This window comes from Olegusella sp. (assembly GCF_057238325.1).
Genome location: NZ_DBHHGF010000006.1, coordinates 1 through 115,343, shown reverse-complemented (window position 1 = coordinate 115,343; position 115,343 = coordinate 1). Strand labels below are relative to the sequence as shown.

At 49.8% G+C, this 115,343-nt stretch carries 105 protein-coding genes, 4 tRNA genes and 2 pseudogenes (1 of these 111 running past the window's edge); 45 read left to right on the top strand and 66 right to left on the bottom strand.

Annotation, left to right across the window (positions count from 1 at the left end; genetic code table 11):
• The 3 genes in view from ACO5JD_RS05980 to ACO5JD_RS05970 are tightly spaced (at most 58 nt apart) and all read left to right on the top strand, a layout consistent with a single transcriptional unit that may run on beyond the window.
• Nucleotides 1-377 carry the final stretch of a DEAD/DEAH box helicase gene (locus ACO5JD_RS05980; RefSeq protein WP_484988394.1) on the top strand. The gene continues 1,090 nt to the left of window position 1, outside the view, so only the last 377 of its 1,467 coding nucleotides appear in the window; its start codon lies off the left edge, out of view; its stop codon occupies nt 375-377.
• Entirely contained in the window at nt 368-3,754 is a 3,387-nt protein-coding gene (locus ACO5JD_RS05975) for a DUF1998 domain-containing protein (protein ID WP_484988392.1), read from the top strand. Before ACO5JD_RS05980 ends, ACO5JD_RS05975 begins: the two co-directional genes overlap by 10 nt.
• Nucleotides 3,755-3,812: 58 nt before the next feature.
• A complete protein-coding gene (locus ACO5JD_RS05970) occupies nt 3,813-3,998 on the top strand; it encodes a hypothetical protein (RefSeq protein WP_484988390.1) in 186 nt (61 codons plus the stop codon).
• A 159-nt stretch (nt 3,999-4,157) separates the two neighbouring features.
• Here the strand turns inward: ACO5JD_RS05970 and ACO5JD_RS05965 are convergent, their stop codons facing one another.
• From ACO5JD_RS05965 to ACO5JD_RS05945, 5 genes are all read right to left on the bottom strand, one after another.
• Nucleotides 4,158-4,610, bottom strand: coding sequence for a hypothetical protein (locus ACO5JD_RS05965; RefSeq protein ID WP_484988388.1), 453 nt, complete (start codon nt 4,608-4,610; stop codon nt 4,158-4,160).
• Nucleotides 4,611-4,683: 73 nt separating this feature from the next.
• Nucleotides 4,684-5,226: a hypothetical protein gene (locus ACO5JD_RS05960; RefSeq protein WP_484988386.1), complete on the bottom strand. Its 543-nt coding sequence runs from the start codon at nt 5,224-5,226 to the stop codon at nt 4,684-4,686.
• A 64-nt stretch (nt 5,227-5,290) separates the two neighbouring features.
• On the bottom strand, nt 5,291-6,226 hold the full coding sequence (locus tag ACO5JD_RS05955) for a hypothetical protein (protein ID WP_484988384.1): 936 nt from the start codon (nt 6,224-6,226) through the stop codon (nt 5,291-5,293).
• Nucleotides 6,223-6,513: a hypothetical protein gene (locus tag ACO5JD_RS05950; protein ID WP_484988382.1), complete on the bottom strand. Its 291-nt coding sequence runs from the start codon at nt 6,511-6,513 to the stop codon at nt 6,223-6,225. The genes ACO5JD_RS05955 and ACO5JD_RS05950 overlap by 4 nt, the downstream gene beginning before the upstream one ends.
• Nucleotides 6,514-6,693: 180 nt before the next feature.
• Entirely contained in the window at nt 6,694-7,131 is a 438-nt protein-coding gene (locus ACO5JD_RS05945) for a GTP pyrophosphokinase (RefSeq protein ID WP_484988380.1), read from the bottom strand.
• Between the two features lie 323 nt (nt 7,132-7,454).
• Between ACO5JD_RS05945 and ACO5JD_RS05940 the strand changes: the two genes are divergently transcribed.
• The 6 genes from ACO5JD_RS05940 to ACO5JD_RS05915 all read left to right on the top strand — a co-directional run bounded on the left by ACO5JD_RS05940 (nt 7,455) and on the right by ACO5JD_RS05915 (nt 9,676).
• A complete protein-coding gene (locus ACO5JD_RS05940) occupies nt 7,455-7,766 on the top strand; it encodes a hypothetical protein (RefSeq protein WP_484988378.1) in 312 nt (103 codons plus the stop codon).
• A gap of 196 nt (nt 7,767-7,962) precedes the next feature.
• The gene (locus ACO5JD_RS05935) at nt 7,963-8,154 is read left to right on the top strand and encodes a hypothetical protein (protein WP_484988376.1); all 192 of its coding nucleotides are present in this window, start codon (nt 7,963-7,965) and stop codon (nt 8,152-8,154) included.
• A 64-nt stretch (nt 8,155-8,218) separates the two neighbouring features.
• Nucleotides 8,219-8,476, top strand: coding sequence for a thioredoxin domain-containing protein (locus ACO5JD_RS05930; protein ID WP_484988374.1), 258 nt, complete (start codon nt 8,219-8,221; stop codon nt 8,474-8,476).
• Nucleotides 8,477-8,582: 106 nt separating this feature from the next.
• Nucleotides 8,583-9,158, top strand: coding sequence for a DUF4355 domain-containing protein (locus ACO5JD_RS05925; protein WP_484988372.1), 576 nt, complete (start codon nt 8,583-8,585; stop codon nt 9,156-9,158).
• A gap of 156 nt (nt 9,159-9,314) precedes the next feature.
• Entirely contained in the window at nt 9,315-9,440 is a 126-nt protein-coding gene (locus ACO5JD_RS05920; protein ID WP_484988370.1) for a hypothetical protein, read from the top strand.
• Nucleotides 9,440-9,676 (top strand): hypothetical protein, encoded by a 237-nt coding sequence (locus ACO5JD_RS05915; protein ID WP_021626787.1) that lies wholly within the window; start codon nt 9,440-9,442, stop codon nt 9,674-9,676. The genes ACO5JD_RS05920 and ACO5JD_RS05915 overlap by 1 nt, the downstream gene beginning before the upstream one ends.
• Before the next feature lie 103 nt (nt 9,677-9,779).
• On the opposite strand, the gene ACO5JD_RS05910 is transcribed toward ACO5JD_RS05915, so the two are convergent.
• Nucleotides 9,780-10,040, bottom strand: a complete 261-nt coding sequence (locus ACO5JD_RS05910) for a hypothetical protein (RefSeq protein ID WP_021626788.1) — start codon at nt 10,038-10,040, stop codon at nt 9,780-9,782.
• 324 nt (nt 10,041-10,364) lie between these two features.
• Between ACO5JD_RS05910 and ACO5JD_RS05905 the strand changes: the two genes are divergently transcribed.
• Together ACO5JD_RS05905 and ACO5JD_RS05900 are read left to right on the top strand one after the other, a co-directional pair.
• On the top strand, nt 10,365-10,730 hold the full coding sequence (locus tag ACO5JD_RS05905) for a hypothetical protein (protein WP_484988368.1): 366 nt from the start codon (nt 10,365-10,367) through the stop codon (nt 10,728-10,730).
• 313 nt (nt 10,731-11,043) lie between these two features.
• Nucleotides 11,044-11,337, top strand: coding sequence for a hypothetical protein (locus ACO5JD_RS05900; RefSeq protein WP_484988366.1), 294 nt, complete (start codon nt 11,044-11,046; stop codon nt 11,335-11,337).
• Between the two features lie 114 nt (nt 11,338-11,451).
• Here ACO5JD_RS05900 and ACO5JD_RS05895 read toward each other — a convergent pair whose 3' ends face one another.
• The gene (locus ACO5JD_RS05895) at nt 11,452-12,111 is read right to left on the bottom strand and encodes a DUF3825 domain-containing protein (protein WP_484988418.1); all 660 of its coding nucleotides are present in this window, start codon (nt 12,109-12,111) and stop codon (nt 11,452-11,454) included.
• A gap of 21 nt (nt 12,112-12,132) precedes the next feature.
• Nucleotides 12,133-12,303, bottom strand: a complete 171-nt coding sequence (locus tag ACO5JD_RS05890) for a hypothetical protein (RefSeq protein WP_021626790.1) — start codon at nt 12,301-12,303, stop codon at nt 12,133-12,135.
• A 135-nt stretch (nt 12,304-12,438) separates the two neighbouring features.
• On the opposite strand from ACO5JD_RS05890, the gene ACO5JD_RS05885 reads away from it, so the two are divergent.
• Nucleotides 12,439-12,762 carry a helix-turn-helix domain-containing protein gene (locus tag ACO5JD_RS05885; protein WP_484988416.1) on the top strand — a complete coding sequence of 108 codons (324 nt, stop codon included), beginning with the start codon at nt 12,439-12,441 and terminating at the stop codon, nt 12,760-12,762.
• A 227-nt stretch (nt 12,763-12,989) separates the two neighbouring features.
• Here ACO5JD_RS05885 and ACO5JD_RS05880 read toward each other — a convergent pair whose 3' ends face one another.
• From ACO5JD_RS05880 to ACO5JD_RS05860, 5 genes are all read right to left on the bottom strand, one after another.
• The gene (locus ACO5JD_RS05880; RefSeq protein ID WP_021626792.1) at nt 12,990-13,385 is read right to left on the bottom strand and encodes a cupin domain-containing protein; all 396 of its coding nucleotides are present in this window, start codon (nt 13,383-13,385) and stop codon (nt 12,990-12,992) included.
• A 77-nt stretch (nt 13,386-13,462) separates the two neighbouring features.
• Nucleotides 13,463-14,335 (bottom strand): PTS system mannose/fructose/sorbose family transporter subunit IID, encoded by an 873-nt coding sequence (locus ACO5JD_RS05875; RefSeq protein ID WP_035438931.1) that lies wholly within the window; start codon nt 14,333-14,335, stop codon nt 13,463-13,465.
• A gap of 13 nt (nt 14,336-14,348) precedes the next feature.
• Nucleotides 14,349-15,188: a PTS mannose/fructose/sorbose/N-acetylgalactosamine transporter subunit IIC gene (locus tag ACO5JD_RS05870; RefSeq protein WP_021626794.1), complete on the bottom strand. Its 840-nt coding sequence runs from the start codon at nt 15,186-15,188 to the stop codon at nt 14,349-14,351.
• Between the two features lie 12 nt (nt 15,189-15,200).
• Nucleotides 15,201-15,731 (bottom strand): PTS sugar transporter subunit IIB, encoded by a 531-nt coding sequence (locus tag ACO5JD_RS05865; protein ID WP_021626795.1) that lies wholly within the window; start codon nt 15,729-15,731, stop codon nt 15,201-15,203.
• Nucleotides 15,732-15,799: 68 nt separating this feature from the next.
• The gene (locus ACO5JD_RS05860) at nt 15,800-16,312 is read right to left on the bottom strand and encodes a PTS sugar transporter subunit IIA (protein ID WP_021626796.1); all 513 of its coding nucleotides are present in this window, start codon (nt 16,310-16,312) and stop codon (nt 15,800-15,802) included.
• 524 nt (nt 16,313-16,836) lie between these two features.
• On the opposite strand from ACO5JD_RS05860, the gene ACO5JD_RS05855 reads away from it, so the two are divergent.
• Nucleotides 16,837-17,580: a GntR family transcriptional regulator gene (locus ACO5JD_RS05855; RefSeq protein WP_021626798.1), complete on the top strand. Its 744-nt coding sequence runs from the start codon at nt 16,837-16,839 to the stop codon at nt 17,578-17,580.
• A gap of 154 nt (nt 17,581-17,734) precedes the next feature.
• On the opposite strand, the gene ACO5JD_RS05850 is transcribed toward ACO5JD_RS05855, so the two are convergent.
• Complete coding sequence (locus tag ACO5JD_RS05850) at nt 17,735-18,064, bottom strand: transposase (protein ID WP_353640734.1); 330 nt, start codon at nt 18,062-18,064, stop codon at nt 17,735-17,737.
• Nucleotides 17,974-18,339, bottom strand: coding sequence for a transposase (locus ACO5JD_RS05845; protein ID WP_021626799.1), 366 nt, complete (start codon nt 18,337-18,339; stop codon nt 17,974-17,976). The genes ACO5JD_RS05850 and ACO5JD_RS05845 overlap by 91 nt, the downstream gene beginning before the upstream one ends.
• A 164-nt stretch (nt 18,340-18,503) precedes the next feature.
• Between ACO5JD_RS05845 and ACO5JD_RS05840 the strand changes: the two genes are divergently transcribed.
• Entirely contained in the window at nt 18,504-18,629 is a 126-nt protein-coding gene (locus ACO5JD_RS05840) for a hypothetical protein (RefSeq protein ID WP_021626800.1), read from the top strand.
• A gap of 410 nt (nt 18,630-19,039) precedes the next feature.
• On the opposite strand, the gene ACO5JD_RS05835 is transcribed toward ACO5JD_RS05840, so the two are convergent.
• Together ACO5JD_RS05835 and ACO5JD_RS05830 are read right to left on the bottom strand one after the other, a co-directional pair.
• A complete protein-coding gene (locus ACO5JD_RS05835) occupies nt 19,040-22,042 on the bottom strand; it encodes a TOTE conflict system archaeo-eukaryotic primase domain-containing protein (protein WP_484988364.1) in 3,003 nt (1,000 codons plus the stop codon).
• Nucleotides 22,042-22,161: a nucleotidyl transferase AbiEii/AbiGii toxin family protein gene (locus ACO5JD_RS05830; protein WP_156894197.1), complete on the bottom strand. Its 120-nt coding sequence runs from the start codon at nt 22,159-22,161 to the stop codon at nt 22,042-22,044. Before ACO5JD_RS05830 ends, ACO5JD_RS05835 begins: the two co-directional genes overlap by 1 nt.
• On the opposite strand from ACO5JD_RS05830, the gene ACO5JD_RS05825 reads away from it, so the two are divergent.
• The 3 genes from ACO5JD_RS05825 to ACO5JD_RS05815 all read left to right on the top strand — a co-directional run bounded on the left by ACO5JD_RS05825 (nt 22,139) and on the right by ACO5JD_RS05815 (nt 23,311).
• Nucleotides 22,139-22,465 (top strand): hypothetical protein, encoded by a 327-nt coding sequence (locus ACO5JD_RS05825; RefSeq protein WP_484988420.1) that lies wholly within the window; start codon nt 22,139-22,141, stop codon nt 22,463-22,465. The two genes, ACO5JD_RS05830 and ACO5JD_RS05825, sit on opposite strands and share 23 nt — an antisense overlap.
• Before the next feature lie 280 nt (nt 22,466-22,745).
• Complete coding sequence (locus ACO5JD_RS05820) at nt 22,746-23,015, top strand: type II toxin-antitoxin system RelB/DinJ family antitoxin (RefSeq protein ID WP_484988362.1); 270 nt, start codon at nt 22,746-22,748, stop codon at nt 23,013-23,015.
• A gap of 2 nt (nt 23,016-23,017) precedes the next feature.
• Complete coding sequence (locus ACO5JD_RS05815; RefSeq protein WP_484988360.1) at nt 23,018-23,311, top strand: type II toxin-antitoxin system YafQ family toxin; 294 nt, start codon at nt 23,018-23,020, stop codon at nt 23,309-23,311.
• 229 nt (nt 23,312-23,540) lie between these two features.
• Here ACO5JD_RS05815 and ACO5JD_RS05810 read toward each other — a convergent pair whose 3' ends face one another.
• Nucleotides 23,541-23,783, bottom strand: coding sequence for a hypothetical protein (locus ACO5JD_RS05810; protein WP_484988358.1), 243 nt, complete (start codon nt 23,781-23,783; stop codon nt 23,541-23,543).
• A gap of 97 nt (nt 23,784-23,880) precedes the next feature.
• Here ACO5JD_RS05810 and ACO5JD_RS05805 point away from each other — a divergent pair, with 97 nt between their 5' ends.
• From ACO5JD_RS05805 to ACO5JD_RS05795, 3 genes are read left to right on the top strand one after another with little or no spacing between them, the layout of a single operon-like run.
• A complete protein-coding gene (locus ACO5JD_RS05805) occupies nt 23,881-24,063 on the top strand; it encodes a hypothetical protein (protein WP_484988356.1) in 183 nt (60 codons plus the stop codon).
• Entirely contained in the window at nt 24,060-24,407 is a 348-nt protein-coding gene (locus ACO5JD_RS05800) for a DUF4143 domain-containing protein (RefSeq protein ID WP_484988414.1), read from the top strand. The genes ACO5JD_RS05805 and ACO5JD_RS05800 overlap by 4 nt, the downstream gene beginning before the upstream one ends.
• A gap of 39 nt (nt 24,408-24,446) precedes the next feature.
• Complete coding sequence (locus tag ACO5JD_RS05795) at nt 24,447-24,638, top strand: hypothetical protein (protein WP_484988354.1); 192 nt, start codon at nt 24,447-24,449, stop codon at nt 24,636-24,638.
• A gap of 66 nt (nt 24,639-24,704) precedes the next feature.
• Here ACO5JD_RS05795 and ACO5JD_RS05790 read toward each other — a convergent pair whose 3' ends face one another.
• From ACO5JD_RS05790 to ACO5JD_RS05770, 5 genes and pseudogenes are all read right to left on the bottom strand, one after another.
• Nucleotides 24,705-25,682: a hypothetical protein gene (locus ACO5JD_RS05790; RefSeq protein ID WP_484988352.1), complete on the bottom strand. Its 978-nt coding sequence runs from the start codon at nt 25,680-25,682 to the stop codon at nt 24,705-24,707.
• A 181-nt stretch (nt 25,683-25,863) separates the two neighbouring features.
• Nucleotides 25,864-26,211 carry a hypothetical protein gene (locus ACO5JD_RS05785; RefSeq protein WP_484988350.1) on the bottom strand — a complete coding sequence of 116 codons (348 nt, stop codon included), beginning with the start codon at nt 26,209-26,211 and terminating at the stop codon, nt 25,864-25,866.
• 128 nt (nt 26,212-26,339) lie between these two features.
• The gene (locus ACO5JD_RS05780) at nt 26,340-27,590 is read right to left on the bottom strand and encodes an ATP-binding protein (protein WP_484988348.1); all 1,251 of its coding nucleotides are present in this window, start codon (nt 27,588-27,590) and stop codon (nt 26,340-26,342) included.
• An 83-nt stretch (nt 27,591-27,673) separates the two neighbouring features.
• A pseudogene (guaA, locus tag ACO5JD_RS05775) lies at nt 27,674-28,660 on the bottom strand (glutamine-hydrolyzing GMP synthase); the annotation flags it as partial.
• Nucleotides 28,661-28,792: 132 nt separating this feature from the next.
• The gene (locus ACO5JD_RS05770; RefSeq protein ID WP_021626557.1) at nt 28,793-29,221 is read right to left on the bottom strand and encodes a MarR family winged helix-turn-helix transcriptional regulator; all 429 of its coding nucleotides are present in this window, start codon (nt 29,219-29,221) and stop codon (nt 28,793-28,795) included.
• Between the two features lie 133 nt (nt 29,222-29,354).
• Here ACO5JD_RS05770 and ACO5JD_RS05765 point away from each other — a divergent pair, with 133 nt between their 5' ends.
• Entirely contained in the window at nt 29,355-29,903 is a 549-nt protein-coding gene (locus tag ACO5JD_RS05765; protein ID WP_484988346.1) for a glutathione peroxidase, read from the top strand.
• A 195-nt stretch (nt 29,904-30,098) separates the two neighbouring features.
• On the opposite strand, the gene ACO5JD_RS05760 is transcribed toward ACO5JD_RS05765, so the two are convergent.
• Nucleotides 30,099-30,254: a hypothetical protein gene (locus ACO5JD_RS05760; protein WP_484988344.1), complete on the bottom strand. Its 156-nt coding sequence runs from the start codon at nt 30,252-30,254 to the stop codon at nt 30,099-30,101.
• Nucleotides 30,255-30,427: 173 nt separating this feature from the next.
• Here ACO5JD_RS05760 and ACO5JD_RS05755 point away from each other — a divergent pair, with 173 nt between their 5' ends.
• The 3 genes from ACO5JD_RS05755 (at nt 30,428) to thpR (ending at nt 34,192) form a co-directional block, all read left to right on the top strand.
• Nucleotides 30,428-31,615: a DUF349 domain-containing protein gene (locus ACO5JD_RS05755; RefSeq protein ID WP_484988342.1), complete on the top strand. Its 1,188-nt coding sequence runs from the start codon at nt 30,428-30,430 to the stop codon at nt 31,613-31,615.
• 86 nt (nt 31,616-31,701) lie between these two features.
• Nucleotides 31,702-33,018, top strand: coding sequence for an amidohydrolase family protein (locus ACO5JD_RS05750; RefSeq protein ID WP_484988340.1), 1,317 nt, complete (start codon nt 31,702-31,704; stop codon nt 33,016-33,018).
• A gap of 10 nt (nt 33,019-33,028) precedes the next feature.
• On the top strand, nt 33,029-34,192 hold the full coding sequence (thpR, locus tag ACO5JD_RS05745; protein ID WP_484988338.1) for an RNA 2',3'-cyclic phosphodiesterase: 1,164 nt from the start codon (nt 33,029-33,031) through the stop codon (nt 34,190-34,192).
• Nucleotides 34,193-34,361: 169 nt separating this feature from the next.
• Here the strand turns inward: thpR and ACO5JD_RS05740 are convergent, their stop codons facing one another.
• On the bottom strand, nt 34,362-35,984 hold the full coding sequence (locus tag ACO5JD_RS05740; RefSeq protein WP_484988336.1) for an aminotransferase class I/II-fold pyridoxal phosphate-dependent enzyme: 1,623 nt from the start codon (nt 35,982-35,984) through the stop codon (nt 34,362-34,364).
• Between the two features lie 408 nt (nt 35,985-36,392).
• Here ACO5JD_RS05740 and ACO5JD_RS05735 point away from each other — a divergent pair.
• The 5 genes from ACO5JD_RS05735 to ACO5JD_RS05715 all read left to right on the top strand — a co-directional run bounded on the left by ACO5JD_RS05735 (nt 36,393) and on the right by ACO5JD_RS05715 (nt 40,446).
• A tRNA-His gene (locus ACO5JD_RS05735) sits at nt 36,393-36,469 on the top strand.
• Between the two features lie 5 nt (nt 36,470-36,474).
• Nucleotides 36,475-36,551, top strand: a tRNA-Lys gene (locus ACO5JD_RS05730).
• A 1,226-nt stretch (nt 36,552-37,777) separates the two neighbouring features.
• On the top strand, nt 37,778-38,656 hold the full coding sequence (locus ACO5JD_RS05725) for a transporter substrate-binding domain-containing protein (protein WP_484988334.1): 879 nt from the start codon (nt 37,778-37,780) through the stop codon (nt 38,654-38,656).
• Between the two features lie 152 nt (nt 38,657-38,808).
• Nucleotides 38,809-39,462, top strand: coding sequence for an amino acid ABC transporter permease (locus ACO5JD_RS05720; protein WP_021626436.1), 654 nt, complete (start codon nt 38,809-38,811; stop codon nt 39,460-39,462).
• Nucleotides 39,463-39,555: 93 nt separating this feature from the next.
• A complete protein-coding gene (locus tag ACO5JD_RS05715) occupies nt 39,556-40,446 on the top strand; it encodes an amino acid ABC transporter ATP-binding protein (protein WP_021626437.1) in 891 nt (296 codons plus the stop codon).
• A gap of 309 nt (nt 40,447-40,755) precedes the next feature.
• On the opposite strand, the gene ACO5JD_RS05710 is transcribed toward ACO5JD_RS05715, so the two are convergent.
• From ACO5JD_RS05710 to ACO5JD_RS05700, 3 genes are read right to left on the bottom strand one after another with little or no spacing between them, the layout of a single operon-like run.
• Entirely contained in the window at nt 40,756-41,766 is a 1,011-nt protein-coding gene (locus ACO5JD_RS05710; protein ID WP_484988332.1) for an aspartate-semialdehyde dehydrogenase, read from the bottom strand.
• 12 nt (nt 41,767-41,778) lie between these two features.
• Nucleotides 41,779-43,104 (bottom strand): aspartate kinase, encoded by a 1,326-nt coding sequence (locus ACO5JD_RS05705; protein WP_021626439.1) that lies wholly within the window; start codon nt 43,102-43,104, stop codon nt 41,779-41,781.
• A 3-nt stretch (nt 43,105-43,107) separates the two neighbouring features.
• Nucleotides 43,108-44,256, bottom strand: a complete 1,149-nt coding sequence (locus ACO5JD_RS05700; protein WP_484988330.1) for a homoserine dehydrogenase — start codon at nt 44,254-44,256, stop codon at nt 43,108-43,110.
• Between the two features lie 101 nt (nt 44,257-44,357).
• On the opposite strand from ACO5JD_RS05700, the gene thrC reads away from it, so the two are divergent.
• Nucleotides 44,358-45,851, top strand: coding sequence for a threonine synthase (thrC, locus tag ACO5JD_RS05695; RefSeq protein ID WP_484988328.1), 1,494 nt, complete (start codon nt 44,358-44,360; stop codon nt 45,849-45,851).
• Nucleotides 45,848-46,774: a homoserine kinase gene (gene thrB / locus ACO5JD_RS05690; RefSeq protein WP_021626442.1), complete on the top strand. Its 927-nt coding sequence runs from the start codon at nt 45,848-45,850 to the stop codon at nt 46,772-46,774. The genes thrC and thrB overlap by 4 nt, the downstream gene beginning before the upstream one ends.
• A gap of 420 nt (nt 46,775-47,194) precedes the next feature.
• Here thrB and ACO5JD_RS05685 read toward each other — a convergent pair whose 3' ends face one another.
• From ACO5JD_RS05685 to ACO5JD_RS05650, 8 genes and pseudogenes are all read right to left on the bottom strand, one after another.
• Nucleotides 47,195-48,502, bottom strand: coding sequence for an L-cysteine desulfidase family protein (locus ACO5JD_RS05685; protein ID WP_035438728.1), 1,308 nt, complete (start codon nt 48,500-48,502; stop codon nt 47,195-47,197).
• A gap of 8 nt (nt 48,503-48,510) precedes the next feature.
• Nucleotides 48,511-50,330: pseudogene (locus tag ACO5JD_RS05680) on the bottom strand (ABC transporter ATP-binding protein).
• Nucleotides 50,331-50,432: 102 nt separating this feature from the next.
• Entirely contained in the window at nt 50,433-51,140 is a 708-nt protein-coding gene (locus ACO5JD_RS05675) for an ABC transporter ATP-binding protein (protein ID WP_484988326.1), read from the bottom strand.
• 3 nt (nt 51,141-51,143) lie between these two features.
• The gene (locus ACO5JD_RS05670) at nt 51,144-51,983 is read right to left on the bottom strand and encodes an ABC transporter ATP-binding protein (RefSeq protein ID WP_484988412.1); all 840 of its coding nucleotides are present in this window, start codon (nt 51,981-51,983) and stop codon (nt 51,144-51,146) included.
• A 73-nt stretch (nt 51,984-52,056) separates the two neighbouring features.
• Nucleotides 52,057-53,175, bottom strand: a complete 1,119-nt coding sequence (locus ACO5JD_RS05665) for a branched-chain amino acid ABC transporter permease (protein ID WP_484988324.1) — start codon at nt 53,173-53,175, stop codon at nt 52,057-52,059.
• Between the two features lie 4 nt (nt 53,176-53,179).
• Nucleotides 53,180-54,055, bottom strand: a complete 876-nt coding sequence (locus tag ACO5JD_RS05660) for a branched-chain amino acid ABC transporter permease (RefSeq protein WP_484988322.1) — start codon at nt 54,053-54,055, stop codon at nt 53,180-53,182.
• Between the two features lie 88 nt (nt 54,056-54,143).
• Complete coding sequence (locus tag ACO5JD_RS05655) at nt 54,144-55,373, bottom strand: ABC transporter substrate-binding protein (protein ID WP_484988320.1); 1,230 nt, start codon at nt 55,371-55,373, stop codon at nt 54,144-54,146.
• A gap of 195 nt (nt 55,374-55,568) precedes the next feature.
• Nucleotides 55,569-56,882, bottom strand: a complete 1,314-nt coding sequence (locus tag ACO5JD_RS05650) for a hypothetical protein (RefSeq protein WP_484988318.1) — start codon at nt 56,880-56,882, stop codon at nt 55,569-55,571.
• 781 nt (nt 56,883-57,663) lie between these two features.
• On the opposite strand from ACO5JD_RS05650, the gene ACO5JD_RS05645 reads away from it, so the two are divergent.
• Nucleotides 57,664-58,107 carry a hypothetical protein gene (locus ACO5JD_RS05645; protein ID WP_035438731.1) on the top strand — a complete coding sequence of 148 codons (444 nt, stop codon included), beginning with the start codon at nt 57,664-57,666 and terminating at the stop codon, nt 58,105-58,107.
• Between the two features lie 143 nt (nt 58,108-58,250).
• Nucleotides 58,251-58,760 (top strand): hypothetical protein, encoded by a 510-nt coding sequence (locus tag ACO5JD_RS05640; RefSeq protein WP_484988316.1) that lies wholly within the window; start codon nt 58,251-58,253, stop codon nt 58,758-58,760.
• A gap of 245 nt (nt 58,761-59,005) precedes the next feature.
• Here the strand turns inward: ACO5JD_RS05640 and rho are convergent, their stop codons facing one another.
• From rho to ACO5JD_RS05605, 7 genes are all read right to left on the bottom strand, one after another.
• Complete coding sequence (rho, locus tag ACO5JD_RS05635; RefSeq protein ID WP_484988314.1) at nt 59,006-61,057, bottom strand: transcription termination factor Rho; 2,052 nt, start codon at nt 61,055-61,057, stop codon at nt 59,006-59,008.
• Between the two features lie 241 nt (nt 61,058-61,298).
• A complete protein-coding gene (locus ACO5JD_RS05630) occupies nt 61,299-61,970 on the bottom strand; it encodes a MarR family transcriptional regulator (protein ID WP_484988312.1) in 672 nt (223 codons plus the stop codon).
• A gap of 307 nt (nt 61,971-62,277) precedes the next feature.
• A complete protein-coding gene (argS, locus tag ACO5JD_RS05625) occupies nt 62,278-64,122 on the bottom strand; it encodes an arginine--tRNA ligase (RefSeq protein WP_484988310.1) in 1,845 nt (614 codons plus the stop codon).
• Between the two features lie 123 nt (nt 64,123-64,245).
• Entirely contained in the window at nt 64,246-65,730 is a 1,485-nt protein-coding gene (locus ACO5JD_RS05620) for a nicotinate phosphoribosyltransferase (protein ID WP_484988308.1), read from the bottom strand.
• A 161-nt stretch (nt 65,731-65,891) separates the two neighbouring features.
• Nucleotides 65,892-66,197, bottom strand: a complete 306-nt coding sequence (locus ACO5JD_RS05615) for a hypothetical protein (protein ID WP_484988306.1) — start codon at nt 66,195-66,197, stop codon at nt 65,892-65,894.
• A gap of 125 nt (nt 66,198-66,322) precedes the next feature.
• Entirely contained in the window at nt 66,323-66,706 is a 384-nt protein-coding gene (locus ACO5JD_RS05610) for a VOC family protein (RefSeq protein ID WP_035438740.1), read from the bottom strand.
• A gap of 872 nt (nt 66,707-67,578) precedes the next feature.
• Nucleotides 67,579-67,654 (bottom strand) — tRNA-Ala (locus ACO5JD_RS05605).
• A gap of 204 nt (nt 67,655-67,858) precedes the next feature.
• Here ACO5JD_RS05605 and glgB point away from each other — a divergent pair.
• Both glgB and ACO5JD_RS05595 read left to right on the top strand, forming a co-directional pair.
• Nucleotides 67,859-69,673 carry a 1,4-alpha-glucan branching protein GlgB gene (gene glgB, locus ACO5JD_RS05600; RefSeq protein ID WP_035438308.1) on the top strand — a complete coding sequence of 605 codons (1,815 nt, stop codon included), beginning with the start codon at nt 67,859-67,861 and terminating at the stop codon, nt 69,671-69,673.
• 81 nt (nt 69,674-69,754) lie between these two features.
• The gene (locus tag ACO5JD_RS05595) at nt 69,755-70,690 is read left to right on the top strand and encodes a radical SAM protein (protein ID WP_484988304.1); all 936 of its coding nucleotides are present in this window, start codon (nt 69,755-69,757) and stop codon (nt 70,688-70,690) included.
• Between the two features lie 33 nt (nt 70,691-70,723).
• Here the strand turns inward: ACO5JD_RS05595 and ACO5JD_RS05590 are convergent, their stop codons facing one another.
• The 12 genes from ACO5JD_RS05590 to ACO5JD_RS05535 form a co-directional block, all read right to left on the bottom strand.
• Nucleotides 70,724-71,935 (bottom strand): glycosyltransferase family 4 protein, encoded by a 1,212-nt coding sequence (locus tag ACO5JD_RS05590; protein ID WP_484988302.1) that lies wholly within the window; start codon nt 71,933-71,935, stop codon nt 70,724-70,726.
• A gap of 1,814 nt (nt 71,936-73,749) precedes the next feature.
• Nucleotides 73,750-74,112, bottom strand: coding sequence for a 50S ribosomal protein L20 (gene rplT / locus ACO5JD_RS05585; protein WP_021625663.1), 363 nt, complete (start codon nt 74,110-74,112; stop codon nt 73,750-73,752).
• Nucleotides 74,113-74,168: 56 nt separating this feature from the next.
• The gene (gene rpmI / locus ACO5JD_RS05580; RefSeq protein ID WP_021625664.1) at nt 74,169-74,363 is read right to left on the bottom strand and encodes a 50S ribosomal protein L35; all 195 of its coding nucleotides are present in this window, start codon (nt 74,361-74,363) and stop codon (nt 74,169-74,171) included.
• 4 nt (nt 74,364-74,367) lie between these two features.
• Nucleotides 74,368-74,943, bottom strand: a complete 576-nt coding sequence (infC, locus tag ACO5JD_RS05575; RefSeq protein WP_021625665.1) for a translation initiation factor IF-3 — start codon at nt 74,941-74,943, stop codon at nt 74,368-74,370.
• An 888-nt stretch (nt 74,944-75,831) separates the two neighbouring features.
• A tRNA-Leu gene (locus tag ACO5JD_RS05570) sits at nt 75,832-75,918 on the bottom strand.
• A 122-nt stretch (nt 75,919-76,040) separates the two neighbouring features.
• Nucleotides 76,041-76,913, bottom strand: coding sequence for an MBL fold metallo-hydrolase (locus ACO5JD_RS05565; protein WP_484988300.1), 873 nt, complete (start codon nt 76,911-76,913; stop codon nt 76,041-76,043).
• Between the two features lie 2 nt (nt 76,914-76,915).
• Entirely contained in the window at nt 76,916-79,276 is a 2,361-nt protein-coding gene (locus tag ACO5JD_RS05560; RefSeq protein WP_484988298.1) for a RelA/SpoT family protein, read from the bottom strand.
• Between the two features lie 4 nt (nt 79,277-79,280).
• Nucleotides 79,281-82,568 (bottom strand): single-stranded-DNA-specific exonuclease RecJ, encoded by a 3,288-nt coding sequence (recJ, locus tag ACO5JD_RS05555; RefSeq protein WP_484988296.1) that lies wholly within the window; start codon nt 82,566-82,568, stop codon nt 79,281-79,283.
• A 3-nt stretch (nt 82,569-82,571) separates the two neighbouring features.
• Entirely contained in the window at nt 82,572-83,567 is a 996-nt protein-coding gene (gene secF, locus ACO5JD_RS05550) for a protein translocase subunit SecF (protein ID WP_021625671.1), read from the bottom strand.
• A complete protein-coding gene (secD, locus tag ACO5JD_RS05545) occupies nt 83,560-85,068 on the bottom strand; it encodes a protein translocase subunit SecD (protein ID WP_484988294.1) in 1,509 nt (502 codons plus the stop codon). Before secD ends, secF begins: the two co-directional genes overlap by 8 nt.
• A gap of 175 nt (nt 85,069-85,243) precedes the next feature.
• The gene (tgt, locus tag ACO5JD_RS05540) at nt 85,244-86,371 is read right to left on the bottom strand and encodes a tRNA guanosine(34) transglycosylase Tgt (RefSeq protein WP_484988292.1); all 1,128 of its coding nucleotides are present in this window, start codon (nt 86,369-86,371) and stop codon (nt 85,244-85,246) included.
• 104 nt (nt 86,372-86,475) lie between these two features.
• The gene (locus ACO5JD_RS05535) at nt 86,476-86,748 is read right to left on the bottom strand and encodes an HPr family phosphocarrier protein (RefSeq protein ID WP_484988290.1); all 273 of its coding nucleotides are present in this window, start codon (nt 86,746-86,748) and stop codon (nt 86,476-86,478) included.
• 174 nt (nt 86,749-86,922) lie between these two features.
• On the opposite strand from ACO5JD_RS05535, the gene ACO5JD_RS05530 reads away from it, so the two are divergent.
• Complete coding sequence (locus ACO5JD_RS05530) at nt 86,923-88,215, top strand: hypothetical protein (RefSeq protein ID WP_484988288.1); 1,293 nt, start codon at nt 86,923-86,925, stop codon at nt 88,213-88,215.
• A 41-nt stretch (nt 88,216-88,256) separates the two neighbouring features.
• On the opposite strand, the gene queA is transcribed toward ACO5JD_RS05530, so the two are convergent.
• The 4 genes from queA to ACO5JD_RS05510 form a co-directional block, all read right to left on the bottom strand.
• Nucleotides 88,257-89,441: a tRNA preQ1(34) S-adenosylmethionine ribosyltransferase-isomerase QueA gene (gene queA, locus ACO5JD_RS05525; protein WP_484988410.1), complete on the bottom strand. Its 1,185-nt coding sequence runs from the start codon at nt 89,439-89,441 to the stop codon at nt 88,257-88,259.
• A 59-nt stretch (nt 89,442-89,500) separates the two neighbouring features.
• Entirely contained in the window at nt 89,501-91,099 is a 1,599-nt protein-coding gene (locus ACO5JD_RS05520; RefSeq protein WP_484988286.1) for an alpha-amylase, read from the bottom strand.
• A gap of 107 nt (nt 91,100-91,206) precedes the next feature.
• The gene (locus tag ACO5JD_RS05515) at nt 91,207-91,854 is read right to left on the bottom strand and encodes an epoxyqueuosine reductase QueH (RefSeq protein WP_021625679.1); all 648 of its coding nucleotides are present in this window, start codon (nt 91,852-91,854) and stop codon (nt 91,207-91,209) included.
• A 142-nt stretch (nt 91,855-91,996) separates the two neighbouring features.
• Nucleotides 91,997-92,917: an SPFH domain-containing protein gene (locus tag ACO5JD_RS05510; protein WP_484988284.1), complete on the bottom strand. Its 921-nt coding sequence runs from the start codon at nt 92,915-92,917 to the stop codon at nt 91,997-91,999.
• A gap of 220 nt (nt 92,918-93,137) precedes the next feature.
• Between ACO5JD_RS05510 and ACO5JD_RS05505 the strand changes: the two genes are divergently transcribed.
• Together ACO5JD_RS05505 and ACO5JD_RS05500 are read left to right on the top strand one after the other, a co-directional pair.
• The gene (locus ACO5JD_RS05505; RefSeq protein WP_484988282.1) at nt 93,138-95,198 is read left to right on the top strand and encodes a methionine--tRNA ligase; all 2,061 of its coding nucleotides are present in this window, start codon (nt 93,138-93,140) and stop codon (nt 95,196-95,198) included.
• 2 nt (nt 95,199-95,200) lie between these two features.
• A complete protein-coding gene (locus ACO5JD_RS05500; protein ID WP_484988280.1) occupies nt 95,201-96,088 on the top strand; it encodes an alpha/beta fold hydrolase in 888 nt (295 codons plus the stop codon).
• A gap of 756 nt (nt 96,089-96,844) precedes the next feature.
• Here the strand turns inward: ACO5JD_RS05500 and ACO5JD_RS05495 are convergent.
• The 3 genes from ACO5JD_RS05495 to ACO5JD_RS05485 are packed head-to-tail and all read right to left on the bottom strand — an operon-like array spanning nt 96,845 to nt 100,508.
• A complete protein-coding gene (locus ACO5JD_RS05495) occupies nt 96,845-98,809 on the bottom strand; it encodes a PTS fructose transporter subunit IIABC (protein WP_021625687.1) in 1,965 nt (654 codons plus the stop codon).
• Between the two features lie 47 nt (nt 98,810-98,856).
• The gene (gene pfkB, locus ACO5JD_RS05490) at nt 98,857-99,759 is read right to left on the bottom strand and encodes a 1-phosphofructokinase (protein WP_021625688.1); all 903 of its coding nucleotides are present in this window, start codon (nt 99,757-99,759) and stop codon (nt 98,857-98,859) included.
• The gene (locus tag ACO5JD_RS05485) at nt 99,756-100,508 is read right to left on the bottom strand and encodes a DeoR/GlpR family DNA-binding transcription regulator (protein ID WP_484988278.1); all 753 of its coding nucleotides are present in this window, start codon (nt 100,506-100,508) and stop codon (nt 99,756-99,758) included. The genes pfkB and ACO5JD_RS05485 overlap by 4 nt, the downstream gene beginning before the upstream one ends.
• Before the next feature lie 324 nt (nt 100,509-100,832).
• On the opposite strand from ACO5JD_RS05485, the gene ACO5JD_RS05480 reads away from it, so the two are divergent.
• Genes ACO5JD_RS05480 through ACO5JD_RS05470 form a run of 3 tightly spaced genes read left to right on the top strand, consistent with a single transcriptional unit; the run spans nt 100,833 to nt 105,125 of the window.
• A complete protein-coding gene (locus ACO5JD_RS05480; protein WP_484988276.1) occupies nt 100,833-101,300 on the top strand; it encodes a MarR family winged helix-turn-helix transcriptional regulator in 468 nt (155 codons plus the stop codon).
• Nucleotides 101,300-103,153: an ABC transporter ATP-binding protein gene (locus ACO5JD_RS05475; RefSeq protein ID WP_484988274.1), complete on the top strand. Its 1,854-nt coding sequence runs from the start codon at nt 101,300-101,302 to the stop codon at nt 103,151-103,153. Before ACO5JD_RS05480 ends, ACO5JD_RS05475 begins: the two co-directional genes overlap by 1 nt.
• Nucleotides 103,146-105,125, top strand: a complete 1,980-nt coding sequence (locus ACO5JD_RS05470; protein ID WP_484988272.1) for an ABC transporter ATP-binding protein — start codon at nt 103,146-103,148, stop codon at nt 105,123-105,125. Before ACO5JD_RS05475 ends, ACO5JD_RS05470 begins: the two co-directional genes overlap by 8 nt.
• A gap of 282 nt (nt 105,126-105,407) precedes the next feature.
• Here the strand turns inward: ACO5JD_RS05470 and ACO5JD_RS05465 are convergent, their stop codons facing one another.
• The 3 genes from ACO5JD_RS05465 to ACO5JD_RS05455 all read right to left on the bottom strand — a co-directional run bounded on the left by ACO5JD_RS05465 (nt 105,408) and on the right by ACO5JD_RS05455 (nt 108,449).
• Nucleotides 105,408-107,135 carry an ABC1 kinase family protein gene (locus ACO5JD_RS05465; RefSeq protein WP_484988270.1) on the bottom strand — a complete coding sequence of 576 codons (1,728 nt, stop codon included), beginning with the start codon at nt 107,133-107,135 and terminating at the stop codon, nt 105,408-105,410.
• 30 nt (nt 107,136-107,165) lie between these two features.
• Complete coding sequence (locus ACO5JD_RS05460; RefSeq protein ID WP_484988268.1) at nt 107,166-107,585, bottom strand: hypothetical protein; 420 nt, start codon at nt 107,583-107,585, stop codon at nt 107,166-107,168.
• 141 nt (nt 107,586-107,726) lie between these two features.
• Nucleotides 107,727-108,449 carry an HAD family hydrolase gene (locus ACO5JD_RS05455; RefSeq protein ID WP_484988266.1) on the bottom strand — a complete coding sequence of 241 codons (723 nt, stop codon included), beginning with the start codon at nt 108,447-108,449 and terminating at the stop codon, nt 107,727-107,729.
• Nucleotides 108,450-108,655: 206 nt separating this feature from the next.
• Here ACO5JD_RS05455 and ACO5JD_RS05450 point away from each other — a divergent pair, with 206 nt between their 5' ends.
• Both ACO5JD_RS05450 and ACO5JD_RS05445 read left to right on the top strand, forming a co-directional pair.
• Complete coding sequence (locus ACO5JD_RS05450; RefSeq protein ID WP_484988264.1) at nt 108,656-109,891, top strand: DUF1015 domain-containing protein; 1,236 nt, start codon at nt 108,656-108,658, stop codon at nt 109,889-109,891.
• Nucleotides 109,892-110,238: 347 nt separating this feature from the next.
• Nucleotides 110,239-112,809, top strand: coding sequence for a tetratricopeptide repeat protein (locus tag ACO5JD_RS05445; protein ID WP_484988262.1), 2,571 nt, complete (start codon nt 110,239-110,241; stop codon nt 112,807-112,809).
• 177 nt (nt 112,810-112,986) lie between these two features.
• Here the strand turns inward: ACO5JD_RS05445 and ACO5JD_RS05440 are convergent, their stop codons facing one another.
• A complete protein-coding gene (locus ACO5JD_RS05440; RefSeq protein WP_484988260.1) occupies nt 112,987-114,309 on the bottom strand; it encodes a SpaA isopeptide-forming pilin-related protein in 1,323 nt (440 codons plus the stop codon).
• 441 nt (nt 114,310-114,750) lie between these two features.
• Here ACO5JD_RS05440 and ACO5JD_RS05435 point away from each other — a divergent pair, with 441 nt between their 5' ends.
• Complete coding sequence (locus ACO5JD_RS05435; protein ID WP_484988258.1) at nt 114,751-114,984, top strand: hypothetical protein; 234 nt, start codon at nt 114,751-114,753, stop codon at nt 114,982-114,984.
• Between the two features lie 21 nt (nt 114,985-115,005).
• A partial coding sequence (locus ACO5JD_RS05430) for a hypothetical protein (RefSeq protein WP_484988256.1) occupies nt 115,006-115,343 on the top strand: 338 nt, incomplete at its 3' end.

The following is a 115,343-nucleotide window of genomic DNA, read 5'->3' as shown; positions in this document are numbered from 1 at the left end:
GCGGGAACCCGACATCAGCGACGTTACGCAATGTACTTGAGGGCGCGGTACCAGACGAAGCCATTATAGCCCTCGACCACTTAACCCCTCGCGGTTGGCTGTCATGGCTCCTACTCGGAGAAGAGAACTCCGAGAAAATTGTGCGTCGGGTCACCTCAAACAATGACCTCTTCGACCTGACCGACCTGGCATGCATCGAAAGCCTCGACATTGAGGACCTCCATGGCGATATAGAGGGTGCCGCTGCGCTATCGGCAATGGTCGAGGTCCTCTCCTTCACAGAGTTCTCCGAGGGAGTACCCATCCTTGCAAGCCGATACCACACGTTCTTCAGGGCACCTAGGGGGTCTTTCTCTGTCCCGATGACATGTCGCTGACACCCGAGAGGACCTATGAGCGGCTTCTCCATGATGGATTATCCGTACCCGTATACGAGGTTTCCGTCTGTAGGCACTGCGGTGAGGCTTACATACTCGGGACCGCCTCCACAACCAAAAATTACACCTGGCTGGACCCGAGGAAACCAGACATCAACAGCGATGACTACGCCGTCAGGTCCTACTACAGACTGCTCTCTAACAAGGAAGACGTCGATAAGGACGAGGAGGTGATGTGGCTTTGCACAAAGTGTGGAACCTTACACTCCTCAAGGGAAGGTGGCCCTCACAGACATCCCCATGGCATGTGCGACCGCATACTCATAGCCCGGGGAAGAGCCAATGAAAACGTAGCTAAGTGCGGGCACTGCGGATACCAGAACCGCTACGCCATCCAGCCCATGAGGGTCTCACCTGAGGCTGCGGGAAGCATCGTATGCTACGACCTCGTAAGAGACGTCCCACCATTCGAGCAGAAAATGACGGAGGATAACTTAGACGATCTCTTTGGCATCGACCAGTGCGGAACCGTCAAGGGTGGAAACATCATATGCTTCTCAGACAGGAGACAGGACGCCGCCTACTTCGCCCCAGCCATGTTGAGAACCTACAACAATGTCACCAAACGTCAGATAATCAGGGAAGCGGTCACGTCACTTTGCCTGGACGGAGGTTCATGTCGACCCAGCGACATAGCTAAGTGGATTGCACATAAGAGAAAAACTCAATATCGATTTGACGGCGCAGCTGACACCGACATCGACAGGCGAAATGAGGCCAATGGTTGGATCCTCGATGAACTCATGGCGGAGGATAGCCGCAACAGTCTCGAAGGTCTCGGCCTCGTCGAAGTCTCCCCCGGACCCCTACTCCAACTCTACAATGAAAAACCGACAGCGTTCGAGCAGCTCGCAAAGAAGGCGGCGAACAGCAGACCTGGACTCTCCTGGCTCATGCCGAGCGATTACTTCACCACCATGCGCGTGGGCCTAGAGACTCTCAGGGAGCAGGGGGCGATCAAACGTCCGGACGGCTGCCAGTCGCATATGACGGTGCGCTTCCGCCAGACCCCGTTCGTCATCGGCGACACTGACGATTCGCCACGCGGAACGATCCACTATGTCGGATCCCCGAGGGGTAACGGCAACAAGCGGAGCTCCTTCATAATTTCCCTCGCAAGGAGGAAACACGGGGTGAGTATCAGCAGAGATGATGCCGAAACGCTCCTCGGGATCCTTTACGAAGACACTGTAAAGGTGCTCAGAACCCTGGGAAGGAGGGATGGCACCGAGTACATCTTTAATGACAGCGCAACAGGCGGTTATCTCCTCTCCGCTAATCTTTGGACCCTCAGACCCCAGGACGAATCAGCCAATCTCTACCTCTGCAACATCTGCGGCTGTATGTCCCAATACGATACGGGCGGCGTCTGCCTCACGAGGAATTGCGACGGATGGCCTCAACGCGTAGATGCAACCGAGGTCAAAGGGAAGGACCAGTACTACAAGGTCACCTATCGCGAAGAGCCACTGCCGATCAGGGTCGAGGAACACACCGCTCAGCTCTCAACCAAGCAGGCTGCCAAAATCCAGCAAGATTTCATCGACGGCAAAGTGAATGTGCTCTCCTGTACCACTACCTTCGAGCTCGGTGTCGACGTCGGCGACCTGCGCGCGACCTTCATGAGGAATGTCCCTCCCTCCCCTGCGAACTATGCCCAGCGCGCTGGACGAGTTGGCAGACGCGCAGGCAAGCCTGGGTTCGCTGTGACGTTCGCGAGACTGAGACCCCACGATATCGAGTACTTCCGCATGCCAGCAAAGATTATCGCTGGCGAGACCAAGGCTCCATCCTGCTATCTCTCGAACCCCTCCATCGCCATAAGGCACGTATTCGCAGTTGTCCTCTCAGAGTACTTCAGGAGTGGCAATGGTCGCGAGACGAGCGCTGGAGACTACAACGACTTCATGGCAATCAAAGAGGTGCGCCCAACGGCGATCAAGGCTGTTAGAGACTTCATATCCTCGCACCGAAGCAACTTGGATAATCAACTCTCCGAAATACTCCCAAAAGTGGTGTCTGAGTCGACGGAGATTGGCCTCTCGGAGGGAACATGGATAGAGAGACTCCTCGGCGACGGCGGGCGACTCATGCGCGCACATGCACTAGTGCATGAAGACTGGGACAGACTCGAGCGCTCAGCCCAGATGGCAAAGGATGAGGGTAAGTACGACAAAGCTTCCCGCAACATAAAAATGCAGGGAAATCTCTATAAGAAGAAGACCATTGAAGTCCTCGCTGAATCGGGTGTCCTGCCAAAGTACGGATTCCCCACAGACCTCGTGCAGCTTTTCCTCGTCGAACAGGAGAATGCTCTGCCCGACGAGCGTCTCGAGCTTTCCCGCGGTCTCAGACAGGCAATACGTGAGTACGCACCAGGCTCAGAGATCGTAGCGGGCAAGCGTGTCTGGCACTCATGCGGAATTGCTAAACCAAGGGAACGGTCCTACGAGACAAGACGCTTTGGAGTCTGCTCGAATAAAGACTGCCGCGCGTTCGTCGTTCCCATCGACACCGGCGAGGACGAGATGGACTGCCCACTCTGCAGTAGCAAGATTAAACTTACGAACAGGATACTCGTACCTTCGAGCGGATTCCGGGGAAAGGAGGTGCCGGGCAGGAACGCGACTCTTAGGCGACCGAGAAACCACGGATTCATCGACATAAAGTTCGTACAGAACTGGACAGATGGCAACGAACTCTCATGGGTTGAAATGCCTGGCGGCAAGCTTGGCATACGATATGCAGGAAACGGAATGCTCTACGCGATCAACCGTGGTCCCAGTTCGCGAGGATTCAAGGTGTGCAGCTATTGCGGAGCAGCAGCCCCTGCTGAAGAACAGATCACCCACGAGAAATGGTGTATCTCCAAAGAGACCCAGCACTACACGGGTCTAGGCACCGACTTCACCACGGACGTCCTTGAGCTCACTTTCGCACTAGATGACAGACATCCAAGGGACCCATCGGAATGGCGTTCCCTGATGTGGGCCCTCGTACAGGCAGCGGTATCGCTGATGAACATCCCCGAGGGAGAAATCGGAGCAACAGCTTACACGAACTTCAATACAGGAGATGAGTCTGTACTCCTTTACGACAACGTACCGGGTGGGGCGGGAAGAGTCCTTCAACTCAATAGAGACATAGACGGACTACTGCAAAAAGCATATGAAATCGTAAGCACCTGTGATTGCGGAGAAGACTCATGCTGTTACGGATGTCTCTGCAATTACCACAACCAGGGCGAGCAGGACCAACTCTCAAGAGGTGCAGCAATGAGAATTCTGGGGGCACTCATGAATCAGTTGGCTGAATAAATCCCCTATCTCCAGTCATCAGTCGAAGATTATGGTACTGGAATACGGAGATACATCTATGGGCAAGCAACCAGGTACGTTAAGCTTGCCCATAGCCACCGAGTCAGCTCTCATCTCTCTGGAGGCAGATGATGACAATACCCTTCAGCGCATCAAAGCCAACATGGGCAAAAGGGGCATCGTTATATGCCGCACCACCATCATTGTAAGCGCGGTAATCACAACCAATGAAGATTTTAGATAATGGTTCACTGAGGCCTATGATGCTGCTAACGATAAGAGCAACGACTACAACTTCTCCAAGTCACACTTGGAAAACTGCAAAGGACAGTACCTTGGTGTAGAGGCGACTACCTCTGAATAGCGAGCTATGACCAGAGACGAGAAGGGACACACCAGCACGTCAACCAAACAGCAGCGACATAAATCTGCCTCGTGATGATTTATTGGTAATCGCAAGCTCGTAAATTCGCTCCCAGGGGATGTGCTGTCTCACAATCTTGCAACGTGTACGGTAGTCAGACGAAGCCATCGCCTCGTCTGCCGCTACTTGGACGATAGACGGATCTTCGCCCAGTGCTTCTGCAATCCAAAGTATGGATCCCGAGTTATTGAGACGGTTGTACGCCTTCTTCGCGCTCCTATTAAGCTCTAAACGCGAGTATGCCCCTGTACCGTTCATGCCGTTTTGAGCCATAAACCATGAAACCATGTGTTCGCGCTGACTTGTCCACCAGACATCCTTCGTCTGACCACATGCAAAATCATAGGCATCCGTAATGGGAGGATGAGGCGGCAGTTTCTTCAGAATGCGCGCAAACTTAATTACATCTATGTCTTCTGAAGAAACTGCCATGCTTAATCCTTAATCTGCTCCGTTTATTATAGTTCGCACCGGCATCTGGCACGCCCGCTAAACATGCACGAAATCATCTTTTTTTATGACCATCTTTTTTAATCTCACTTACAAGTTCCTCAATGGCGGTCCTGATTTTAAAAACTTCACTTTTTATTTGTATATTTCCTGCAAAAGAATAGTAGTCAAGCACAAAAGACTCTTGAATATGCTTAGAGAAAATGAGGCCCCTTGAATCATATGAAATTGTTATTTCGCTTGATTTGTTTTCGTTGCTTGCAAGAAAACTTCCGCTATTAATTAGGGTTTTCCTACATGCACCAGGAACCAGAATAGGTATTCCCTTCTCAAGGAAACCCCTCCTTAAGATATGGATGAACTCATCCTTTGCCAAGGAATAATCAAATCCTGATAGCTTCACATTTCTAGCTAATCCACCTCCTATGTTCTTCACGTAAAGGTACATGGACGCTTCATCGTCGCCATATTCTAGATAAACAATTACATTTGGTTTCTGTGCGCTGTGATGAATGTATATAGCAACAATGATTGCCCCAATTGAACCAATCGCACTTACGGCGGATGTTATGCCTGAAATGTATGGAATAATTTCCATTGTGAGCCCAAGCTCCTTTCGCTACTCAAAATCGTACGCATGCTCTTTTTTCTATAAATCTCGCTTATTTGTTTGAAACACATTCATTAATATCCAGCATAGTTTCAGCTAGTTTTCCTCCGTTGATGTAACTCGTGATGCTCGAGTTATTAATGTGTCCAGGATAGCCACTTGAATCAAACTCAGTTGACGCTTCAATAACATCATCTTGCGACACTTTAGAATCTAGAATTGGCGCTGCTGCCCTGAAAAATTGGGCAATCTGCTCTTTTGGGCCAAATGCATACACCCGCAGGCTTTTGTTTTGCTTATTAAACCCGCCATAACCTCCGTAGTTAATGATATCGACAGATAAATCACCACATTTTGCCGCCATACCTACTGACCCATCGAACGCGCTAAGGCGGAATTCGCGCCTATAGTGATCTCCTTCATTATCGTGCGGATCGAATTGCTCGCCCTTTTCTATTGGTGTTTGTGCTGAAGCATTATATTTATCAATAAATTTTGAGATGTAATCAACACTTTCTTGGGGAGCTTCTTGTTTGCTGCTCTGTTTTGTATCAGGCTTCTTAGAATTTTGAGTTGCCTGTTTTTGGTATTGATTTCTTGCGGTCAACCCAAGGATTAAGACAAGTATAACTGCAAGCGCCTTGAGAATAAACTTGTGACGCGTCCAAGTCGTAGAAGTCTTAACAATAGACCCCTCTGTCCCCGATTCGTCTTGATCTGCTACTGCCCCTACGCAAGGCTCATCTTTTTCCTCAGATGTATTGCCTTGCATGTTTCTCTTACATCCTATCTTCCACTTGTTGAGCGCGCTCTGGATAGCAGACAAAAAGACTAAAAGGAGGAAGAGGGTTATCGCCGCGCTGTTATTATTCCCGACGCTTGCAATAAATGCGATTGCAAATAGAACAATGATTATCCAAAAAAATGTCATTGATACTACGACAAAGCCATACGTAAACTTTGGATGTTGTTTTGACAGCTCATTCATCCTTGTATTTGCTGCAACAGCATTGCGCGGCAGTCCTCCTTTATTTTTAGATTGTTTGGCATCGCTTTTCCGCTTACTGTTAGCGGGGAACTTAAATACATCAGACAGGCTGAACGTAGTGCGCCGATAAATACGGTTATAGATGGCTCTTTTGGGGTTCTTCCATAAACCCGTTCCGCGTTTACCATAAAAAGGGATGAAGGTTTTTTGGCTTTGCGCTTGAGCTTGGCAGTCGTGCGCGCTTTGAATGATTTTTTGTAGCTTCTGCGCCTTAATCCAAACTTCATAGCCTATCCCATCTCCTTACTTGCCTAGAACCACACAACCGTGCCGTGAAACTCAATGCTGTGTTCATTGATGTCGCACAAAACGATGTCCTCAAATCCGCTTTCCCATGAGTCCAGGTTGGATTGCCAGTCAAAACGGTATCGCTCCAAAAACTAGTTTCCCTCTTTTTTTTGCTTAAATCAATTTGAAATACTTGATAGCAAGAAATCTAACGCGGTCTTATACTTGTCGACTCGTTCTAGGTCCTTATGTGAAATCTCGGAAAGCCGTTCGAGTTTCATATTGTGTTTTAAGTCAGCGATCTTAACCATGGTTGCGAGTTTGTTAGTAGCAACTCGTTCGATATATTCAAAATATGACACATCCTTTTGATGAGTAAGAACCTTAACAGCATTTACCACATCTGTACAAAGGCCTGCAGCATAAAGGTCATCAGACGTGATATCAGTATCTTCGAGTGTGTCATGCAACCATACAACTGCCTTAGCGTTATCACCACTCACATGAGCGGCCACATAAGCAGGGTGTTCAATATAGGGCTTTCCTGCTTTATCTACCTGTCCAGCGTGCGCTCTAGTTACTATTTGCTGCGCAATTTTCTCTTGCTGCAATGCCATCTAAAGCCTCCTGCTCGGTTATTTCATCAACCCAACGCTCGCCTACCCACATATCAGCTAGGTCTGCATCTTCAGTAGCCAGTCATATCTAAAGAGGTTGCCAGAAATCTCACGAATATATAAAGGAGCATCACACTCTTTAAAATATCTCACAAAGCAACCTCCTCAATTCCTGTTGGCATAGGAACCTTATTAGAGTTCTCTACCATCCTTGTTGGATTACCAGTCAAAACGACACTGCTCCAAAACAAGTACACGAAAACGAACCACTTGTTAAGGCTAAAAAGGGCGATGATACTGCCTTCAGTGTTAACTATGAGCTGGTGAACTCAAAGGCATATCATGACCAGTTCGAAAGTCTTGACTTGCCAAAAGACGTGCGGGAAAGCCTGTACAAGTGGACAGGGGAAATTCTCAATGATACAGACGGGACACCATTTGAACGTATGGTGGCAATTGATATCTGCACTGGTGAACACGTGGCAGACACTATGAAATATAAGCCAAGGAAGTTTGAGGTTACCTTTAATAGTGAAGATCAAGAAAAAATCTTCAGCATAAAGGTTTTGTTGCTTTTCTTCATAACCACCCAGGCAGCTCATATCCATCGGTGGCTGATGTTCTTTCGGCTGTAATAAACGAGAACGTTGGCGTATCAGTAGTTGTAGGTCATGACGGTAGCGTATATACAATCCATTCTATTAGTTCTGACAGGTTAACAAAAAGATGGAATAAATTACAGGAAAAGGCTAAGGCACTTACGGTTCAATCAGAAGAAGCTAATATGATTGCTCATAAGTGGCTGCGTGATAAGAAGAATAGAGGGTCAAAATGGTTCAAGATAGTAAAGATTTAGCAAATTCAGATATGCGGCTTCCCGATTCCATCATCTGGGGTGCTGATGATCGCAATTGGACATTTGACCCTGAGAAGCCTTATATGGGTATGTCAAAACATGCCTACGACATTGCTATGAAGCATACCCCTAAACCTTCTAGGAGTAACAATGAGAGCAATGAATAATCATTTGCTCAGTGTAAATTAAGCCACTCTTCAGGGTGGCTTTTTTCATGCCGAAAGAAGGCACATGAAGCTGACCATCTGGCACGCTAGTTGGTGTGGTCCGTGCAAGGGGACGCTGCAAACACTCGTGCCGCTTCTGGATGATGAGGCTATACCTTATAACCTCGTTGATGTTGATTGGCACCCTTGCGCAGCACAGAGCAGAAGCGTTGATTACCTTCCAACGATTACCGTCGATGATGGGGAACAAGAAATATTCCGTTGCAGAGAGCTTCCCAATGAGGAAGCAATACAAGCGATTCTTGACATGTTTGAAGACTAAGCCGTTCGGGAGAGCGGCTTTTTTCTTAGACCAAGCGTTGATGTCTTAAAAAGCTACGGGGAGGTTAGCGGCTGACCTTAAACAGCTGGATTAGAAGGGATACACAATGGACGAGCAGACCAAGCAGGATGAGCAGAAGCTTGACAGCACACCAGAAGATGAGCAGACCAAGCAGGAGCATAAACAAGAGCCTAAGAGCGACCTTAAGTACACCGATGCTGATGTAGACAAGATCATTGAGCGTAAGTTTGCTAAGTGGCAAAAACAGCAAGATGAGAAAGTTGCAGAAGCACAGAAACTTGCTGAGATGAACGCTACTCAGAAAGCTGAGTATGAGCGCGATCAGCTCCAGAAACGCCTGGACGAACTTGAGCGTAGCAACGCAATCTCTGGCATGGTCTCTGAGTCTCGCAAGCAGCTCTCGCAGAGGAACATCAATCTTCCTGATGAGCTTGTGCAGATGCTTGTTGCTGATGACGCAGAAACAACTAAGGCTCGCGTTGATTCGTTTGCCGAAACGTTTGAGGCTGCTGTTGCTGCAGCAGTACAGGCAAAGCTCGCGGGTAATGCGCCGAAAAAAGGCAATGCTACACCACTTACCAAAGCTCAAATCATGAGCATTCCCGACCGTGCGTTGGATTACCAGTCAAAACGGCACTGCTCCAAAACCCATTCACAGTAGAGCTTGTAGCAGCGGCAGTTGGATTACCAGTCAAAACGGCACTGCTCCAAAACGGATCTACTAGACGAAATCGCCAAGCATCACTCATACGAGTGTGAGCAAGTCGTACAGCAGCACTGGATGGAAGGCATCACATGGGAAATGGTGACTCTGAAAATGGGTTACAAGACACGTGATAGGGCATATCGAAAAGCAGATGCAGCGTTTGGCTGGGCTGACCTACACTTTGATATTGTGTGGGTAAAATCAGACCAGCTAGCTCTTGTGAGATTGGAGCAGTAATGGACGAAAATCAAAATCAGACGGTGGCGGAAATCGCTGAGGAAATCAGATCTAAGCTACCCAATGAAAAAGAAATCTTCGACCGCGAAAAAGTAGGAGATGCGCTAGTAGAAATCGCTGACCTGCTGGAAAATCGCGGGCTAAATCTTGCTGAATGCGCTGAGGTTGGGCGTATGCTAATGCTTTGGGCAGGGTTTGAAATCGCTCTTAATGGCAACGAGTTACAAGCAAAATAAACTCAGAGTAGCGAAAATCAAAATCAGTCGATAGAAATAATCCCTCTCACTTGAAAATCAGGTGGGAGGGATTATTTATTTACAGCCAGATACTACGGAAAATCTAATCTTGATTATCAATATCATTACCAGAGTCTAATCCTATTTGCTCGCACTCACGGGCAAGTTCATCCACTTCTCTCATGAACTTAAAATGCTCTTCCCATGATTTACGGCTTATTTCAGCCCTTTCTTCCAAGTCCTTCTCTAATGCCTTACGAAATCGGTAGCCCGAAATCGCTTTGTAAATGAAATAAGGGCTAATCAAAATCAAGCCGAGAATAGCAAGAGTGCCATTCCAGGCGAGAAATTGTACGTACGTCATAGTGCACGTACGTCATAGGAAATCACCCCTTCGAAAATCAGTGTACCCAAATCAAAATCAAGCCATAGGTTGGATTACCAGTCAAAACGGCACTGCTCCAAAACTGGCATCTCCACAGAGAGGCCTGTGCTCTCGTTGGATTACCAGTCAAAACGGCACTGCTCCAAAACCATCTGAAGAGTATCGCGCCAAATGCGATGTTGGATTACCAGTCAAAACGGCACTGCTCCAAAACAGAAGAACAAGACGGTCGAAAATTATAACGCTACAGTAAATCGTTTCCTCGGGGAGCTTGGGAATGCCTATGGGTGCAAGGTGTCTGGAATGACGGAGATTGCAAAGAGCGGAAATGCGATAGGTGCCTCGCCAAACGGAAGCGAGATATGGACAACATTAAATAAACACGGAGAGGACAGCAGGTTTATATGTGCTATTTCAAGTGTCAGGCGTCCCGACGTCCTTATCGATGGGAGACCATTTGAGATAAAAACACCAACATCGGTGGAGAAGTTTCCAAAAAGAATGAAGTCTGCATCAGGACAATTTGTTGAATACCCAGGCTCTCCGAAATCTATTCTTGTTGATGTAAGCCTGTCACCTCAACACGAATCGGAATACATGAGAATTGGTGAGGGCTTCGTAAAGAGCGGTACGGTTGATGCGTTCGAAGTAATCCACAGAAAGCATTAGCGACGCCCGGTGCCCCGACTTCTCGCCCGGGTCGCTGCGTCGCTACTTTGAATATACCACTTTTAATAGAGCTTATTAAACGGGGTATGGCAGAACTGGCATACGCGCACGCCCTAGGAGCGTGTGAACTAAGTTCATGCGAGTTCGAAGCTGCTACCCCGACCATTTTGTTACATATCGACCTAGGTACGTCGTAAAACTGCTCACTTTTGGAATTTTGCCCTCGCCGCATGGTGGGGGCTTTTTCATGCCGACAAATCCCGCACGGGAGGAGCGGCACTATGTCCCTGCACAGGGAGAAATGGAGTCAAACATGGCTGACGAGAATCTCGACCCTATGGATCATGAGGGTGAAGGCCTTAAGAACGAGCCGGATTGGAAAGCTCTTGCTCGCAAATGGGAAAATCGCGCAAAGGAAAATTCTGAGAAAGCAAAGTCCTTTGATGAGACCGTTGGATTACCAGTCAAAACGACACTACTTCTAAACGGGCAGGGTTCAAAATCGCTGCTAATGGCAACGAGTTACAAGCAAAATAAACTCAGAGTAGCGACAATCACCATAGCAAAATCACGTTTACGGGCGTTCTGTAACCGCTCAAGATGCTGAGACTCCCACGCTTCGCTAACGTAATAACTTCTCTAGCATCAGCTCCTGCCACTTAATCTGACTTCTCTTTATGTTTCAGCCAGACGCAGTTAATCCCTAAGGCTCACCGACATCTCATTCATCATTTTCTTCATCTACCAGAATTTTCAGCGAGGTATTCAACCAATCGCTGTCAGGGCGACATACTAGGCGCGCATTAGAGTACGCCATAGGCATAGTAAGTATGGTCTGCCCAATATAAGCACCTGACTCCGCAAGCTCCACTACTAGAGCAACATCGGGTCGGTCGTCATCAGACAAATCCAGCGGAAGCAGCAGACTCATAACATCGCGAGTGGGATACCAAGCGGGAACTGCAGTCTTGAAATTCCACCCAACACGTTTGCAGGCAACTTCGATGGCGTCATCCAAGCGATTCTTTAGGCGTCTACGAATGCAAATGTTACGCTCAACCAAATCACTAAGCTCGCCAAATGCTATTTCGCGCTCTTCCGGCAAATCGCTGCCAAACGCACGTGCAACCAGACCCAGTGCCTCAGCATCGCTCATAAGCTCTTCTTCTAGGAACTCTTGAGGCAGACGGTTGATGTTGTCCAAAAGGATATGGTCCGTATCTGGCGTAAGCGGCCTGTCGATATCAAAGAACAGATCTTCTTTGCATGTGATATAGCTGGCGCGCTCAGGTAATGGATTGAAAGTACTCATCAGCTGCTTACCCCAACCACGGCTGCCAGCCTTGCAGAATGCCTCGAATCGACATAATTTTGATCTTATCGATGAAGAGGTACTTCATCCCTAGACGTCAAGCAGTGTCTCGATGAGGGTTTCACGTTGTTCTAGGATATCCCCAGAGCGATATCTGTAACGGCCAAGTTCGAGATAGATGATGTGATCATCAGTAATACCTTCTATACATTCGTTAACCTCAGCGTCGACAATCTGATTGACAGGTTTCCGACACAGCACTAAGGGACATGTTGACCCACCAACATGTGGACTAACTTGGTCATGCTTCGGTTTTCGACTAAGGAGGTCCAGGAAGGAATGATCAGCATGTCACAAGTAGATTCTATACGACAGCTATGACGAAGGGGTGAGAGCATTACAGCAATTGCGGAGAAGGTTAACGTCACCAGAGATACCGTGTACAAGTACCTAAACAAGGACAACTTCTCCCCCCAAGATGTCCGTGAAAAAACGCAGAGTCTGCAAGATCGACCGGTATGCGGACATCATCCACGCTTGGCTCATAAGGACCTCAAGGAATGGAAGAAACAGCGCCACACGGCACACAGAATCTGGGAGCGCCTAGTTAAGGAGATAGGCGCGAACATCTGCGAATCCTCCGTACGCGCCTTTGTCGCCAAGGAGCGCTCAAGGATAAAGGCCGAGCGCGATGCGATGGGATATATGGATCTGGAGTAGCCCGCTGGCGAGGCACAGGCTAACTTCTACATGAATCAGGTTCAGATTCAACATTCGCGACGCGATCCTCTTCCTCGTCGTGGTAGTCGGCAAGACCGACCAGAAGATGGTTGCCTACCTGGGCTCCTTGGAGTCTGATATTCTACCTCACGGCAGCCTGCACAATAAGGAGAGGGACAGGTCTCTAGAGACTAGTCCCTCTCACAGAAGTCATAGGGGTTTACCTGTCACTCGTCATCCCTAGGGTCGGACTCCTTGCCTGAATACTCGATGTCAAAGGGTCTGTTGGTGATAAACAGTACATCGACGTCCTCGTTGAGCGTAGCGCCATGGTACATGGTAGTACCGGGCTTCCACCAGATAAAGCTACCTGCTCCAAAGTTGCCCTGCTCGGTGCGCAAGATGCCACGTAGCACATACATCCCCTTAGCGCACTCATGCTTGTGAATCGCCACGGGATGACCCGCGGTGTAACGGACGAGCTTGACGATCATACCCGTCTCGGGGTCGTCCACGAGCATCAGCTCGTGGCGCACGCGCCCGCTCCTCTTACTCACGAGCTCGTAGTTGCTGAGATGGGTCTCGGCGGAGTTGAATATGATGACGTTGTCGTTGTTAACCATGATAACTACCTTACCTTTCCGTATTTTCTGAACGTCTTACTAAACACGGTTGCGCATACGATGCTGCTGCATGGTGGCTATGCCGCCCCGCCGAAGAGACCTGTGATACCCAAGACGAAGCCGATAAGTGCCAGGATGACGAGCACTTTAGTGGCGCTCATATTCTTGATCTTGAGCAGATACCAAGACAGTAACGTTACAGAAAGGGGCACAATACCGATGAGGATGGAATCAAGGGTGCTCTGGAGGCTGATAGTACCCTCACCGACGGCGATTTCGAGAGAGGAGGTTGCTGTCACGTAGTTGCAGGTCAGACAGCCGAGTACGATAGCACCCATAATGGTTGCGATGGAGATCACGCGGCTCAAGATGCCGGACTTCATCATGGACTCGACGCCCTGCTTGCCGGAGCGGTAACCTGTGAAAAACATAAAGTGCGAGATAGAGAGCATAGCCGTCATGATCAGTACAGCATAGAGCAGGGCACCGAAAGGGTTGCCACTCGAAACTACGGGCATGCAGATAGCCAGTAAGATGGGAGTGATAGTACCTTGCCAGAGTGTGTCACCAACACCGGCAAAGGGCCCCATGAGGCCTGTCTTGACAGAAGTGATGGCCTCGGGAGTCACCGCATCGTTCTTTGCACGCTCCTCCTCCATCGAGAGGGTAAGGCCAATGATGATACTGCCGAAATGAGGCTCGGTGTTAAAGAACTCGAGCTGGCGCTTCATGAACTCTATTTTCTTGGCCTTATTGTTAGGGTAAATCTTGTCAGGGATCTGCGAGTACGCGGTTAGCATCGCCGATGAGGTCAGGCGCTCGTAGTTGATGTTGCAGTTGAAGAAAGTGACCCACTTGAACCACGCCCAGTTGAGGTCATGCTTGGTCAGTGTCTGGGGCTCATTTGGAGCGGGAGTGACAGATGTTGCCTGCTCAATGTCTTCGCTCATTGCTGTGTCCTTCCTATTCGAAATCGTCATCAGAGTCGTCGGATGCCGTAGCCGCATCAATTGCGGACGCCGTCCTGCCCACCGCTACCTGCGAGGTCTCGGGGAACCTCGTCTCGAGGTTCACGTAGAAGAACGCGATAACAAAGCCGATAATTGCCACGGGCATAGCAGAGAGCCCCAGATAGGCGGTAATCACGAACCCAAGCACGAACCAGATAAGCGTGCCAGGGCGGTCTAGCGTGCGTAGGTTCATGGCGATGCCAAGTGCGGGGAGGATGCCACCAATAACCTCAAGCGTGTAGAGTGGGCGACCCTTCAGGGTCGCGATAATAGCAGCAACAGCGTCTACACCGAAGTAGCAACCAAGTGTCACAGGCACCACGCAGAGCACGAAACATATAACCTGGGGCGGGACGATGTGCAGGAAAACAGCCTTGCGCATATTCCCCTGTTCGGCAGCGCGATCGATGGCATGCACGACACCAACATTGGCGGTCATACGGATGACATTGATGATGGTGCCTACCAGCGAGATAGGCACGGAGATCGCAACGGCCTGCGCGGGATCGAGCCCGGCAGCAAGAGCCAGTGCCACTCCGAGGGTGCCAGCAAGACCTGGGTCGTTGGGCTGTGCGCCACCAGCAAAGATATACGCAATAAACGGCATCTGCACGGCTGCGCCGATAATGGCGCCCTGCACCGGGTCGCCCAACACGATGCCCACGAGCACGCCCGCGACAAGCGGTTTCTGGATCACCGACATGGCACCGAGGTTCATGAGCCACGGTGTGCCAACGAAGCCTAGGTAGTAGATAACACCAACAAGAAATGCCTGGAAGAGTGAGATGGTCATGGTTCCGTCCCCTTACTTCTCGAGTAGCTTGGCGACATCAATCTTGTTGTCGTCAGCCACAATTTGGATGGTAACCTTGCAACCTGCAGCGATCAGACTACGCAACGCATCGTATTCTTCCTCGGAGACAGCGATGTTCTGGTAGAGCGTCGTGCGGCCCGCGCGCATACCCACGCCGCCAATATTGAGTTCGGGGAACTCAACTCCCGCCTTATACATGCGCCAGATGGTCACTGGCGTCTTAGCCAGGATGATGAGCCTGTCCTGAGGCTTGAGGCCCTTCTTCATACGGTCGACGCCCTTCGCGACCGAAAAGATACCGAGTTTGACGTCTGCGGGGACGACGCCCTTGAGCACTGTACGCGTGAGTTCGTCCTGGGCTACTTCGTCATCGATCACCATGATCTTGTTTGCAGCGGTCGCCTTGACCCAAGATGTCATGACCTGACCGTGTATCAGTCGGTCATCGACACGTGTGAGCCTGACGTTCGCGAGGCCTGCTGCCTTTTCCATAATCTCCCCTTCCCTTCGTGTCTGTCTCATGTCCTGCAATGAGCTATGGAGCGATGCTGCGGGTTATCACGGGATGTCGCACACCCACGCCCGCCCCGTCAGACGAAGTCCTCGTCGTCCTCACCCTCACCAGTACGCTCCGCCGCCTCCTCCATACGAGCGCGGACATCCACCGTCGCTTGGGCTCCCGCCATCAAGAGCTGATGCTTAAGGTCTCCCAGCGAAACATCTTTGCTCATAACACACTCGAGAAGCATAGGCAGGTTCACGCCCGCGATGACCTCAATGTGCTTCTTGCCGAGAAGACGAGCAGCCGAGTTCGAGGGAGTGCCGCCGAATAGGTCAACAAACACCATCACGCCATCCCCCTCGTCTGCAACATCAATCGCCTCTGCAACGACATCACAGAAATCGAGTGGCTCCATACCTGCGCGCAGCTCTGCGGTCTGTACCCGACTCTCGTTACCAGCGAGAAGCTTTATAGCGCTCAAGAACCCGCTTGCCAGCTCACCGTGTGCTGCAACCACGATTCCAACCGACATGTAATCACCTCCTGCATAGTTTTCCTTGTTCATGTTGAGTCTCTCAGACTCAGCTGCTGGCGGTAACATATATCGTTATCCTTAATCAGGTTATTTAATCGCGCGCGAACGGTCGAAGTTTGTCTACAGATGGTACTATTTGCCTATTTTACAGCTTATTTGTTCTATACAAGTGTAGTCATGTCATATGGCATGACGGGATTTAAGGATGGGATATTTCAAAAACCCATCCTTACTTGACCATAATTTTATATATAGGTATGATGCATGTGGGGGACAGATTGCTGATGGAATTTCCTAGCCAGCCAAGTAGCACAATCATGATGGAATCAGGCGGAGGCGGAGGTAAGACATGGACGTTTACGAGCAAGATGGAATGGATGAAGCGGACCTTGGAGACGCACATAATGCCATAAGGAGCAACACAAGCTGCAATGCATTGGCTCTGCATCTGCTCGCATAGGCCGATAGCGACACTATAGACATTGTTGCTGGGCAATCTCACCTCTCGCTGAAAGATAATATATAGCGAGAGCCTGATCGTTTCTCAAGCGTACCACTGTGACAGATACAGAACTACAAAGGAGGCCAGCATGGCAAACGAAGATATCCGCGAGTCATCAGTGCCACTGCACGCCAAAATCTCAGATCGCATCAGGAATGCGATCTATATGGAGGAGTTGGAACGCGGCCAGAAGCTGCCCTCCGAATCGGAGATGATGACGCTTTATGGCACTAGCCGCGGTACTATTCAGCAGGCTCTCAGGACACTAGTTGATGAGGGACTTATAACTAAGGTGCGTGGCAAGGGTTCCTTCGTTGCAGGACCAGTGCTCTCCTATCCCACAGGCACCAGCCTTTTTTCCATGTCCGAGTCATTGCGCCTGCAGGGGGTACAGTTCAAGACCCAGGTTCTCGAGCAGCGCGTGGCTCCATGCACTCACTCAGTGGCAGAACACCTTCAAGCTCCCGTCGGGTCACCTTACCTCATACTACGTCGACTGCGCAGCACGACTGCTGGCGATCCTCTCATGCTTATGATGAGCCAAGTAAGCCTGACTGTCTGTCCTGGCTTGGACAAGGTGGACTTCACACAGGAGACCCTCTTCTCGGCGATGGAGCAAGCCTCACGGCGTAAAATTGCCTTCGCACGTCTGCAGTACGGAGCGCGTATTGCAGGCACAGAGAACGGAGCCCTACTCAGCTGCGATCCCAAGGCCCCCGTGCTCAACATCCTTCAAGTGGTCCATGTAACGGGTAACGTGCCGGTAGAGTGGGCAAACCTGTGGTTGCCAGCCAACAAATACGTTCTCTCGACGGTGCAGCCTAGGGCGTAAGGGAGCAGAGAAGGTAAGACAGCGTAAGCAGACGCGCAACCGCTCCGATGCAAAGCATGTCTCATTTAGGAAGCGAAATGACCCCCATATTCAGTTGGATCTTTTTTTGATTTCGAACCCGATGTGCAAAGTTTGAAACCCCAAGGCCAACAGGCTAACAGAGGTAGGATTTGACCTCATTTTTCAATAGTCGTTTCACTTTGTTGTAATGACGCCGAGAAAGTTTATACCGTTTAATAACGAGCCTTCGCAAGTTTGTGTAGGTTCCTAATCTAAACCTTCCTGCCGGGTAGTACGATCGACAGATCCAAGCATCTGAGCATGACCAGCGCAATGAGGTTATCGATATTCTGAACCCGCATACCATCCTCCGCGTGACCTTGATCTTGTTATTTATCGCCCCGACATGCGTGTTAGAGATTCCCAGCTCGACCGCTCTGAGAATCTCGTCTCTTCGTTTCCTGACGCTCCCCCTGTACGGCAGCCACCTCCAGTATCCTGCATCGCTGAGCCCACAACGTTCACGAGTCGAGACACCTCTCCGTGGTCTCGACGTCGGGGGGATTTGAACACGTCGCGGAAGTGCTTCTTGAGGTTGTATGTGCACCACAGCTCGGGGCTCTCACGCTGGATGACGGCGAGCGTTCTTACCTGCCTGTCGGTAAGGTCTTCGGGGTTCTTGAGCAGCGTGCGCCCGCTTCCCTTGATCACGTCGGCCCGCGCCTTGGTCTCAGATTCAGATCCACTGAGTCGCCGCATGGAGGACGCGCTCATGCTCAGGAAGGATGAAACGAATGAGTGAGATGACGGGAATGTCTGGGACCAGGAGCGGGTTCTGGCGAATGTTCCACGACTAAGACTGGTGCCTGACCGACAAGCTCTTCGAGGCGGTCTGGTCGTACGTCAGCAAAAACGACGTGCGTGTGGACTTCTTCGTTGCCGAGGACATGGCGGACGCATACAGGACTGAGAGGAAGAAGAAACGTATCCTGATCAAGATGAGCCTTTCGGAGGAAGGGCTCACGGCCAAGCAGAGCCTTACGGTCTAGCAACGCGTGACGGAAAGTCTCTACCCAGAGTCAGGCCAGCGGGAGAAAAAGGAAGTACTGGACGAACAATACGACGTTACGCTCACCCTGTCCAACCCTGTCACCTATAGACGGGGGTGAGTTGAGCATACGGTGCAACGAGCCGGTGTCAGTTACGCGCAATCGGACGGCTTGTAACCCCGTTTTCAAACCAAAGGTCAACTGCGCTAATCAGAATCCGCTTGCCGTCTTGCGTGGTACAATCTCAAAAACTTGCAATTTATACACTTTTTTAAGATCGGATTTTCGTGATACCACGTAACAAATACCTTGAGGAACTTAAGACGTTCTAGGACACCGACATCATAAAGGCTGTCATGGCATGCTTGTCAATGCCGTGGATTTCCTCTTAGGGAGGTAATTCACAGCGATTATGAAAACCGACTCACTCTTCCTGTTATTGAAGCTACTAGATCGTTAGCGACGGCAGAATCTGACATACGGAGAACCTGTTCGTCCTTGCGCGGAAAAGCGAGCGGTGCCATGCCCCCGTACCACACCGTTTGCCCATCGAGAATGACGAGGTTGGGGCAGCTGTCTAGGACTTGCACGTCAATACCCTGCTGAGTGAGCAGGTCGACTGCACGCTCTTCCCTCTCCGCCTTACGTGTGTTGTCCTGGTTTGACTTCTGCAAGAAGACAGATATACGCTTGCCTTGCTCCTTGACACGGACAAGAATCTTTAGCACGGACGCAAGCCGATTGAGATGGAGCTCTGAGCTTGCGATGAGAACCAACTTGACGCTGTCTTCTATATCAGCATCGAGTCGCTGCAAGAAACCCTCGCGACTTACAAGCTCGCCACGGACATCTTCACTTACAGGACTGCCAACCGTGTATCCGAGCCTGCCATACTCCTTCAAACGACGTCGGAACATTCGGTCAAGCATCCGAATCGACTCGTCAACGTAATCGTACACGACAACATCTGTCTTCCCTTCGCAATCACGCTGGATCCTCCCGACACACTGTGCCACTAATCCCTCAAACGCCATAGGTGCCGCGACAAACAAAGTGTCGAGTCGCTTCTCGTCAAACCCCTCACCAAGATAGCTCTCGGTGCCTACGAGCACGAACGGAGAGTCCAGACTGAAGGCTGCAAGCCTTTCCAGCTTCTCGCGTTTCTCCTTTGGGGTGCCTTCACCCGTGAGCAGCAAGGCCGGGCAGCCTCGCGCGGCGATAGACGCATGCAACGTTTCGGCATGCTCCACGCGCCGGGTCAATACGAGCGATGTGCGCCCATTCTCCCAAGAATCGACGACGTCGCCGACGATGAGAGCTGTCCGCACGTCATCCGAGCAGACACAGTCAACCGTCTTTACAAAGTCGCCCTCCACCCCCTTCTCGGAGCGAGTCTTGGTGAACCGAGGAAGAAGAAGCCGCGAGAAAGCTGTGTCTCGTAGCGCCGCCTTACATCTGACGGGACCAAGGAGCATATGCATGATTCCCTGGAGATCGTCGCTACGCTTAGGGGTCGCAGTCATTCCAAACAGACGACGCGAGCGAACAGCAGAGAGCACCTCCGTGTAGTTTGGTGCGGAAGCATGGTGGCATTCGTCGACGATAACCATGCCATATTGCCCGAGAAGATCACTCACGATACGCTCGCCTTTAACATCGCCTTTCTCGAACAGCGAGCCAACGAGCGCGATGTCGATTATGCCGCTTGGTTCCCTCCTGCCGCCTCCAACCTGGCCAATTACAGAGGTCTTCCTTCGACTCTTCCTTCCAGTTGGAGTCAGGAGGATAGGTGGTTCCTCATCAATGTCGAGGAACTCTGCCAACCGGTCGCGCCACTGAGCAAGTAGAGCGGCGGTTGGGACAATGACGAGTGTACTCACCTTGACTTGCGCAATAAGCCCTGCGGCAACCACCGTCTTTCCGAACCCAGTCTCCGCGACGATGATTCCGTCTTCGAACTTAGATATCTCATCGACAACGCGCGCTTGCTCGTCTCGAAGCGTTCCCTTGAAGGTGACCTTTATCTTGCGACCATCGCCTCGCTCATCTCTGGTCTTTATCTCGGTACCACAAGATTTAAGCAGAGACTCGACACCCTCCTCGCACGTGCGGGGAAGCCCGAGCCATTCTTTTGTCTCATATTCGAGGTGCAATATCCGAGGTGTCCCGTAGACCGACTGCCGCATTGCTTGCATCTTGTAGAACTGCGGATTTGCTATAGCAGCAAGCCGGCGCAAAGCGTCAAGCAGCGCCGTGGAAAGCCCTGCCTTCGAAACATAAATCCCGTTCGCCCTGACGATCTCAACCGAACTAGGTGCATCAGACGGTTTCAGCATCGTCTTCTGGCGGGGTTGCCACGGCAGTTTCTCGGAACTTGCATCCTTGGATCCCGATAATTGTCCCTCATCCAGCATAGCAAGCGTTCCCAAGACGTTCTTCCCGAGCTTCGCTATGGTTGCCTCAATATCCTCACCTGGCATCCTCCCTAAGTTCGAAAGATATGCCCATTGGTCGCTATATACTGCAAATGTTCCATCCACAAACATAGTATTGTCATTGCGCATTGCGTTCCCCTGGAATGGGAGCGCGATGAGGTTGCCGAAACCACCCTTGGGAACAACGTCTTGGTTGGGAAGCATGCGATCATAGGAATCGAAAGAGATACTCCCCGACTCCCTCATCGCCCACGTGAGAAGGGCAGCTCCCATCTTCCTTGCCTCGCCAGCATCCACGGGCTCCGTGAAGAAAATCCACGCATGCGCTCCGTCGCCCGAACGGGACCTCTCAACAGCAAGGGGAACGCCAGCGAATAAGCAGGCATTGTAATAGGAAGACACCGCCTTCTGCCAACCCTCTCCATCGAAGTCCACGACGAGAAAGTTTGTCATGTGGTCATCCACGAGAGGGTAGGATCCGATAACACCTCGGTTGGGGCGCTGATCGCCCTTCATGTGAGCAATGAGTAGTCTGTCGGAGAGCGGGGTAAACGCACGGCTTTCGCAATCCGCACAGCGTGCGAGCTTTCTATCCCTTTTGGGGCAGACGCCACGCTGCCAGAAGTTAGCACATGCGGGAGAGTATGCAATATCATCACGCTTTTTGTCGTGATAGCTCTCCGCATGGACGTCGTCCCTGCCAGCAAATAGCAGGCGAAAAAGTGCGAGCTTATCCGCCGTAGGGCTGGCGGACGATACAGCTCGACCCATTTGAAGAGCAGCACAGCTCGGAGGAAGCGAATGCGTATCAATCCCCTGCTCACCGACACGCCATTCATCCAAGGAGGCGTATCGGTTCACACCGTCCGCATCGCTGCAGAGCACGATTGGGTCACCACCGGAAACGGACTCGAGGAGGCTGATGAAGTTGTACTCAACCGATCCGATGCGGGACTTGGGCTGCAGGTTACTAGACATCAGCACTCGACCCTTCCGCATACAGCAAAATCGAAATCGAGGGAGAATCGCCCTTCCTTACTGGCATACAGCTTGCGTATGGCGGTCCCTCCCTTGATGGCAGTGATCTCCTTGATCATAGAGGTTTACCAGAAGCGGGTCCTGCGTGAAAAGCCCGATGCAGTCTCCCGCAGTTCCGATAACAGTGCTGCGAGTTCCGACAATTACGATCGTAGTGCCGATAACCTGTCCACAACGGAACAAAAGGCGCTCTCATATATGGGGGGAACGGCATCAGTCAGGAGTTCTGAGGTAGCAAACCTGCTCGGGATGTCGCAGCGCGGCGCGCAGAAGCTGCTCAATCGCCTCGTCGACAAAGGGTTCGCAGTCTCTTTCGGAGCGAACAGGAACAGAAGATACTCGATTGCGAAGGGTTATCGGTAATGGTGGAACAGAATTCCGAGCGACTCATGAGCGAAGCATAATCCAACTCTCTTTTTTACATCACGTGGGAGAGACTATGCCCCAACCACAACATTGTTGCCATTCGCGAGACGATGGGGATTTAGGTAAACCAATTTGATTAGCAATACTAAGAAGGGAATGTTCCTCTTGTATTCGCTAGCATGAAAATCGACAGTTTGCAATGTATTGGCGTCCTAATTGCAAATTTTGCACTAACATTGTATGCTATGTGTCATTACATTAGTGAATGGAGGGCGCTATGACTACTTTGACCATGAGAATTGATGAGGATTTGAAGATTGGTGCCGCGGAAGTAGCTGAATACTATGGATTCGACCTGTCTAGCATCACACGCGCTTTCTACAAGCAGATTGTAAGGGATCACGCCATCCCGCTTTCACTGGGCTACGGAGAGCCGAACGCGGAGTCACTGCGCGCCTTGGCTGAGACCCAGGAGATGATCGAGAACGAATCAGGTAAGGCATATACCTCTGGAGCCGCCCTCCTAGCAGCGGCAATGGACGCCTAGCGATGCTCCAGATCAAGTACACTCCCGCATTTTCTAGGGATCTGAAGAAGAAGGCAGCGAAGCGCAAATGGAACTTGGACGAACTCGCGCACGTCATCGACCTCATCTGCGAGAACTCGCCGGAGTCGACTGTAGAGCTTAAGTCCAGACACAGTATGCATGTCTTGGCTGGTCAGTGGCGCGGCAGTCGTGAGTGTCACGTAGCAAACGCAGGTGACTGGCTACTGATCTGGGCGGTTGACGGCGATTATGCTTACCTGCAGAGAACGGGTTCGCACGACGAACTGTTCAGGTAGAAAATACTTTTTATTTGACTGACGTGATGTTAGAAAACTTCTTTAGTCCAATCGTAATTTACTGACTAGCAGTAGCCGCAACGAAGTGGTAGTCGATTGCATGCAATCTAGTTAGAACAACCATAGCTGGCGCTGTTCATATCGGAATCAGCCATCTTTTGCTATTGAGAAAATCAGGCACATGTGCCCTTATTTCGATAAATAAGGAGCGGGAAGGAAGCCATGGAGATCAAGCGCGACAAGTAACCTCGACGACCTCGTGATGCGCATGGGCAACGGTATGATAAAGGTCGTAACAGGCATCAGACGATGCGGGAAAAGCTACCTGCTGCTCAACCCCTTCGAGGATCACCTCCACGCATCCGGAGTTGATGACGCCCACATCGTTGAGATAGCGCTCAACGATAACGCGAATGCGTAGTATCGGAACCCGGAACTCCTCGGCGAACGTCTTCATTCTCTTATCAGGCACGATGGCGAAGTAACGTACGTGATGCTAGACGAGGTGCAGTACGCCATTTCCAAGAAAGAACTGCGAAATCCCGACATCGAGCGGCTGGAGGGATTACATGGTCTTTGGCGGCATGCCACTCACCCTCTCGATGCACACGAGCGAGCAAAAGATGCGCTATCTTGAACAGCTTTTCACCGAACTCTACCTACGCGACATCATGGATCGAAACCACCTGGAGAAGACTCAAGAACTGGAGGATCTCGTCAACGTCTTGGCTTCAAACATCGGCTCCCTATAACCAGTCCATCGAAGCTCGAGGCAACATTCAAGAGCGTCCTGCGATCTCCCATCAGCGACAGAACGATAACGTCCTATATCAGGTATCTGAAGGATGCGTTCGTCATTAACGAGGCTGTCCGCTATAGCGTCAAGGGCAGACGCTACATCGGGAGTCCGAAGAAGTTCTACTTCGAGGACATTGGCCTCTGCAATGCGCGCCTCAGGTTCCGGCAGCTCGACGAGCCCCGCATCATGGAGAACGCCGTTTACAACGAGCTCAAGGCTCGCGGGTACGCGGTCGATGTCGGAACGGCAGACCAGAGAAGGTGGGTAGATGGAGTCCAGCTCAGGAAGCAGCTGTAGATCGACTTCGCCGCGAATCTCGGGTACAAGCGCTACTACATGCAGGTCGCGCAGGGAATCGACGACCCAGGCAAAGAGGAGCAGGAGAAGTGCTCCCTGAAGGAGGTATCCGACAGGTTCAGGAAAATCATCGTAGTGAGGGATGCGCTAATGCCGTATTACGACAACGACAGCTTCCTGATAATAGGACTCTCCGATTTTCTGCTCGACAAAAACAGCATGGACCCCTGATAGTCACATCCGCTTGGCTTGAAACTGCATTCGAGACACTTGGTCTCAAATAACGAACTGCAGTACTTAGCTTGTCCCACTTTTCGATTTGGAATAATCTTCAAACTTTTGTGTTAGTCCAAGCTGCTTAAAAACAGAAGCAAGCGCTTCGTCTACACTGCTTGAACTAGCAATCGCGTTTATCATTTCTTTATATGTTTCTCTGAGATCTACTGTCTTCATAAAGTCAAAGACAGCGTCTTTGCTATAAAGGCTATCGAAAAAGTCAACACTCTTTACTTTTTCGGTTATTGAATCAATAAATGTGCTTTGAAACTTGATGTTTTCTGAAGCTGCGAGGGCGTGCTCTAGCTTTTCTCTAGCTGCTCTGTTTAACTTTATCTCATCAATCTTCTGTCCTTCGCAGTCGCTCAGAGTTGCAAGACACTCTTCACAATACGGATCCACCTTCCAAAGTTCTATTGAATGAGTTCCCTCCTTCAATGGAAGTAATTTACTGATATCTCCGTCTTCATCGACACAGTAATAAGTTCCGCCATTGAATCCTCGACAAGGTTTTCCTTCTGTTGATGCAATCAGCCATTCAGACCCAACCTTTTTCACATTTCGAATTTTCCCTCTTCGAATCCACTGCCTGACGGTTCCTATTTTTACCCCTTGCATATCAGCAAACTGATGAATGGGGATATAGGGAGCAGTCGCGACTATAATATCAGGCGTAACAGTCGAGCTAGCTTCGTTCATTTCGCCATCATCATCGAATGTGATTTCATAGTATTCACTGATATTGAGCTTAACTTCCGTGTCGACAATGTCGACCTCATATGCGCAGAATGGCGTGTTTAAATTTGCTAAAGGTGTCTTTTCAATTTTGTCACAGAATGTGGATATCAGTTCGGCAAGTGCCTTTGCACGACCGAGTCTCACAATCTTTATATCCTCATCTTTTTGCAGGCGTTCAATGTAATCATCTACAGCCGCAAGTAAATCTCTTTTCGTTCGAATAGCTCTGCGATTAAACAATTCAAGACTTTTATCGTTCATTGTACCCAGCCTTATTTTGTACTCTATAATTACAATATATGTAATGTATAAATACAATTCTGTCAAGCAGACTCTGATACAGTTATTCCGGTTTTGCTATAAGAGACTCGCTGATTCTAATTCGATTCAAATCAGAATCCACGAGCTCATAGAGATATAAACGCCAGAGCACGAAGTCAATTCAGATGTCAACTAGGATAAATATATGCTCATCGTAGAGAACCAATTCAGTGTCGGATTTTCGAATATAGTCTTTCATCTGAGCGCGTTGGCTATTTGATTTTTGTATCAGCTCTTTGTAATGGCTAATGTGTGAATTGAAGTCAGACACTGACGGCGCGTCCGTAAAACAGCCCGTTTTGACTTCGATCACCAGAAGAGCATCTCTGTACTTGATCAAAAGGTTATTTTCATTTCGATGCTTCTTGGTTCCATAACAGTTGCTCACATACGCAGTGCGCCCCGGAAGCATATCTTCAAAACCGATTGAACCATGCTCTCGCTGGCCTCTTTCTGCTTTCGCTGCCACTGCTCCGAATAACCAGGGTCGATTTCGGTACTCCTTAATGCCGTTGTCCCTATAAGATTCATCCTGGGCGAAAGTGTCGAATATTAACTACTGCCATGCACAACCCCGCCGAAAAGTCTCCCTTTCCTTTAGAAAGTCCTTCCTTCTTGTATGAACTCGGGGATATTCGCATGAGTGATGCCGTCCCTCTGCTGAATGAGATCACTTCGCGTCAGCAAATACTTTGGGTAGTTATCCTTGATTTGGGTGAAGGGACGGTATTCGCGCTCCTCGGTAGTCTGATCAGCCATGATGGTCATGGCAACTTGGACGTAGGCATATCTCATCTGGGGGTTTCTCAGGATGAAGTCACACTCCAGCTTACCGATGCGTCCGACGCTGACCTTGCAGCCCTGTGCACGAGCGTAGGAGTAGACGATGTTCTCTAGCACAGGTCCGTAGTTGATACGATTATCGGTATTGAGTGCGAAGTAGAAACTCAGATCCGCCAGATAATACTTCTGCTCGCCTCGCAGAGACTTGCGAGACTTCAGGTCGAATCGGGTGCACTTGCTGATAATCTTCGCATCCTCAAGGATCTGGAGATATCGCGCGAGGGTCTCCCTCTTGATTCTCACACCTTGCTTTCCCTCGAGATCGGATTGGATGTTGCCAAGCGACATAGTGGCGCCAAAGTTGTTGATAACGTAGTCGCGCACCTGATTGAATACCGATACGTTCTTCACCTTTACACGCTTGCGGATATCTTTCTGGAAAATCTCCTCAACAACTGCGGTGACATAGGCGCGTTTGTCTGCAAGCTGGGGATAATCCAGCGCCTTGGGAAAGCCTCCCTCGAGGATGTATGAGTCAAATTCCGCAACAGGGTTTGGGTTGACGGAGAGTCCCAAGAAGTGCTTCATCTGGCAGTACTCACCGAAATCCAGTGTCTGCATTTCGAATTCGATATAGCGGCCAGTAAGCTTCGTAGCCAACTCACCTGAGAGTAAGTAGGAGTTTGATCCGGTAATGAAGATAGAAAAACCACCTTCAGTACGGAACTCGTTGAGTACACTCTCAAAGCCTTCGACATTTTGGATCTCATCGATGAAAAGGTACTTCCTCCCCGAAACATCGAGCAGTGGCTCGATGAGGGCTTCAAGTTGCTCTGGGGTTTCTACGGAGCGATATCCATATCTGTCGAGATCGAAATATGCAATGCAGTCGTTTGCGATGCCTTCAGCTCGCAGCTCTTCTGCGATGCACTGCATGAGGCAGGACTTGCCGCAGCGTCGAACGCCAGTGATGACCTTAATCATCCCGTCGTCATGGTAGAAACTACGAATCTTTTTCAGGTAGTTTTCTCGGGGAAATAGGCGCATGATGGCTCCAATCTTCATTGGAGCCATCATATCAAATAACATGTTTATGGGGGTATATTTTTAAATTTATACGATTTATACCCCAATAACTAAAGAATTTCTTATTCCCACTCAATCGTGCCGACGGGCTTCGGGGTGAGATCGTAACAGACGCGGCATACACCAGGCACCTCATCCAAAATGCGTGCGGTAACCTTTTTGAGCAGAGCCCAATCCAACTCAGGCACTTCCGCTGTCATAGCATCCACCGTGTTGACGCAGCGGATAATAACCGGCCAGTCAAAGGCACGCTTGCCATCACGCACGCCAGTCGCACGCATATCGGGCACCACCGTGAAGTACTGCCAAATCGCCCCAGCAAGACCCGCCGCGGCAATCTCATCGCGCAAAATCTTGTCGCTTGCGCGCAGAGCCTCCAGACGATCGCGCGTAATCGCGCCCAAGCAGCGCACGCCCAAACCAGGACCAGGGAACGGCTGGCGATAGACCATCTCATCAGGCAACCCAAGTGCGCTACCTACCACGCGCACCTCGTCCTTGTATAGATATTTCACAGGCTCTACCAGCTCAAAGTCCATATCCTCAGGCAAGCCGCCTACGTTGTGATGAGCCTTCACACCCTTCTCGGACTCAATGATGTCAGGATAAATTGTTCCCTGTGCAAGGAAGCCCACACCCGAAAGCTTGGCTGCTTCCTCGGCAAATACCTTAATAAATTCTCCGCCGATAATCTTACGCTTTGCTTCAGGCTCCTCAACACCCTCAAGCAAGCCTAAGAAGCGGTCAGTACCGTCAACATACACCAGGTTTGCGTCTAGCTGATTCTTGAACACCTCAATAACCTGCTCGGACTCCCCCGCACGCATCAGACCATGATTCACATGCACGCATACGAGCTGCTTGCCAATAGCACGGATAAGCAGAGCTGCCACAACAGAAGAATCAACACCACCAGACAGCGCCAGCAGAACTTTGCCATCCCCTACCTGCGCGCGAACCGCCTCGACCTGCTTGGCAATAAAAGCCTCAGCAAGCTCAGCTGTTGTAATACGAGCCATGTCCTCTGGACGCTTGTCAGCCATGTGACACCCCTTCTTTGTTGCATGTCATGCTACTTGCACCATTCAGTTCCCAAGCTCTAAATAGTGTACGTAAATCGTAGCGGAAAGATGCTTTGGTCACTGAGAACTGCTCATAATTTCAGAGTCACACATCGACGCTTAGCCCAAGTCGGAAAGCATCTGCTGCAACATCGCGCGAAGTTTTGCTATCTCGGCGGCACTCATAGGAATACTCTCCCCCATTTTGGCAGGAATCTCAGCTGCCTGCTGCTCGAGGGCACGACCTTTTTGGGTAAGTTTTGCCACTACACGGCGCTCATCTTGTGTATCACGCTGACGCACAATTAGACCTTTAACCTCAAGTTTCTTTAATAGAGGAGTCAACGTCCCCGAATCCAACATCAAACAGGCACCCAACTCGGATACCGATTGGTCCCCATGCTCCCACAGCGACATCAACGTGAGATACTGCGGATAAGTCAGCCCCAGCGGATCCAACAGCGGCTTGTATGCACGCGTAATTGCTCGCGACGCCGCATACAACGGAAAACAAAGCTGGTTTTCGAGTTTTAGCTGTTCGTAAGACATGGACACCTCTTGCTCACCAATTGTGTTGACTTCATTTTACATTGTACACAATTTATTTGTGTGATACTGTCTTTGCGAGCGGAAAAGTTGTGGAAGCGCCACAACTACTGTCCGCCTTAGATAGGAGTTCAACATGGCACATAGCATTTATGATTTTACCGTCACCAAACCCGACGGTAGCACCCAAAGCCTTGCCGACTATAAAGGCAAGCTTTTGTTGGTAGTTAATACCGCCACTGGCTGCGGCTTTACTCCTCAGTATGGGGATCTCGAACGTATTTACCGCGAATATAAAGCACAGGATTTTGAAATCCTTGACTTTCCTTGCAATCAATTCCGCAACCAAGCGCCTGGCTCTGACGAAGAAATTCACCAATTCTGCCAGCTAAAATTTGGCGCAGATTTCCCTCAGTATAAAAAGCTCGAAGTCAACGGTGATGGTGCTGACCTCCTCTTTGTATGGCTTGCCACCGAAAAGCCTTTCCAGGGCTGGGGCAAGAGTGTCAAAGCTTTGGCGATGAAACCTGTTGGCGCGAGCGTCGACAAAGAGTTTGGCGATAAGGCCTACGTCAAGTGGAATTTCACCAAGTGGCTTGTCGACCGCGAAGGCAATATCGTTGCTCGTTTTGAGCCCACTATTTCTATGGACGAGGTCGAAGCGGCAATCAAGGCTGCTCTATAAGCAAATAAGTGAGCATCGTCACGCTTTTCCGCGTGTCTTGCCCACACAGAAACGATAAAAGTAGCAGTTTGCGACTTCAGCATTTACAGAGATACAGGTAAATGCCATATCAAAATTTAAGTCGCAAGCTGCTACTTTTTGTAAAACACGGGAGCTCTGCGTCCTTACTGCGGCCCCGTGACACCAGCCAATCCGCTAGTCGGATATATCAACGTCTAAGGTAACGGCAAAATCATATGCGGGATAGCGTTTCTTGCAGGCCGCTTTAATCTGCTCACATACGCCCTGGCGGTCAGCCACATCAAAACTCACCACAACATCCAAGCGCGCTTCGTGGGCAGCTTCGTCCACGTAATGCTACCTGAGGCTCTTGTTCTGCGGTGCAGTCTTTCGTAGTCATCAATACTTCCTCTCACCCGACTAACTCAGCTGTTTATACCCATCTAGGACGGAAACTTCGCAATCATGGTTCATAATGAGCGCATTAGTGCATGCGAGGCGCAATTGCGCACATGGGAGTAGATATGGCTTTGTGGGAAAAAATTCTTGACTTTGGCGATCCTTATGCCGAGCAAAGGCAGTTCACGGATGAGACAAGTGGAGCAAAATTTGCTGAGGTAATCTACGGTGGTCGTAATGCTGACGATGAGCCATGCAAGCCCGCAGATGACCCCAAAGGTGTTGGTCGTTGGGTTGCAATCGAACGTGATAGTGGCTATGAGCTGCTGCTTTGGAAGCACGACTGCAAATCTGGCGGCAAAACCGAATATGGTTCGGGCATTACGGGAGAGCCCCTCGAACAGATCCACGAAGTATTGGTCAAGAAGGTCGCGCTGGTCAAAAAGGCCGAGGCTCTGCTTGCTGACGAAAGACGCAACGGAGCTGCCCTGCGTGCAATGAACGCCTTGATGGACGAATGGAAAGCCATCCATGGCTTCCGCACTCCACGCGAAGACGAGTTGTGGAACACATTTCAAGCCGCACGCACAAAGTTCCGTGAAGAACGTAATGCCGTTATGCAATCTATGGCCAAAGCCAAAGAAGAGCTGGCGCAGCAGGCCGAAGCCGTCGCTGAAGCCAAGGATTTTCGCAATGGTAGCGCACGCATGCGCGAGTTGATGGATCAGTGGCGCAAACTTAGTTCCGCGGGTCGTCAGGCTGACGAGGCGCTTTGGACTCGCTTTAATGGGGCTCGTCAGGCGTTTTTTGACGCACAGCACGAAAACTACGAACGTCGCCAAGCAAAAATTGCCGAGAATGCCGCCGCGAAAGAACATCTCATCAAACGCGCGCAAGAACTCAGCGATGCCAAAGATTATTCGCGTGAAGCCACCGCAGCTATGCGTGCTCTAGGTGATAAGTGGAAAGCTACAGGTTTTGCCGGCAAGGAAATTAACGACCAGCTTTGGGAACGCTTCCGCTCAGCCCAAAACCCCTTCTGGGACGAGCGCAAAAAATACAATGAGCGTCGTCATGCCGAGTGGGAGCAACGCCATGCCGAATGGTGCGAGCGTATGGAAGGCGTCCTTGCAGCAAAGCAGCGCACCCTCGACAAGCTTGAGGAGCAGGTCGACGTTTTGGAATACCAGCTCAAGGCCACCGATGATGATGTTCGTCATCGTGACTTAACTGAACGCTTAGAAGAGTATCAGCGCGACATCACTGATATTGAGCATGACATGGCCAATATCCGCCGCAAGATGAAACGCTAGGCTCCACAGACACCATAGGTACCATAAGCAACATCTAAGGTGTCTAGTGATTTCCCAAATCACTAGACGTCTCAAAAGCAGATAGGATGGCGATTTTCATGGCCAAGTACAGCAGCTCTCATACCAAGCGTGCGTACGTAAATGGCGTCATTCTTGATGGCACCAAAGATATGACCGCTCAGACAGGCAAAGCAGTGCTTGTTGAGGGCGATACAATCGTAGCGATTAGCGAGCAAATCTCCGATTTGTCTGGATATGAGATTGTTGATTTGGGCGGGCGCTATCTTTTACCTGGTCTTATCAATATGCATGTACATCTTGCAGGCAACGGTAAACCCCAAAAGAAGCAGCGCGACGCATCCGCACTGGTAGATAAACTCTTTTCCAATCCTATCAGCGCAGCTATTGCTCATGCGCTAGTACGTTCCTATGCAAAAATTGAACTGATGAGCGGAGTTACTACCGTACGTACCGTTGGCGGCCTCCGCGATTTAGATACGCGTGTACGTGATGAAATTGCTTGCGGCAATCAGTTGGGACCACGCATCATTGCGGCAAACGAAGGTATTTCAGTACCTGGTGGTCACATGGCAGGCTCAGTTGCGATAGCTGCCGGAAACTCCGATGCTGCACGTGCTCTGGTTCACAAGGCTCAAGCACAAAATGTTGACTTTGTTAAGCTTATGATTACTGGCGGCGTACTTGATGCGAAGGCAAAAGGCGTGCCAGGCGAGCTCAAGATGCCTCCCGAGATGGTAAAGGCCACCTGTGATGAAGCTCACGCCTGTGGCTACATTGTTGCAGCACATGTTGAATCAACTGATGGCGTCAAAGTTGCTCTCGAAAATGGTGTTGACTCTATTGAACACGGTGCCGAACCCACCGATGAGATCATTCAGCTGTTCAAGGATCGCGGCGCCTTCCTGACAACCACCATTTCACCAGCTCTCCCCTATGCCCTTTTTGATCGCAACATATCCAATGCTTCAGAGGTAGAGCAGTTCAACGGTAAAATGGTTTTTGACGGTATTATTTCTTGCTCAAAAGCAGCTCTTGCGAATGACATTCCCGTAGCCCTTGGCAACGATGTTGGCTGCCCTTGGGTCTCACAATATGACTTCTGGCGTGAGCTGGTCTACTTCCACAAGATGGTCGGAGTCTCTGAGAAATTTGCTCTCTATACGGCCACTCTGCGCAATGCCGAGCTGGCAGGTATTGGGGATAAAACTGGCTCTATCGAGGTAGGCAAATGTGCCGACATGATTGTCTGCTCCAAAAATCCTCTTGAAGACCTGAGTGCGCTGAGAGATGTCGAAATGGTTGTGACACGAGGTTACTTGGTTAAGCATCCACACGTCACTCGCAAGAACATACTTGACCGCGAGCTAGACAAATTCTTGTAGGATTGCATACATGGACGAGTCTCAGGATCATACAGACAAAAGCAAGCGACTCTTTATTGCCGTCTGGCCTAGTGAAGCAGTACGTCGCGCGCTGATAGCCACTCAAGATGACCTCAGCTCACTCATTGCGCATCCCAAGCCTAGCTCCAAACGCAACTTGCATTTGACCCTCTCCTTTTTAGGTGAATGCACTGCTTTGCAGGAAACCGCAGCCAAACGCGCGATAGTCCGCTGTGCACAGGATACTTTGCCATTTGAGCTGAAGTTGGCATCTATTGGTTGTTTTGAGAAGCGCCATGGCGGAGCGATTGTGTGGCGAGGCTTAGACGGCGATCTGGATAGCCTACACGCACTTCATGCACGACTTTGCGCAGAGCTTGCAGCGGAGGGATTGGGCGATTTTCAAAGCAGTAGCTTTAGTGTATACATTCCCCATATCAGCCTTTTCCGTGGCGCTCGTCTTTCAGAAAACTCTGAAGCCGCAGGCTTGGCAGAAGCTTTGACAGCACAATCTCAAGAACACCACGGCGATACACGCTGGGCAGCGCGTTGGCAGGCTTCCTCGCTTTCACTGGTTTGGAGCCATCGTGAAAGCAAAGAGGGACCTCTACTCTATGATGAAATCGCTCGTGCTGAGTTCTCGGCAAGAGAGCCGTCCGCCCAAGCCGTAGCCACAAAGACACCGCATCCTCGAACGATATTTATCGATGCCGATGCCTGTCCTGTCATTCGCGAGACTCTTTCCTGTGCGCGCAAGCAGGGCGTTCCCGTTGTAATTGCAGGTAATACCACCCAAAACCTCGAACGCCATATTCAAGCGAGCGATCCTCGTAGTCCCAAGCATGCCAAGGGAGGCTTTTGGGTAGATGTGCTCGACGTTAGCATTGGAGCTGATAGTGCCGACTTTGCCATCGTCGAACGTCTTGCGCCAAAAGATATTGTGGTCACCCAAGATATTGGTCTGGCGGGAATGGCGCTTGGCCGCGGCGCTACAGCGATAGGAGTACGTGGACGTATCTATCGCAAGGAAACCATCGACTTTGATTTGATGTTGCGTCACGAAGAAAAGAAGGTTCGCCGCGCAGGAGGACGCACAAAAGGACCTGCTCTCTTTACCTCTGAAGACCGCAAGCGTTTCGTGGCCAAGCTAAAGTGCCTGCTCACACAAAACTAGCGTGAGCAGGCACTGAAAGACAAGCAGAAGCTTTGCTTGCATACGGGCGTAGCTCCGCTTTAATGCTGACGTGCTGGCATGGTTCTACTTACTTCTCTGCGTGCTGACATGATCCTGCTTACGTCTTGGCATGCTAGCATGGTCCTGCTTTACATCTTAGCGTGCTGGCTTACTGGCGGTAATAGCTCAGGAAGTCTGCTAGCTTGTCAACGGCTTCTTTGAGGGTCTCGATACGCGGCAGATAAACAATGCGGAAGTGGTCGGGTTCGCTCCAGTTAAAACCAGTGCCCTGGACAATGAGTACTTTTTTGTCTTGGAGCAAATCGAGAGCAAACTGCTGATCATCGGTAATATTGAAGCGCTCGCGGTCAAGCTTGGGGAAAATGTAGAAGGCCGCCTTGGGCTTAACCACACTGATACCAGGAATATCTTTGAGCGCGTTGTAAACATACTCGCGCTGCTCGTAGACACGACCACCCGGCTGGACATAGTCGCGCACCGACTGGTGACCCCAGAGCGCCGTTTGGACAATGGACTGAGCAGGCACATTAGAACACAGACGCATGTTCGAGAGCATGTTGATGCCCAAAATATAGTCGCGAGCAATGCGTTTGTTACCAGACAGTACCATCCAGCCAATACGATAGCCAGCAATCATGTGGGACTTGGAGAGACCTGAGAAAGTCACACAAAACAGGTCAGGAGCTAGCGAGGCAATAGAAACGTGCTCACCCTCGCCTTCCATAACGAGACGATCGTAAATCTCGTCAGAAAAGATAATTAACTGGTGCTCACGAGCGATATCCACAATCTCTTGCAGCACCTCACGCGGATATAGTGCGCCAGTTGGATTGTTGGGATTAATGATCACAATAGCTTTGGTAGCAGGCGTAATCTTGGAACGAATATCGTCTAGATCGGGATACCAGTCTGCCTGCTCGTCACAGAGATAATGTACGACCTTGCCACCAGCAAGCGTTGCACAGGCAGTCCACAGCGGATAGTCTGGGCTTGGAATCAAAATCTCGTCACCATCATCAAGCAGTGCCGACATCGACAAATTGATAAGCTCAGAAACACCGTTGCCTGTATAGATATCGTTCATCGTGACGTTTGGCAGGTCCTTGACCTGCGAATACTGCATAATTGCTTTGCGCGCCGAAAAAAGTCCCTTGGATGCCGAGTAACCTTCACACTTGGTCAGCTGAGCAGCCATATCCAAAACAACCTCATCGGGAGTACGAAAACCAAAAGTCGCAGGGTTGCCAATGTTGAGCTTAAGGATGCTCATGCCATCCTCTTCCATACGGTTTGCCTCATCGACAACAGGACCACGCACGTCGTACAACACGTTTTCGAGCTTGGCAGATTTTTTGAACTGGCGCATAGGATGAACCTCCCGGTACATTTTTTTCTGTGCAGTAGAGCTGAACTTTTGACCACCATTTGACTGATTTGTTGCAGATAAACCCGAGTTGAGGGGCGCAGTAGCGCCCGTGGTAGCTCGCGTACCAGGCCGTTCATCATCAGCTGCTCGGGTCGCTGCTACATGATCGCGAGTCGTCTGCTTCTGATTAGTACCTGCAAGCCAGTTTTCTTCAACTCCCAAAAGCTCGGCTAACGAGTTCAACACGGCAGGGCGTGGCATAGTTTTGCCGCTTATATATTGGCTCAACTGGCTTTTGCCGAGCTTTACTCCCTGCACGGAGGCCAGATGCAAAAGATCGACCTGCTTGAGGTCACGCTCCTCCATAATCTTGACCAAGCGCTCAGGAAAACCCTGACTATCCATGTCTACTCCGCTCGTCTCTGACTGTCCATGCCTGCTCTGCTCGTTTAAATCTATCTCGCGTGGAAGCACCACGCTTGAACTTAAAATACGAGCTTTCTTCATGCAAAAGTTCAAAGTTCAATTTAGTTCTCAAAACGTTGGGAACATAATAGTTCAAAGTTCAAAATTGAAGTTCAGAATATTGAACATCATGAAGCTGACACAGTACATTTATTATTCAAATAAGCAGAGTGTTTTTCTTCAGCTTGTATCGAATAACGTTTCCCCAGTTCAGAATGCTTTTCTTTGGCAAGATATCAAACTAATTCGCGCTATTTTCAAAAAAGATAAAATTGTCCTTGCATTTCTTTTGGTGCTAGGTAATAATTACTTCCGCTGAAGCGCGACGAAAGCCGTGCGGGGCAGATGGTGGGTGTAGCTCAGTTGGCCAGAGCGCCGGACCGTGGCTCCGGAGGTCGTGGGTTCGAGACCCACTACCCACCCCATTTATGCGCTGTTAGCTCAGCTGGCCAGAGCAGGGGACTCTTAATCCCAAGGTCCAGGGTTCGAATCCCTGACGGCGCACCAGAAACACAAGGTCAGAGCTTCGGCTCTGGCTTTTTTTCATGCCGAAGTGACACGGAGAGACAGAAAAGTTTCACCATTCATCATCCCCATCCAAAAAAAGGCCTCTCTTTCATCATCCCCTCCAGAAAAGGTTCACCGTTCATCATCCCATCCCGAAAGGGTCCCTTTTGCACGTTTGGCTCCACAAAATGCCTGGTAAATTTTGGATCAATGATGAAATAGGAACCCGATTCACTGTCTGCTGATGAATCGTGACCCTTTTCGCATGTTGCAACTTCACACCGTAATACGTAACGCGTTGAGATGCCGTATGCATCCCACACTTGCTTGTCTCGAAACTTGAACTATTTGCGTTCTGTATCTCTAAAAACGCCAATCTTGTAGCTCGCCTCAGATATCAATACAGCATTTTCATACCCCTATTCGCTCTGAAGGCCGATATGCGCCATTTAAGGTCATTATTGAATAAGATATTTATATTGGAAATATAGATCCAGGTCGTCTACCTGCGAGTTTACTAATCCCACAAGATGCGACAAAACACGGGGAAATAGCTGCCTTTCAAAACAGGCTTTCTACCAGCAGAAATGCTGCAACACAAATTTCGGCAAATGGCGCATATCGGCTCTCAGAGCGAATGGGGGTCAAAAGATAGTTATCGCCCCGCTATGGGATGTGCATTGTTATCCTATTTCGGAGCAACGCGGTGCCATTTCATCCAAATATCGCAGTTTTGCAAATAGCCTGGAGTGTGTGTCTTTTAAAACACTTCTTGTTAGGGCTGCCTTAATCCTAGTTGTGCAGTTGGGCGCACAAAGAGTTTCTCCTTTACGCAAAAATTTGTAGATGGTTCGCTTCTCGAGTTTTTGAAAAATATGACCACGGGTAGATGGTTCATCTTTCGAGATTCAGAAAAATCTGGCCAGCCCTTTTGCAATTGCCAAGTTCGAAACTTGAACCATTTGCGGTTTGTAGCCCAGTCCCCTGGTTTTGGAAAGGTTCGAAAAGTCTTTCTTGCTTCTATCCATCGCATCGAATTATCACAGGTATTTCGCAAAAAAGATTTTGCACTTCCTTTCAAGCAAAGCCACGAATTGAAACTGTAACAAAGTTTTCCTTGCATCTTTGGACTTTACTCACTATCCTTGCTTTAGCACACTAAAGTTTAGTTAACTAAAGTGGCTACTCAAAAAGTATGTACGGCTCACACGACAGGGGGAATCAAGATGAGCATCCAGGATAAGCAAATCAACCGTAGGTCTTTTATCAAGGCAAGTGGTTTTGCTGCTAGCGCAGGTATTCTCAGCATGCTCGCAGCTTGTGGAAGCAAGCCAACAGCCACGGGATCGGCAGCGGATAGTGCAGGTTCTGCAACAAAGAAGAGTTTTGAACTCATCGTCGGCTTTGATGAGGCTTTCCCACCCTACGGCTATCTTGACAAAGACGGCAACTATACCGGCTTTGACCTCGATCTCGCAAAGGCCGTCTGCGAAAAAGAGGGTTGGACCTTTACCCCCACCCCCATCAACTGGGATGCAAAAGATGCCATGCTCAACTCCGGTCAGATTAGCTGTATTTGGAACGGCTTTACCATCGAAGGTCGCGAGAAGGACTATGCATTTACTGACGCGTATATGGAAAACCGCCAGGTCATCGTTGTAAAGTCCGACTCAAACATCAAAAAGCTTACCGACCTCAAAGATAAGCGCGTTATCACCCAGGCTGACTCGGCCGCCCTCGAGCTGCTCTCTGAGGGCGGAAGCCAAGAGGAACTCGCCAAGACCTTTGCAAAACTCGACACCATCGGCGAGTACAACACCGCATTCATGTCCCTTGAACAGGGCAGTTATGACGCGATTGCTGTCGACTATCCCGTTGCCGTCTTTAATATCGACGGCCGCTCAGAGTTCACCATTCTTGATGAGTCTTTGAACTCTGAGCACTTTGGAGTCGGCTGTGCAAAAACCGACGAAGGCAAGAAGCTCGCAGTCACCATCGAAGCAGATCTCCAAGCGCTCGACGCCGACGGCACCGTCAAAAAGATTTGTGAGAAGTATAGTAATCAGGGTGTTTCTTATGACCTGTGGTGTCTGCCCAAGGCATAAGCCACCCCTAACAAGCTATGATTTTAAGACCGCGGCTCACGCAGTCGCGGTCTCCTTTTGGGAAAGCGGTTCGAAAACAGTTTGCACTGGGAAAGCAGTTCGAAAGCGGTTCGAAAGCAGTTCGCACATCAACCTTATGACAGGATGGCAGTATGGAAGTCTCTATCATGTTCCAAAAACTCATCGAGGGCTATGGCATCAGTCTCGATATTTTCTTTGTCACCTTGATAGGAGCAACTCTGCTGGCAATCCCTGTCGCCCTAGGACGCCTCTCTCGCATCAAGCCACTCGCATGGCTTATCAGCATCTATATCAGCCTGATGCGTGGTACACCTTTGATGTTGCAGATGTTTGCAGTCTTTTTTGCACCGTATTACGTATTTGGCATCACAATGGGACCCGGTTACATGATGGTGGCTGTTCTTGCATCCTTTGTGATTAACTATGCCGCCTATTTTGCAGAAATCTATCGCTCGGGCATCCAGAGCATGCCACGTGGCCAATATGAGGCAGCCAAAGCTTTGGGGTATTCGCGCAGTCAAACCTTCTTTCGCATCATTCTGCCTCAGGTTGTCAAACGTATTCTCCCTGCTATGGGAAATGAAATCGTGACACTGGTCAAAGACACCTCGCTGGCATTCTCCATTGGAGTCATCGAGATGTTTACCACAGGCAAGGCGCTAGTCGCTCGCGAGCACACGATGATACCTTTTGTTATCGCAGCAGCAATTTATTGGATAACCTGTCTTATCATCGAGGCTCTGCTTCGCCGCGCCGAAAAAAAGCTTGCCTACTATCACGATTAAGTCCTGCTCAGCTACCTCACAATAGTCCTGCTTACTTACACTAAGTTCTGTTGACCCACACTCAATCCGCCAAGCAAAACTAAGGAATCCTCAATGCTCAAAAAGAAGCCCCAACGCAAGCTTCCCACGCCCGATATTTCTTACTCCTCGCTCGTCGGCCTACCAGCCGTCTACTTGCGAGGCGCTCGTAAGTCCTTTGGCGAAAACGAAGTGCTGCATGACATCTCTCTGACGATTAACCGCGGAGAAGTACTGTCTATTATCGGTCCATCGGGCGCGGGCAAGTCTACCTTGCTGCGGTGCTTGACACTGCTTGATAGTTTTGATTCGGGCGAGCTATCCTACGACAGTATCGTGGTATGCAAGCCGCGCGGATCCGAACTTGATTCTCGTGCCAAGAAGGACCCAAATCCCGAAACTGGTGAGCATACTCTCGACATTCAACCTGCCATCTATGATAGGGCCGCTATGCAGCGCGCACGCATGCGCTTTGGCATTGTATTTCAGGACTACAACCTTTTTCCGCACATGACGGTGCTGCAAAATGTGATGGATGCACCGCTGGTGGTGCAGAAACGTAATCCAGCAGAAGTTGAGGAGCAGGCCCGCAAGCTACTTGAACGCCTAGATCTCACAGAGCATGCGGACAAGGTTCCCTGTCAGCTCTCGGGCGGCCAGCAGCAGCGCGTCGCAATCGCGCGGGCGCTCTGTATGAAGCCTCGCGTGATTTTCTTTGACGAAGCAACCTCTGCCCTAGATCCTCGCCTGACCGACGATATGGTCAAGCTGATTCGCTCTCTGGCAGAAGAAGGTATGGCTGTCGGACTAGTTACTCACGAGATGGGTTTTGCGCGAGCTGCTTCCGATCGCGTATGTCTGCTGCTAGATGGTCGCATTGTAGAAGAGGGCACACCTGAGGAGGTTTTTGATCGTCCGAGCGATCCTCGCACCCGCGCGTTCCTTGCCTCCCCTACCAAGGAATAAATGGGGACACCTAGAGCGCGCTCTACACGTGAGTTCCTTGCAATTTTTTTGCAGCAACCCTCTCTGCAGCAACTCCGCTACAGATTTTTGTTGCAGCAGCCGTACGAATTCCTAAAATCCCTAAAAATCGTTGCAATCTCAGCCTACAAATCGTTGCAACCTGAGGTTGCAACGATTTTTTCTTACCCCTATCTACCAGTAATTTTCTAAGAATTGCCTGGTAGATGCGTCGCGTTGCAACCTGAGGTTGCAACGATTTAGCTCGCATATAGGCGATCGACGGCTGGTTTAGAACACAACTGCTCAAACCTACAAGAGCTGCTCGGCAATCTGAACGGCGTTAGTAGCCGCACCCTTGCGAATTTGATCGCCACACACCCAATAGGTCAGCGCATTCACGCCATCAGGCGCCGAGAGATCACGACGGATACGACCCACATAGATAAGGTCCTGGTCGGATGTCTCAAGCGGCATAGGATATTCAGCTGCCGCCAAATCATCCACCACACGTACACCAGGAGCACAAGCCAAAATCTCGCGCGCCTCATCCACCGAAATGGGATGCTCAAACTCCGCTGTGATTGACTCGGAATGCGAACGCATAACAGGCACACGCACGCAGGTGCAATTCACACGCAGCTCAGGCAAATGCATAATCTTGCGACCCTCGTAGAGCATCTTCATCTCTTCGCTGGTATAGCCTGCCTCCTTCTCAGAACCAATCTGAGGAATGAGGTTGGCCGCCAACTGATGCGCAAACGGAGCCGTACTACCCACAGACTTACCTGCAGCCACTGCCTCCATCTCACGCTCAAGCTCCCTCAAGCCAGGCATACCTGCACCAGATGCCGCTTGATAGGTCGAGACTACCATGCGCTTTAAATCCGCTTGCTGATGTAAGGGCCAGGTAGGCACAAGGCCGATAATCGTGGCGCAGTTGGGATTGGAGATAATACCTTTGTTGTTTTTGGCATCTGCTGCATTAATTTCGGGGATCACCAGCGGCACATCGGCATCCATGCGGAAAGCATGGCTATTATCAACGCACACAGCACCGCGAACTACTGCCTCAGGCAGCAATTCGCGAGCGATATCATCACCTGCAGCTCCCAGTACAATATCAACGCCCTCAAAGGCCTCAGGAGCCGCGAGAACGGCCGGAATCTGCTTGTCATGGAATACCACCGTACGACCTACCGAACGCGCACTCGCAAGCGGCACCAAGCGGCTAACGGGAAAATCACGCTCTTCCAAACACTTCAGCATCTGCGTACCCACCACACCAGTTGCGCCCAGAATAGCAACTGTTTTTCCGCTCATACTAACTCCCACCTAAACTTTTTCGTGCGCAGCAAAGCCGTCATACATTACGCGAATTGCACGCTCAAAGTCATCGTTGTCTACGCCGACAATAATCGAAATCTCCTGTGAGCTCTGAGTAATCAGGCGAATATTGATACCTGCCTTGCCCAATACGCCGAAGATAAGGCCTGACGAGCCAGGACGGCGACGCAGATTGCGGCCCACAATGGAAATCAGGGCTAGTTTGTCGGTCACCGTAATATCATCGGGTGCCACCTCGCGACGCAAATCGGTGATGATGGGGTAAATCTTGTCCTTTACATCGGCGCTATTCACCACAATGCCAAAGGAGTCAACGCCTGTCGGCAGATGCTCTATCGAAACGCCGTAACGCTCAAATACTGATAAAGCAGAACGCACTACGCCCACCTTGTCGGACATATGCGTCTTCTGGATATGTACTGCTGTAAAATCCTTGCGACCAGCGATGCCCGTAATGAGGTGTTCAACCTCACGCTCTTCGGCCGTCTCACGAATAGTTGTGCCTTTGCGGTCAGGCGAATTAGTGTCTTTAATCTGGATGGGAATATTGGCCTCACGCACCGGGAAAATTGAATCTTCCTGCAGCACCGTAGCGCCCATATAAGAAAGCTCGCGCATCTCATCAAAGGTAATACGATGAATCGCACGCGGCATATCAACAATATGTGGATCGGCAGACAAGAAGCCCGGCACATCTGTCCAGTTTTCATAGACGTTTGCTTCGAGACAGCGAGCAAGCACAGCACCGGTAATATCTCCGCCGCCACGCTGAAAGAGCTTGACCGTACCGTCAACTGTGCAACCATAAAAACCTGGCAGTACAAAGCCACGCGGATTGCGCTGAGCTGCTTCTTTTACACGAATTGCCGTACGTTCAAAGTCCACCGTACCATCGTGATGAAAAACAATCGTGTCCGAGGCATCTACAAAAGGCAGTCCTAGATACTCAGCCATCAACTGTCCCGTAAAAAATTCACCGCGACTCACGATATATTCGGGCGACAGCGAAGTTACCACCGAGGAAAACTCCTCGAACTTCTCGGCTACTGGATACTTGAGATCCAGCGACTTTGCAACCTCAACAAAGCGTTGCTCGATTTGGGAGAGCAACGGCTGAGAATCCACATGGTACTGAATGTGTGCATTGGCAAGCAGCAATAAATCGGTAATTTTATTGTCATCCGAAAAACGTTTGCCCGCTGCCGATACCACCACAAAACGGCGGTCAGGATCGGCTTGGATAATGCTTTTTACCTTGCGAAACTGCTCGGCGCTTGCGACCGAGGACCCGCCAAATTTTGCAACCTTAATCATGAACTAGGCGTCCTTCCTAGGGCGCGAAAAGATGAGCGCCTCGGGGTCAATCTCGCGAGCCTTCGCCAAAAGCTCGCTTGCACAAACAGGGTTGATATTTTTGATAAGCCAAGCGTCAGCACCGTAGGCCTTCCAACCTTCTTTGGCCGCCATAGCAGCAGCGCCATCACAGCGCAATACATAATCACCCAGCAGAAGATCTGCATCAAAACTCATCTCATCGCATATTGCAAAGTTGGGACGCTCCCCCGCCATGTAATCAAGGACATCCTGCACCATTGCGTTGCCCGTAGGCAGAGAACCAGCGCCCTGACCGTAGAATTTTAGCTCACCTACCGTGGTGCCTGTGAGCGACAGAATATTAAAGTTGGCAGGAACGTTGGCCTCGGTTGCCGTCTGGGGTAACGCCACGGGCTCGACAACGGCGGCGTAGCGCTGCCCTTTGCGCATTGCTCGACCCATCAATTTGACGCGACGGCCGTGGACCGCAAAAAGAGCCACATCACTGCTTTTAAGAGAACGAATACCTGTGGTGCAGACCTGCTCGGCAGAACAAACCGCATCAAAGGCGGCAAGACAAGAAATAATAATTTTGTTGCGGACATCAATACCATCGATATCTGCGGACGGATCTGCTTCTGCATAGCCTAAACGCTGCGCTTCGGCAAGCACCTCATCAAAGCTGGCATCACCCATCTCAAGAGAAGTAAGCAAGTAATTGGTCGTGCCATTCATAATGCCCGACACAGCAGAAATCTCATCAATACGACGAGCGTTGCGAATTGAGGACAGCCATGGCACACCACCACCTACAGCAGCCTCGCAGAGTAGTGGCACGCCTGTAGTCTGCGTTAGCTCCACAAACTCGTTCAAATACGCAGCCACAACAGCTTTGTTGGAAGTCACCACAGGTTTTCCCGCCTTGAGTGCGCGCACGATAAAGCTATGCGCAGGCTCAATGCCGCCCATGCATTCCAGCACCACATCCACATTGTCATCTGCCAAAATGTCCTCATAATTGGAGGTCATACGCGGATCGCTTAGGCGGTCGGGCAGCTCGAGAATGCGCGTTACCCTGATATCGGGAAGACTCTTACAAATCTCGTCGACACCTTTACCCACGGTGCCACATCCTAAAAGAGCGATGTTCATCTCATTCCTATCTTTCGTTTGTGTTTACGCTTTCGCATAAGCACGTTTGCAGTTCTATGATAGCTACAAGGCACAGACCCACGAAGAGCTAGGAGCCCATCTTGGCACGTTTGTATCACAGCACACGCTCCATTGAGCCCTCTGTAACAAGTAAGCAAGCTATTCTTGCCGGAATTGCTCCAGATGGGGGTCTGTATGTCTCAGATTCCCTCAAGAATCTCAAAATTGACCTCGCGGCGGCATGTACGGAGGACTATCACGCCCTTGCTTGTCGTGTATTGGGGTTGCTGCTTCCCGACTTTAGTAAAGAAGAAATTGCAGATTGCGTGACAGCGGCTTACGGCAAGCGTTTTGACACACCTGTCATTACTCCTTTAGTACCTGTAGGCGACATGTGGATGTTAGAGCTCTGGCATGGCCCCACCTGCGCCTTCAAAGATGTAGCGCTGCAAATGCTGCCTCGTCTCATGTCAGTCGCACGCAAAGATGCACATGATGACAAGCAGATCATGATTGTGACAGCAACATCAGGGGATACGGGCAAGGCAGCCCTTGAGGGTTTTGCGGATGTAGCTGGCACAGGAGTTGCAGTCTTTTATCCAGATGGTGGCGTATCCGACGTACAGCGTTTACAAATGGTCACCCAGCGTGGCCGCAACGTGGCCGTCTGTGGTATACACGGCAACTTTGATGATGCTCAGACCGAAGTCAAACATATCTTTGCCGACCAAAAGCTTGCCGAGCGTCTATCCCAGAAGAACATTGCTCTATCCAGCGCAAACTCCATTAATATAGGTCGCCTGGTGCCTCAGGTGGTCTATTACTTCTCAGCATACAAGCAACTCATTGACAAAGCTGTCATTCAACTAGGTGATTCTGTGGAGTTCTGTGTACCTACAGGCAATTTTGGTGATGTGCTTGCAGGTTATTATGCCAAACTCTTGGGACTACCTATATCGCGCCTCATCGTAGCGTCCAACATCAATGATGTGCTTTTTGATTTCATCTCGACTGGTCGCTATGACCGCCTGCGCCCCTTTGAAAAGAGTCTCTCGCCTTCGATGGATATCCTTGTGTCCTCCAACCTTGAGCGTCTGCTCTATTACCTATCTGAGGGGGATACCAAACTAGTATCTGAGCTCATGGACCGCCTGGAGCAAGAGGGATCCTACGAGCTGCCTGAAGCTCTGCTTCACCGCCTGCACGAGCTTTTTGCCTGCGGTCGCGCTACAGATGAAGAGACGCAAGCAACCATACGTGATATTTGGGAAGAATCCCAAGTGCTCTTGGATACGCATACCGCTGTTGCGATGCATGTGCTTCGCAAGCAGCCTCGCGACGAAGGCATTCCTCGCGTTTGTCTCTCCACCGCCAATCCTTATAAGTTCCCCGCCTCTGTCCTTGAGGCACTGGGGCAAAGCACAGAAGGCTTGGATGGATTTGAATGCATGCAAGCCTTACAAAAATTCACGGATGTACCCGCACCACACCAGCTTGCCGAACTCAAACAACTACCTGAACGCCACCTTGACCTCTGCGAACGCGAGCAGATGAACAGTTACATTGAGCACACGGCAGAAAGGTTGTTGTCATGAGTGAACCCCGCGCGCTAAAAATCCAAGTCCCCGCAACTTCTGCCAATGTGGGTGTCGGCTTTGACTGCTTGGGCCTTGCTCTCGATATGATGGCAACCTTTACCTTTGTGCCAAGCACTGACGGTCAGCTGCATATCGAAGGTTGCGAGTCTCGTTTTTGTGGTGCTGACAATCTGGTATGGACCTCGTACTGCCACACCTGCTCTGAACTGGGGATTATCGAGGAGTTGCTTAACATCACTATTGACTCCCCTATTCCTCTGGCGGGGGGTTTGGGGTCAAGTTCTGCTTGTATTGTGGCTGGTATTGCTGCTGCTTATGCGCTGTCGGGCTTGAGTTTAGATCGAGAACGCATCATTCAGATGGCAAGTTCGTTGGAAGGACATCCGGACAATGTGGCACCCGCCGTTTTGGGAGGTTTGGTTTGCTCCTTTAGCAATGCGGGACGTGTATGGACTCAGCGTTTTGACGTCGCTGAGGAACTACGCTTTGTTGCTATTGTGCCGCCTTACGAGGTGCGTACCGCCGAGGCACGGCGCGTGCTACCAGCGGAGGTACCCATGGCAACAGCCGTCTGGCAGACGGGCCGCTGTGTTGCTATGGTGCGAGCACTCGAGACGGGCGACGCGGAGCTACTTGCTGCCTGTGCGCATGATAAGTTGCACGAGCCCTATCGCGCACGCTTGATTCCTGATTACGAAGCTTTGCGCTCGGCGGCACTTAGTTCGGGAGCTTCGGCTTTTGTAATTTCGGGTTCGGGTGCAACCATGCTTGCTATCTGCAAAAACGAGCAGAAAGCTGCTGGGGTCAGACGCATGCTTGCCACAATGGAAAGCGTTTCTGCCGCAGAAGGAGCACGTCGCGGCCTGCGAATCGAGACTCTACAAGCCTGCAAAACTGGTTTGAAAATTCTCGCCGGCTAGCCCAGTGGGCCATCGCTCGTGCTGCCATACGCCCATGCAGGCGGTTCATAATGCACCCTTTCTCTCGTAGGCGGTTCAAAAAGCACCCTTGCGGTAATTTTTACCTGGGCATGGGGGTGCGCCCTTTTGCCCACATCGGGTTCAATATGCGCCCTTACGCCAATTTTATCTGGGTTTCTCGAGCCGTTTGGTACGGTTTTGAACCGTCTGCATTAAATGGAAGACAACGGGTTCATAAAGCACCCTCAGTAAAAAATTGAGCAGTGCAAAAAGTAAGCAGTGCTTTTGTGGAAGCAGAGCGACGGTTTTGAACCGTTTGCAGAGACGTGGGACGGTATTGAACCGTTTGCAGAGGCTGGGAGGCGCTTTTGAGCCGCCTTGCGGGACGTGAAGCAAGCAACACGACGCAGGTTTGACAGGCTAATTACCAAGCTGCTTATTGAGCATGATGGAAAGTATCGTCTCATCGGTATGCTGCATGCCTTCTCGCACAAAGGTACCAATATTGCGAATGGTATCCTCCACATCATCAAAGACAATGCCATCCAAGCTCGAAGGCGAAATATCCGCCAAAGCCAAAGCAGAGCAATGCACCGCAGCGTTGGTACCTGCAGCAATCTTGAGCGCACAAGTAGCTTTGGCACCATCGCAAATCATACCTTGAAGCATGGCAATCATATTGTTAACTGCTGCTTCAAGCTGAGCTTCGGTACCGCCTTGCAAGTAGGTCATACCACAGCAAGCACCTGTACCACCAGCGATTCCCGAACCACAAAGCGGAGACAACCTGCCCATATACTCCTTGAGATGACATACCACCAGCTCAGAAATCGCAAGCGCACGCGATAGTTCCTCGTCACTGGAACCCAACTCGCGCGCCAGCTCAATCACCGGCACCGTACAAGCAATACCTTGATTGCCTGACCCCGCCACCGTCATTACCGACAGCTGACAACCAGCCATACGGGCATCGCTGCCTGCAGCTGTTGCCGCCATGATACGCAGAGCAATATTGTTAAGCAGCATTGAGCTACTGCCACTCGTACCTGAGGCAATCTTTTCACCCACACGCAGACCATAGCCACCCGAAAGGCCTTCTTTGCTCACAGCCGTATTCAATGGAACACATTCAAGCAAAAAAGCGATATCAGCAGCATCAACACTCGTAGCAAAGTCATAGATATTCTTGATAGTCAGACCTGTACCCGCATCAGAAGCACTGCTTACGCTCAGAGGCTTATCACAAATCACCTCACCATTGTGCTCGATACGCACCACATTGGTATGATCGCGCACCACAACTGCACGGCTTGTCTCACCTGTCACAGATTTGAGCTGCGCCTCGATAAAGAGTTGCTCGTCGGTAGCTTTTTGCTCTACCTGAATACGTTCTTCGGCAACCATCTGACGTGCAAGTTCCAACTGTTCGGAAGCAAAATTGGCCAGAACTTCTAGGCGTGCGTCAGAACGTCGCACTACCGCACCCAAGGCAGCCGCAATTTCAATACCCACGGCACCAGTACCAGGAATACCAACGCCCAAGGCATTTTTGATGATATTGGCAGAAAGCAGCAGGTGAATTTCTTTGATGTCTGCAGGATTGCAGCTCAACTGCTCGGATGCAACCGATACGGCAAAAGCAACCGCAATAGGCTCGGTGCAACCCTGAGCGGGCATGACCTCATTTTTGAGCATACCAAGAAAGTCGGGCAAAGCCTGCGTTGTCATCATTCCTCCTACTCGCTTGTCTCCCCATCTCCTTCGAGGAAACCGCCCGTCTGTCGCGACCACAGACCAGCATACTCGCCACCAGCGGCTGTAAGCTCGGCGTGTGTACCATCCTCCACAATTTTGCCGTCAGCGAGCACAACTATGCGGTCAAGAGCAGCAACTGTGGACAAACGGTGAGCAACAACAATTGCGGTACGCCCACGCATAAGATTTTCCAGCGCTCCTTGCACCAACGCCTCACTCTCGGAGTCCAGCGCAGACGTTGCCTCATCAAGCACCAAGATAGGTGCATCAACCAAAATTGCACGTGCTATAGCCACACGCTGGCGTTGACCGCCCGAAAGTTTGGCTCCGCGCTCGCCCACCATAGTATCTAGGTCCTGTGGTAGGCGCTCAATAAACTCCATCGCATTGGCCTGCTCGGCAGCTTGACGAATTTCCTCATCACTTGCATCAGGCTTGCCATAAGCAATATTGTCTCTAACCGTTCGATGAAATAGCAGCGGCTCCTGAGGCACATAGGCAACCTGTGAACGCAAGCTTTGCTGCGTGCAATGAGAGACATCCTGGCCATCTACCAGAACCTGCCCATCTTGCACGTCATCTAGTCGCAGCAATAATTTGGTCAGGGTCGTCTTGCCCGAGCCGGAGCGTCCCACCAAACCAACGCGTTGTACGGCAAAATATGCAGTGACAGGTCTGTAAAGACCTTCTCTCCTGCCGGCGCATCAGGATAAGCAAAACCAATATGACTAAAGTCGATAGCGCCTTCACCAACCTTGAGAGGACGAGCATCCTCATCGTCTGCAACCAGTAGAGGCTCATCTAGCACACGTGTCATCTCAGCTGCATCGCCCAGAGAATTATTGATACGCGTCATCATCGAATTGAAGTAGTTCACGCGCATGGTGAGGTTGTAGGTATAGGTAAAAATCATCACCAATGTACCTGCAGAAATGCCAAACCAAGCATTGCCGCCAGCTACAAAAATCGAAGCAATGGTCATGATTGCTGTAATCAAGGCGCTCGTAGTAAAGCCGCGGGCAAGCATAGCGTGCATGGTTGCTGTCTGGGCTCCACGTGCATCCCTATCGGCTGCAACAAAAAGCTCGCGTTCAAAGTCCTCACGACCGCTTGTCTTGACTGCAAGAATATTGGTTACCGCATCAGAAAGCACACCAGAGAGACGGTTTTGTGCAGATGAACTCGCTTCGGAAAGCGGCAAAATCCCCTTATAAAGCTTATAGGCAATGGTGACATAAATCACGAGCGTGATGAAGAGGATAACCACATAAAGAGGCACCAGCGGGGCAAGCATCACGATGGTGCAAATGATGGACGCAACCTTTGGAATAAGCGAATAAACCACTACATCCACAAGTCCCGTATAACCTGAGGTAAAGCGGCTTGTTTGGCTCACCAACGCCCCACCAAAACGCCCGTTGTGGAAAGTCATAGACTGGTTGGAAAGCGTACCAAAACACAGACGTGAGAGCCGATAATTGCCATTGATTTCAAGTTTATAGACGCTGTAATCCTGCAACTTTGAAAGCACCTGGCCCACAGCATTAACAAGCACCAAAGCGGCAATATATGGTCCAAAAACCTGCCATACCTGATCTGGCGCTACCTGACCTTGTTGTACGCGGTCAACCACCAAGCCCATCACATAGGTGTTAATAAAGGTTAGAAGCACGATATAGCCTGCAGAAGAAATCACTGAAAGAGTCGTGATACCAGGCATTTTCTTGGTTACATCCCAAAAGCGCTGTAAGGTGCGACGCGTAATTGTAGGGTCAAGTTTGCCCTGTTTGCGTTGTGACATATAAAAATTCCCCTCAACAAAGTATCAGTTGAGGGGAATCCTACCCATTTGTCGTAAACTCAAGCAGCGCTTACACTCCAGCAACACACAGCGCAAGCGCGATTAACCTCCCAGATAAGCTTTGCGCACACGATCATCCGCAGCAAGTTCAGAAGCAGGACCATCCATCGCGATATGACCCGTCTCAAGAACATAAGCGCGATCAGCAACAGAAAGTGCCATCTGAGCGTTCTGTTCAACCAAAAGCACGGTAGTTCCGTCATCGTGCAAACGGCGAATAATATTGAAAATCTCCTGCACGAGAATAGGTGCCAAGCCCATCGAAGGTTCGTCGAGCATGAGCAGACGTGGGCGGCTCATCATGGCACGCCCCATGGCAACCATCTGCTGCTCACCACCCGAAAGCGTACCTGCAATCTGACGACGACGTTCCTTCAAACGTGGAAAAATAGCAAAGACACGCTCCATATCGTCGGCGACTTCGTTTTTGGGACGAGTATAGCCGCCCATCTCGAGATTTTCTTCTACGCTCATAGCCTGGAAAAGAGACCTACCCTCAGGGCACAACGCCAAACCTTTGGGAACTAACTCATTTGCTGGAACATCTGCAATAGACTCCCCTGCAAACTCAATCTCACCTGCACGTGGCACCATCAAACCCGAAACCGTTTTGAGCGTGGTGGATTTGCCTGCTCCATTAGCGCCAATAAGGGTAACAACCTCACCTTCCTCAACGTCAAAGGAGATACCCTTGATGGCATGGATCGAGCCGTAGTACACATGCATATCTCGCACGGAAAGCAATGCCATAGCTTAGGCCTCCTTCTCTGCAGAGGCATCGGTTTGAACACCCAAATAAGCCTCGATAACCTCGGGATTGTTTTGAATCTCTTCGGGCGTACCCTTGGCAATAATCTTGCCGTAGTTCAAAACAGCAATGCCTTCGCAGATGCCCATAACAAGATCCATGTCGTGCTCAATCAACATAATGGCAATCTGGAACTCATCACGAATCTTGAGAATGCTGTCCATCAAGTCAGAGGTCTCGGAGGGATTCATACCTGCCGCAGGCTCATCAAGCAACAGAAGCTTGGGCTCGGTTGCAAGAGCGCGGACTATCTCAAGACGACGCTGAGCACCATAGGGCAAAGAACCCGCAGAAACCTGGGCAAGATCGGCCATATCAAACACATCAAGCAGTTCAAGTGCGCGCTTATGGAAGGCTTTTTCGCTCTTGAAAAACTGTGGCGTACGGAAGATGCCATTGAGCATCGAACACTTCACCTGATTGTGCAGGCCAATACGCACGTTATCCTCAACCGATAGGTTGGAAAAGAGGCGAATGTTCTGGAAAGTACGAGCAATGCCCGACTGATTGACCTTGGGAACACTCATATTGTTGAGATCCTGACCATCCAACAAAATCGTACCCCGTGTGGGCTGGTAGACCTTAGTCAGCAAGTTAAAGATGGTCGTTTTGCCTGCGCCGTTAGGACCAATAAGACCGGCAATCTCAGTACGACCTACAGCAATATCAAAATCCTCAACAGCATGCAGACCACCAAAGTCAATGCCCAAATGGCGACATTCGAGGATGGGTTCTTTACCGAGGTCGCGCTCGGGCACAATAGAGGTCGAAGGCAAAGGCACCATCTTGGTATTAACACGACGAGCTTTGATACCAGACTGCTGGCTCTCGGGAGCTGACACGACCTGCTTTTCTTCCTTAGTCATTGGCGCCATCCTCCTTTGCGCTCGCAGCACCAGCCCCTGCAACAGCTACCTGAGGAGCAACCTTCTTTTTGCGGCTCTTTTTGAAATGGTTTTTGAATCTACGCAGTACCATACGTGCCTGCTCGTTGTTGGAGATAAGCATAACGGCAATCAGCACGACAGAGTAAATCAGCATACGGTACGTAGACAGGAAACGCAGGGCTTCGGGAAGCACGGTCAGCACTGCTGCTGCAATCATGCCACCACGGATATTGCCAATACCGCCCAAAACAACAAACACCAGCACCATGATGGAATTGTTGAAATCAAATTTGCTGGGGATAAAGCTTGAGTAGTTCAGACCATAGAGTGCACCTGCCATACCAGCAAGCACCGCCGAAACCACAAAGGCCATCATACGGTACTTCATCGAATTGATACCGCAGGCCTCCGCCGCAATGCGATTATCACGGACAGCGAGAATTGCACGACCAGAACGGCTATTAATGAGGTTAAGTGCTACAAAAAGGCAAAACAGTACCAACAAGATGCCCACGATAAAGCTTGCAATTGTATTAACGCCAACTGCACCTTTAGGACCCGCAAGCAAAACTTTGCCTGCCTGAGACATATGTAGCGAACTCTCACTATTCATACTGAGGTGCAAACCACTCTCATCCATCCCTACATAAAGATTGTTCAAGATATTCTTGATAATCTCGCCAAAGGCTAGGGTAACAATGGCCAGATAGTCACCGTGTAGGCGCATAACAGGAATAGAAATCAAGAAACCCATAACGCCGGCAAGCAATCCGCCGACAAGCATCGAGATTACAAGAATTGCAGGCTCATTGCCTGCCACTCCCTCCACGATGGCAGCAGCAACTACACCAGAAAATGCACCAATACTCATAAATCCAGCATGTCCCAGCGAAAGTTCGCCAGAAATACCAACAACCAGATTGAGTGAAATTGCCATGCATACATACGCACAGATAGGCACCAGCTGGCCTTGGAGCGAATAAGACAGGATATGTGTTGCAATCAAAATCTCACAGACAACAAAGAACAGCACAACGATGCCATAGGTAATGAGATTTGAACGCAAAGATCGAGACATTTTGTATTCCATAGGGCTACACCTTCTCGTTCACAGGCTTGCCCAAAAGGCCAGCAGGTCGAACCAACAGCACAACAATCAATACGCCAAAAACGATAGCGTCAGTGAACTTGGTAGAGACGTAGGTACGAGCAAACATCTCAATGACACCCAAAATAAGACCACCCAAAAACGCACCAGGAATCGAGCCAATGCCACCAATAACTGCAGCAATAAAGGCTTTGATACCAGGCATGGAGCCCGTCATGTAATACAGCGTAGGATAAGACGAGCAGAGCAAAACGCCGGCTACTGCAGCCAAGCCAGAACCAATAGCAAAGGTGAGCGAGATGGTCTTGTTAACATTGATGCCCATAAGCTGAGCGGCACCCTTATCTTCGGAGACAGCACGCATTGCTTTGCCCATTTTGCCCCGCTGTGTAAAGAGCGTCAGCGCAACAGCAACAATAGCGCAGACCACAATGGAGACAAGTGCTGTGGACTTGATGGTAAGACTTCCAATTTGCAAGGGACCAAAAGGTACGACTGACTTGAACACCTTAGGATTGGAACCAAAGAGCAACAGCGCACCGTTTTCCAAAAAATAAGATACGCCAATAGCAGTAATCAGTACGTCAAGCGAAGGAGCATTACGCAGTGGCTTGTAAGCAAGACGCTCGATAACAATGCCAAGCAGCGTGCAACCTACAATGGAAATGAGTACTGCCAACAGTGGTGGCAGTCCAAACAGGCCCATCATAAAGAAGCAAATATAGGCTCCAACCATGATAATGTCGCCATGGGCAAAGTTCAGCATACGCGCGATGCCATAGACCATGGTATAGCCCAGAGCAATAACGGCATAAATACTGCCGAGCGACAGTCCATTTATAAGGGTGGACAAGAATTGCATGTAACGCGCCCCTTCTCACTCGTACCTAACAACAAGGCGGAGGTGGCCATAGCCGCCTCCGTCCTGTCCTTGCACTCAATGTCGGACTTTAGGCAACTACCTGATACTTGCCGTCCTTAATAACGTAGCACTGAGGAACCTTGGAGACCGTACCATCCTCACTCCAAGTCATATCAGCACCAGTCAGACCAGTAAACTTAAAGTCCTTTGCCGTAAAGCTTGCTACAAGCTTATCGCAGATGTCGGATGCAGACATATCCGACGTAGCTCCAGATGCCTCAATGGCCTGCTTAACTGCATAAACACAGTCATAGGCATCTGCAGCAAACTGATTGGGCTTAACACCATCAGAGAGCTTGGAGAAGGCATCGACAAACTTTTGAGTATTCTCATCCTCAGAGTCAGCAGTGAACGGCGTAATGAGGTAGAGACCTTCAGCAACGCTGGCGTCAAAACCATCCTGCTGCAGGATGCCATCCATGCCGTCCATGCCGACGAACTTAAATTCATAGCCATTATCTTTTGCCTGCTGAAGCACAAGGCCGCCCTGCTGATAATAGAAGGGCATAACGACAACTTCTGCACCCGCATCCTTAAACTTACCCAGCTGAGACGTAAAGTCAGTATTGTTATTGGAGTCAAAAGACTCATCAGCAACAATCTTAAGACCTTGGTTCTTTGCTTCCTCAACAAAACCATCGTGCAAGCCAGTGGAGTAGGTATCACCCTGATCGTGCAGGATTGCAATCTTGGTACCAAGCTTCTTTTGAGCAACCATATCTGCGGAAATCTTGCCTTGGTTGGGATCGGTAAAGCACATCTGGAACACATTGGATTTGCGACTTGAACCCTCACCGACAACATCAACAGAGGATGCAGAAGGCGTCAGTTCAAAGATATTATCCTTGTTTGTCTTGTCAGAAACTGCCACGCAAGGAGCGGTGGTCGTGGTACCAACAAGAATCTGAAGACCCCAATCCTTGAGATTGTTGTAAGCATTGACCGAAGTCTCAGCAACGTGTGTGTCATCCTGACAGTTATAGGAGAAGGTCACGTCACCAGCAGCCTTGTTGATTTCGTTTACTGCAACCTGTGCACCCCAGTCCGTAGCAGTGCCATAAATTGCAGCTGCACCAGTCAAAGGACCGATATTGCCAACCTTAAACGAACCCTTGGGTCCCTCAATTTGACTCTTTGCCTTTTCGCCTGAATCCCCAGAGCCAGCACTACCAGAGTTGCCGCAACCAGCGAGAGCTAGACCAGCAGTAGCAATACCAATGGTGCCCAGAAAGTTCCGGCGCGTCAGATTTGTCTTCATAATCGGTCCCCCTTCTGTTGAACTTTCTCAAATTGCGTAAAGCTCCTCCCTACGCAATTTGGGCTTACCACACTCTAGAGGGAACACGATGCCACCCCAATACAGGATGGCATCAATTTTTTAGTCTGTAACACTAAACTGTTTATTTAGAAATATAAGTGCCTAAATTTGGCTAGAAGCAGCTAAACTGCTGGTCTATGCCTCGTTTGCAAAACGGTAAACACTTTCTTCTTGGGACTTGACGGCCTCATTTTCTGCATCTTTTGCAACGCCTGCCATATGCTTGGGTACATAGTTGCTCTTTGCATGCTCTGTACGGGCGATATTAAACAACGTCGGTGCCGAAGACATAGATCCACCTTCAAGCACGCGAAGGTAATCGCGAGAGCTGCGCTTGACCGCATCGGAGCTGTTATTCTCAATTTCTTGGCGAAGCAGATAATCTACGTAGCTGGACTTGTCCACCACCTCGGGATGACCAGCAACAGGACGGAAGGGTAGCACTGCTGTAGGCGTATCGGGCGCATGCAAGGTAGAAGGATCTAATTCATCACTTGGGGTACCTGCTGCAGTTGCAGGCTCGGTATCACGAGCTTCCATGGCCGTCATGGCCTGATTCCACAAATCTTCAGTATTATCCACGCAAGCAAAATTGCGGTGTTCAGGATAGATTCCCAAATCGACTTCAGGTATGCGGCAGCGAATCTGATCGGCGCGCGAAACAGACTGCGTATTGGACACTACCGTGGGGTTTACATGCGGTTTTGCAGGCTGGGGGACCTCAGATGTTGCTGGCGATACATGACGATGAGCCAAAGTGGCATCAAAGTCTTTTTCAGCTGCAAGCACAAACTTGTCTCGACGAAGGTTTGCTGCCATAGCAGCATCCCACCAACCAGTACCCACATCACCCACACTGCCATCGGCGCGCGTAATCACAGGCACATCCTGCAACATGTCCTGACCTAGACGCTGAGTGAGCATAGCCTTGACACCTGCAGCGCGAGAAGTCATGCGCTGTCTCCAGCTAAGTTTCTCAACATAATTTTCGGCAATATCTGCATAGTCGGTAGCAACGTGCGCTCCAGGGATATCAGCTGAGCCTTTTGCAGTAGCCGTTGCTGAAGCTTCTGCCTGGTCATCTACCTTATCCTGTGCAGCTTCAGAAACTACATCCAAAACAACAGGCATACCAGCACACGTATCTCCTGTAAGAGAAGCAAAACTTGCATCTGCCGAGACAGATTCTTTGCTTGTACGCTGTTCTGCTTGCCGCTGTTCTGCTCGCCTATCTAACTGCTCGGATATGACAAAGATAACAAAACTGACAATGCCACAAGCAACAGCACCTGTTGCCATACCCATCAAAAAATCGGCCGACGCATGCATAGTGGGCAGCGTGAGCGCCGCTGCAGAGCGACCCATAGCATAAGCAGGCCTCGCAAGCGAAGTTGTAGCAGCACCAAGAAGACCGGCCACAATAGCTGGCGAATGCGTTGTATACTTCATGGTTCCTCCCCGCTCGCTTACCTGTGCAGCGGGGTACACGAAAGCTAAGGCAAAAGCGCCTTGGTACAGCTTTTGCAACGGCTTGCTGTGTTTTAGTTTCGTGTACCGTCGCGTTTTATCTCGACAAAAAAGTCCAGACTTGATGCAACTATAATTCATATCTTAAGAAATGCAAGGATGAAGCTGGTCATTTGTGAAAATTAGTGCCTCTTCTGATGCAAAAACTAGCAGCGTTTCTTACCATATGCTCAAATATCGCTGTGGCCTCTATACCCCGCAAATCGTTGCAATCTCAGGTTGCAACCTTTTTTATACCCCGCAAATAGGCTAATTATCTGCAATTTTCTGTATTTCAGCAGGTAGATCAATTTCGTTGCAACCTCAGGTTGCAACGATGTAAGCACTGGGTAACTTGCTAAGTTTGGTTATTCGAGACATATTTATCCAAAAAGCTACCGTTTGCGGCCTTAAATATACTTCTCGGTACAAAACCAGCTTCTGTTTTAGCTAAGCCGATAAATAAGTACTACTCTATACATGAGTCTCGAAACGAGAGACTAACAGCATGGTCATAATGGCGATGGGAGAGATTATGTTTTTGTTGCCTACATTTCATATCTCTACAGCAATTATCTTAAACATATAAAAAGACGCGACCTTATGTGCTTAAAGCTTTACAAATGTAGAGACATATATGGTTGCGTTGCTTCCAAATTTGTGAGCAATAGCTGACGCTAGCTGGACATAGGTGTTCGGTATGCAAAAAATTTGGAGTTGGAATATGGAAGCAATTCGAAAATATTTTCCTCGCATAATTTTGGCAGCTGCATGTATATATACTGTATGCTACATTATATTTTTTAGAGATTTTGCATATATTCACTATGATTTTAGGTTTTCGTTTATATGCATGTTATTTGCGCTGCCGATAATTACCTGTGCTATTGGAATGTTTGTTGCATCAAAAGTACTACATGCAACGTCACTGCTAGCCACAAGACACAAAAACATACTCAAAGGCGTCATTTGGCTTGTCGTAATAGTGCTCTATATTGCGTTATTTCTATTGAAAAATAATTTTAGTCAAGCAAAGCCATTGCTTTCGGGTCCCTTGGCTCAATCCACCTTCGATGTAGTTGTCTATGCAATAGAGCATGGCGGCCTGGTTGTTGGCTTGCTGTATGGAACATTGGCTAATAATTCAGGTAAGGTGAACACAGAATGAAGCGCTATACACACTATGTATAGACAGTAAAGAAATGTATTTTCTTAATTATTGGAGTCATACTTGCTTCAGGCATTGCACCCCAATTGGTTTATGCGAGAACCAATCCAAACAACGAAAATAGAGTTCCAGAGCCTCGCAAAATGCTGATAATTCAACAAGATGATGATACATGCCTTGAGGCAAAAGTGGAATGCATTCAAAATAAAACAACAGCAAACAGGAATGAAATAGTGTCGCATACGGAAACGTACAAAAGTGACCTATATCTCAACTACAATACATCAACTCAGTCATATACTCTTTCCGCCAATCGCTATGATAATTCAATTTCAGTTAAGTCATACTTAACTATTCGGTATAAGAAGAATTCGTCTGGATTTGTTCTTCTAACAAGTGTGTCAGGCAAATGGGTAGTTGCTGACCATACAGTATCTGTCACTCGTGCTAAGTTGAGATATGGCTGCGGTAACGAAGGTGGAGAAAATCCTTCAGTATCACGAATTGTGAGCAATAATTTCTCTTATAACACAGGCTACACACATTATGTCGCGATGGGCACGACAATGGCAACTGCAGGAGCAAACTTAGAACTAGAGTTGAAACATGGAAGTAGTACTTGGAAGAGCCTTCTAGTTTGCAACATTGGATGATTTCATAATAGGTAGGAAAAAAGGATGCTCATTTAATTCTATTAACAGCTCGAAACAACCGAAATCCTAATGCAAAGTCCGGTGTTGGTGTAGTACAGCAGTATTACAAAAGACCCAAATAGATGCCTATACATCATTTGAAAATAGTCCAACAAGGCATTCTTTAGCAAATGCAATCTTTTTTGATTGTAATTGCAAGAATGCCTTTTGGACCATTTTGACAAGCGGTGCCAAACTGCTACAGACTAGGACAGGTAGTCACTCTGGGCAGCTTTTTTGGCAGAGCGAATCAAGAACTCCTCGTTGTTGTTGGTAGCTTTAAGACCCTTAACCAGCGCTGTTGCCGCACGCTCGGTATTGTTCATATTGGCAAGAATACGACGGATACCCCAGACAAAAGGCTGAATCTGTGCATCGATAAGCAAATCCTCATTACGTGTACCCGAAGCCACCGGATCGATTGCGGGGAAGATACGACGATCCGCAAGATCGCGATCGAGCTTGAGTTCCATATTACCTGTACCCTTGAACTCCTCAAAAATAACTTCATCCATCTTTGAGCCCGTATCCACTAGAGCAGATGCAAGAATCGTCAAAGAGCCGCCGCCTTCGATATTGCGCGCTGCACCCAAGAACTTCTTGGGCGGATAAAGCGCAGCAGAATCAACACCACCAGAAAGAATACGACCACTAGCAGGCTGGGCAAGATTGTAGGCACGAGCAAGACGTGTGATGGAATCGAGCACCACAACAACATCTTCACCAAGCTCTACCAGGCGCTTTGCATGGTCAATAACCATCTCGGCCACCGCAGTGTGATTAGATGCAGGCATATCAAAGGTAGATGCCACAACCGTACCACGAATAGAACGCTCCATATCGGTAACTTCCTCAGGGCGTTCGTCAACCAGCAAGCAAAAGAGATGAACCTCGGGGTTGTTAACCGCGATGGACTGGCAGATACGCTTAAGCACGGTAGTCTTGCCAGCCTTAGGAGGCGAAACAATCAATCCACGCTGACCCTTGCCAATGGGGGCCACCAAATCAATCGCGCGACCCGTAGTGGAATCCTTGCCCATTTCCATAACAAGACGCTCATTAGGATAAATCGGCGTCAAATCGCGGAAACGTGGGCGACGCTTAATCTCTTCAGGTGTTTTACCATTAATGGTGTCAATACGCACCAGTGGCGGGAATTTACTGCTAGAGCGAGCAGGACCTACCATACCCTTGATGCGATCACCAGGGCGCAGACCATACTGACGCACAATTTGTTGCTGGATAAAAGCATCGTGATCGCCTGCAGAAAAATTGCCCGTGCGCAAAAAAGCATAGCCTTCCGCCTGCATCTGTACGACGCCATCCACTTCGCAAAAACCCTCTGCTGCTGCGGATGTCGAAAAAACCTCTTCGATAAGCTCTTTCTTACGGCGACCAACATAATCAACGCCCAGCTCAGCAGCTTTTTCTCGAAGCTGCGCCACTTTCATCTCGGAAAGACTTTCGAGAGTAAGAGAGGGTTCGATGGTGCGATCAGGAGTATTTTTGTTGCGACGGTTATTACGACGACTGCGATTATTTACCACATTTGCCGTACGATCACGACGCACATCAGAGTCCCGATCACGTGCCGTTACACGGTGACGACGACGCGGAGCATGAGCCTCATTTGTTTCAGGAGAATCTGAAGGCTCACTGTTTCCTTGAGGGGCAGTCTCAGGATTGGTGGATTGGTCAGAATTGCTAGCTTGGATAGCAGCTTCTGAATCGGTATCTTGGCTGGCGCTCTGAAAATTGGCTAGCTGTACCTCATCGGCTTGTGAAGCTGCGGCTTCTGTATTGTGCTCAGCAGGTGCAGCTGTGTGATGAGTCTCATCGGGAGTAAATACTTCTGTGGGGGTTTCACCCTGGGTCTCGGTAGCAGCAGCTTCTACCTTGGCCTTTGCACTGCTGCGCGTACGCCTTTTACGCGGCTTGGACGCGGGTGCTGCTTCGGACGTTTCTGGCTGAGCATCCGCTTTAGCCTCTTCTGTCTCAGCGACAGCCTTCTTCCTGCGACGCCTCACGGGCTTTATTGCTGGCTCTGTAGCAGGCGCATCGCTATCCAGATTCAAAGCAATTTGATCTGCCTCTGCTGTAGCTGTAGCTGCTACTTTACGCGTACGTCTACGACGAGGTTTGGGGGTCTCTTCGGTGCTGACGGATATATCACCAGATCCTAACTCAGTAGAAGCACTGCTTTGTTGTGTCACGGGCGCTTCTTCACCGAGTTTTTCAGCAACCATATCTTCTTCCATGCAGGTACTACCTTCCTGGGCGCTCTGCAGTAGCAACTGCAACAGCAACCCATCTCAAAGGGGTATCCCAGCTTTGCATTACAACGTGATACATGTCGATGTTCTAACCACTCTGATTGTGCTTGCTGGGGAAGATTAAATGCGCAAGCATGCGCGGATTAACTACATCATAACATTATCAACTATATCAATGTTGGCAAGAATACTATTTTTTTGAGAATCCCTTTGAGAAGTAGAAAAATTACTGCCTGCGAGTACGACGAACAGGAGTCAATGCCTCAATACAATCATTGAGACTCTTTGCTTCCACACGTCCTTCTTCGGTCAAAGAGACAGGATGCGAGGATTTGCCACGCGTAGATGCGTCACGATTAAGCAAGCCATCGCGAGCCAAAGCAGAAACAGACATCGACACCGTAGGCTGCAAAAATCCCAGCACATCGACAATAGCGCCAATAGTTGCCCGACCATCGAGTTCTGCATAGAGTGCAAGCAATACTAAGTCGCGAGCCATGACATCAACAGAGCCCATCGCGTCGACATACTTACGCACATGATCAGTGGTTGGACGATTGGATAGTAAATGTGCTAGTTCAGAGCGCGTTTGCGAGCAGAGCTTGGCGACCATCTCTTCACCATCATCGCTTAGGCAGCACAAAACATTGCGACGGTCAGTATTGCCCTGTGTGCGAATAATAAAGCCGAGATCGGCAAGGTGTTTTGTACGGTGTGTCATCGTAGGTCGCAGGCAATCCTGATACTCAGCAATATCAGAGGTACGCAATCCCTCAGGCGAGAGAGAAAGTCTGCATGCAATGGCAAATTCAGAAAATGTGAGACGCTTATCTGCATCGCACCTCTGGCGGATGGTATTGTAGGCGCGGCGAATTGCCAAATACTCACGTACCTCCACAAGAAACCTCCTCCAGTAAAAGCACTCCCCATGAACCCTTATGCCTCATTGGTAGCTTGAAGCTTCACTTCCTGTTGAAACTTTAACGCGAAAAGAATTTATATGAACTCATATAGATAAAGATTTTCACATATTTGTAAAGAACTGCTAATACATTAGATTCACATAGCACAAACAGTTAGGTCTAGGATGGGCACACTTGTAAGCAAAGCAAAACACATTGCAGTAAGCCACATGATTTTGTTTGTAAAAAAGCCCGAGGCGTAAACCTCGGGCTTAAGCAGTGCTTTTTGCAGTTTACGCAGCCTTACATAACCTCAGGAGCAGAAACACCAATCAGCTTGAGGGCAATAGCAAGGTTAATACGAACGGCGTCAATTGCAGCCAGACGTGCACGGGAAAGCTCAGGATCAACTGGGCGTCCCTCACTGGGCAGTACCTGGCAATGCTGGTAGAAGCCATGGAAGGAAGCAGCAAGTTCCTCGCAGAAATGTGTCAAACGGAAGGGTGCACGGTCACGTGCGCAGGAAGCAACAAGTTCAGGGAACTCAGAAATCTTACGAGCAAGAGCTGCCTCAGAGGGTTCGGTAAGCAGAGATAGATCGTAGTCTGCACCAATTGCCTTGTTGGCAACAACATCCATGCCCAGCTCGCGAGCTTCATCCTCATTTACACCAGCAGCGCGACGCAAAATAGAGCAGATGCGGGCATGAGCATACTGTACGTAGAAAACAGGGTTGCTAGACTCCTGCTTTTTTGCGGCTTCGATATCAAAGTCGATGGTCTGATTTGAGCTCTTGGAAACCAGCGTGTAGCGGGTAGCATCGGTACCGACCTCATCAAGCAGTTCCTGGAAAGAAACCATGGTACCGCGACGCTTGGACATACGAACAGGCTCACCATTGCGCAGCAAGTTTACAAACTGACCAAGGTCAACCTCAAATTTACCGGGGTAACCTAGGGCATCGCAGACATTGGTTACACGGGCAATATAGCCGTGGTGATCGGCACCCCAAAGATCGATGGAGTAGTCATCGCGCTGGAACTTGTCCCAGTGATAGGCAACATCAGAAGCAAAGTAGGTATACTCGCCATTGCTCTTGATGAGAACGCGGTCCTTGTCATCGCCAAAGGCAGTGGATTTAAACCACAGCGCGCCATCATCGGTCTTGTAGAGATAACCCATCTTGTCAAGCTTTGCAAAAGCACGATCGACAGGAGAGGTGCCCGTCTCATCCTTGATATAGAGAGTTCGCTCGGAGAACCACAGATCGAGGTCACAACGTGCTTGGTGGCAGGTAGCCTTGATGCGGGAAAGCATGGCCTGATAGGCGCGCTCGCGGAACTCATCGGTACGTACCTCAGGCTCAACGTCATACCACTTATCGCCATCAGCCTCATAAAACTCGCGAGCAATGTCAATGATGTAGTCGCCGCCGTAGGAGTTGCCACCCAAAATCTCGTTAAAGGCATCCATGTAGGGATGCTGCTCGGGATGCTCGTCCATCTCATCTTCGACATACGCTTCACGGTCTGCCAAAAGCGTCGCCTGAGCGGTAGCAACGTCCACATTATCCTTGCGCATAACCTCAACGAGTTGCAGATAACGCGTAGCAACAGAGCTACCAAAAACATCCATCTGGGAGCCGTGATCGTTGATGTAATACTCACGATCAACCTTGAAGTTGGTGTGATCAAAGATATTGCACATTGAGTCACCAAGCGCTACCCAACGGCCGTGACCAACATGCAGAGGACCCGTGGGATTAGCAGAAATAAACTCATAATTCATCTTGAGGCCATTGCCCACATTGGATTTGCCCCAATCAGCACCAGCCTCACGCACCACGCGGAAAACATCGTTGCTAGCAGCAGCGTTGAAATAGAAATTGATAAAACCAGGACCTGCAACCTCAACCTTAGAGACCTGCTTGTCCTCGGGCATATGAGCCACAATAGCGGCGGCAATTTTGGCGGGAGCTGCATGAGCAAGACGAGCAGAGCGCAACGCAACTGTCGAGGTCCAATCACCATTGTCAGCGTCAGCCGGTCGCTCGACTCCGCAGTCTTCCACCTCGAAGCTTGCAAGGTCGCCTGCCTTTTGGGCAGCGGCAATCGCCTGCCTGATAAGTTCCTCGATCTTTTCGGGCATACTGCACTCCTTCGGTCATACATCAAACCCCGTGCCAGCAAACTGCCGGCACATCGTAAACAGTTAGTTTAGCAAAATCACTGCTTGTATCTAACACTATCAAAGAGCTACACAAGCTACACGTTAGCGAGCCTTGGAAGCAGCTCGTCGCTCCGTGCGTGCCAACTCGTGACGCAACTTGTCAAGTCCCGGCTCCAATCCCACAGGATAGGTCTGAGGATTGAGGAAGCGCTTGACCGCGGGATCGAGTCTCATCAGCGAGTCACGACAGCGTTCCTTTGCAACGGCAATAGTATCGGGCTCTTTGCAGCGTTTGCCATCATCGACAATCTGCTCGAGCAACTCGACACCTGTCGCACCAGTAAAATCGTAGGTAGTCAGAGGATCGTTGACATCCACAGCGATCATGCTGTTGCCCACAGCTACGGAATCATCAACAATCTGATCGCCTATAGGGCGCCCTGCTTCATCAACAAAGCGAATGACATGCATAATACCTGGTAGGGTACGTTTATAGGCCTGCTCGGAGAGCTTAATCTTGGGAGACCAAGGCTCTTCTTTGTTATTGCGCACTGCCGAGAGCTTATAGACGCCGCCCAGCGAGGGCTGAGGATCGCAGGTAGCAAGTTTGGTACCCACACCAAAGGAATCAATAGGTGCACCCTGCGCAAAGAGCGACTGAATGGTGTATTCATCAAGGTCGTTAGAGGCACTGATCTTTACATAGGGCAAACCCGCTTCGTCAAAGGCTTCACGAGTTTCTTTAGTAAGTTTGGCAAGGTCGCCCGAATCAATACGAATAGCAGCCAAGCGCTCCCCTGCCACCTCCATCTCTTTTGCAACCTTGATAGCATTTTTGATGCCTTGATGGACATCATAGGTATCTAGCAACAGTACGCAATTTTTAGGACTGGATTTTGCAAAGGCACGGAAGGCCTCGATCTCGGTCGGAAAAGCCATAACCCAACTGTGGGCATGCGTACCAAAAACAGGTATATCGTAAATTTTGCCAGCAAGGACATTGGAAGTACTAGAAGCGCCACCAATATAAGAAGCGCGAGCAACAGCAAGACCCCCATCGGGACCCTGAGCACGACGTAGACCAAAGTCAGAGACGGCATGTCCCTGAGCTGCAGTAACAACACGAGCGGTCTTGGTAGCTACCAACGTCTGGAAGTTTATAAGGTTAAGCAAAGCAGTCTCAAGCAGCTGGCAGTCAATCACAGGACCTTGCACGCGCACAAGTGGCTCACGCGGAAAAATCAAATCGCCCTCACGAGGAGCCCAAATATCAACATGCATGCGGAAATCGCGCAGATAGTCAATAAAGCCTTGCTTAAAAAGAAGCCCGCCACCAGGTGCGGGCAAAGCAGCAAGATATTCTAGTGTGTCTTCATCAAACACAAAGCTTTCTACGAGCTCAGCAATCTGACCCTGACCGCAGGAAACAGCATATCCGCCGTCAAAGGGACACTCACGGAAAAAGACGTTGAAGCAAGCTTCGCCCTGATTGAGGCCGGACTCCCAAAAGCCCTGGGCCATGGTTAGTTCGTAAAGGTCGGTATTAAGCGCGACATCATGTGGAGTCGTGCGGTCGGTCAAGGCCATCTCATGTTCCTCCCCGAGAAAACTTTGTCTACGGGAAGCAACGAGTAATCCCCGCAAACACTTCGCTCTACAGGGTACCACGAGACGGAAAAAACGGGTCCCCCAAGCTGCCTTTGTCGCAAAATTTAAAAACGAGACATGCGGCAACCATGTAGCCTGAACTATCTCAGGAAACGCGAGACCACAATCACAAGGACAAGCAAAGCAATAACGGCAAGGACAATCTTTTGACCCATGGGCATATTGAGATCGTCTTCGTCGGGTTCCATAAGCTTGCGGCCCTGCTCGCGCAAAGCGGCTTCGCGCTTGATTGCCTCTGCATCACGAGCGGCACGGGCAGACTCTTTTTTGAGACGTTGCAGTTCCGCACGATCGCGCGCGACCTGTGCCGCCTCCTGCTGGGCAGCTTTTTCCGCACGAAGCTGCTCGAGCTCAGCGCGCTCTGCTTCTGTGAGTCCATCTGCCATGATTGCTCTCCTCGCTCTACGCGCTTGTAATCTACGCGCTTGTAATAATCTACTCACGCCAGTCTAGCGTTTTGCTGGGGTGGAGACAAAATATAGGCAGAATCGAATAACTTAGCCAAAAGTCATCAAATCGTAAGTTCAATTTGATTGCCCTCGACCCCCACAATGCAGCTCTCGTAATACCCATCGCCCGTTATCCTCGGGCCGCTCAACACCTCATATCCATCAGCTTTCATCTGCTTTGTCAGCAAATCAACTTTTTCTTTACTTCCAACACTGAAAGCAATATGGATATAGCCAGTTCTTGCAAACACTTTTTCTTCATCTGCCATCTGAGGCTTGCTCATTATTTCGAGCCTCGCCCCATCTCCAAAGGAAAGAAAATAAGAGCGGAAATCCGTCTTTTTGTTATGGTAACCATCATTAGAAACAGCACCCAAATATTTCACAAAGAAGTCTCGGGCGCGTTCCATGTCATTTACATACATCGCAATATGTTCGATCTTCATTACCATTTCACCCCTCAACGTACCCCCGACCTATTTTATCTGCAATTTTAGCTCGTACTTTTGCATAGCCAACTCAGTTTGACAATTACTGCCAATGGAAGGATTCCAGACTTTTCACGCATATAAGAGACAGCCAAAAAGATATGTCACGCCAGTGAGCTACAAAGGAATGGGAGCGTAGTTTAACGGCGTGAACACAAACATGCTAAGTATGCACAAGACATCTTTGCACTTTCGTCGGTTTAACGAGGATGTCAAAAAGCCACACATCGTTTCATGCTACTTCATACCGCTTGCCAAAAGCCACACTACGTTTCATGCCAGGTGCCAAACGCCACGTTCTACTTCACTTTTTTAGCCAAAAGCCACACATCTCTTCACGCCCAAAAAATCTACCTGCGCAAACGTGAAGGCCATTGAAGAGATCTGTGGCGTTTGACATTTTTTTTGAAATAGAACGTGGCTTTTGACATTTTTTCTGAAACAGAACGTGGCTTTTGGCAAGCAGAGCCTCGCTACTTGAAAGAATGTGTGGCTTTTGGCAAGCAGGGACGCGACGGTGACTGAAAGAGTATGTGGCTTTTGGCAAGCAAAGCCGTGGTGATTGAAACAGTCTGTGGCGTTTGACACAGCACACGACACCAGATTGATAACCCGTCACATCAAATAGGGGTTAACCTGCGTTAATACCCCTAAACACAACACGTTTTCTGTCTTATGCACCCCGTGAAGCGCACACTCTCTCTTCTTACTTTTTCTTGAAGTATGGCCTGATTCTCAGCATAAAAAACGAGAGCCACATCAGCGACTCTCGAATCTATAAACAAGCGCTAACTCGTTTCTCACAAAATAGAGTTCAACGCTTCCTCTTTTGGTGGAGATGAAGGGATTCGAACCCTCGGCCTCTGCCTTGCGAAGGCAGCGCTCTCCCAGCTGAGCTACATCCCCAATTAAAATGCTGCGTTGGTAATTGTGGCAATTTGCACTACACATGTCAACCGATACGCAGCTCAGGCAAAACATATCATCACAGCCACACGGCAAACGCACCGCACTGCTCTGCTTGGCAACTTCGTGCCATAATGTGAGATGCTCGACTGTAAGACTACAAAATTTATTATCATGCTTGTATGTGTCACTCAGGGAGAACCTATGGATAAGCAGGACTTTTACGCGGGTCGCGAATTTTTTGCTCATGATTTTTTGGGAGCTCACCTTAGTGATACAGGCATGATATGGCGCACGTTTGCGCCAAACGCTGAAGGTATTGTCGTAATTGGCGATTCTGGCGAATGGCCCATGCACAAAATTTATGATGGCAATTTTTGGGAAGCAGAGGCCGAAGGTGTTGGCTACGGTGAGCATTATATCTACCGCATCTACCACGGCGGCAGCTACCAAGATCACTGTGACCCTTACGGCTTTGCAATGGAATTACGCCCTGATTGGCGCAGTATTAGCTGCGATTTAAGCTACCAATGGCACGACCAAAAATGGATGGCTGCACGCAAAAAAAATGGTGCGACTGCCAGCTATAACGCTCCCATCAATATTTATGAGATGCACCTAGGCAGTTGGTGCAAACGCTCGGGCGAGCAGACCTCTGATGACCCTGCAGATTGGTATAGCTATTCCGAGCTCGCGGAACTTCTTCCCAAATATCTAAAGAAAAACGCTTATAACTACGTTGAATTTATGCCTTTGGCAGAGCATCCCTTTGACGGTAGCTGGGGCTACCAAACTACCGGCTTTTTTGCTGCAACCAGCCGCTATGGCACCCCTACCCAGCTTATGCAGCTGGTAGATGCCCTGCATACCGCAGGCATTGGCGTTATTCTCGACTTTGTGCCTGTGCATTTTGCCACTGACGCTTATGGTCTTGCCAACTACGACGGTACGGCGCTCTTTGAATACCCCAATGCAGCTGTCGGCGTGTCTGAATGGGGTAGCCATAACTTCATGCACTCACGTGGTGAGACCTGCTCGTTTTTGCAGTCAGCGGCAAACTTCTGGCTTGGTGCCTATCACTTTGATGGCCTACGTTTGGATGCGGTAAGTCGCATCATTTATTGGCAGGGTGATGAAGCTCGCGGCGTCAATGCCAATGCCGTTGAGTTTGTGCGTCGCTTTACCTCAGGTGTGCGCAGCCTAAACCCCGGTGCATTGTTTATTGCCGAAGACTCCACTGATTTTGATGGCACTACGCGACCTGTTGAGCAGGGCGGACTCGGTTTTGACTACAAGTGGGACATGGGCTGGATGCACGACACACTTGAGCTATTCCAGACTGGCCAGCAATGGCGTCCCGAAAATTACCACAAGCTGTCCTTCTCGATGATGTATTTTCACCGTGAGCGCTATCTGATGCCGCTGTCACATGACGAAGTGGTACACGGTAAAGCCACCATCCTCCAAAAAATGGATGGTGACTACAAGAAGAAATTCCCACAGGCTCGCACGCTCTATCTTTACATGATTGCTCACCCCGGCAAGCAGCTCAATTTTATGGGTTCGGAATTTGGTCAGCTGCGTGAGTGGGATGAAAAGCGCGAGCAGGACTGGATGCTGCTTGACTACCCCACCCACCAGGCATTTGCACACTACTGCCGCGAGCTCAATAACTGCTATCTCACACATCCTGCCCTCTGGGATCAAGATTATGCGCAGGCGGGTTTCCAATGGCGCCAGGTAGATGACGCACAGCATATGGTTTATGCCTTTGAGCGTCGCGAGCGCGGAGTAGACGGTGAGCGCATTCTCTGCGTGCTCAATCTATCTGACCAGCCATGGCCTGCCTACAAGCTGCAACTTGAAGCCGCAACAAAGCTTACACCGCTTATCAACAGCGACTGGGATATCTACGGGGGTTCATGTCCTCGGGATACAAAGACAAGCGTTACGGTAAAAGAAGGTATCGTGACACTCGACCTAGCTCCGCTCTCGGGTTTGCTTTTACGCGTAGACTAGGCGCTTAGCACTGCCAAAATAGAGATTTGCGCAGGACGGCAATACCGTTTTGTTTCGTTCTGCTTTGGAAAGAAGCTTCACATGGATATGTGCGCCTACGAAATTTGCGAGTTGTGCCCGCGTCATTGCCGCGCACGACGCAACCAAGGGCAAACAGGCTTTTGCGGCGCAACGGCTGAGCTGCGCATTGCCCGCGCTGCTTTGCATTATTGGGAAGAACCTCCCATCTCTGGTGAGGCGGGTTCTGGCGCAATTTTCTTTACAGGCTGCCCTCTGCGCTGTGTTTTTTGCCAAAATCACGAAATCTCACAGGAAGGTTTTGGTCTCAAAATCACGGTTGAGCGCCTTGCAGAAATCATGCTTGAGCTGCAGGCACAAGGTGCGCTCAATATCAACCTTGTGACTCCCCTGCACTACGGACCACATATCTGTGAGGCTGTGCACATAGCTCGCAAGGCAGGGCTTACCTTGCCGATTGTCTGTAATACCTCAGGGTATGAGACTGTCGAAGCAGTGCGCGCAATGGAGGGGACTGTTGATATCTGGCTTACCGACTTTAAGTATGCCTCACCCAAACTAGCAGCACTTTCCAAAGCTACAAACTATCCTGAAGTCGCAAAAGCAGCACTAAATGAAATGCTGCACCTCGTACAGACTGCAGGCGGGCGTGCCGAAGGACCAGATGGTCGCATGATACGTGGCATTATTGTGCGACACCTAGTGTTACCTGGTCACATAGATGATTCCTGTGCAGTGCTTGACCGTGTATGGGAGCTGTGCGGCAACGAGGTCGATCTATCTGTGATGAATCAGTATACGCCCAACAAAGCCTGTCTTGCAGCGGGTGGCAATTTAGCACGATCGGTCATCGATGAAGAATATGAAGTTGTGCTTGACCACGCTGATGAACTGGGTTTTGAGCACATGTGGTGGCAGCAAGGAGGCACCGTCTCCGAAAGTTTTGTGCCCGCCTTTGATGCTACTGGCGTCACCAGTCCTGCAGGCCCTACGCTATAGCATCCCATGTAGGGCTTTCGCTAACCTTGGTACCTACTTGGTACGGCGACGGATGTCCATGCGCTCGAGGTGGTGTTCCTCAACAAAACGCTCTTTCTCATCCTCAAAGGCAGGATTGTCGGGATCAACAAGTTCGTCTTCTCCTGTGTACTTGTTGTAATGATGAAGAAGAACGGGCTCAAACAGATGCAAATGCATCGCAAACGCCGCCGAGCCAATCACCAGCACACCAAAAACCGCTACACGCGGACCCACACTCACCTGCGTCATAATCAACGTGCCGATGCACAAAAGACCTGTCCAACCATACATCGTTAACACGGCACGGCGTTGATCAAAACCCCTATCAAGCAGACGATGCTGGATGTGTCCGCGATCTGCTTGTCCAATGCTGACACCCGCTCTAAAGCGACGAATAATCGCAGAAAACGTATCAATAATGGGCATACCCGCAATCACCAGCGGCACAATCACCGTAGTAAAGCCAGCAATACGAGTAACAGAAAGCAACGACACCGTTCCCAGCGTAAAGCCCAGCAACAACGAACCCGAATCACCTAGAAAAATACTCGCTGGATGAAAGTTGTAACGCAAAAACCCAAGTGTCGCTCCTACCAGAGAGATTGCCAAGGTTGCTGCATCGGGACGCCCCGCGAACATCGCCAGCGTAAACATCGTAAAGCCCGCAATGCAGGCGATGCCTGAAGCCAAACCATCCAAGCCATCAATCAAATTAAAAATATTCACATACGCAACAAGATAAAAAACCGTAACTGGATATGCCACCCAGCCCAGATAAAAATAGCTACCACTAAAGGGGTTAACCACCGAACCTATCACCAAACCGCCTGACACAGCGATAGCCGCCGCAATAAGCTGACCTGCAAGTTTTTGCAAGGGTTTGAGATGAAACTTGTCATCCAAAATGCCAGTAAGAAAAATGACGCCAAAAGCGCAAGCCAAGACTTGATAGCTAATACCTGCCAAGTGCACCGATGGTGAAAGCACGGTTTCCCAGCCGAGATACGTCGTTCCAAAGTATTGGACAAGAAAAGCCACGACAATGGCCGCAAATACTGCAATGCCTCCCATACGTGGAATGGGCTGCTTGTTGACACGACGAATGCCAGGGTAATCAACGGCGTTTACTTTCCACGCAATACGACTTGCCAAAGGTGTCATTGCAAGCGAGGTGACAAGAGCAGAGAGAAAAACTGCCGCGTAGGGCACCCATCTGACATCCATGGCACCTCCCCACTAGGGTCTTGCCGGACGGACGCCCGCACCCCAAAGATGGATTCGCAATCAAATACACCTAGGCATTGTAACTTAAAGCTGCGCAATCATAAAAATGGGAAGTAGGAAAGCAGATCGAAAAAGAAACTCGATGGCATGCTACGTGACAGCTAGGTTTGACAGCTGCGCGATAGCTTTGCTCTGTGGTGGGTTTTTATTATCCGAGGGTGTTGCTTCGTCATTGCATCAAAAAACGTCCCAAGGGCGCTTATGCAATGCACTCTCAATTTTCCCGCTCCACCAGCGCAAGTCAAGACTGGAATTATTCCAGCGGTCTACGATAATGAAAGTGTCGTCCCCCTGCGGCACAGAATGGGTGAACCGACAAGCGTTTTTTAGGGAGCTCGCATAGCGTTTCCAGTACAGGAATCCTCCGTTGTTGAGGAAGCTGGAAAAGGCGCCGAGAGCACCCACCTATTATGGGTGGGTTCACAACGTAGCCGCGGGGAGGCGATTTTTTGTCGCTGTTTTCTTTTCACCATATAGGAAATGCGTGTCCGGCACATACAAACTCTGCTATTTGGAGTGCAGACGAGATACAAACTGCAAATGGTTCAAGCTTCGGAGTGAGCAAGCGTAAACGCGCAGGTCACATTTTCTTTTAGTCCGAAAAACGAACCATCTATCGAAATTTTTACGTGCGGGAAAAGTTCACCTTTCATCAGTCTACGTCAAAAAGGATATGTGCTTGTTTCCCACGGATGGGCAGATAAGACGCTGGAGATATCTTGCGATATAGACAGAAGGAGATGCTATGGGTCCTGCACAATGGCGAGAAGGAGTACTTTGGGCCGAGCTTCATCACAGTGCGTCATATCTATTTTCAATCGACTATTGAGGTAATACCTGGTTGTGCAACTGTCTCATATAAGAAATGCAACCAGATGCACCTTTTTGCCTATATCCCACATTCTGCATGTTGCAGCTTCGCACCGCAACTCGTAGCACGTGAGAGGCTGTATGCAACCTGCTTTTTAACAACTTAAGGTTGCGTCTGAAAACATATCGAGAACCTATAACAAAAAATATCATCAGATACATTTTTCTATATATGCCAAAACTATAAACAAGCCAAATCAGTCAAAAATTTTTGTCCCCTCTCGGGGATCTAAGTCAATCAACTAGATGCCGATCTGTTCCACCCCGAGGTTGGAACAGCATAAAGCAGAGCGTGCGAAAAGAGTGCGTATCTTGCTAGCAACCTACTAGCAACCTATGGTGTGGCATGCCATGTGGCAGACGCCACGCTTCATTTCATGCTGGAAGCCAAACGCCACGTTCCGTTTCATGTTCGTGCGCCCTGCTTGCCAAAAGCCACGTTCTACTTCATGCCAAGTGTCAAACGCCACGTTCTACTTCACTTTTTTAGCCAAAAGCCACACTCTGTTTCACGCCCAAAAAATCTACCTGCGCAAACGTCAGGTCCTTTGAAACAGAGTGTGGCTTTTGACATTTTTTCTGAAACAGAACGTGGCGTTTGACACGTAGGGCTCCATTGGATGAAATAGAACGTGGCTTTTGGCAAGCAGAGCCGTGTTGATTGAAATGATGTGTGGCGTTTGGCAAGCAGAGCCACTCCAGTTGAAACACTGCGAGCTCTGTTCTATATAAGGAATGCAAACAGACACACTTTTTTGCCTATATCCCATACCTTTCAATTTTTCAATGAATTTTAAAAAACCCTAGGCCAACAAAGCAGCCTAGGGCAAACATACAAATTATGTGAAGAAGAACTACTCGAAAAACTACTTGTGCAGAATCTGCTACTCAGCAGCGAGCGCCTTCTTGGCAACCTCAGCAAGAGAAGCAAAAGCAGCCTCGTCCTCATAGGCAACCTGAGCAAGAACCTTGCGGTCCAGCTCGACGCCAGCAAGCTTCAGACCATGCATGAACTTGCTGTAGGAAAGATCATTCATGCGGGCGGCAGCATTGATACGCTGAATCCACAGACCACGGATGTCGCGCTTCTTGTTGCGACGGTCGCGGTATGCATACTGACCAGAGTGCTGGACCTGCTCCTTCATACCACGGAAGGTACGAGAACCAACGCCGTAGTAACCCTTGCTGCGCTCGACGAGCGTCTGACGCTTCTTGCGGCCTGCAACCGCGCGCTTGACACGTGCCATATTAATCAACTCCTAGCTGCGACAAAATAGTCGCTATCGTTTGTACGCGGTTGCGCTTACTTGCCCATGCGCTGGGAAACAACCTGAGCGTCACTAGCAGAAAGCACTGCTTCTTTACGGAAGCCACGGATGCGCTTCTGGGACTTCTTGGTCAGGATGTGGCTCTTGAAAGCCTTTGCGCGCATAATTTTGCCAGTGCCGGTGCGGCGGAAACGCTTTGCCGACCCCTTGTGCGTCTTCATCTTGGGCATGTTGTTACTCCTTCTCTTCTAGCTCTGCCTCATCGGGCTTCGCGTCAAATGCACCCTTAATCGGCGAAACGAGCATATGCATGTTGCGGCCCTCCATCTTGGGCTGCTGGTCGACCGTTGCAACGGACTTGAGATCCTCTGCAAGACGCTCGAGAACACGCAAGCCTTGCTCCGGATGAGCCATCTCACGGCCACGGAACATGATGGTAATCTTTACGCGAGCTCCAGACTTGAGGAAGCGAATGACGTGCTTCTTCTTGGTCTCAAAGTCGCCCACATCGATTTTGGGGCGGAACTTCATTTCCTTGACCTCGACCTTGACCTGCTTCTTGCGCGCAGCCTTGGCCTTGCGGTCCTGCTCGTACTTATACTTGCTGTAGTCCATCACTCGACAAACAGGAGGCTCTGCACCAGGTGCAATCTCCACGAGATCGAGATGTTGCTCGCGCGCAATGCGCATAGCATCCCTCACGTCAAACAGACCAAGCTGCGAGCCGTCAACTCCGATGAGTCGGCAGCTACGAGACGTGATTTCGCCGTTGACCCGAAGGTCGTCCTTCTTTGCCAGCGTCTCCACCATCCCTTCTACGGAGGGTCACTTCCCCTCCAACAAAAAACTCCCGTCGCAAAGCATCCGGGAGACGTTTCCGCTACGCCTAGCGGAACAACATGGCTGGCATGTTTTTCGTCTGACCCGGCAGCAGCTCTCGCGCCACTCAGGTGGGGATATCCCACAGGAAATCCCGCTTTGCGTTTATAACCTTTGATACTATAGCTCAGCTTTTTATAACACACAAGAAGGACAAAGTCACAAGCACTGCTCCGCCTACTTCTTTAGCTCTGTTTGCTCTGATTGCCCTCATTTGACAACTAAGTATCAATATGACACTCAACTGCATTTATGCATAACTTATTTGAGAATTAAGAGCTGAACAAGCATGCAGTTTAGCATTTTTAGAGAATATAGACAGTGCGGGAATGGTAGGTAGCGTTGGTGCAATAAAACAAACGCACGCCTGTTTAGCCCAAACTTAAATCAGGCAGATCAAAATTAAAGTTTGTATGCATGCTTGGACTATGGAGCACATCTTGTTAGATAGCTAAAGTTTTTAGCCTCGGGGAACCGTTTTTGCTCGCCTTCCTACCAAAAACGCTTCCTCAGGGCTAAAAGTTTTAACTAACTCACATATGTACCCATCTTCGTAATTTATGTGTCCTTTTCTTATGTCACGCCTATTCCTGTACTGCACCCTTTTCAGTAGATAGTTCCTCCCTCAAACCTAAAAATAGATGGTTCGTTTTTCGAACTTGGGAGAAATTTTACCTGCACTTTTTGCGCCTATCTACTCCGAAGAATGAACCATCTGTGGGTATAGTGCCCGAAAGACAAGCTATCTGCACTTAAGAGCACAACTTGTTTGGCAAAAGAAAAGCGGACAGATGCAAAATTTGCTTGTCGTCTTTACTATGGTGCCCGAGGTGAGACTCGAACTCACACTCTGTTGCCAGAAACGGATTTTGAGTCCGTCGCGTCTGCCAATTCCGCCACTCGGGCAAAGCAGGAAACACTATATCAGAATCTGAGCGTTTTGCTTGCCTCAGAAAAGCAATTTTTGCTTAGGATTGATTGAACGCCCCAAGACTATACATCAGATAAGCAAAGCCACATATTTCCGCCTAATGAATACCGTCGCTCACCACTCCATCTTGCAGCCAAGGATTGTATGCAAGTTCGTCTTCCATCGTTGTAATATCCCCATGTCCACACAAAAGTGTCGTGTGCGCCGGCACCAGTTCTTTGAGGCGTGCCAAAGTTTGCATCATAAGCTCATGACTACCGCCTGCAAGGTCAGTCCTTCCGCAAGAACCCTTAAAGAGTGTGTCACCCACAAACGCAAGTCCAAGAGCTGTACCTTCACCAAGCAAAACAATGCCACCAGGGGTGTGACCGGGAGCTTCGATAACACGAAAACGTGCAGTACCCAGCTCGATAACATCGCCTTCACACAAAAGCTGATCGGGAGCTGGGGCATTGTTATCGTAAGTACGACCTTGTTCACTTGCCTCACCTGCATGTGAAGCAAGTTCAACATCAGCCTCGTGCATCATAAAACGCGCACCAGTTACACGCTGAAGAGATAAGACACCACCCACATGATCACCATGACCATGTGTCGCAACGATACTTTTGATACGCACATCTTCTAAGTGCTTGGCGATGCCTACGCCTGACGCACCGGGGTCAACAACAAGGCACTCTCCTTGTGAGATATAGGCATAGCAGTTGGTCTGCAGCTGACCCACCACAAACATGCGAACCTGATCTTCCCCATCGCTGGGTGTATGGTGATGATGTCCGCAACAACAGCTGCCCTCATGACCATCATCATGACCATGTCCACCACAGCACTCATGGTCATCGCCATGTTCATGGCCTCCACCGCAGCATTCATGATGCTCATCATGACCATGGTCATGACCACTGCAGCAGTGACCATCTTCGTGATGACCACCGCAGCAGCCTTCGTGCTTCTTTTCTTCTTCAGACATAGCTATGTCCTTTTCTTCATCTGGTTGGCGCCTTCACCAGGCATGATACGGCGACAGTCAAATACCGATGGCACACGACTGACATGAGCAAGCACCGTATCAAGCAAAGACGCATCGGATATTGCCAAAAGGAAGCGTAGCCTCGCCACACCTTGCGAGGAAATCTGCGTTGCTGCAGAAAGAATATTCGCCCCTGTATCGCCCAAAACGATGGTGACATCCTTGAGCAGACCCATGCGATCGGAAGCCTCAACAACAATTTCTACTTGGAACTCCGTAGCTCCCGAGGTATCCCACTCCACATCAATCATGCGCTCAGGGTGGCTCATGAGTCCCTTTACATTAGGGCAACCCGCGCGGTGTACCGACACACCACGACCACGAGTAATAAAGCCCACGATATCGTCGCCAGCAACAGGATTGCAGCAATGTGCCAAATGGACAAGCAAATCTGGATCGCCCTTGACCACAACACCGCAGTTATGACGACGCTTACGGTCAGACTGTGCACGCTTGCGCATGAGTTCGGCTTTTGCAAAGGGAATATCCTCGGAAAAAGCCTTCTCACGGTCTCGCTTTGCTTGGGCTGCAGCGGCTGCTTCTGCTTGCTTTTCGGGCGTATCACGCTCAAGTACTTCTTGGACGTGGTTGGCAACAGAGCGCAGTGAAGCCTTGCCTGTGCCAATAGCTGCAAGCATCATGTCAACATCGCGGTAGTCATGCATGCCACAAACTTCTTCAAGCGCCTTCGTCGTACGCTTGGTTGCAATACCATAACCACGCTTGCGCAGTTCACGAGCTAAGTCAGCACGACCGCGCTCGGCATCATCTGTTTTTGAGAGCGTCGTAAAGTACTTACGAATCTTGGCGCGCGCAGAAGGCGTCGCCACAATATTCATCCAGTCGCGACTCGGCTTGGAGCTTTTGTTAGTCAAAATTTCAACGCGATCGCCACTCTGCAGCTTGGTAGTCAGCGGCACAACTGAACCGTTGACCTTGGCGCCAACACAGTGATTACCTACCTCGGTATGTACCTGATAGGCAAAGTCAAGCGGCGTGGAATCGCGCCTAAGACTCATAACCGCACCCTTAGGCGTAAAGACAAAGATCTCGTCCTCAAAGAGATCGACACGCAGATTGTTCAAAAACTCATGTGGATCGCCGATTTCGTCTTCGACGGCCCAATCAAGCGTCTTGCGAATCCAATTAATTTGCGAGTCAATATCGCGGTCAGATGAATCAAATTTACCCTGAGAGTTGCCCGAACGCTTGTATAGCCAATGCGCTGCAATACCGTATTCGGCCTGCTCGTGCATCTGATACGTACGAATCTGAATTTCAATAGGACGTGCATCAAGACCGACTACTGTCGTGTGCAGCGACTGATAACCATTGGGCTTGGGCGTTGCAATATAGTCCTTAAAACGCCCAGGTAGCGGATGCCAAAGCGAGTGGACCGCACCCAATGCCGAATAGCAGTCAGCAACGGTACGCGTCAGTACACGCAGAGCAATGAGATCATAAATATCAGAAAATTCCTTGCCCTTGCGTGTCATCTTTTGATAAATAGACCACAGATGCTTGGGGCGACCAAAAATCTGAAAGTCTGTCATACCTGCACGACGCAACTCATCATCTAGCGTCTTGATAGCCGCATTGGTATCCTCTTCACGCTGAGCACGCGAATCCTGCACCATACGAGCCACACGCGCATATTCCTCAGGCTCGAGGTAGAAAAATGCAAGATCCTCGAGCTCCCACTTAACCGAAGAAATACCCAGACGGTCTGCTAGCGGTGCATAGACATCCATAGTCTCATGCGCCTTGTACTGCTGACGATCAGGTGGAATCGCTGCAAGTGTGCGCATATTGTGCAGACGGTCGGCAAGCTTAACGATAACAACGCGAATGTCTTTAGACATTGCCAAGAACATCTTGCGTAGATTGAGAGCCTGCTTTTCGTCCATCGACGATACGTGAATAGAAGTTAGTTTGGTAACACCATCTACAATCTCAGCAACATTGTCACCAAAACGTTCACGCACGTCTTCTAGGGTTGCAGGTGTATCTTCAACGGTGTCATGAAGCAAAGCTGCACAGATTGAATCAGCATCCATGCGCAGATCACGGGCCAAAATCAATGCAACCTCAACAGGATGGTTGATATATGGCTCACCCGAACGACGTCGCTGATTGCGGTGGAATTCAGCAGCAAAGCGGTATGCCTCTTCAACACGCTTATTGGCTTCGTCATCTAGGGTATCCGCACAAGTTACCTGCAAAACGCGCCAATTATCTGCCTGAGGTATGTCAGAACTACGTCGTCGACCCTCAACATTTTGCTGCTCTAGAAACTTTCCCATACTCTCACCCACCACTTACTACATGCCCAAAGCCTGGCACAATTGGCTTGTTAATACTATCAAGCAGCTCTGCTTGTGCACAACGCAAAACCCATTCGCGGAATTCTGCAAAGTCCTCAGCGGCCCTAATACCCTCAACATAGCGGGCTGACTGACCTAAATTCATGCGCGGCGGATTGCTTGCTAACTTAATTTCACGCGTATGCCCGTAGCCATTTAGTTGGAGCAAACCAAGCTCAGCAAAAACAGCAATTCCCGCCTCGGAAATTTGCGCATCAAGAGCATACCGCCCATCCTGCAGACGAGCTTGTGCTGCAAGTTCCTCATCACTTACACGGATGATGTAGTCATCACTCGTTTGCTCTAGCAAACGCAATGCACGCCACAGCATTTTGAGCTCGTCGCGCGTGGGAGCAGAGGCAGCCAAGAGGCGCTCGTTAACCGGGGCATCTCGAGCAGAAAACATCAGCCAAATATAAGCAGGAAGTCCGTCACGACCCACGCGACCACTCATTTGATTGAACTCAGTACGACCAAAAGGTAACTGGTAGAGCACTACATGGCGCACATCGCCAATATTGACACCCTCTCCAAACGCACTGGTAGAGACTATACAGCACAGCCGCCCGTCACGAAACGCGCGCTCAACCTTGACGCGAACACGCGGCTCAAGACCTGCATTGTAATAGGCAATGCGATCGGCTAGCTCGCCAGTCATGTGACGAAGTTTGCGCACCAAAGAAACGCTTTCCTCACGCGAGTTAACGTAGATAATGCACTTCTCCCCTTTTGCGACAAGAGAGGCAAGTGCCAGCTCACGGTCACGCTTTTCTCGACAATCAAGCAGCTCTAGATTTTTGCGAACAGCATTATCAATAAGGACGTTTTCGCTGCTAATACCCAACAAATTTTGAATCTGCAGGGTAACCTCTCGTGGAGCGGTGGCGGTAACAGCCAATACTGTAGGATCGCCTAATTTATGACGAATTTCAGGGAACTCTGCATACGCAGGACGATGTGATGCGGCCTGCATCACATGATGCGCCTCATCTACCACCAAAAAGCCAATACGCACTATTTGTGCAAAGCGGTCGGTGTGAATCGCCAAAAACTCTGGTGTGGTCAATACGATATCGCAACTGCCATCTGCCAATTCCGACCAAACCGTTGCACGTCTGTCCTGGGGTGTCGCACCAGTAAGCACACGAACGCCAACACCAATACGCGCAAACTCATCCTGAAGATGGCGAGCTTGATCGTTGACGAGAGCACGCAATGGATAAACAAAGACTGCTGCCCTGCGATGGACAATGGCTTCGCGCGCTGCATGCACATGAAAGATAAGTGACTTTCCCCGACCAGTAGCCATCACAACAAGCGTCGATTGTTTTTTTGCCAAACACGCAAGTGCTTCGCGCTGAGCAGGAAGTAGCTGATGTTCACCAATAAGCTCAGCTGCCAATACCTCAGTAAGCTCATCATAATCAAGTTTTGCCAGCTCACAGCGATGCTCTGCGGGATTGGGCATTGGCGGGTCAAATCCCTCAAGTATGAGAGATTCGCCTGCCGCAGGTCCGCGACTTGGTTGATCGCGAAACAAAATATCTTTGACCATCAGCTTGGTTTTGGTACGACCCTGCCACGTTTCGTTTTTTGTTTCAAATACGAGGTCAACGATACTTTCGGTAGAAGCAGCGCGCTCCAACTCGGGAGCATTAAACATCACAGCAGGAACTTCATTAAAGCCATCTGTCGCAATAAACAAAAGATGTTTCCCATTACGCGAGCGTTTGCGATCGCGCATCGAAACGCCGCGCACGGCAAATATAGGCTTTTTATTACCCTGACCAAAGGGTTGCAATGCCTCAAGCGAGGCAACCGTCTCGACATTGAGCTCAGAAAGCTCTACGAGCGCTGTTACTTCATTGCGATATTCAAACTGCTCCTGCGGAAGTTCCGCGAGCACCGCAGAGAGACGCTTGCGAAAAGCTTCAATTTTGTCCTCGGCAACTGTGACACCTACAGCACCCGCATGACCGCCAAAACGAATAGTCAAGTCAGCGCACTGCTCAACGGCATGAAAAAGATCAACCGTACCAACCGAACGCCCCGAACCACGTGCTTCACCGTCCACCAAAGAAAACACGATTGCAGGCACGTGATAGTGGTTGACAATACGGCTAGCAACAATACCCTTGACGCCCTCATGCCAGTCTCCACCTGCAACTACTACAACACGACCACCATCCCAGCAACGTTCTGCTTCTGCAAGGGCGGCTTCGGACATAGCAAATTCTGTCTCGCGGCGAACCTCATTGATTTGCTCCAACGAAGCTGCAAGCAAGCTGGCTTCTTCAATATCATCGGTATAAAGCAACTTAAAAGCGATATCGGTAGAACCCATCCGCCCCGCCGCATTAAGGCGCGGAATAATCGAGAAAGGCAGGTCATCAGCAGCAACCGTCGATAAGTCTACCTTGGCAATATTTGCCAACGCCGCCAAACCGGGACGCGTGGAATGATGCATGCATTCAATACCATCTGCCACGAGCGCACGATTCTCGCCCTGAAGCACCATCATGTCCGAAACAGTACCCAGACAGGCAAGCTCGGTCAATGAGCGCCACAAATTTGGCTGTCCCAATCGGCGCCCCAATTCACAGACTAGCTTGAGCGCAACACCTGCTCCCGCCAAATCTCGAGAAGGACAGTCAGCGGATAGCTTGGGATCAACCACCGGAACGCCCGTTGGCACCAAATCCGCTGGCTCGTGATGATCTGTAATCACCACATCAATATTGTGTTCAAGCAGAACTTTTACTTCTTCAGCCGAAGCAATGCCATTATCGACAGTTACCACCAACTGAGGCTCACAAGCCTCCACTACACGCAACAAAGCATTTTTGCTAAGGCCATAGCCTTCGGTAAAGCGATCAGGAATAAAGGCCCGTACTTGTGCTCCAAGCGCACGCAAACCCAAGGCCAAAACGCTTGCTGCCGACATGCCATCCACATCGAAGTCACCAAAAACCGCGATTGACTCACCACTAGAGATGGCTCGCATAATGCGCTGCACTGCTTCTTCCATACCTGGAATCAGCAGTGGATCTGACCAATCGCGCTCAAGCGACGGAGTCAAAAATCTTTGTGCCAAAGCAGGGTCACTCACGCCTCGAGCAGCCAAAACACGCGCCGCAAGAGGTGCTAATCCCAGCTCAGAAATAAGTCTGGCTTCTGCTTTTTTGTCTTGTCGCAGCAGCTGCCAGCGTCTGCTGTCTGCCAAGCCACCCATAAGCTACTGCCCGCGCTTTGCAAAGCTATGAGCTGCTCCGCGTTCGTTCTGCTGGACAATACGCACTGCAGCCCCAGCGCCACCATAGCGCTCTTCGAGCTTGTGCCATTTGGGTTCGTGAGTCTTCCAAATCGAAAGCAATGGACTTGCGATAGCAAAGCTTGAGTAGGTACCCAAGAGTTCACCAATAAGCATGGCAAAAGCAAAGTCACGCAGAGTGGTGCCGCCGATGGCATACATTACGATGATGGGCACGATGGTAGTAATAGTTGTATTGATAGTACGAACAATAACTTCGTTAATCGAGTAGTTTGCAATCTGGAAATAGGTACGGTGAGTCGAATCTCCGGCGCGCTTGGCATTCTCATTTATGCGATTGAACTCAACAACCGTATCGTAGAGCGAATAGCCCATAACAGTCAGTAGTGCAGCTACCACATTGGGGGTAATGGGTGTCTGAGTCCAAGCATACACGCCCAAAATAATGACAAGGTCATGTACCAGAGAAGCCACCGCTGTAATGGACATCTTGAATTCATAGCGGATGGACACAAAAGCAATAATGGCTACCAGCGACACCAAAAAGGCAATGCTAGAAGAACGTACCGTATCAGCACCCCAGTCGGGACCGATAGTGGTAACCGTATAGGAGGACTCAGGCAGCTTGAGAGACTTGGCAGCAGCCGCGGCATGTGCCGTAGCATCCGTAGGATTGGTCGCATCCGAGCGGACTAGGAAGCCCTTTTCACCCTCGGTCACAGCCGTTTGAATAGTAAGGTTCTGCTCGCCTGTAGCCTCAAGTGCACTGCGCATTTGAGCAATACTGATATCGCCCGTATTTTGGAAGTCAATCTCAGTACCACCACGGAACTCAATACCAAAGACCAAACCGCGAACAATCAAACCCACAATTGACAGCACTATCAAAATTCCCGAGAAGGTCAGCAACTGGAAACGGTGACCCATAAAGTTAATCTCGTGAGCGAAGTGGCTACGCATGGGCCACACCTCCCTTCGAAGGCTGACCATGACGTGCATGCTCGCCCTCTTCCATATCGCCGCGAACACCCCAGAACCCAGGATGCTTCTCGATAGAAGCTGCTAACAGGCGAAGTGCCGGTGCTTTAAAACAGAACATCGTTACCAAGTCGCATGCAACACCCAACATCAAGGTAAGACCAAAGCCTTTAACCGAACCAACTGCCACAGCAAAAAGAGCAATTGCGGTTACCAAGGTAACAGCATCAGCATCAAGCGAGGTAGCAATACCGTGCTTGACACCAGACATCGAAGCTTGACGCACGGTACGTCCCATACGGATTTCTTCGCGGAAGCGCTCAAGAACCAAAATCGAGGAGTCCGCAGCAGAACCGGTAGTCAAAACTACAGCGGCAAGTCCTGGTAGCGTTAATGAGTAGGCTCCAAAATGCGAAAGCAGCGCCAATAGACCTAGATAGAGCAGCGCAAAGATGCCAAGCGAACCCATGGTCAAAAGACCAAGTCCTTGATAGAAGAAAAAGAGGTAGACGATAACAATCACAGCACCCACAGCAATTGCAACTACGCCCTGCGTGAGCGAATCTTGACCCAGTGTAGGACCAACAACGCGGCTCTCTGAATAGGTCAATGTTACTGGAAGGGAGCCAGAATCAAGGATGGTCTTGAGTGAGCGAGCTTCCTCAGCAGAAAAACCACCTGTAATAGAAACCTGGCCACCACCGATTTCTTCTTGTACCGCAGGCGAAGACTTGATAACACCGTCAAGCACAATAGCAATACGTCCATTGGTAGGCGCAAGCTCACGAGTAACCTCGGCAAAGGTCTTTGCCGCATCAGAGTTGAGCTTGACATTAACCGCATAGGCACCAGTAGCCGACTGACCTGCCTGTGCTACCGAAGTCGAGGTGATAGACGAACCATCCATAAAGGCCTTATAGGTACCTGGCTTGAGCTGGATGTTGTTGGCATCTTTGCTCTCAAGACGAGCAAGCGCATCAGCATCGCCAATCTCATCAAGACGAACAAATTCAAGCTTGCCTGTCTTACCTATGGTCTGCACTGCAGAATCAGCATCAGTTGCGCCAGGAATCTGTACCAAGATGGAGTTGGAGCCTTGCTTTTGCACGGTAGCTTCGGAGGCACCTAAAGAATTCACACGATTTTGGACGATAGTGGTGGCGGTAGACATCTCGTCGCCTGTTGGAGCAGAGCCATCCGGCTTGGTGGCCGTCAAAATAACGGACACACCGCCGCGAATATCAAGACCCTGCGTAATACGTTCGCTCAAAGGTGTAAAGCCCCAGACACACACCACACACAGACATGCAAGAAACACCAGCGTTGCAATATGCCTCCGCACAACCGCAGGCATACGCCTCGTTTTGCGAGCTTTGTTACGCTGTGATGAGTTGCGCTGATTGCTTGTTGTAGAGCCAGATGTTGCCTGCCTCCAGCTGTCAAAGCCCGAGGCGGACTTTGAGCCGTCCTTCTTGCTTGCCATATGTATCTCCTGAACTACCAGTAGTTTAACTAGCCCATTTTACCAGTCTTGGCAGACATAAAACGGCGCAAGGACAAGCACAGCCGTTCGAACAGCAACATTAAGCTACGAACGGCTGGTTTTTGCATTGTTTTTTGACAAGCGGAGCACAAATGATGGACGTCTGCCCCACTTTTTAAAAGTCGTTACTTGCAGGCAACTCATTCCACTTATTGACAAAATCACAGTAAGTACCTGCAATAATGGCTTCACGGGTATCGCGCATCAGCTGCAGCAGATAAAAAATATTGTGCTGTGATAGCAAAATGCCACCGAGCATTTCTTTTTGCTTGACCAAATGATGTAGGTAAGCACGAGTGTAGCCACCTTGACATACGGGGCAATGACACTGTGCATCCAAAGGAGTTGCATCATGAGTAAAACGAGCATTTTTGAGATTGATACGACCTTCGCTTGAAAACGCCGTACCCATACGAGCAGTACGTGTGGGAAGCACGCAGTCAAACATATCGATCCCACAAGCCACGCTGTGTACCAAAGTTGTTGGATTGCCAACACCCATTAAATAGCGGGGTTTGTTACGTGGCATATACTCAGAGACCAGAGGTACCAAAGTCTCAAACATCGTTTGATGATCCTCGCCTACTGAATAGCCACCAATACCATAACCTGGGAAGTCACCACACTCCTCGAGGTGGTGCAGGCTCCTCAAACGCAAATCCATATCCATGCCACCCTGGACAATGCCAAAAAGTGCCTGGTCTTTGCGGGTGTGCGCCTTATAGCAACGTTCAGCCCACTTGCTTGAAAGCTCAACAGCGCGCTCAACAAAACTACGCTCCGCAGGATAGCCAGGACACTGATCTAACTGCATCACAATATCAGCGCCCAGCTTTTGAGCTATTTCCATATTGTCTTCAGGAGTCCAAAAGACATAACTTCCGTCATAATCAACCGCACGAAAACGCACGCCCTCATCACTGAGTTTGACAAAGTCACTATGTGAAAAGACCTGAAATCCACCCGAATCGGTAAGGATAGGTCCATGCCACTGCATAAAATCATGCAGACCACCCATCTCAGCAACTAAATCCGCACCTGGGCGCATCGACAGATGATAAGTATTTGCTAACAAAATCTTGGTACCCAACTCGGACAGAGTCGAAGTCATCAAACCCTTTACTGTTGCCTTGGTACCCACGGGCATAAAAATAGGGGTTGGAATATCACCATGAGGCGTATGTAAGACACCTGCGCGTGCATGGGTTTTTGGATCTTCTGCGATGATGTCGTACTCAAACATACTGCCTCGTCATTCTTATCTACAAAATACCAACAAAAAACCCAGCACTCTGTTGGTGCTGGGCTTTGATGTGCAACAAACTGCGCAAGCGCGCCTAGATGTACCTACTCGCCGAAGCCGCTGTCAATAAGAGCAATCAGAGCGTCGAGGGCTTCCTGCTCGTCAGGACCGTCGCATGCAATCTCAACGGCGGTACCAGTACCCAAGCCAGCAGCCAAAACCATCATGATGGAATTAGCCTTGACAGGAGCGCTGTCCTTGTCAACGTTACGAATCGTAATCTTGGACTGGTACTTCTTGACCTCGCTGACGAACACGGATGCGGGGCGGGCGTGCAGGCCAGTAGCGTTCGTGATCGTCGTCTGCTTCGAAACCATACTGGACTCCTTAGATGAGAGGGCGAGAACGTTCTCGCCGTTGGACTTGATGTCATTCTAGCAAACATCAAGGCTTATATCAGCGAGCCAATTTCAGATACGGCAGAATAAAATCTGTGTGGTAACACTTATACTGATTTTTAGCGCTTTGCAGGTGTAGCGAAAGGGAACACGATGAAGCTCTTCCCCACAAATGGGACAAAAACTGACGAGCAGGATATCGCTCCTGAGACATTACGTTCGGCAGATATGGCTGATGACTACCCTGCTGCCAAAAACCCAATTGCAAGTGATCAGCCAACAACAAATGAATTGTCCCCTGCAGATAGCGAAAAGGCTCCGTCTGAAAATGCATTTCTCGCAGGTATTGCTGCTCTGCGTGATGTACATCATGCCTCTAGGCGCACCGAGGAAGCTCGCCAACGTCTAGCTGAGCTTCAGGCTGAAATCGAAGAAGACACCGACGAGCTCAATCACCGTCTTTCCATCGAGCAAAATTTTGAGCAAATCATCGCACGAAATACCGCTGAGCTTGAACAAGCCACCACCGATGAGAAAGACGCACATGCTCGTGGCGACCTTGCGAGTTCAACTCGTGCTGATCTCACAAAACAGCTTGAGACTATGAAAGCCAAACATGAGGAGAAGCTTGGTCCCTACCGTGGCCTCATGGAAACCACCAAGGCGCGCGCTGATGACGCATCACGTGCCCTAGGCGAGGCACGCCGCGATGCTAAATCTGCCGAATCCCAAGAAGCAGAAGCTGTACGCAATCGTGATGCAGCCATCGCCTCGGCAAACCGTGCAGTTGATACAGCACGAGACCGTTTGCAACATGCACAGGACGAGCTTACCCGTGCCAAGCAGAGCCAAAATACCACCCAAAGCACCACCGACCGTCTGCTGCACCAGGTCATTACCGAACAGGCAGCACTTGACCTTGCCAAACAAAAGGTTCCCAGCGTAACGACAGAATCCGATCAACGCGTTGAAGCTGCGCAGACCTATCTCGCTTCGCGCAAGCAGATTTTGGCCGAGGTGGAGCATCAGGCAAGTGAGGCCAAAGCCGAAGCAACTGCTCGCAAAGAAGAATATGACGAGCTCTATAAACAGGCCATGGCTGACGAAGAGGTACTCAAAAAGCAGATTGCGGTCTGTGATACCGATCTTGAGCAGGCAAATGACAATGCTGCTGAGGCTCGCGAGCGTGCAGATGTTGCACAAGCAGCACTAGATGAGGCAAACGATATCCACTCCACACCTGAAGTGACTACCGAGCTGCACGACCGCATCGCAAAATCACAAGAACAGGCAGCCACTATGAGTGCTGAGGCTGATTCTCTTGCCCAAAAGGAACATATACTCAGAACCGAGACTCGTGGCTCGCGCGCATTGATTATCGGTGCTGCTATTGTGCTTGTCATCCTCGTCGTAGTTGTGGTTTGGCTGATTTTCTTCCGCAAGTAAATATCTGTAACCACGGTAATATTGACGCGCACAATAGATAGCTACTCGATAAACATGGCGTCTCCAAAGGAGAAGAAACGGTACTTCTCGTTAACTGCATGCTGGTACGCAGAGAGGATCTGCTCGCGTGTTGCAAAGGCCGAAACCAGCATCACGAGCGTCGAACGCGGTACGTGGAAATTAGTGATCAGTCCATCTACTACGTGATAGGTCGAACCAGGCATGAGATACAGGTTGGTCGTGGCGTTATTGCGTACCACGATGTCACCTTTGCCCGTTATCGCTGCAGAGTCAGTAGCGTTTTCAAAATGACGCGCCGTTACTGGACATTCTGCTACAGGAGCTTCCGCTTCCCAAGCGCTTTCAAGTGAGCGTACCGCCGTCGTTCCCACTGCAATAACACGATGACCGGCGGCTTTGGTGGCATGTACCGCATCGACCACCTCCTGCGGAAGGTGATAGCGCTCTGTGTGCATAACATGCTCGGTAGGATCATCCTCAGTTACCAGACGGAAGGTATCAATACCCACCTCTAGTTCCACCGCAACAATGCCAATACCTGCCGCTTTTATACGATCAAGCAGTTCAGGCGTAAAGTGTAGACCCGCCGTAGGCGCAGCGGCAGAATGCTCTTCTTGCATAGCGTAGACCGTCTGATACTTTTCGGGATCACCCTCATACTTGGTGATATAAGGAGGCAGAGGCACATGACCTGCTTTGTGCATAGCCTCGTCTAATGTAAGACCCTCAGCAGGAGTAAAGCGAATGAGGCGCCCACCCTTGTTATCAGGAACAAAATCAAGGATTTCGCCTGAAAGCACCACAGGAGAAGACTCAGGCGCATGCAGACCACCTTCGCGATACTCCACCACAGCACCCTGCTTCAGACGCTTGCCCGGATTGACCAAGCATTCCCACACAAGACCTAGCGGATCTTGATCTTCGCGGCGCTTGAGCAACAGTGTTTCAGCAACACCGCCCGTCTTGCGCTTGTGTCCCACAAGGCGCGCTGGCATCACGCGAGTCTTATTGATGACAAGCAAATCTCCAGCTTCAAGATAGTCAAGGATATCATAGAAGTGGCGGTCATCAACACTACCTGCAGGGCACCCGTCTGAGGTCACGTCGCGATGCAACACCAACAAGCGACACGAATCACGTGGCTCGGCAGGTGCCTGCGCAATCAACTCTTGCGGTAATTCATAATCAAAATCATCAGTGCGCATAGGCATGTGTATAGCTCCTAGCAAACGAAACAAAAGGCCGCGACAACAATAGCACTAGCCTACTTGCGACGACGCCAAGGGGCGTAATTGGCAGGCACAGGATGAGCACCCTTACGCGAGGTGGGTGCAATCGAAGGTGCGGTCTCGGCACGACGCAGGATACGATCGTGCTTGAGTGCCTTTGCGGATTTGGCCTCAATGTAAACGCTACCCGAACCAGGAGCAGCGCTAAAGTCACCGTAGCCTTCCTCATCAATCAATACATCATCTTCCTGACCCACGACACAGGCAAAATCTTTGCCTGCATGCTGGGTACCCACATACATGTGTTTGGTGCCACCTTCTCCGTCAGTAATGACTACAGCAATGCCACTACCTGCATGTTCGTCATCGCCTTCACGCGTCCAGCCAATGGTATCTTTGTCATCAAAATAGTCGTGCTGCGCGCCGTAAGCATGCCGCTGGCGGATTTCCATAAGCAAGGGAAGTTCACGTACCACTGGCAACGCAGGCGTGTCTTCACCTTCCTCGCCAGCCTTAGCCTCGGCTCCCGCACCAAAGAGATCGCCATAAAAAACGCAAGGATAACCTGCTTCACGCAGCAATATCAACATGTAAGCACTCGGTTTGAACCAAGATGCAACAGTAGATGCCAATGCTTGACCTGGCTGGGTATCGTGATTATCCACAAAAGTCACTGCATGCACAGGGTTGCTTGCCACCAATGTGCCATCAAAAAGATGTGCCAAATCCATGGTGCCCATACTATTCGACGCACCAAAAAGCTTGTAGTGCAGTGGTACGTCAAAGAGGCTCAATGGCTCGTCTTCGCCCAGATATTCTTCGAGTTCACTAAGCTCAGGAGACCAATACTCGCCTACTGTAAAGAGCTCACGACCACTTTTTTCACGTAAATCAGCAAGCCAGCGGCGGAAGAAAGACTTTGACACATGCTTGAGCGCATCAAGACGCATACCATCAAGACCCGTTGTCTCCACATACCACTCACCCCAGCGGGTTAGTTCTGCTTCAACGGCAGGGTTGTTGACATCAACATCGTTGCCCATTAGATAGTCGTAGTTGCCATTTTCGGTATGGTCAACATCATCGTCCCACTCCTTGCCAGCAAAACGAAAGACGCCTGTCTGATGCGTATCCTCATCCCAGTCAGTACCGTGAAAGCAGGTCCAATCCCACTGAAAATCAGAGTATGTACCGTTACGTCCAGGAAAACGATAACGAGTCCACGCAGAAATGGTCTTTTCTTCTGTCACTTCGGATCCACGTGCGCCCGCATCAACCTCGACTGCACGCACATGCTCGGTTTCCTCGCCACCCATACGATGATTGAGCACGATGTCACCTAATACCTGGATACCTGCCTTTTGCAGGGCGGCAATCGCAGCAAGATATTCTTTCTTGGTGCCATATTTGGTACGCACCGAACCACATTGGTCAAATTCACCCAAATCCCAGGTGTCATATATGCTATAACCAACGCTCTCACCGCCCTCGGCTGCCTTGTACGCAGGCGGCAGCCAGACCGCTGTGATACCTACCTGTGCCAGCGTCGGTGCAAGCCGTGCCATACGCTTCCAGTGTTGGCCATCTGCAGGAAGATACCAAGAAAAACCTTGGAGCATCATGCCATTATTCATACGTTCCTCCAATGTAGGAATTCGTTAGGAGTTTGAAGCAAATCGTTGGGATAGAGTAAAGCCAAACGCTCAGCTGGACGCTGCAACCTCTAGCCAAATCAATCTCACTAGCCAACATGCTTTTTACGCGCAGCTTTGCGGGCGTCACGTGCCTGTTGGCGGTCAAGTGCGGCTTCTGCTGCCGAAAAACGACAACCACAATAGTTTTGGCGATACATATTGAGCTCACGTGACTCTATAGTCGCCTCAGGATAATACGGACGAAAATCACGCCAGACTGGCGTAAGGCCGTAACGATGTGCCAACGCAAAAAGCACCTCATGACAGACCTCAAAGAGCTGATACGGCGAGACCACCAGCGTTGTGCTGATATACTCAAAGCTCTGCTCAACAGCTACACGACAACTTTCCTCAAGACGCTGCGCATAACAGGCACGGCAACGACGCTCGCGCTTGAGTCCAGCAGGTGCCACATTACGTTCCCAGCTGTCGCGGTCGTCACCAGCTACGATAACATCTACTTGAGCAATATCATGTGCCCAAGCCTGCAGGGTACGCAAACGCAGGTTATGCTCTGCTACAGGTGCAATATTGGGATTAGTCCAACAAATTACGGGATCCCAGCCCTCCTCACGCAAAAGTTTGAGCGGTTCAAGCGAACAAGGACCACAACAAGCATGCAAAAGCAAAGGCGTGCCAGGATGAGGGGCTATCCCCTGCAGCGGGGGCATTATTGTGGCGTTTTGCTTTTCCATGGCACCTCCTTAGTATTGTAATTTCGAGCAGCAAGCAAGCATAGCAGACTCATTTGTGAGGGCTATGAACACGCAATAAAGAGACTCGACAGCCTTTTGAGCTGCCGAGTTTCAAATTGCTTGCATTTATGCAGATAGAGGTTTAATTTTTCCCATCATCGCTGGCAGCGCGGGGAGTTTCCAAAGCAGAGACAAACTGCTCAAACTGAGACGCGCTATCGCGGAAATCGTTGGGTAGCACCACCGTCGATGCACCTTTTTCGGCAAAGCCGCGCATCATATCAATCCACTGAGTAAACTCAAACAAACGATTGGCATCGGCCTCAGTTAGCTCAGATCCCTTGATAGTATCGATAGACTCTTTGATACCGCGAGCAATAGCGACACGTTGATCAGCAATACCCTGACCCTCGGCTGCCATAGCTTCGGCACGAGCCTTTGCCGCGATAACCGTCTTTGCACGCTCAGCATTTGCGTCATTGGTAGCAGACTCAAGGTTATTCTTGGATGCGATGATATGGTTCATCGACTCCTGTACCTCTTGAGGCAGACGGATTGAGGTAATCAGCGTAGTTACCAGCACAATGCCGTAGTTCAGCATCTTTGCCGCAACCGCTTCGTCAATTGCTTGGGCAATGGCATCTTTTTCAGAGAAGACCTCGTCAAGGCTACGATTAGGAATTTGGCTACGCAGGGCATCTGCCAGATAGTCCTGCATCTGAGTCACGGGGTCAGTCAGGGTGTAACGGCTCTTCCAAATACCACTCTCAGAACCTAACTGAATATCGGATGCGTCAACGTGATACTGGATAGACACATCCAGCTCGATGGTGACATTGTCAGAGGTCTTGGCATCAAAGGTCATATGCTGATCTTCGGTCATCAAGTCCACATCAAAGGTACGATCAGCGTAAGGCACCTTCACATGGAAACCTGGCATCATAATGCCATGAAATTTACCTAGTCGCTCGACGATTGCAACGTGCTGTTGACGCACAACATACGCCGTCGAAAGCACCGCGCTACCACCAAGAACCAGCAGAATTACAAATACGAAAAACATCGCATTTCCTTTCTCAGACGCAGCCCCTATTGGCCGCACCCAAAAGACGAAGAGGATATTACCCCTCTCCAAGCACTCTCAATCTGAGTTCCGCAGACGGTATATCCGACACCATCTTGCCATCACAATGCTCTCACAATCTATTGCGCCCAACTTCCCTGCCCGTTGCCTGCTGCATTGTGGGATAATCGCGAAGCACATACATCAACCCTAGGAGCGCATGCGCATGTCTTCTGTAGATCGTCCAAATTTCCCCCGTCGTGCCGTTATCACAGGCGGTATGCCTTATGGCAACAAAAACCTGCACTTTGGCCACATTGGTGGCGTGTTTGTACCAGCGGATTTCTTTGCTCGCTTTCTGCGCGATCGCATTGGTGCCGAAAACGTGCTGTTTGTCTCGGGTACTGACTGCTATGGCTCACCCATCATGGAGGGCTACCGCAAGAAGGTTGAAGGCGAAGGCTACACAGGCACCATCGAAGACTACGTACGCGACAATCACGAAGCACAAAAGGCTGCACTTGATGCCTATGGGATTTCTCTTGATATCTTCGCAGGCTCTGGACTGGAACCAGCAGCTCATTTTCATGAAGAACTTTCTGATACGTTGATTCGTCGTTTGTACGAAAAGGGAGTTCTCATCAAGCGCGAGACTTTGCAGTTTTATGACACCAAAGCCAAGCAATTCCTTAATGGTCGCCAGGTTATCGGTCGCTGCCCCATCCGTGGCTGCAAGTCCGAAAAAGCATACGCAGACGAATGCGATTTGGGTCACCAATTTGATCCCGAAGAGCTTATTGCACCTGTGTCACAGCTCACCGGTACCACACCCGAGCTGCGTCCCGTTGCAAACTGGTACTTTGACCTGCCAAAATACCAGCAAGTGCTCGAGGTGCTCATGGATGAGTGGGATGCTGATCCCCAAGTGCGCACTATCGTCACCAAGACTGTGCGTGAGTCACTTGTGGCGCCAGTAATGTATATCCAAACAAAGTTCCACGAGGCCTATAATGCCGTGGAAGCACGGTTGCCACAACACAAAACCATTGAGGCCGAGAGAAATCAGTCTTCGTTCTCGGTCGAGTTCGAAAACTGGCAGGATCGCGACGAAGCGCGCAGTATTTTGGAAAGCGCCGAGATTCGCTTCCGCACAGGCAAGACGCTGTTGCCATTTCGCATTACGGGTAATATTTCTTGGGGCGTACCAGCGCCAGATATCGATGGCTCCGCTGCTGCCACAAACCAAGATTTAACTGTATGGTGCTGGCCCGAAAGTCTGTGGGCACCTATCTCCTTTGTGCAAACTGCACTCGCACTTGATGCTGACCGTAGTGCCGAAGGCCAGACGCCACGCTACGCCAATCACGATTGGCGCGCATGGTGGTGCGATCCCGAAGCAAAGGTTTATCAATTTATCGGCCAAGATAACATCTATTTCTACTGCGTTGCTCAACCCGCAATGTGGGCAGCACTTGATTGGAAGCTCACGCAGGACACACCAATTGCCAACTACCACGTGCTCTTTATGAACAAAAAGGCCTCCAGCTCGGGCGCTATTAAACCTCCGATGGCAGCCGAACTGCTTGATTACTACACGCCCGAACAGCTGCGCTGTCACTGGTTGTCACTGGCGCTCGATCAAAAAGCTGTGTCCTTCTCGCCCAAGGCTTTTGACACGTCTGTCTCACACAAGGACAAAAAAACCGGTGAAGAGGTACTGGTAAAGGATGACCCGCGTGTGGCCGACCCCGCCCTTAAAGAAAGTGCATTTTTGACGAACATCTTTAATCGTTTAGCGCGCTCCTGCTTTTATGGTGCGGCAAATGTCTGTGAGGGCCACCTGCCAACAGTAGCTGCCCATGCCGAGGTTGTTGATGAGTGCCGTGAAGCTGTGCTTGCCTTTGAACGTGCAGCTCACGTATTTGATGCACACAGTGCTCTAGGCGTCGTAGACGATTTTGCTCGCGCTGCCAATAAACGTTGGGGCGAAGCAAGCAAGGCTGCTAAGGGCGATGATGCTGCCTACGAACAGGCACTTGCTGATGCTTTTGCAGCATTACGCACAACGACGCTGCTCATGCATCCCGCCGCACCTGCTGGTTGCGAAAAGATTTGCGAGCACTTGGGCTTTGAGTCGGAATTCTTCTTCTCTTGGGAACATTGCTTTGAGGATCCAGCTGGATTGTCCGCACTGCTTGGTCAGACTCCTGCTGAGCATGCTATCGTAGCTCTGCCCCCGCGTTTTGATTTCTTTGAGAAGCATCCAAGTCAAGACAAATAAGCATGCTTGAATTATCTCCAGACCAACTCACGCCAGAGTTGCCTCCCCTGCATGTTCCGCGCCCATATGAACGTCCGCATGTACAACTCACACGTGAGTTTGATGTGCTCACTAAGGATGGGGCCCATATTCACGCGTTTCTCTATGCGCCAGCAGAAGAGGCACCTGCCGTAGTGAACGCCGCAGTTCCTCCTCGCTACCCCGTATTGATGCTGCATGGTAACGGTGAAGAACATGGGATTTTTGGTGCCGTGATCGATGCATTGGTTGGCTGTGGGCGCACGGTACTTGCGGTGGATTCTCGAGCGCAAGGTGTAAGCACAAGGGGTACTGCTCCGCTAACGTATGAGCTAATGTGCGCTGATGCTATTGCTGCACTCGATGCTGCAGGCCTCGCAAAAGTACACGTACTGGGTTTTTCTGATGGCGCTATCGAAGGCTTGTTGATGGCGCGCGATTATGCGGAACGCGTGGCTTCGCTCTGCTCGATTGGCGCCAACCTTTCGCCTGACGGTATTCCCGGTAATGACTTTTTTGAAGAAACCGCTGAGGCATATCGCGCTTGGGCTCTTGCCGGTGACGAGTCCGTCTGCTACGAAGATGGTACGCCAGCCCCGACCCGTGCAGAGGCCTCTGATATTGCGGAGCTGCTTCACTTGATGGTAGTCGAGCCACATATTGATCCTACGAGCTTGGGAGATATTGCTTGCCCCGCCTGCGTTATGGCAGGTGAGCTCGACGAAATTCCGCAGAGCGAAACCCACCGCATTGCTGCGGCGATTCCTGGCGCCCGCGAAGTCATCGTTACAGGTGCCGAGCATACTTTGCCCAAGGTCGCCCCCGAAGCCGTCCTCCGCGAACTGCTCGTCACCATCGCCGCTGCCGAGTAACTGCTGGTCTACTTTCCTGCTCTTCTGCCGTCCTTACACCCTCCCCACTATCAACACTTCTCCCAAGCGCCAAGCGCCAACAAACGCCACATCCTATTTCACACCCGGTGCCAAAAGCCACACATCTCTTCATCCAACCTCGCAAAAGCCACACTTCATTTCATGCCAATTGTCAAACGCCACACTCCGTTTCACACCGAGTGCCAAACGCCATAGACTGTTTCATCTCGGGTACCAAAAGCCACACTCCGTTTCATGCCAATTGTCAAACGCCACGTTCTACTTCACTTTTTTAGCCAAAAGCCACGCATCTCTTCACACCCAAAAAATTTACCTGCGGAAACGTCAGGTCCTTTGAAATAGAACGTGGCTTTTGGCATTTTTTCTGAAACAGAACGTGGCTTCTGACAAGCAGAGCCGTGTTGGTTGAAATGATATGTGGTGTTTGGCAAGCAGGGCGATGCTGATTGAAAGAGTATGTGGCGTTTGGTAAGCGGGGCCGCACTGCTTGAAAGAATCGGTGGCGTTTGGCAAACAGGGCCGTGATCGTTGAAACAATCTGTGGCTTTTAGCGGGGCTGAGAGGAAAAAAAGGAGCCGCGCAGGGCGACTCCCTTGAACTGCAATAGACGAGCAGTACAGACACGCTAGCAATGCGGACGTGTCAGCAACGTGAACGTTGGTAGCGTGGTCGTACTGGTAGTGCAAGCGTACTGGTAGTACGGGTTGCACGAGTAACGCCACGCTAGAGGAATCTTTACTCGCTGACAGGCTTCTTCCAGAAGGAAAGGATCAGCATGCCAACGATAGAACCAGCAAGCAGAGCAACAAGGAACATCACGGGATTACCAAGAACCGCAATAACCCAAGCACCGCCATGGGGAGCGGGGCTGTAGCAACCGAAGAGTGCAGACAGACCACCGGCAACAGCTGAGCCAACGATGCAGCTCGGGAGAACATGGGCAGGGTCGGCAGCCGCAAAGGGGATGGCACCCTCGGAGATAAAGGACAGACCCATGATGTAGTTCACCAAACCGGCATCACGATCAGCCTTGTTCCACTTGTTCTTAAAGAAGGTTGTGGACAGAGCAATAACCAGAGGAGGCACCATACCGCCAACCATGCAGGAAGCCATGACTACCTGACCGGCAGAGCCAAGCGTGGCATCAGCAAGCAGGCCCGTGGAAAAGACATAGGCAGCCTTGTTGAATGGGCCACCCATATCGATGGACATCATGCCACCGACAACAGCGCCAAGCAAAACAAGATTGGTCGTACCCATACCAGCAAGGAAGTTGTTCAAAGCAGTATTGATAGCGCCAAAAATCGGGTTAAGCAGGAACATCACGCCACCGATAACGAGCACTCCAAAGAGCGGATAAATAAGGATGGGCTTGATGCCTTCAAGAGACTTGGGCATACCTTCGCAGAGCTTCTCAATGCCAAGCATGATGTAACCTGCAGCAAAACCAGCAAAGAGCGCTGCCAAGAAACCACCAGAGACGCAGGCAGCGGCAGCAGCCTCAGCATCACCAGCTGCAGTTGCGGTCACATAACCCAAGCTATAGCCAGCCTTGGCAAACAGACCACCAACAAAGCCAGGCGCCAAACCAGGACGGTCAGCAATGGACATCGCGATATATGCCGCAAGAATGGGCAACATCAGACCAAAGGCTTCGCCGCCGATTGCCTTAAAGAAGAAGGCAAAAGGTGTAGAAGAGCCATAATTGCCAGCACCAGCTGCACCCATATCGAAGAGGAAGGCAAGTGCCGTCAGGATGCCGCCACCAATAACGAAAGGCAGCATATGAGAAACACCATTCATCAGGTGCTTGTAGATGATATGACCAACACCCTCGCCATCATCACCTGAACTCACTGGCGCAGCGCCATTACCAGCATAAATAGCAGCCTCACCATTCATAACCTTATTGATGAGCATCTCAGGCTCCTGGATGCCCTTGGTGACAGTGGTGGAGTAGACGGGTTTACCAGCAAAGCGTGCAAGGTCGACGTTTTTGTCAGCAGCGATTACGACACCCTTAGCGGCTTTGACATCTTCTGCAGTGATGACATTTTTGGCACCACCAGAACCCTGGGTCTCAACCTTGATTTTAAGGCCCATCTCGGCGGCCTTCTTCTCAAGACTTTCTGCAGCCATATAGGTGTGAGCAATGCCGGTGGGGCAAGCAGTAATAGCCACTAGGTCAAACTGACCCGTCTGAGCTTCAAGCTCGCGCTTCTTTTCCTGCTCGGCAACATACTGAGCATCCTCAGCCGCATTCAGCAGATTAAGGAACTCATCTGGCGTCTTCGCTGCACGTAGCTTGTTGCAAAGCTCCTCATCCACCAAGAGTTGAGAAAGGCTTGCAAGTACCTGCAGATGTACGTTGTCCTCGGTGTCGGGAGCCGCAATCAAAAAGACCAGCGTAGTCGGCTCGCCATCAAGTGCTTCATAGTCAACACCTGTAGGAATCGTCATCGCAGCCAAACCAGGCTTGCTTACCGCGGAGGACTTGCCATGAGGGATAGCAAGGCCATTTTCCACGCCTGTACTCATCTCGGCCTCACGGGCAAGAACTGCTTTTTTGTAGGTCTCAACATCAGTAATGTTGCCTTGATGCTCCATCAGCGCCACCATCTGGTCGATGGTTGAAGCTTTATCTTTTGGAGCACCTCCAATCTTGATTGCCTCGGGTTTGAGTAAGTCTTTAATCCTCATGCGGCTCCCCTTTCACCTAACATGCGTGTGCCAGCTATCGACCTGTCTTATAGAGTTGCAAGCAGAGCTTCCGCCTCGGCACGAGTCGTCAACTCAGACGAGAATGCAGATGCGCTGCCACACGCAACACCCATCTTGTATGCGTCCTCGTAATTGCCCTTCTCCAAATAACCCGCAACAAAGCCAGCAACCATCGAGTCACCAGCACCTACGGAGTTGACCACAGTGCCCTTAGGAGCAGGACCACCAGTAACTGTGCCATCCTCAGCAACCAGCACAGCGCCCTCTCCTGCCATAGAAATCAATACATTTGCCGCGCCGCGCTCCTGAAGCTTTTTTGCATAAGGCACAACCTCATCGCGAGTGCGCAGCTCAACATCAAAAATGGCCCCAAGCTCGTGATTGTTTGGCTTGATTAACCAAGGGTGATATGGCAACACGCGGGTAAGCAATTCACGCTCGGCGTCAACTACAATACGAATGCCACGCCCCTCAAGGCGGGCCATAATACGCTCGTACATATCAGCTGGCAACACAGAGGGAATCGAGCCAGAAATCACTAACACATCGCCTTCAACTAAGGTATCAAGCTGCTCAAAAAGCGCCTGCACATCAGCGTCGGTAATACGCGGTCCCATACCATTGATTTCGGATTCTTCATCGCTTTTGATCTTTACATTGATACGTGAAAGACCTTCAGCAACATGAATAAACTTGCACTGAGCACCATAAGACTCCGTGCGCTCTTCAATCTCACGGCCAGTAAAGCCTGCGACAAAGCCCAATGCAATGGATTCATGCCCTAAATTGCCCAAGACAATTGATACGTTGATACCCTTACCACCAGGGAGAATTTTCTCGCTGCAGGTACGATTGACCGAACCAAGTTGTAGGTGTTCCACCCCCACTGCATAGTCGAGTGCTGGATTGAATGTAACGGTGTAAATCATTCAGATACCTCCACTACGTTGGGAAGCTTGCCGAACGCACTATCCACATCGCCTGCGGTGATAACCGTAGCCGAAGCGAAATCTGCAAAAGTTACGGGCGCAACACGACCAAGTTTGTCGGCATCCGCAAGTACAAAACGCTGACCCGACCTTTCCATAGCTGTGCGCTTGACCTGCGCCTCGTTGATATCAGGGGTGGTAAAACCTTGAGCACGCGTGGCACCATTGGTACCCCAAAAGCCCTTGGTAAAGTGATAACGCTGAATACCTGAAATCGCCTCGGGACCTACCAAAGCTTCTGTTGATGCTTTAAGCTCGCCGCCTGTAAGAAAAGTGCGATAACCCTTAAATACAAGCTTGCGTGCAAGTACTATCGAATTGGTAACAAACATTACGCCTTGGCAATCCAGGGCATCTACCAGAGCTTCGGTAGTAGATCCCGCATCGATATAGACAAAATCGCCTGGCTCAATGAGTGCGGCAGCATGAGCACCAATGATTTTCTTTTCGCCTACGCTCAACGCATAACGTTCATCCATAGCGCGATCGGAAGTCTCGTAAGTAAAGCTATTGATTGTCGTGGCACCACCATGCACTTTGACAAGGCGACCCATCTGAGCCAAAGCTTCGATATCACGGCGAATAGTTGCGGGACTAGCGTCAAGTTCTTCTACAAGCCTGCTGGCCGAAATGCTGCCGTGAATATCAACGAGTTGAACTATACGCTCGCGTCTCTCTGGGGCCAACATTTCGCCTCCTATGGAATCAATCCCATATCTGTTGTGATTGATTATGAGCTATTTTATTTTTTATTGCAATCTACTCGCTCATATTCGCTCAATTATGGGCAAAATAAAAGGTGAACGGTCGTTATATCACCGCAAACGGTCGTACTGCTTACTCCCTGGCCCTGTCCACCTTTGCCATAGATATCCAATTTGAGCGAAATATGTACTTCTTCCGATAAAAGTAAAAAGATTATTCGGTACCTTGACATTAAATATTTCGGTACCTACAATCCCTCCACGTTCACAATTTTTAGGAGAAGAAATACTCGAGTGAGAGAGGAAATTATGTTCGAGACAGAAGACGAAAACGACAGGCTCACATCAGTGTCTATCGAACGTCAAGTACTTCGAAATTTTGGTTACTTCGGCTTTTTCTTGCACCGTCATGCAGGAGGTCGCGCAGGCAAACCCTATATTCTCATTGCGCTGCACCAAGCCGGAGGAAGTCTTCCTCAGCGCGAATTGCTAAGCCAAGCAGGAACTGCAGCTGCGTCACTTTCTGAAGTGCTCACTAAACTCGAAAACGAAAAACTCATCGAACGCAAACCCATGGAACACGATGGTCGTCAGCGTGAGGTAATTTTGACCGTAGAAGGAAGGGTGCGCGCTGAAGAAATCAACGCCAAGCGTGAAGCCTTTATAGAGCAGTCCCTCTATCCACTTGCAGACCAAGAAAAAACTCAACTAGCCGGAATGCTTGACCGCATATCCGCGCATTGGCACGAAATTGAAGATCAGGAGAGGGCGATGTAATGGCAAAAGAAGAACAAAAAGAAGGCTGGGCAAAGCGCCTTGGCTTCCAAGATGGTGCTTATAGCTTTGGCGAGGTCATCGCTATCCTCAAACGCAGTATTCGTGAGTATAAAAAGCTTTCTATTGAGACTCCTGTTCTCGTAACAGGCGAGGTTATCATTGAGTGTGCCTTGCCTTTCTTAACCGCAGGTCTCATCAATGCCATCAACGAAGGCGCCGGCATGGGCGTCGTTGCCAATTATGGTATTGCCCTTATTTTGCTGGCAATTCTGTCACTTACCTTTGGTGCTGCAGCAGGCGTGACCTGCTCAACCGCCTCTGCTGGTTTTGCAAAAAACCTCAGGCACGATATCTTCTCGCGCATCCAAGATTTTTCCTTCTCCAATATTGATCGTTTTTCAACCTCGTCGTTGGTTACCCGTCTCACCACAGATGTGACCAACGTCCAACAGGCGTACATGATGATCATTCGTACAGCAATCCGTTCGCCAATGATGCTCATCTTTGCCATCATCATGGCTTTTGCCACGGCAGGCCCCATGGCGGCGCTCTTTGTGGTTGTTGCTATTTTCCTAGGTATATTCCTCTTCTTTATTGCAGCGAAGGTTATGCCTATCTTCCGCCGCATTTTCAAGAAGTACGACCGCCTGAATGACTCCGTTGAAGAAAACATTGATGGCATACGTGTCGTCAAAAGTTATGTGCGCGAAGAATACGAGAAGCAAAAATTTGGAGATGCAAGCGGCTCACTCTACCACGACTTTGTCCACGTTGAGCGTATCTTGGCTTGGAATAGCCCGGTAATGACCTTCTCGATTGATGTCATCTTCCTTTTTGTCATCTACTTTGGCAGTAAAGCTATCATTCAGTCCAAAGGCACCCTGATGCAAGTAGGTGCTTTATCTGCTCTACTTACCTATGGTATGTCGGTACTGATGAGCTTGATGATGCTCACGATGATTTTTGTCATGATTACAATGTCTTTTGAGAGTGCTCAGCGTATCTGCCAAGTACTCATGGAAACCCCTGATATCAAAAATCCCGAGCACCCTCTGATGGAGGTAAGCGACGGCAGCATTGACTTTGACAACGTGAGCTTCCGCTATTCTGAGCGCGCTGACCGTATGGCACTCTCTGACGTTGATCTGCATATTAAAAGTGGCGAAGTACTAGGCATTATCGGCGGAACGGGTTCCAGCAAGTCTACCCTCATCCAACTTGTCAGCCGCTTGTATGACGCAACCGAAGGTACGGTGCGTGTGGGCGGTCACGATGTACGTGACTATGACCTTGACACCCTTCGCGATGCCGTAGCAGTTGTGCTACAGCGCAATGTCCTTTTCTCGGGCACCATCAAAGAAAATCTTCGCTGGGGCGATAAAAACGCCACCGATGAGGAACTTATCGAAGTATGTAAGATTGCTCAGGCAGATGAGTTTATTCAGCTGATGCCTGACAAATATGACACCTATATTGAGCAGGGTGGCACCAATGTTTCTGGTGGTCAAAAACAGCGCCTCTGTATTGCACGCGCTCTGCTCAAGCATCCACGCGTCCTTATCATGGACGATTCTACAAGCGCTGTAGACACCAAGACCGACCGTCTAATTCGCGATGGTTTGCGCAGCTACGCGCCCGAGACAACCAAGATTATCATCGCCCAGCGTACGGGCTCGGTCGAAGATGCAGACCGTATTTTGGTACTCAATGACGGTCGTGTAAGCGCTATCGGTACCCATGATGAGCTGCTACACACATCCGAGATTTATCGCGACATCTATACAACACAAAACAAAAAGTCCCACGACGAGCGTATGGGCGATATCGCGGAGGGAGGAGAGACTGATGAGTAAGCAAGACGAACTCAAGCAGGAAACTGCTCAAACAACTCAAAAGCCCGCAGGCGAAGGCAACTCCAAGCCTGGATACAAGCGCGGAGCTCGCAGACCCATGGCAACGCTGCGACGCGCCATCGGCCTCATGATGAGTTACTATCCCGCCTACACAGTAATTATTGTTATTTGCATCATTGCGCAGGCCATTGTGGCAACCCTGCCTTCAATGTTTTTGCAGCAAGCCATTGCTGTTGTGGCTCAATATTGGAAGCAGGGCAATTGGTCGGCAGCAGCCGCTCCTCTTATGCAGATTGCATTTACGCTTTTGGGCTGCTACCTGTTGGCATTGGTTGCCATTATCATCGAGACCCAGCTTGCTGCTGTGGTCACTCAGGGTACGCTGATGCACGTACGCGATGATATGTTTAGCCACATGGAAGATTTGCCCATCAGGTATTTTGATACGCGCAAACACGGCGACATCATGTCTGCGTATACCAATGACGTTGATACACTGCGTCAACTTATCGGCGTAGCTCTCCCCAATCTACTGATTTCTGGTATTGCCATGATTTCAGTGCTCGCCTTAATGCTGTGGTATTCAGTGCCCTTGTCGCTGGTAGTACTGGTGGTTATTGCACTGATGTTCTGGGTTACCCGTCTGCTGGGTAGTCGTTCTGCTCACTTCTTCTTGGATCAGCAGCATGAGATTGCAAATGCTGAAGGCTTTGTCGAAGAAGCTATGAGTGGTCAAAAAGTCATCAAGGTCTTTACCCACGAAGAGGCCACCAAGGCAAGCTTTGACGAGGTTAATGGTCGTTTATTCGAGGCTTCCAACAAGGCAAATATCTATGGCAATACACTTGCCCCTATCCTGATGAATATGGGAAACATCGCCTATGTGTTGGTTGCGCTTATGGGCGTTGTTATGCTTGAGACTCATATGGCCAATCCCTCGATTTCGGGCATGATTATCTCCATTGATATCGTGGTTCCCTTCCTCAATATGACCAAGCGCTTTGCTGGCCAAATTGGTCAGGTATCAAACCAGATTAACTTTGTAGTTATGGGCCTAGCGGGTGCTGAGCGTATTTTTGAGCTGCTCGATGAGCCAGCCGAAACCGATGAGGGCTACGTTACGCTCGTCAATGTTGTGCGCGATCCTGATGGCAGTCTGCACGAATGCCACGAAAACTCTGGCAAATGGGCTTGGAAGCACCCTCACAGGGACAGTGGCAAGGTTGATTTGATTCCGCTACAGGGCGAAGTGGTGCTTGCCGATGTGGACTTTGGCTATGAGCCTGGTCATGAGGTACTGCACGATATCTCCCTGTATGCATTACCTGGTCAAAAGGTTGCTTTTGTTGGCGCTACAGGCGCTGGCAAAACAACTATCACCAATTTGGTGAACCGCTTCTACGATATTTCTGACGGCAAAATTCGCTACGACGGCATCAATATTGACAAGATTCGCAAAGCAGATCTGCGCCGCTCACTCGGAATGGTGTTACAGGATACCAATTTGTTTACTGGCACCGTTATGGACAACATTCGCTATGGCAAGCTGGATGCCTCCGATGAAGAGTGCATTCGCGCAGCAAAGATTGCAGGTGCCGATAGCTTCATCCGTCGTCTGCCACAGAGCTACGAGACGATGCTGACCGACAATGCTGCCCGTCTTTCGCAGGGTCAGCGCCAACTGCTCTCAATTGCACGTGCCGCTGTAGCCGATCCACCAGTCATGATTCTCGATGAGGCAACAAGCTCCATCGATACACGTACCGAGCAGATAGTGCAGCGTGGTATGGACGCGTTGATGGAAGGCCGCACAACCTTTGTTATCGCCCACCGCTTGTCGACCGTTCGCAACTCTGATGTGATTATCGTGCTTGATCATGGCCACATTATCGAGCGCGGTACCCACAATGACCTGATTGCAGTCAAGGGTACTTACTACCAGCTCTACACCGGTGCTTTCGAGTTGGAGTAGTCAGACCACCAGCATATACGTCTTTGCAGGTGTAACGTTACTTGCACTAATCAAGCGCCTAGTTGTTCGCAGCTAGGCGCTTTTCTCTACTTCTCCGTGCAGGCCTCCCCAAACAAAAGGGTTCACGATTCATCAATCGTCCTGAAAAGGGTTCGTTTTTCTCGTTTTGCTTCACACCTGGTAAATTTTGAGTCAATGATGAATTATGAACCCAAAACAGTGATGCTGATGAATTGTGAACCTTATTCGCACCATGGAGGACGCAAGGTAAGCTGGGGGGAACTACTTATTTTGCTTGCGGCGATGGCTTTCGCGGAGGATAGAAATAACGATCCAAAGGCCCAAAACAAGTGCCACGACGTAGCCTAAAAATCCAATCACAGGAATGCCAAAAACAACGGGCTTGATGCGGGCAAAATACACCACTGATGAGCCAATAAACAAGCCAGCGATAATAATACTCATTGCCAAGCGGTCAAGCGCATGTGCCAAACTGCGCATAGGCCGATGCAGGCCATTCACATCAAGCTGTGTCCTTAGTTGGCCGCGGGTCAGCATGCGCGAAATGTTTGACATTTCGCTTCCTGCCTGCAGCAAACTATGGGTTGCTCGCCCAAATTCCATCGCGTAACTACGTGCCTCATCAATGGGAGCAGCGCGATCTTTGCGTACATGACTCACATGCTGCCCAATGATGTCAACAATAGACGTACCAGGCAAAAATTCATCGACCAAGCTCTCAAGGGTCACCAGCGAGCGGGCCAGCATCGTAACCGTACCCGGCAACTCGATACCATTTTCACGCGCCATCGAAATCAACGCATTAAAGAAGCCCGCGATATCGAGCTCGGAAAGATCTGCTTCACCGTAATTAGCAATAATTTGGTCTAGGTCTGCAAGCAAACTCGCATGATCAACTTCCGATACATCGGAGGAAGCAAAACGCAATAAACCATCTTTGAGTCGTACAGAATCACGCGTACCTACTGCTACAACCATATCGGTCAGTGCTGCTCGATCAAGCGCAGTCAGGCGTCCCATAATGCCTAAATCGAGAAAAATCAACTGCCCATCGCGTACGACAAGGTTGCCTGGATGCGGATCGGCATGGAAGAAACCATCGTCCAGCATTTGGCGCGTGTAATTGTCAACCAGCTTTGAGCCAATTTCGGAGAGGTCATAGCCTGCCGCTTTGAGCTCATCAGTTTTGTCGACAGGGATACCCTCAACGTAATCCATCACGACTACATGACGGGTACACCAGCGCCAATACGGCTTGGGGCAGTCAACAAATTTGCAGTTAGCATTATTGCGGCCAAACTCATCAAGACTTTTAGCCTCGACCAGAAAGTCCGTTTCTTCGACAAAAGACTGCCAGAGTTCATCGACCACTGAAGAAAAATCGATGAACTGCTTGCCCCGCATCAATTTGTCCATACGGCGCGCAAGAGAACGCATGATAGAGATATCCTGCGCCATCTTTTCTTGTACCTGAGGACGCTGAATTTTGATAGCTACTAGCTCACCTGTAACAAGACGCGCCTTATGCACCTGAGCAACCGATGCCGAACCCAACGGCACGTCGTCGATAGCGTCAAAAATATCCTCAATGGGAGTTGTATATTCGTCACGCAAAGCCTGCAGCATGGTCGTACGGTCCATGGGCTCGACTTCGGTACGTAACTTTTTGAGTTCATCACAAAAGCTTTCGGGCAAAATCTCCGAACGCATAGAAAGAATCTGCCCTGCTTTTACAAAAGTAGGCCCCAGCTCCTCAAGCAGAGACCTCATGCTCCGCGGCGTCAAACCATGCCAGACATCATAATGGCTGGCAATCGCCAAGATTTCCCTCAGACGAGACAGTTTGCTCGCCCGCGTAATTTGGTACTGGTCGGACGATGCATCTCGCCCACCAAAAATACCTATAGTCTCAAAGGCACCTTCTTCCGCCTTGAGAGCTTCTTCCCAGCCCTCAAGGCGGTCTTCAGGTCCAAATTCGTCTTCAGTCACGGAAGAAAAACCTTTGCGGCACAGCGAATGCTATGCCTCGGCATCCTCGGACTTAGGCTCGTCCGCTGGCTCTACCTCAATTTCAACCTCAATATCGGGCTCCTCAACAGGCTCACCATCAACCTCAACAGGCTCAGCATTGAGGTCTTCTTTGATCTGAGTAATTTTTGCCACGTAGGCCTCGCGCTCCTCGGGTGTCATACCACGCAGACGGGCACGCAAAATACTTGCCTCGGTATCACTACTTGCCGCAGAAGCCTTGTGCTTGAGCTCTTCGTTGAGCGTCTTGCCCTGCTCTACCGTAAGCTCGCCCTTCTTGACCAGCTCTTCGATAATCGCGCCAGACTTTTCTGCAATCTGACCAGACATTTCTGCGCCAGTTGCAACAGCACCAATACCGGCTAGAAAAATCTTACGGGCGGTCTCTGACATGTCGTCAATCAGTGTCATGATAAGCTCCTTTGTTCGTAGCTTGTACGGGTGTGCACCCGTTGGCTTTTGTATACCCATCGTAGGCGAGCTCTGACAAAATTTTCCGCTCGTCTCCATGAGAACACCGTGAACGGTGGTTTTTGCCCTTCAGTTCAACAACTAAAGGCCGCGAAGGATACGACCAAGCTGGGCCACACTGTGTACCACCGTGATGGCGCCTGCTTCCTCAAGCTCGCCGGCAGGCGCTGTATCGCCAAAGTAGACACCGATGCAGGGCATGCCAACTTGCTTGGCGGCTTCAACATCATAATGCCTGTCGCCTACCATTACCGCTTGTCCAGCCGTAAAACCTAGCTTGTCGATGGCAGCCTGGATGGTATCAGCTTTGGTCTGCTTGTTAGTATCGTTTTTCTTGCCTTCAATGGTTTCGAAATAATCAGCAATCTTACCATCGCCCACACAACGCTCAAGCAGGCTCTGTCGTTTGGATGAAGCAACAGCTAAATGGCGCCCATTGGCCTGCAACTGCGCCAACAACTCGGGAATACCGGCAAAAGGAGGCCAGGCTTCGGGACCGCAGGCATCATACAGTCTACGATAATGTGCAGTGACTGTAGCCGCATCTTTCTCTGATAAGCCATATACCTCGGTATATGCTTGAGGAAAAGGTGGCCCAATCAGACGACGCAAGTCGCCCATCTCTTCTTCACTCATGCCAAAATCGCTTAACACGGTATGCGCTGTAGCCACGATTGAATGAGTGGTATTACCCAGCGTGCCATCAAAATCAAAAAGGATACAGGGGCGCTGTGCAAGATCGACAATTCGCTCGATACCTCGTGGACCACCTGCATCAAGATCTGATAAAAAACGATAATTCATTCAATTCCTCCAAGCTTAGCGGCAAATTTCTTGTTAAATACGTCACTGCGACTCGAAATATACAAATCTATTTTATCTACTTGAGTTGTCACGAACTCAATACTCTGCTTGGGTTACCATGAACTCACAATCTATTTGAGTTGCAATAAACTCGTTCTCTGTTTGAGTTGCAATAAACTCGTGCGGCCACAGCAAAAGGGATATCCATGCACACTCAGCCAATATTCTGTTTTCGTCCCACACCTGAGAGAGCGGCCGATTTTGCTGCTCCACCCTATGATGTGTTTGACCGTACAAGTGCAGCCGAGTATGTAGCAGCACATCCTCAGTCATTCTTGGCCATCGATCGGCCTGAAACCGCTTTTTCAGCAGAGCAGGACATGTATGCTCCCGAGGTTTACGAAAAGGCACGTCAGCTGCTTAATGAGCGTGTAGCTGATGGCACTTTATTGCGCGATGAGTCGGCTTGTTACTATATCTGGCGCATGACAGTCGATGGGCATACCCAAACGGGTTTGGTTTGCGGAGCAGCGGTATCTGATTACGAAGATGGTGTCATCCGCCGTCACGAGTTGACGCGCAAAGACAAGCAGCAAGATCGCATTAACCACATACGCGCAACTAGTGCGCAGACAGGACCCATTTTCCTTGCTTATCGCGACAACAGTGCACTGTATGCCTTGATTACACTGATGAGCAGTGCAGAGCCACTGTACGATTTTACAGATGAGGCTGGCTGCCATCACAGCATTTGGCGCGTGGCACGCGATGTAGCTGTGGGATCACTACAACTCATGCTCGACCAAATACCTTGTGCCTACATTGCCGATGGGCATCATCGAGCTGCATCAGCGGTTGCGGTGTGCCAAGAAAAGCGCGCAAAGTTGCAGGAAACAGGCCAGAACACCTCCAGCGAAGCAGACACATTTTTAGCCGTACTTTTTCCAGCAAGCCAATTGCATATTTTGCCGTACAACCGCGTTATCACTGATAAAGGCAGTAAAACGCAAACTGAAATATTTGCGGAATTGAGCAAGCAGGGCTTTGCCATTACGGAGGTAGATGATGTGGTAAACCCTGCTCAAAAAGGCATGTTTGGCTTGAAACTAGAAGGTAAATGGTATGAGTTAAGACTTACTGAGAAGTCTGCAAAAGATGACCCTGTTGCAAGGCTTGATACCTCTCTTGTTCAAAATCTTATCTTAAGCCCGATTTTTGGCATCAATGACCCTACAGTTGACCCACGCATTTCTTTTATTGGTGGCAAAGACGCAGCTCGACGCAGTGGGGAAGCCGCAGGAGATACGGGCGTTGCCATCACTCTGCACGCAACTTCGCTCGATGAGCTGATGTCTGTATCCGATGCTGGTTTGTTGATGCCGCCAAAGTCAACGTGGTTTGAGCCAAAACTCCTATCGGGACTTTTTATTCGTCATATCTAGTCTAGATTCCACCGCAGTCCCATTTTGCGGATGTCAGAAAAAGTGTGCCTGATTTTGATATATGTCTGCAGCAGTGGAGACATATCGAAAAGGCATAGCAAGGTTGAGCGTACAAAGCTTAGTGTCTTTATTTCTTGACGAGTTTTGCTTCAAAAAATGTATCTAAGAAAACAGTTGCTTAACAGCTCTTCAAGGCAGCTGTTTTGCTGCAAGAGAGGTTTTAATGTCTGCCTGCTGGGGTATAAAACTATACAGAACGCCTTGTGAAAGTGAGACGAATGCGACTTTTTGGCCGTACTGATAAACAAAAAAATAAGGAAGCTTTAGCACTTACTAGGAAATCGCAATTGAAGAAAGCGATTCTGTGGGTGTTGGGAATATCAGCTGCACTGAGCATAGTGAGATTTACGCCGAACAAAGAGCTGGCCATTGCCGTATTGCTGGGTGTTATCGGTGGTGCTGTCAGCGCATATTTTCTTTTGCAGTCAAAACGCGAGGTGCTGCCAGCAAGAAAGCCTCTTGCTGTTGATGATGTCAAAACTACTTGCCCTGTTGATGCTACAGAGCTTGCAGCTGAAGATACCTCCAAAAGAAAGGATGTACCCAATCTCAAGCTGAACCTCAATACTACGAATGCCGATCAGGCACTTAACTCGTCTGAAGCGCCTGTAGTAGCCGAAGATGATGGTGAGCCCGCTTATCGCCAGTCACAACTTGACTTTACAGAGTTCACCAAAAAGCTACTTGAAAGCCCTGATCCTTTAGGTGAGCTCAAACTTTTTACTGCAGATGTACGTGAACGCGAAAACTTCTACGGTGCCCCCGCCCTTGAAGAAGCAGATCTTGGCGAAGCAGAACCCAACGAGACTGTATCTCAGTTTGAATATGCCAAGGATGAAGAACCCCTACTACCCTCTGGTGTAGAGCTTTTCTTGGCACATCGCCTATATGAGTCGGGACTTTTTGACGAGAAGATTGAATTGCCTCATATACGCATTGTACGCCCTCATGCGTCAGGTATGCTTTATCTTAGAATTGAGCAAGGACAGCTTCCCTACTCAGCAATGATCACGATTCTGCGCATCGAGGCAGCACTCAATGCACTGCGCTTTGCTTACAGTTATTTTGAAGACCCACAGGATGCAAGCGAAGAAGATGTCGCTGTTCTCCAGCAGCGCATTACTTCTTCGATTGTGGCTCAGGCTGCACCTATTGATACCCCTATTGAGCTGCCCGAAGGTGTAGAACCTGATGGTGAGTGGGCAGTGCGCAACTACATCTCAACAGCTATCGAGAGCTTCCAGCTGCCCTATCGCTTGACCGCATCATGGCGCACCAATGTTGCCGATGGAAATGTCGCTATCGAAATTCAACTGGTACCTTCAGATGTCTTCCCCAATTCATGGGCAGTGCCGACGCTAAATGATGGAAACAAGCGCGTGAAAACCACCAAACAGATGCGCCGCCAAATGGCTTCTGCTTATGCTATTCGTCTCGCCCTGCTTTTGGCGGTAAGTGCGTTTCGCGCATCCTCCAAAATTAAGCATGTTTGGGTAGCAGGCATTCTGGATAATGCCTCGCGTCATGATTGCTATCTCTCGGTGGATTTTGACCGTTGGCGTTTTGCCAAAACGGAGCTTGATCATACCGATGACCTCGAAAAAATTATGCGACCCTTCTGTCCTGTCATGCGCCTTGAGGATGGCTTTTTGCGTCCTGTTACGCAGAGTTTTTCTCTTTCAGAAGAGCGCTTCTGCCCGCGGCGGCGTTATGAAAGCGTTTCGATGTCAACACGCAAACTACCAAAACACCTAGCAAATGCGCTAGGCACCGACCACGTAAGCGGACTTGCTATCCAAGAATCCGAGAAGCGCGAAGCAATCGCTGATGATATTTTGCGGCGCTTGGTAGCACCTGCGCGTGAGCATGCAACTCAGCATAACGTCCACACCATCCTTGAGCTGGCGGGAGACGATCCTGACCCTAGTGTTCGTAGCGCTGCAGAGCGTACAGCAAATGCTCTAGTACGCGGATCGATTGATGGAGAGCCTCAATCAGTTGTCGAAGAATTTATGACAGGCGATGTACTATCTCGTGCCTGCGAGCTAGCGCGCAGGTCGTTACAAGCTCGCAACGCCACAGCTGCTCTTGAAGTACTCAAGACTGCGCTGGAACCATTGGATGCAGCCAGTGCATATGCTGATTCTCCGCAGGTAGAGTGGCGTTATTTCTCGAGTTTTGTAGACCGTGCGCTATACAATCGCAGTCACAAAGCCAATGGTCGCAGCCTCATGCTAGTACCTGATACCTATTACAATGCTCATGTGCTCGCAGTTATGGCTGAGCTCGCGCTGGGCCATGCTAAACGCGCGACAGAACATGCCCAAGAACTGGTGCGTATTGCTCCTCTGGATGCACATGCAAAATTGCAATTGGTACGTTGTTTGGAAGCATCAGACAATGATAAAGCAGCTGTTGAGCTTCTAACGCGGTTGCTTAAAGAAGCGCACGATCCTCAAGCTGTTGGTACTGCTTACTACCGCATGGCTTTCTTCCAATGGAAGCAGGGCAACATTTTGGCCGCACGTGCGTGCTATCAGATGGCAACGCAATTTGTGCCAGCTGCTGCGCCGACCATTGCAATGGAACTCACAGCACTCGCAATGCAGACAGGCACCAAAGATGCACGCGAGCCGCTCTCACCCACCGAACTGCACCACGTCCTTGAGACTCACCATATTCCCGAGTCACCCACCGATGAGATGTCTGGGGTCTTTATGGAATGCGCCCAGGCATCACTAGATGCAGAAGTTTTTCCTGTTGCGCGGAACTTCTTGTCCACACTGGCAGCCTTTACTCCTGACGATATCATCGTCGGAATGATGAACTCTCTCGAAAGTTTCCCCGACTCCTTGTAAGGCCACTATAAAGCCGCTCCACCTCTACCCAAACCTGTTCTAAGCTAAAAATCTGACCCAACCTCAGATTGGATCAGATTTTTCTGCAGACCATCTACCTACTCTTTTATCTCAGTTTACCTGGTGGATTCCTCGATAATCAATTGGGGACTCAGGAAACTCAATAACAAGGCTGTATTAGCTATTCTTGCGAGCCTGCTGTAGACCTAAGCCTGCAAGCAGAACAATGACACCTGCGCCAGTCACAAACGGGACATATGAGTTGTCTCCAGTCTGAGGAAGTGCAGATTTCTTAATCTTCTTTGTAACAGTCTTGCGCTTAGGAGTCTTTTTGGGAGTCTCGGGAGTCTTCGGAGTGTCCTTGGGAGGCTTAGGGGTCTCAGGAATCTTCTTATTGCTAATGGGATCAAGCACAGCGGAGAGATGTGTGTTGGTCAAATCAAAGGCATGGGTCTCAGGGTTAATCTCATAGCCTTCGGGTGCCTTTGTCTCGTTAAGTGTATAGCTACCCCACTCAAGACCTGTCACCTTCAGCGAACCAAGAGCAGGATCTTCGTCGTTCTCACCATTATCGACTACCGTCTTTAAGAAACCATTTTCACCTGCGAGCAGCCACTCTGAACCACCCAACAGCTCGGAGTTCTCAGCGGCAACCTTGGTCCATGCAAGTTCTCCAGGAATGCGACCATCCTTAATCTCCCCTACAAAAATAGGGGTATCAAAGTCGCTGTTCTCATTGAATTCAAATGTATAGGTATTTTCGTCGATGGTATAACCCTTAGGAGCCTTGGTTTCCTTTAGCGCATAGGTACCCCACATGTTTTGGGTGTCCTTCTTTACGCCCCAAGCAAAACCAGAAACCTTCAGTGAACCAATTTCGGGATCTTCGTCATTCTCACCATTGTCAACGACTTTCTTGGAGAAGCCATCTGCTCCCGTAATCAACCACTCAGAACCACCGATTTTCTCGGAGGTCTTTGCATCAAGCTTTGTCCAGTTAATCGTTCCAAGCTTGCGCGTATTGGTAAGATGAAAAACTCCATTGTCGTCTGTCTTTATCTGAGAAGTAAATCCAGGCGTTGGAATTTCTCGACACCGATATGTCATTTTATTAGCAATACCGCCAGGCTCATTTGCCGGAGCATAAATAACAAACTGCCAATCATCATCGCCATTATGAGGATTGACATCGGCAGAAAACTGGTTTTCGTTACCAGTGTAGATGCAATCGATCAGTTCAGCTGTAGTTCTGTGAATTTTAAATTTGGCAACGACAGACTCATACTTTGGCTTGGTTGTATCTGGCCTTCTATCAGGACCAAGAGGATATCGAGTCGCAAGGAGCTCTACCTCAATATAATCGGGATGCTCAAATTCAGTACTATCCCGTGCATACGCAACACGTGTAAACAAGGCGCTTGTCAGCAGGGCAAGCGAAAAAAGTACAATTACCCCCCCCCTTAGTTTCTTTAATAGAATGCGTAAATCCTTCAAATTCATCAACATCTCCTTTCTAAAATACAAACTATAAAAACTCCTTATTTATAATAAACTTTAATAATTAACCCTCAAACCCCTTGAAATACAAGGATATTTGCAAGAGAACAAGTTGAATTTACTACCAATTTACTACTTTTGAGGAAAAAGCCTTGATGTGCTGTAAAAACTCTTGCAGATAGGAACATTTTACCACAGATAGCACAAAGCATGTTGTGAGGATCAAAACTAAATAGGAAATCGTAAAAGCGGTGTTCTTTCGCTTCTGTTAAAGGAAGCATAGGATGCCGCTTTTTTCATGCCCATGTTACGAAGTAGAGGTAAATAAGGGCTTGAAATACAAAGCTTTCAGAGGGCGGTTTTGAAAAAGTAAGGGAAATATACCTTTTCTTTCAAAATTGCCCTTTTACTGCGTAACAAATAAAAAACGAAAGGAGTATCCGCATGGCAGTTTTCAGAGTAGAGAAAAACAAAGGCTATACCGTCATGAGCAATCATCATCTGCGAAACAAAGAGCTAACGCTAAAAGCAAAGGGCTTGCTCTCACAGATGCTTTTACTTCCGGAAAACTGGGACTATACCCTTGCCGGACTTTCCCATATCAACAAAGAAAGTATCGATGCCATTCGTACTGCTGTCTTGGAGCTTGAAAAGACAGGATATATCGAAAGGTCGTAAGGCAGGGATGAGAAAGGGGAAATGACAGCTATTACCTATGCCATTTATGAGCAGCCGCAAAGTCCGGTACCCAAAAATCCAACATCGGATAAGCCGGTATTGGAAAATCCGACAACGGATAATCCGACGTCGGAAAATCCAATGCAATTAAATAAAGATATACAAAAAACTGATCTATCAAAAAAAGAAGAAATAAATAAAGATGGATTAAGTACCGATTCCATTCCTATCCTTTCCCCTAACCCCTCTCCTTTGAGAGAGCCGCCTTTATCGGAAAAGAACGGAAAGGAAGAAAAAGACGCATACAAAATCTATGAGGAACTCATCAAGGACAATATCGAGTATGAACACCTCATAAA

Bases quoted from the DNA above. Each gene is read 5' to 3' on its own strand.
- ACO5JD_RS05845 (WP_021626799.1), bottom strand. From the start codon at position 18,339: ATGCGGCGACTCAGTGGATCTGAATCTGAGACCAAGGCGCGGGCCGAC.
- ACO5JD_RS05795 (WP_484988354.1), top strand. From the start codon at position 24,447: ATGCAGGTCGCGCAGGGAATCGACGACCCAGGCAAAGAGGAGCAGGAG.
- ACO5JD_RS05650 (WP_484988318.1), bottom strand. From the start codon at position 56,882: ATGAAGTATACAACGCATTCGCCAGCTATTGTGGCCGGTCTTCTTGGT.
- ACO5JD_RS05590 (WP_484988302.1), bottom strand. From the start codon at position 71,935: ATGGATGTCAGATGGGTGCCCTACGCGGCAGTTTTTCTCTCTGCTCTT.
- ACO5JD_RS05725 (WP_484988334.1), top strand. From the start codon at position 37,778: ATGAGCATCCAGGATAAGCAAATCAACCGTAGGTCTTTTATCAAGGCA.
- rho (WP_484988314.1), bottom strand. From the start codon at position 61,057: ATGGAAGAAGATATGGTTGCTGAAAAACTCGGTGAAGAAGCGCCCGTG.
- pfkB (WP_021625688.1), bottom strand. From the start codon at position 99,759: ATGATTTACACCGTTACATTCAATCCAGCACTCGACTATGCAGTGGGG.
- thrB (WP_021626442.1), top strand. From the start codon at position 45,848: ATGAGTGAACCCCGCGCGCTAAAAATCCAAGTCCCCGCAACTTCTGCC.
- ACO5JD_RS05715 (WP_021626437.1), top strand. From the start codon at position 39,556: ATGCTCAAAAAGAAGCCCCAACGCAAGCTTCCCACGCCCGATATTTCT.
- ACO5JD_RS05610 (WP_035438740.1), bottom strand. From the start codon at position 66,706: ATGAAGATCGAACATATTGCGATGTATGTAAATGACATGGAACGCGCC.
- rpmI (WP_021625664.1), bottom strand. From the start codon at position 74,363: ATGCCCAAGATGAAGACGCACAAGGGGTCGGCAAAGCGTTTCCGCCGC.
- secF (WP_021625671.1), bottom strand. From the start codon at position 83,567: ATGCGTAGCCACTTCGCTCACGAGATTAACTTTATGGGTCACCGTTTC.
- ACO5JD_RS05565 (WP_484988300.1), bottom strand. From the start codon at position 76,913: ATGTCTGAAGAAGAAAAGAAGCACGAAGGCTGCTGCGGTGGTCATCAC.
- ACO5JD_RS05535 (WP_484988290.1), bottom strand. From the start codon at position 86,748: ATGGTTTCGAAGCAGACGACGATCACGAACGCTACTGGCCTGCACGCC.
- ACO5JD_RS05455 (WP_484988266.1), bottom strand. From the start codon at position 108,449: ATGAATTATCGTTTTTTATCAGATCTTGATGCAGGTGGTCCACGAGGT.
- ACO5JD_RS05830 (WP_156894197.1), bottom strand. From the start codon at position 22,161: ATGATCAAGGAGATCACTGCCATCAAGGGAGGGACCGCCATACGCAAG.
- ACO5JD_RS05965 (WP_484988388.1), bottom strand. From the start codon at position 4,610: ATGGCAGTTTCTTCAGAAGACATAGATGTAATTAAGTTTGCGCGCATT.
- ACO5JD_RS05860 (WP_021626796.1), bottom strand. From the start codon at position 16,312: ATGTTACCGCCAGCAGCTGAGTCTGAGAGACTCAACATGAACAAGGAA.
- ACO5JD_RS05435 (WP_484988258.1), top strand. From the start codon at position 114,751: ATGGCAGTTTTCAGAGTAGAGAAAAACAAAGGCTATACCGTCATGAGC.
- ACO5JD_RS05710 (WP_484988332.1), bottom strand. From the start codon at position 41,766: ATGAGCGGAAAAACAGTTGCTATTCTGGGCGCAACTGGTGTGGTGGGT.
- ACO5JD_RS05470 (WP_484988272.1), top strand. From the start codon at position 103,146: ATGAGTAAGCAAGACGAACTCAAGCAGGAAACTGCTCAAACAACTCAA.
- ACO5JD_RS05675 (WP_484988326.1), bottom strand. From the start codon at position 51,140: ATGGCATTGCTTTCCGTGCGAGATATGCATGTGTACTACGGCTCGATC.
- ACO5JD_RS05975 (WP_484988392.1), top strand. From the start codon at position 368: ATGTCGCTGACACCCGAGAGGACCTATGAGCGGCTTCTCCATGATGGA.
- ACO5JD_RS05655 (WP_484988320.1), bottom strand. From the start codon at position 55,373: ATGAAGACAAATCTGACGCGCCGGAACTTTCTGGGCACCATTGGTATT.
- ACO5JD_RS05560 (WP_484988298.1), bottom strand. From the start codon at position 79,276: ATGGGAAAGTTTCTAGAGCAGCAAAATGTTGAGGGTCGACGACGTAGT.
- ACO5JD_RS05765 (WP_484988346.1), top strand. From the start codon at position 29,355: ATGGCACATAGCATTTATGATTTTACCGTCACCAAACCCGACGGTAGC.
- ACO5JD_RS05815 (WP_484988360.1), top strand. From the start codon at position 23,018: ATGCTCCAGATCAAGTACACTCCCGCATTTTCTAGGGATCTGAAGAAG.
- ACO5JD_RS05955 (WP_484988384.1), bottom strand. From the start codon at position 6,226: ATGAATGAGCTGTCAAAACAACATCCAAAGTTTACGTATGGCTTTGTC.
- ACO5JD_RS05640 (WP_484988316.1), top strand. From the start codon at position 58,251: ATGCTGATAATTCAACAAGATGATGATACATGCCTTGAGGCAAAAGTG.
- ACO5JD_RS05970 (WP_484988390.1), top strand. From the start codon at position 3,813: ATGGGCAAGCAACCAGGTACGTTAAGCTTGCCCATAGCCACCGAGTCA.
- ACO5JD_RS05790 (WP_484988352.1), bottom strand. From the start codon at position 25,682: ATGAACGATAAAAGTCTTGAATTGTTTAATCGCAGAGCTATTCGAACG.
- ACO5JD_RS05500 (WP_484988280.1), top strand. From the start codon at position 95,201: ATGCTTGAATTATCTCCAGACCAACTCACGCCAGAGTTGCCTCCCCTG.
- ACO5JD_RS05685 (WP_035438728.1), bottom strand. From the start codon at position 48,502: ATGACAACGCAGGCTTTGCCCGACTTTCTTGGTATGCTCAAAAATGAG.
- ACO5JD_RS05780 (WP_484988348.1), bottom strand. From the start codon at position 27,590: ATGAAGATTGGAGCCATCATGCGCCTATTTCCCCGAGAAAACTACCTG.
- ACO5JD_RS05505 (WP_484988282.1), top strand. From the start codon at position 93,138: ATGCGCATGTCTTCTGTAGATCGTCCAAATTTCCCCCGTCGTGCCGTT.
- infC (WP_021625665.1), bottom strand. From the start codon at position 74,943: ATGGTGGAGACGCTGGCAAAGAAGGACGACCTTCGGGTCAACGGCGAA.
- ACO5JD_RS05880 (WP_021626792.1), bottom strand. From the start codon at position 13,385: ATGGTTAACAACGACAACGTCATCATATTCAACTCCGCCGAGACCCAT.
- ACO5JD_RS05870 (WP_021626794.1), bottom strand. From the start codon at position 15,188: ATGACCATCTCACTCTTCCAGGCATTTCTTGTTGGTGTTATCTACTAC.
- ACO5JD_RS05945 (WP_484988380.1), bottom strand. From the start codon at position 7,131: ATGGCATTGCAGCAAGAGAAAATTGCGCAGCAAATAGTAACTAGAGCG.
- ACO5JD_RS05900 (WP_484988366.1), top strand. From the start codon at position 11,044: ATGGCTGACGAGAATCTCGACCCTATGGATCATGAGGGTGAAGGCCTT.
- ACO5JD_RS05740 (WP_484988336.1), bottom strand. From the start codon at position 35,984: ATGGATAGTCAGGGTTTTCCTGAGCGCTTGGTCAAGATTATGGAGGAG.
- ACO5JD_RS05440 (WP_484988260.1), bottom strand. From the start codon at position 114,309: ATGAATTTGAAGGATTTACGCATTCTATTAAAGAAACTAAGGGGGGGG.
- argS (WP_484988310.1), bottom strand. From the start codon at position 64,122: ATGCCCGAAAAGATCGAGGAACTTATCAGGCAGGCGATTGCCGCTGCC.
- ACO5JD_RS05935 (WP_484988376.1), top strand. From the start codon at position 7,963: ATGGTTCAAGATAGTAAAGATTTAGCAAATTCAGATATGCGGCTTCCC.
- ACO5JD_RS05835 (WP_484988364.1), bottom strand. From the start codon at position 22,042: ATGTCTAGTAACCTGCAGCCCAAGTCCCGCATCGGATCGGTTGAGTAC.
- recJ (WP_484988296.1), bottom strand. From the start codon at position 82,568: ATGGGTGGCTTGGCAGACAGCAGACGCTGGCAGCTGCTGCGACAAGAC.
- ACO5JD_RS05615 (WP_484988306.1), bottom strand. From the start codon at position 66,197: ATGGCAGATGGACTCACAGAAGCAGAGCGCGCTGAGCTCGAGCAGCTT.
- ACO5JD_RS05705 (WP_021626439.1), bottom strand. From the start codon at position 43,104: ATGATTAAGGTTGCAAAATTTGGCGGGTCCTCGGTCGCAAGCGCCGAG.
- ACO5JD_RS05520 (WP_484988286.1), bottom strand. From the start codon at position 91,099: ATGAATAATGGCATGATGCTCCAAGGTTTTTCTTGGTATCTTCCTGCA.
- ACO5JD_RS05595 (WP_484988304.1), top strand. From the start codon at position 69,755: ATGGATATGTGCGCCTACGAAATTTGCGAGTTGTGCCCGCGTCATTGC.
- ACO5JD_RS05450 (WP_484988264.1), top strand. From the start codon at position 108,656: ATGCACACTCAGCCAATATTCTGTTTTCGTCCCACACCTGAGAGAGCG.
- ACO5JD_RS05620 (WP_484988308.1), bottom strand. From the start codon at position 65,730: ATGGCCTTGACCGACCGCACGACTCCACATGATGTCGCGCTTAATACC.
- ACO5JD_RS05495 (WP_021625687.1), bottom strand. From the start codon at position 98,809: ATGAGGATTAAAGACTTACTCAAACCCGAGGCAATCAAGATTGGAGGT.
- ACO5JD_RS05515 (WP_021625679.1), bottom strand. From the start codon at position 91,854: ATGGAAAAGCAAAACGCCACAATAATGCCCCCGCTGCAGGGGATAGCC.
- ACO5JD_RS05925 (WP_484988372.1), top strand. From the start codon at position 8,583: ATGGACGAGCAGACCAAGCAGGATGAGCAGAAGCTTGACAGCACACCA.
- ACO5JD_RS05665 (WP_484988324.1), bottom strand. From the start codon at position 53,175: ATGGAATACAAAATGTCTCGATCTTTGCGTTCAAATCTCATTACCTAT.
- ACO5JD_RS05820 (WP_484988362.1), top strand. From the start codon at position 22,746: ATGACTACTTTGACCATGAGAATTGATGAGGATTTGAAGATTGGTGCC.
- ACO5JD_RS05805 (WP_484988356.1), top strand. From the start codon at position 23,881: ATGGTCTTTGGCGGCATGCCACTCACCCTCTCGATGCACACGAGCGAG.
- ACO5JD_RS05485 (WP_484988278.1), bottom strand. From the start codon at position 100,508: ATGTTGGCCCCAGAGAGACGCGAGCGTATAGTTCAACTCGTTGATATT.
- ACO5JD_RS05930 (WP_484988374.1), top strand. From the start codon at position 8,219: ATGAAGCTGACCATCTGGCACGCTAGTTGGTGTGGTCCGTGCAAGGGG.
- ACO5JD_RS05720 (WP_021626436.1), top strand. From the start codon at position 38,809: ATGGAAGTCTCTATCATGTTCCAAAAACTCATCGAGGGCTATGGCATC.
- ACO5JD_RS05905 (WP_484988368.1), top strand. From the start codon at position 10,365: ATGACGGAGATTGCAAAGAGCGGAAATGCGATAGGTGCCTCGCCAAAC.
- queA (WP_484988410.1), bottom strand. From the start codon at position 89,441: ATGCGCACTGATGATTTTGATTATGAATTACCGCAAGAGTTGATTGCG.
- ACO5JD_RS05920 (WP_484988370.1), top strand. From the start codon at position 9,315: ATGGGTTACAAGACACGTGATAGGGCATATCGAAAAGCAGATGCAGCG.
- ACO5JD_RS05480 (WP_484988276.1), top strand. From the start codon at position 100,833: ATGTTCGAGACAGAAGACGAAAACGACAGGCTCACATCAGTGTCTATC.
- ACO5JD_RS05660 (WP_484988322.1), bottom strand. From the start codon at position 54,055: ATGCAATTCTTGTCCACCCTTATAAATGGACTGTCGCTCGGCAGTATT.
- secD (WP_484988294.1), bottom strand. From the start codon at position 85,068: ATGGCAAGCAAGAAGGACGGCTCAAAGTCCGCCTCGGGCTTTGACAGC.
- ACO5JD_RS05460 (WP_484988268.1), bottom strand. From the start codon at position 107,585: ATGACACTGATTGACGACATGTCAGAGACCGCCCGTAAGATTTTTCTA.
- ACO5JD_RS05825 (WP_484988420.1), top strand. From the start codon at position 22,139: ATGGCAGTGATCTCCTTGATCATAGAGGTTTACCAGAAGCGGGTCCTG.
- ACO5JD_RS05855 (WP_021626798.1), top strand. From the start codon at position 16,837: ATGGCAAACGAAGATATCCGCGAGTCATCAGTGCCACTGCACGCCAAA.
- ACO5JD_RS05645 (WP_035438731.1), top strand. From the start codon at position 57,664: ATGGAAGCAATTCGAAAATATTTTCCTCGCATAATTTTGGCAGCTGCA.
- ACO5JD_RS05755 (WP_484988342.1), top strand. From the start codon at position 30,428: ATGGCTTTGTGGGAAAAAATTCTTGACTTTGGCGATCCTTATGCCGAG.
- thpR (WP_484988338.1), top strand. From the start codon at position 33,029: ATGGACGAGTCTCAGGATCATACAGACAAAAGCAAGCGACTCTTTATT.
- ACO5JD_RS05875 (WP_035438931.1), bottom strand. From the start codon at position 14,335: ATGAGCGAAGACATTGAGCAGGCAACATCTGTCACTCCCGCTCCAAAT.
- ACO5JD_RS05670 (WP_484988412.1), bottom strand. From the start codon at position 51,983: ATGGTGCCTTTGCCTTCGACCTCTATTGTGCCCGAGCGCGACCTCGGT.
- glgB (WP_035438308.1), top strand. From the start codon at position 67,859: ATGGATAAGCAGGACTTTTACGCGGGTCGCGAATTTTTTGCTCATGAT.
- ACO5JD_RS05475 (WP_484988274.1), top strand. From the start codon at position 101,300: ATGGCAAAAGAAGAACAAAAAGAAGGCTGGGCAAAGCGCCTTGGCTTC.
- ACO5JD_RS05950 (WP_484988382.1), bottom strand. From the start codon at position 6,513: ATGAAGTTTGGATTAAGGCGCAGAAGCTACAAAAAATCATTCAAAGCG.
- ACO5JD_RS05910 (WP_021626788.1), bottom strand. From the start codon at position 10,040: ATGACGTACGTACAATTTCTCGCCTGGAATGGCACTCTTGCTATTCTC.
- ACO5JD_RS05530 (WP_484988288.1), top strand. From the start codon at position 86,923: ATGAAGCTCTTCCCCACAAATGGGACAAAAACTGACGAGCAGGATATC.
- ACO5JD_RS05865 (WP_021626795.1), bottom strand. From the start codon at position 15,731: ATGAGACAGACACGAAGGGAAGGGGAGATTATGGAAAAGGCAGCAGGC.
- ACO5JD_RS05960 (WP_484988386.1), bottom strand. From the start codon at position 5,226: ATGGAAATTATTCCATACATTTCAGGCATAACATCCGCCGTAAGTGCG.
- ACO5JD_RS05700 (WP_484988330.1), bottom strand. From the start codon at position 44,256: ATGAACATCGCTCTTTTAGGATGTGGCACCGTGGGTAAAGGTGTCGAC.
- ACO5JD_RS05770 (WP_021626557.1), bottom strand. From the start codon at position 29,221: ATGTCTTACGAACAGCTAAAACTCGAAAACCAGCTTTGTTTTCCGTTG.
- ACO5JD_RS05510 (WP_484988284.1), bottom strand. From the start codon at position 92,917: ATGTTTTTCGTATTTGTAATTCTGCTGGTTCTTGGTGGTAGCGCGGTG.
- ACO5JD_RS05750 (WP_484988340.1), top strand. From the start codon at position 31,702: ATGGCGATTTTCATGGCCAAGTACAGCAGCTCTCATACCAAGCGTGCG.
- ACO5JD_RS05915 (WP_021626787.1), top strand. From the start codon at position 9,440: ATGGACGAAAATCAAAATCAGACGGTGGCGGAAATCGCTGAGGAAATC.
- tgt (WP_484988292.1), bottom strand. From the start codon at position 86,371: ATGTTTGAGTACGACATCATCGCAGAAGATCCAAAAACCCATGCACGC.
- rplT (WP_021625663.1), bottom strand. From the start codon at position 74,112: ATGGCACGTGTCAAGCGCGCGGTTGCAGGCCGCAAGAAGCGTCAGACG.